Annotated in this window: 102 protein-coding genes, 1 tRNA gene and 1 other annotated feature (2 of these 104 running past the window's edge); of the genes, 4 read left to right on the plus strand and 99 right to left on the minus strand. The window is 31.9% G+C overall.

Features of this window, described 5'->3' with window-relative positions:
• From ffh to J2Z44_RS00585, 11 genes are all read right to left on the minus strand, one after another.
• A protein-coding gene (gene ffh / locus J2Z44_RS00535; protein WP_021282617.1) for a signal recognition particle protein crosses the window boundary here: on the minus strand, nt 1-750 show its 5' portion. The gene continues 600 nt to the left of window position 1, outside the view; 750 of the gene's 1,350 nt are visible here — the first part of the coding sequence; its start codon is at nt 748-750; its stop codon lies off the left edge, out of view.
• Nucleotides 751-760: 10 nt separating this feature from the next.
• The gene (locus tag J2Z44_RS00540; RefSeq protein WP_209649269.1) at nt 761-1,108 is read right to left on the minus strand and encodes a putative DNA-binding protein; all 348 of its coding nucleotides are present in this window, start codon (nt 1,106-1,108) and stop codon (nt 761-763) included.
• A 265-nt stretch (nt 1,109-1,373) separates the two neighbouring features.
• Nucleotides 1,374-2,285, minus strand: a complete 912-nt coding sequence (gene ftsY / locus J2Z44_RS00545; protein WP_021284698.1) for a signal recognition particle-docking protein FtsY — start codon at nt 2,283-2,285, stop codon at nt 1,374-1,376.
• 36 nt (nt 2,286-2,321) lie between these two features.
• Entirely contained in the window at nt 2,322-5,879 is a 3,558-nt protein-coding gene (smc, locus tag J2Z44_RS00550; protein WP_209649270.1) for a chromosome segregation protein SMC, read from the minus strand.
• A gap of 160 nt (nt 5,880-6,039) precedes the next feature.
• Nucleotides 6,040-7,107, minus strand: a complete 1,068-nt coding sequence (locus tag J2Z44_RS00555) for an elongator complex protein 3 (RefSeq protein ID WP_209649271.1) — start codon at nt 7,105-7,107, stop codon at nt 6,040-6,042.
• Nucleotides 7,100-7,798 (minus strand): ribonuclease III, encoded by a 699-nt coding sequence (gene rnc, locus J2Z44_RS00560; RefSeq protein WP_021284691.1) that lies wholly within the window; start codon nt 7,796-7,798, stop codon nt 7,100-7,102. The genes J2Z44_RS00555 and rnc overlap by 8 nt, the downstream gene beginning before the upstream one ends.
• 228 nt (nt 7,799-8,026) lie before the next feature.
• On the minus strand, nt 8,027-8,257 hold the full coding sequence (acpP, locus tag J2Z44_RS00565; RefSeq protein WP_021284690.1) for an acyl carrier protein: 231 nt from the start codon (nt 8,255-8,257) through the stop codon (nt 8,027-8,029).
• 112 nt (nt 8,258-8,369) lie between these two features.
• Nucleotides 8,370-9,374 carry a phosphate acyltransferase PlsX gene (gene plsX / locus J2Z44_RS00570; RefSeq protein ID WP_021284689.1) on the minus strand — a complete coding sequence of 335 codons (1,005 nt, stop codon included), beginning with the start codon at nt 9,372-9,374 and terminating at the stop codon, nt 8,370-8,372.
• Nucleotides 9,375-9,617: 243 nt separating this feature from the next.
• Nucleotides 9,618-9,800, minus strand: coding sequence for a 50S ribosomal protein L32 (gene rpmF, locus J2Z44_RS00575; RefSeq protein ID WP_021284688.1), 183 nt, complete (start codon nt 9,798-9,800; stop codon nt 9,618-9,620).
• 12 nt (nt 9,801-9,812) lie between these two features.
• The gene (locus tag J2Z44_RS00580; RefSeq protein ID WP_021284687.1) at nt 9,813-10,313 is read right to left on the minus strand and encodes a YceD family protein; all 501 of its coding nucleotides are present in this window, start codon (nt 10,311-10,313) and stop codon (nt 9,813-9,815) included.
• Between the two features lie 466 nt (nt 10,314-10,779).
• Nucleotides 10,780-11,976 (minus strand): acetate/propionate family kinase, encoded by a 1,197-nt coding sequence (locus tag J2Z44_RS00585; protein WP_021284686.1) that lies wholly within the window; start codon nt 11,974-11,976, stop codon nt 10,780-10,782.
• 527 nt (nt 11,977-12,503) lie between these two features.
• Here J2Z44_RS00585 and J2Z44_RS00590 point away from each other — a divergent pair.
• Together J2Z44_RS00590 and ylbJ are read left to right on the plus strand one after the other, a co-directional pair.
• On the plus strand, nt 12,504-13,742 hold the full coding sequence (locus J2Z44_RS00590) for a nucleotidyltransferase (RefSeq protein ID WP_021284685.1): 1,239 nt from the start codon (nt 12,504-12,506) through the stop codon (nt 13,740-13,742).
• A 426-nt stretch (nt 13,743-14,168) separates the two neighbouring features.
• Entirely contained in the window at nt 14,169-15,344 is a 1,176-nt protein-coding gene (gene ylbJ / locus J2Z44_RS00595) for a sporulation integral membrane protein YlbJ (protein ID WP_021284684.1), read from the plus strand.
• Between the two features lie 2 nt (nt 15,345-15,346).
• Here the strand turns inward: ylbJ and J2Z44_RS00600 are convergent, their stop codons facing one another.
• From J2Z44_RS00600 to J2Z44_RS00625, 6 genes are read right to left on the minus strand one after another with little or no spacing between them, the layout of a single operon-like run.
• Nucleotides 15,347-15,901 carry an ATP synthase subunit B family protein gene (locus J2Z44_RS00600; RefSeq protein ID WP_021284683.1) on the minus strand — a complete coding sequence of 185 codons (555 nt, stop codon included), beginning with the start codon at nt 15,899-15,901 and terminating at the stop codon, nt 15,347-15,349.
• On the minus strand, nt 15,902-16,396 hold the full coding sequence (gene coaD / locus J2Z44_RS00605) for a pantetheine-phosphate adenylyltransferase (protein WP_021284682.1): 495 nt from the start codon (nt 16,394-16,396) through the stop codon (nt 15,902-15,904). It abuts the gene before it with no gap.
• 1 nt (nt 16,397) lies between these two features.
• The gene (gene rsmD / locus J2Z44_RS00610) at nt 16,398-16,955 is read right to left on the minus strand and encodes a 16S rRNA (guanine(966)-N(2))-methyltransferase RsmD (RefSeq protein WP_021284681.1); all 558 of its coding nucleotides are present in this window, start codon (nt 16,953-16,955) and stop codon (nt 16,398-16,400) included.
• A gap of 20 nt (nt 16,956-16,975) precedes the next feature.
• Nucleotides 16,976-19,009 (minus strand): ATP-dependent DNA helicase RecG, encoded by a 2,034-nt coding sequence (gene recG / locus J2Z44_RS00615; protein ID WP_021284680.1) that lies wholly within the window; start codon nt 19,007-19,009, stop codon nt 16,976-16,978.
• 46 nt (nt 19,010-19,055) lie between these two features.
• On the minus strand, nt 19,056-20,714 hold the full coding sequence (locus J2Z44_RS00620; protein WP_021284679.1) for a DAK2 domain-containing protein: 1,659 nt from the start codon (nt 20,712-20,714) through the stop codon (nt 19,056-19,058).
• A 12-nt stretch (nt 20,715-20,726) separates the two neighbouring features.
• A complete protein-coding gene (locus tag J2Z44_RS00625) occupies nt 20,727-21,077 on the minus strand; it encodes an Asp23/Gls24 family envelope stress response protein (RefSeq protein WP_021284678.1) in 351 nt (116 codons plus the stop codon).
• A 198-nt stretch (nt 21,078-21,275) separates the two neighbouring features.
• On the opposite strand from J2Z44_RS00625, the gene rpmB reads away from it, so the two are divergent.
• The gene (gene rpmB / locus J2Z44_RS00630) at nt 21,276-21,467 is read left to right on the plus strand and encodes a 50S ribosomal protein L28 (RefSeq protein WP_017414544.1); all 192 of its coding nucleotides are present in this window, start codon (nt 21,276-21,278) and stop codon (nt 21,465-21,467) included.
• A gap of 285 nt (nt 21,468-21,752) precedes the next feature.
• Here the strand turns inward: rpmB and J2Z44_RS00635 are convergent, their stop codons facing one another.
• From J2Z44_RS00635 to J2Z44_RS00955, 65 genes are all read right to left on the minus strand, one after another.
• Nucleotides 21,753-21,917, minus strand: a complete 165-nt coding sequence (locus J2Z44_RS00635) for a hypothetical protein (RefSeq protein WP_021284677.1) — start codon at nt 21,915-21,917, stop codon at nt 21,753-21,755.
• A 91-nt stretch (nt 21,918-22,008) separates the two neighbouring features.
• Complete coding sequence (locus J2Z44_RS00640) at nt 22,009-22,647, minus strand: thiamine diphosphokinase (RefSeq protein ID WP_021284676.1); 639 nt, start codon at nt 22,645-22,647, stop codon at nt 22,009-22,011.
• Between the two features lies 1 nt (nt 22,648).
• The gene (rpe, locus tag J2Z44_RS00645) at nt 22,649-23,299 is read right to left on the minus strand and encodes a ribulose-phosphate 3-epimerase (protein WP_021284675.1); all 651 of its coding nucleotides are present in this window, start codon (nt 23,297-23,299) and stop codon (nt 22,649-22,651) included.
• Nucleotides 23,296-24,162, minus strand: a complete 867-nt coding sequence (gene rsgA, locus J2Z44_RS00650; RefSeq protein ID WP_021284674.1) for a ribosome small subunit-dependent GTPase A — start codon at nt 24,160-24,162, stop codon at nt 23,296-23,298. Before rsgA ends, rpe begins: the two co-directional genes overlap by 4 nt.
• Nucleotides 24,163-24,197: 35 nt before the next feature.
• The gene (pknB, locus tag J2Z44_RS00655) at nt 24,198-26,114 is read right to left on the minus strand and encodes a Stk1 family PASTA domain-containing Ser/Thr kinase (RefSeq protein ID WP_021284673.1); all 1,917 of its coding nucleotides are present in this window, start codon (nt 26,112-26,114) and stop codon (nt 24,198-24,200) included.
• Entirely contained in the window at nt 26,092-26,838 is a 747-nt protein-coding gene (locus J2Z44_RS00660; RefSeq protein WP_021284672.1) for a Stp1/IreP family PP2C-type Ser/Thr phosphatase, read from the minus strand. The genes pknB and J2Z44_RS00660 overlap by 23 nt, the downstream gene beginning before the upstream one ends.
• A 7-nt stretch (nt 26,839-26,845) precedes the next feature.
• Complete coding sequence (rlmN, locus tag J2Z44_RS00665; protein WP_021284671.1) at nt 26,846-27,877, minus strand: dual-specificity RNA methyltransferase RlmN; 1,032 nt, start codon at nt 27,875-27,877, stop codon at nt 26,846-26,848.
• 8 nt (nt 27,878-27,885) lie between these two features.
• Entirely contained in the window at nt 27,886-29,217 is a 1,332-nt protein-coding gene (gene rsmB, locus J2Z44_RS00670) for a 16S rRNA (cytosine(967)-C(5))-methyltransferase RsmB (RefSeq protein ID WP_021284670.1), read from the minus strand.
• Between the two features lie 16 nt (nt 29,218-29,233).
• The gene (locus J2Z44_RS00675; protein ID WP_021284669.1) at nt 29,234-29,914 is read right to left on the minus strand and encodes a zinc metallopeptidase; all 681 of its coding nucleotides are present in this window, start codon (nt 29,912-29,914) and stop codon (nt 29,234-29,236) included.
• Between the two features lie 19 nt (nt 29,915-29,933).
• Complete coding sequence (gene fmt / locus J2Z44_RS00680; RefSeq protein ID WP_021284668.1) at nt 29,934-30,866, minus strand: methionyl-tRNA formyltransferase; 933 nt, start codon at nt 30,864-30,866, stop codon at nt 29,934-29,936.
• A gap of 239 nt (nt 30,867-31,105) precedes the next feature.
• A complete protein-coding gene (def, locus tag J2Z44_RS00685) occupies nt 31,106-31,546 on the minus strand; it encodes a peptide deformylase (RefSeq protein ID WP_021284667.1) in 441 nt (146 codons plus the stop codon).
• Nucleotides 31,547-31,569: 23 nt separating this feature from the next.
• Nucleotides 31,570-33,783, minus strand: a complete 2,214-nt coding sequence (gene priA / locus J2Z44_RS00690) for a primosomal protein N' (RefSeq protein WP_021284666.1) — start codon at nt 33,781-33,783, stop codon at nt 31,570-31,572.
• Between the two features lie 379 nt (nt 33,784-34,162).
• Nucleotides 34,163-35,359, minus strand: a complete 1,197-nt coding sequence (gene coaBC / locus J2Z44_RS00695) for a bifunctional phosphopantothenoylcysteine decarboxylase/phosphopantothenate--cysteine ligase CoaBC (RefSeq protein WP_021284665.1) — start codon at nt 35,357-35,359, stop codon at nt 34,163-34,165.
• 1 nt (nt 35,360) lies between these two features.
• A complete protein-coding gene (gene rpoZ / locus J2Z44_RS00700) occupies nt 35,361-35,579 on the minus strand; it encodes a DNA-directed RNA polymerase subunit omega (protein WP_021284664.1) in 219 nt (72 codons plus the stop codon).
• Between the two features lie 2 nt (nt 35,580-35,581).
• Nucleotides 35,582-36,181 (minus strand): guanylate kinase, encoded by a 600-nt coding sequence (gene gmk / locus J2Z44_RS00705; RefSeq protein WP_021284663.1) that lies wholly within the window; start codon nt 36,179-36,181, stop codon nt 35,582-35,584.
• A gap of 1 nt (nt 36,182) precedes the next feature.
• Nucleotides 36,183-36,458, minus strand: a complete 276-nt coding sequence (remA, locus tag J2Z44_RS00710; RefSeq protein ID WP_021284662.1) for an extracellular matrix/biofilm regulator RemA — start codon at nt 36,456-36,458, stop codon at nt 36,183-36,185.
• A gap of 13 nt (nt 36,459-36,471) precedes the next feature.
• Nucleotides 36,472-37,350 carry a YicC/YloC family endoribonuclease gene (locus J2Z44_RS00715; RefSeq protein ID WP_021284661.1) on the minus strand — a complete coding sequence of 293 codons (879 nt, stop codon included), beginning with the start codon at nt 37,348-37,350 and terminating at the stop codon, nt 36,472-36,474.
• 381 nt (nt 37,351-37,731) lie between these two features.
• A complete protein-coding gene (locus tag J2Z44_RS00720) occupies nt 37,732-38,880 on the minus strand; it encodes an aminotransferase class I/II-fold pyridoxal phosphate-dependent enzyme (RefSeq protein ID WP_209649272.1) in 1,149 nt (382 codons plus the stop codon).
• Nucleotides 38,881-39,178: 298 nt separating this feature from the next.
• Nucleotides 39,179-40,162 (minus strand): asparaginase, encoded by a 984-nt coding sequence (locus J2Z44_RS00725; RefSeq protein ID WP_021284658.1) that lies wholly within the window; start codon nt 40,160-40,162, stop codon nt 39,179-39,181.
• 606 nt (nt 40,163-40,768) lie between these two features.
• Nucleotides 40,769-42,058: a transposase gene (locus tag J2Z44_RS00730; protein ID WP_021284623.1), complete on the minus strand. Its 1,290-nt coding sequence runs from the start codon at nt 42,056-42,058 to the stop codon at nt 40,769-40,771.
• A 136-nt stretch (nt 42,059-42,194) separates the two neighbouring features.
• Nucleotides 42,195-42,404 (minus strand): hypothetical protein, encoded by a 210-nt coding sequence (locus J2Z44_RS00735; RefSeq protein ID WP_021284622.1) that lies wholly within the window; start codon nt 42,402-42,404, stop codon nt 42,195-42,197.
• Nucleotides 42,405-43,040: 636 nt separating this feature from the next.
• A tRNA-Pro gene (locus tag J2Z44_RS00740) sits at nt 43,041-43,116 on the minus strand.
• 333 nt (nt 43,117-43,449) lie between these two features.
• Nucleotides 43,450-44,922 (minus strand): stage IV sporulation protein A, encoded by a 1,473-nt coding sequence (spoIVA, locus tag J2Z44_RS00745; protein ID WP_021284621.1) that lies wholly within the window; start codon nt 44,920-44,922, stop codon nt 43,450-43,452.
• A 144-nt stretch (nt 44,923-45,066) separates the two neighbouring features.
• Nucleotides 45,067-46,074, minus strand: a complete 1,008-nt coding sequence (locus tag J2Z44_RS00750; protein ID WP_021284620.1) for an NAD(P)H-dependent glycerol-3-phosphate dehydrogenase — start codon at nt 46,072-46,074, stop codon at nt 45,067-45,069.
• Between the two features lie 26 nt (nt 46,075-46,100).
• Entirely contained in the window at nt 46,101-47,417 is a 1,317-nt protein-coding gene (gene der, locus J2Z44_RS00755) for a ribosome biogenesis GTPase Der (protein WP_021284619.1), read from the minus strand.
• Nucleotide 47,418: 1 nt separating this feature from the next.
• Nucleotides 47,419-48,753: a DUF512 domain-containing protein gene (locus J2Z44_RS00760; RefSeq protein WP_209649273.1), complete on the minus strand. Its 1,335-nt coding sequence runs from the start codon at nt 48,751-48,753 to the stop codon at nt 47,419-47,421.
• 414 nt (nt 48,754-49,167) lie between these two features.
• Complete coding sequence (phoU, locus tag J2Z44_RS00765) at nt 49,168-49,824, minus strand: phosphate signaling complex protein PhoU (RefSeq protein WP_021284617.1); 657 nt, start codon at nt 49,822-49,824, stop codon at nt 49,168-49,170.
• 12 nt (nt 49,825-49,836) lie between these two features.
• Nucleotides 49,837-50,586 (minus strand): phosphate ABC transporter ATP-binding protein PstB, encoded by a 750-nt coding sequence (pstB, locus tag J2Z44_RS00770; protein WP_021284616.1) that lies wholly within the window; start codon nt 50,584-50,586, stop codon nt 49,837-49,839.
• 81 nt (nt 50,587-50,667) lie between these two features.
• Nucleotides 50,668-51,423, minus strand: coding sequence for a phosphate ABC transporter ATP-binding protein PstB (gene pstB / locus J2Z44_RS00775; protein WP_021284615.1), 756 nt, complete (start codon nt 51,421-51,423; stop codon nt 50,668-50,670).
• Nucleotides 51,424-51,439: 16 nt separating this feature from the next.
• The gene (gene pstA, locus J2Z44_RS00780; RefSeq protein ID WP_021284614.1) at nt 51,440-52,324 is read right to left on the minus strand and encodes a phosphate ABC transporter permease PstA; all 885 of its coding nucleotides are present in this window, start codon (nt 52,322-52,324) and stop codon (nt 51,440-51,442) included.
• Entirely contained in the window at nt 52,324-53,220 is an 897-nt protein-coding gene (gene pstC, locus J2Z44_RS00785; protein WP_021284613.1) for a phosphate ABC transporter permease subunit PstC, read from the minus strand. Before pstC ends, pstA begins: the two co-directional genes overlap by 1 nt.
• Before the next feature lie 196 nt (nt 53,221-53,416).
• Nucleotides 53,417-54,385 (minus strand): PstS family phosphate ABC transporter substrate-binding protein, encoded by a 969-nt coding sequence (locus J2Z44_RS00790; protein ID WP_021284612.1) that lies wholly within the window; start codon nt 54,383-54,385, stop codon nt 53,417-53,419.
• A gap of 293 nt (nt 54,386-54,678) precedes the next feature.
• Nucleotides 54,679-56,817 (minus strand): methyl-accepting chemotaxis protein, encoded by a 2,139-nt coding sequence (locus tag J2Z44_RS00795; protein ID WP_209649274.1) that lies wholly within the window; start codon nt 56,815-56,817, stop codon nt 54,679-54,681.
• Nucleotides 56,818-57,128: 311 nt separating this feature from the next.
• Complete coding sequence (gene pnpS, locus J2Z44_RS00800) at nt 57,129-58,823, minus strand: two-component system histidine kinase PnpS (RefSeq protein ID WP_031271774.1); 1,695 nt, start codon at nt 58,821-58,823, stop codon at nt 57,129-57,131.
• A 13-nt stretch (nt 58,824-58,836) separates the two neighbouring features.
• The gene (locus J2Z44_RS00805) at nt 58,837-59,544 is read right to left on the minus strand and encodes a response regulator transcription factor (protein ID WP_021284608.1); all 708 of its coding nucleotides are present in this window, start codon (nt 59,542-59,544) and stop codon (nt 58,837-58,839) included.
• A gap of 14 nt (nt 59,545-59,558) precedes the next feature.
• The gene (gene pgeF, locus J2Z44_RS00810) at nt 59,559-60,302 is read right to left on the minus strand and encodes a peptidoglycan editing factor PgeF (RefSeq protein WP_021284607.1); all 744 of its coding nucleotides are present in this window, start codon (nt 60,300-60,302) and stop codon (nt 59,559-59,561) included.
• A gap of 313 nt (nt 60,303-60,615) precedes the next feature.
• The gene (gene nrdR, locus J2Z44_RS00815) at nt 60,616-61,071 is read right to left on the minus strand and encodes a transcriptional regulator NrdR (protein ID WP_021284606.1); all 456 of its coding nucleotides are present in this window, start codon (nt 61,069-61,071) and stop codon (nt 60,616-60,618) included.
• Between the two features lie 189 nt (nt 61,072-61,260).
• Nucleotides 61,261-61,524 carry a YlmC/YmxH family sporulation protein gene (locus J2Z44_RS00820; protein WP_209649275.1) on the minus strand — a complete coding sequence of 88 codons (264 nt, stop codon included), beginning with the start codon at nt 61,522-61,524 and terminating at the stop codon, nt 61,261-61,263.
• Nucleotides 61,525-62,062: 538 nt separating this feature from the next.
• A complete protein-coding gene (gene sigG, locus J2Z44_RS00825; RefSeq protein WP_017414580.1) occupies nt 62,063-62,836 on the minus strand; it encodes an RNA polymerase sporulation sigma factor SigG in 774 nt (257 codons plus the stop codon).
• A 75-nt stretch (nt 62,837-62,911) separates the two neighbouring features.
• Entirely contained in the window at nt 62,912-63,628 is a 717-nt protein-coding gene (sigE, locus tag J2Z44_RS00830; protein ID WP_031271773.1) for an RNA polymerase sporulation sigma factor SigE, read from the minus strand.
• A gap of 38 nt (nt 63,629-63,666) precedes the next feature.
• Nucleotides 63,667-64,467, minus strand: a complete 801-nt coding sequence (spoIIGA, locus tag J2Z44_RS00835; protein ID WP_021284602.1) for a sigma-E processing peptidase SpoIIGA — start codon at nt 64,465-64,467, stop codon at nt 63,667-63,669.
• Nucleotides 64,468-64,642: 175 nt separating this feature from the next.
• Entirely contained in the window at nt 64,643-65,746 is a 1,104-nt protein-coding gene (gene ftsZ / locus J2Z44_RS00840; protein ID WP_021284601.1) for a cell division protein FtsZ, read from the minus strand.
• 15 nt (nt 65,747-65,761) lie between these two features.
• On the minus strand, nt 65,762-67,012 hold the full coding sequence (gene ftsA, locus J2Z44_RS00845; RefSeq protein ID WP_209649276.1) for a cell division protein FtsA: 1,251 nt from the start codon (nt 67,010-67,012) through the stop codon (nt 65,762-65,764).
• 266 nt (nt 67,013-67,278) lie between these two features.
• The gene (locus J2Z44_RS00850) at nt 67,279-68,331 is read right to left on the minus strand and encodes a type IV pilus twitching motility protein PilT (protein ID WP_021284599.1); all 1,053 of its coding nucleotides are present in this window, start codon (nt 68,329-68,331) and stop codon (nt 67,279-67,281) included.
• Nucleotides 68,332-68,343: 12 nt separating this feature from the next.
• Nucleotides 68,344-69,117: a shikimate dehydrogenase gene (gene aroE, locus J2Z44_RS00855; RefSeq protein WP_021284598.1), complete on the minus strand. Its 774-nt coding sequence runs from the start codon at nt 69,115-69,117 to the stop codon at nt 68,344-68,346.
• A gap of 233 nt (nt 69,118-69,350) precedes the next feature.
• Complete coding sequence (sigK, locus tag J2Z44_RS00860; RefSeq protein WP_021284597.1) at nt 69,351-70,061, minus strand: RNA polymerase sporulation sigma factor SigK; 711 nt, start codon at nt 70,059-70,061, stop codon at nt 69,351-69,353.
• 85 nt (nt 70,062-70,146) lie between these two features.
• Nucleotides 70,147-71,826, minus strand: coding sequence for a penicillin-binding transpeptidase domain-containing protein (locus J2Z44_RS00865; RefSeq protein WP_021284596.1), 1,680 nt, complete (start codon nt 71,824-71,826; stop codon nt 70,147-70,149).
• 66 nt (nt 71,827-71,892) lie between these two features.
• Nucleotides 71,893-72,513, minus strand: coding sequence for a uridine kinase (udk, locus tag J2Z44_RS00870; RefSeq protein ID WP_021284595.1), 621 nt, complete (start codon nt 72,511-72,513; stop codon nt 71,893-71,895).
• Nucleotides 72,513-73,739, minus strand: a complete 1,227-nt coding sequence (locus tag J2Z44_RS00875; RefSeq protein WP_209649277.1) for a peptidase U32 family protein — start codon at nt 73,737-73,739, stop codon at nt 72,513-72,515. The genes udk and J2Z44_RS00875 overlap by 1 nt, the downstream gene beginning before the upstream one ends.
• The gene (locus J2Z44_RS00880) at nt 73,705-74,388 is read right to left on the minus strand and encodes an O-methyltransferase (protein WP_021284592.1); all 684 of its coding nucleotides are present in this window, start codon (nt 74,386-74,388) and stop codon (nt 73,705-73,707) included. The genes J2Z44_RS00875 and J2Z44_RS00880 overlap by 35 nt, the downstream gene beginning before the upstream one ends.
• A gap of 30 nt (nt 74,389-74,418) precedes the next feature.
• A complete protein-coding gene (gene mltG / locus J2Z44_RS00885) occupies nt 74,419-75,417 on the minus strand; it encodes an endolytic transglycosylase MltG (protein WP_021284591.1) in 999 nt (332 codons plus the stop codon).
• Nucleotides 75,418-75,697: 280 nt separating this feature from the next.
• A complete protein-coding gene (gene typA, locus J2Z44_RS00890; protein WP_021282848.1) occupies nt 75,698-77,527 on the minus strand; it encodes a translational GTPase TypA in 1,830 nt (609 codons plus the stop codon).
• Between the two features lie 528 nt (nt 77,528-78,055).
• A complete protein-coding gene (locus J2Z44_RS00895; RefSeq protein WP_021282847.1) occupies nt 78,056-79,723 on the minus strand; it encodes a ribonuclease J in 1,668 nt (555 codons plus the stop codon).
• Between the two features lie 121 nt (nt 79,724-79,844).
• Complete coding sequence (locus J2Z44_RS00900) at nt 79,845-80,282, minus strand: Fur family transcriptional regulator (protein ID WP_021282846.1); 438 nt, start codon at nt 80,280-80,282, stop codon at nt 79,845-79,847.
• A gap of 65 nt (nt 80,283-80,347) precedes the next feature.
• Nucleotides 80,348-80,611: a DUF1292 domain-containing protein gene (locus J2Z44_RS00905; RefSeq protein ID WP_021282845.1), complete on the minus strand. Its 264-nt coding sequence runs from the start codon at nt 80,609-80,611 to the stop codon at nt 80,348-80,350.
• A 29-nt stretch (nt 80,612-80,640) separates the two neighbouring features.
• A complete protein-coding gene (gene ruvX / locus J2Z44_RS00910) occupies nt 80,641-81,051 on the minus strand; it encodes a Holliday junction resolvase RuvX (RefSeq protein WP_021282844.1) in 411 nt (136 codons plus the stop codon).
• 193 nt (nt 81,052-81,244) lie between these two features.
• A complete protein-coding gene (locus J2Z44_RS00915; protein WP_017414598.1) occupies nt 81,245-81,499 on the minus strand; it encodes an IreB family regulatory phosphoprotein in 255 nt (84 codons plus the stop codon).
• Between the two features lie 70 nt (nt 81,500-81,569).
• Entirely contained in the window at nt 81,570-84,221 is a 2,652-nt protein-coding gene (alaS, locus tag J2Z44_RS00920) for an alanine--tRNA ligase (RefSeq protein WP_209649278.1), read from the minus strand.
• A gap of 79 nt (nt 84,222-84,300) precedes the next feature.
• Nucleotides 84,301-84,473: a binding site (T-box leader), on the minus strand.
• A gap of 354 nt (nt 84,474-84,827) precedes the next feature.
• A complete protein-coding gene (locus J2Z44_RS00925) occupies nt 84,828-85,853 on the minus strand; it encodes an AI-2E family transporter (protein ID WP_021284379.1) in 1,026 nt (341 codons plus the stop codon).
• Nucleotides 85,840-86,349, minus strand: coding sequence for a PRC-barrel domain-containing protein (locus tag J2Z44_RS00930; protein WP_021284378.1), 510 nt, complete (start codon nt 86,347-86,349; stop codon nt 85,840-85,842). Before J2Z44_RS00930 ends, J2Z44_RS00925 begins: the two co-directional genes overlap by 14 nt.
• Nucleotides 86,350-86,554: 205 nt before the next feature.
• Nucleotides 86,555-86,989 (minus strand): Fe-S cluster assembly scaffold protein NifU, encoded by a 435-nt coding sequence (nifU, locus tag J2Z44_RS00935; protein ID WP_021284377.1) that lies wholly within the window; start codon nt 86,987-86,989, stop codon nt 86,555-86,557.
• Nucleotides 86,990-87,364: 375 nt separating this feature from the next.
• Nucleotides 87,365-88,438, minus strand: coding sequence for a tRNA 2-thiouridine(34) synthase MnmA (mnmA, locus tag J2Z44_RS00940; RefSeq protein WP_209649279.1), 1,074 nt, complete (start codon nt 88,436-88,438; stop codon nt 87,365-87,367).
• A 10-nt stretch (nt 88,439-88,448) separates the two neighbouring features.
• Nucleotides 88,449-88,874: a Fe-S cluster assembly scaffold protein NifU gene (gene nifU, locus J2Z44_RS00945; RefSeq protein WP_021284375.1), complete on the minus strand. Its 426-nt coding sequence runs from the start codon at nt 88,872-88,874 to the stop codon at nt 88,449-88,451.
• A gap of 1 nt (nt 88,875) precedes the next feature.
• Nucleotides 88,876-90,060, minus strand: a complete 1,185-nt coding sequence (gene nifS / locus J2Z44_RS00950; protein WP_021284374.1) for a cysteine desulfurase NifS — start codon at nt 90,058-90,060, stop codon at nt 88,876-88,878.
• Nucleotides 90,053-90,493 (minus strand): RrF2 family transcriptional regulator, encoded by a 441-nt coding sequence (locus J2Z44_RS00955; RefSeq protein ID WP_021284373.1) that lies wholly within the window; start codon nt 90,491-90,493, stop codon nt 90,053-90,055. The genes nifS and J2Z44_RS00955 overlap by 8 nt, the downstream gene beginning before the upstream one ends.
• Before the next feature lie 380 nt (nt 90,494-90,873).
• Here J2Z44_RS00955 and J2Z44_RS00960 point away from each other — a divergent pair, with 380 nt between their 5' ends.
• Nucleotides 90,874-92,223: an aminotransferase class V-fold PLP-dependent enzyme gene (locus J2Z44_RS00960; RefSeq protein WP_021284372.1), complete on the plus strand. Its 1,350-nt coding sequence runs from the start codon at nt 90,874-90,876 to the stop codon at nt 92,221-92,223.
• A 243-nt stretch (nt 92,224-92,466) separates the two neighbouring features.
• Here the strand turns inward: J2Z44_RS00960 and J2Z44_RS00965 are convergent, their stop codons facing one another.
• From J2Z44_RS00965 to ortB, 17 genes are all read right to left on the minus strand, one after another.
• On the minus strand, nt 92,467-93,861 hold the full coding sequence (locus J2Z44_RS00965; protein WP_021284371.1) for an amino acid permease: 1,395 nt from the start codon (nt 93,859-93,861) through the stop codon (nt 92,467-92,469).
• A gap of 377 nt (nt 93,862-94,238) precedes the next feature.
• Nucleotides 94,239-96,722 carry an ABC transporter permease gene (locus J2Z44_RS00970; protein WP_021284370.1) on the minus strand — a complete coding sequence of 828 codons (2,484 nt, stop codon included), beginning with the start codon at nt 96,720-96,722 and terminating at the stop codon, nt 94,239-94,241.
• 1 nt (nt 96,723) lies between these two features.
• Nucleotides 96,724-97,404: an ABC transporter ATP-binding protein gene (locus J2Z44_RS00975; protein WP_021284369.1), complete on the minus strand. Its 681-nt coding sequence runs from the start codon at nt 97,402-97,404 to the stop codon at nt 96,724-96,726.
• A gap of 44 nt (nt 97,405-97,448) precedes the next feature.
• Nucleotides 97,449-98,132, minus strand: coding sequence for an ABC transporter ATP-binding protein (locus J2Z44_RS00980; protein ID WP_209649280.1), 684 nt, complete (start codon nt 98,130-98,132; stop codon nt 97,449-97,451).
• Nucleotides 98,133-98,289: 157 nt separating this feature from the next.
• Entirely contained in the window at nt 98,290-100,821 is a 2,532-nt protein-coding gene (locus J2Z44_RS00985; RefSeq protein ID WP_021284367.1) for an ABC transporter permease, read from the minus strand.
• 922 nt (nt 100,822-101,743) lie between these two features.
• Nucleotides 101,744-102,973 (minus strand): S8 family serine peptidase, encoded by a 1,230-nt coding sequence (locus tag J2Z44_RS00990; RefSeq protein WP_021284365.1) that lies wholly within the window; start codon nt 102,971-102,973, stop codon nt 101,744-101,746.
• 689 nt (nt 102,974-103,662) lie between these two features.
• On the minus strand, nt 103,663-104,913 hold the full coding sequence (locus J2Z44_RS00995; RefSeq protein WP_021284364.1) for a sensor histidine kinase: 1,251 nt from the start codon (nt 104,911-104,913) through the stop codon (nt 103,663-103,665).
• A gap of 23 nt (nt 104,914-104,936) precedes the next feature.
• The gene (locus J2Z44_RS01000; RefSeq protein ID WP_021284363.1) at nt 104,937-105,668 is read right to left on the minus strand and encodes a LytR/AlgR family response regulator transcription factor; all 732 of its coding nucleotides are present in this window, start codon (nt 105,666-105,668) and stop codon (nt 104,937-104,939) included.
• Between the two features lie 498 nt (nt 105,669-106,166).
• On the minus strand, nt 106,167-106,379 hold the full coding sequence (locus tag J2Z44_RS01005; protein WP_021284361.1) for a hypothetical protein: 213 nt from the start codon (nt 106,377-106,379) through the stop codon (nt 106,167-106,169).
• Between the two features lie 559 nt (nt 106,380-106,938).
• Nucleotides 106,939-107,442, minus strand: a complete 504-nt coding sequence (locus J2Z44_RS01010; protein WP_021284360.1) for a flavin reductase family protein — start codon at nt 107,440-107,442, stop codon at nt 106,939-106,941.
• A gap of 320 nt (nt 107,443-107,762) precedes the next feature.
• Nucleotides 107,763-108,671 (minus strand): AEC family transporter, encoded by a 909-nt coding sequence (locus J2Z44_RS01015; protein ID WP_021284359.1) that lies wholly within the window; start codon nt 108,669-108,671, stop codon nt 107,763-107,765.
• Nucleotides 108,672-108,700: 29 nt separating this feature from the next.
• Entirely contained in the window at nt 108,701-108,823 is a 123-nt protein-coding gene (locus tag J2Z44_RS21735; RefSeq protein ID WP_021284358.1) for a hypothetical protein, read from the minus strand.
• A 480-nt stretch (nt 108,824-109,303) separates the two neighbouring features.
• A complete protein-coding gene (gene orr / locus J2Z44_RS01020) occupies nt 109,304-110,374 on the minus strand; it encodes an ornithine racemase Orr (protein ID WP_209649281.1) in 1,071 nt (356 codons plus the stop codon).
• The gene (locus J2Z44_RS01025) at nt 110,371-111,699 is read right to left on the minus strand and encodes a GlmL-related ornithine degradation protein (protein WP_021284355.1); all 1,329 of its coding nucleotides are present in this window, start codon (nt 111,697-111,699) and stop codon (nt 110,371-110,373) included. Before J2Z44_RS01025 ends, orr begins: the two co-directional genes overlap by 4 nt.
• Before the next feature lie 55 nt (nt 111,700-111,754).
• Complete coding sequence (gene oraE, locus J2Z44_RS01030) at nt 111,755-113,932, minus strand: D-ornithine 4,5-aminomutase subunit OraE (protein WP_021284354.1); 2,178 nt, start codon at nt 113,930-113,932, stop codon at nt 111,755-111,757.
• Nucleotides 113,932-114,294: an ornithine aminomutase subunit alpha gene (locus J2Z44_RS01035; protein WP_021284353.1), complete on the minus strand. Its 363-nt coding sequence runs from the start codon at nt 114,292-114,294 to the stop codon at nt 113,932-113,934. The genes oraE and J2Z44_RS01035 overlap by 1 nt, the downstream gene beginning before the upstream one ends.
• A 148-nt stretch (nt 114,295-114,442) precedes the next feature.
• On the minus strand, nt 114,443-115,343 hold the 3' portion of the coding sequence (ortB, locus tag J2Z44_RS01040) for a 2-amino-4-oxopentanoate thiolase subunit OrtB (protein ID WP_031271714.1). The gene runs 512 nt beyond the window's last position; the window shows 901 of its 1,413 coding nt (coding positions 513-1,413); its start codon lies off the right edge, out of view; its stop codon occupies nt 114,443-114,445.

The raw sequence follows: 115,343 nt of genomic DNA on the forward strand, positions 1-115,343 counted from the left end.
AAGCTTAGTTAAAACAACACCAGTTACATCTAAGGAATTATTAAAGGTTTCTGCAACATTTACAGCATCTTGACCTGTCATTGCATCTACAACTAATAATATCTCTGATGGGCTTACTGAAGCTTTGATTTGCTTTAGCTCATCCATAAGTACTTCATCTATATGAAGTCTTCCAGCTGTATCTATAATAACTACATTGCAGCCGTTATCTTTTGCATTTTCTATTCCTGCTTTTGCAATATCTACAGGGCTTATTTTATCTCCCATAGTAAACACGGGTATATCTATAGACTTTCCAACAACCTGTAATTGCTTTATGGCTGCTGGTCTATAAATATCACCTGCCACTAAGAGAGGTTTTTTATTATTTTTCCTAAGGTTTAGCGCAAGTTTTCCTGCCATAGTGGTTTTACCTGCACCTTGCAATCCAACTAACATAATTACAGTAATACCATGATTAACAAATTCCAGTTTACTTTCTGTGGTTCCCATAAGAGTAGTTAACTCATCATTAACTATTTTAATTACTTGCTGACCTGGAGTTAAGCTCTCCATTACCTCATTACCAAGGCATTTTTCACTAACTATTTTTACAAAGTCTTTAACAACCTTATAATTTACGTCAGCTTCTAAAAGTGCAAGTTTAACTTCTCTCATAGCTTCCTTAATATCTTTTTCAGAAAGTTTTCCTTTGCCTTTTAACTTTTTAATGGTTTCCTGTAACTTAGAAGATAATCCTTCAAAAGCCATGATAAACCTCCTATATATTCTCCGCGATGTCTTTTATAACATCGTTGATTATTTCTTTATTTTCTTCTTTACTTAAAGTTTCTTCTAGATTCTTCAATCTGTTAATAATCCTATTTTTGGAGTTTTCTATAGTTATGGCTCTTTCCATTAAATGAAGTTTTTCCTCATATTCCATTAAAAGATTATCACATCTTTTAATTAAATCATGAATTGCTTGCCTACTAGCATTAGTGTTTTCTGCAATTTCTGAAAGAGACAAATCATTATTAAAGTATAAATCCATAATATCTCTTTGTTTCTCTGTAAGCAATGGTCCATAAAAATCTAATAGTAGGGATATCTCTAATCTTTTTTCCATATTATCACCCCACTCACAAATGATATATTAACAGATTGAATATATGGTGTCAAGTAGTTTTACTTAACACCCCTATAAATTTATAAATTAAGGCATTTGAAAATAAATAACAAGTCCAAGATGTGAAGGATATTTTGTGTTCACAAGCAAGCTTGTGCAGACAAGAAAACAGGTTCCGCAGATAGTGGGGCTATCTAAGGGTTCTGTTGACGCAGTATATCACAAAATAGACGAGCAGATTGACTTATTTATTTTTTGAAAATGCCTAAAATAAAGCTTCAACAAATTCTCTTGCTTTAAATTCCTGCAGATCATCTACACCTTCTCCCACTCCTATATATTTAACAGGTATGTTTAAAGTGTTTTTAATAGAAATAACAACTCCACCTTTTGCAGTTCCATCAAGCTTAGTTAAAATAATACCGTCAATAGGACAAACTTCCATAAACTGTTTTGCCTGAATAACCGCATTTTGACCTGTAGTAGCATCTAATACTAACAGAGTTTCCTTATCTGCCTCTTCAAACTCTCTATCAATAATTCTGTTTATTTTTCCAAGTTCATCCATAAGATTTTTTTTATTATGAAGTCTTCCTGCAGTGTCACAAATTAATACATCTACTTTTCTAGCTTTAGCCGCTTGAACTGCATCATACACTACAGCGGCCGGATCTGATCCTTCTTGGTGTTTAACTATATCAACCCCGGCTCTCTTACTCCAAATTTCTAGCTGGTCTATGGCCGCAGCTCTAAAAGTATCTGCTGCCGCAAGAAGTACCTTATAATTATTATTTTTAATCCTTGCTGCTATTTTTCCAATGGAAGTAGTTTTACCTACCCCATTTACACCTATGATTAGCTTAACTTGAGGAGTTTTCTCAGGTATTATTGAATTTTCATAGTCTCCAAGAATCTCAATAATTACTTCTTTCATTGCAGGGAGAATTTCTGCAGGGTCTTTTATTCTTTCAGCTTTAACCTTTGCTCTAAGTCTTTCAATAATTTCTACAGAAGTTTCTACTCCTATATCGCTAGTTATTAAAATCTCCTCTAATTCCTCATATAAGTCCTCATCAATATTTACTGCAAGCTTTAAAACTTGTGTTACTGCATCATTGATACTATCTCTAGTTTTTGAAAGTCCTGCTTTAAGCTTTTCAAAAAAACCTCCAAACATACACTTCACTCCTTTATTAAAAAAAATTAAAAATTCTTATCTAGTTAAATTCACAGAAACTACCTTTGATACACCCTTTTCCTCCATAGTAACTCCATAAAGCATATCACTAGCTTCCATGGTGCCCTTTCTATGGGTAATAACTATAAACTGTATATTCTTTGAAAACTTTTTTAAGAACTCAGCATATCTTATGACATTGGCATCATCAAGAGCAGCTTCTATCTCATCTAATATACAGAATGGAGTTGGCTTCATCTTAAGTATAGCAAATAATAGGGCTATTGCGGATAAAACCTTTTCTCCTCCAGACATTAGATTAATGTTTTGAAGTTTCTTTCCTGGTGGTTCTACATTTATTTCAATTTTAGAAGTTAATTCATCCCCTTCTTGAAGAATTAAATCTGCACTTCCACCTTTAAACAATTCTCTAAAGGTCTCATCAAAGTTAGCTCTAAGTTTCTCAAAGTTCTCCCTAAACACTACTTTCATTTTTTCTGTCATCTCACTAATTACTTTTAGCAAGTCTTCTTTGGCATTTACTAAGTCAGCTCTTTGACCACTCATGAACTCAAACTTTTCTTTAACTTCTTTAAATTCTTCAATTGCTCCAACATTTACCACTCCAAGAGCAGAGATTTCTCTTTTTAAGTTTTGTACCTTTTCCTTAAGAGAAGATATGTTTACTACTTCCATTTTATACTTTAAGGCTTCAGCATAAGTAAGCTCATATTCCTCATTTAATTTTTCCATAAATCCTTGCTCTTCAGTTTCAATTTTAACTAAAGCAACTTGATGTCTATGGTATTCCTTCTCAACTTTATCAAACTCTAAGTTTAAAGTTTCAATTTTAGAATTAACTAAATTAATTTGCTCCTTGAACTTTATTCTCTCAACTTCATTATCCTTAAATTTTTCTTCTAAGGCTTCTAACATTTCTAAAAGTTCTTTTGTCTTTTCTCTATTTTCCTCTAAACTTTGGTTATAAATTTCCTTTGTTTTATCATAAGTATGAGTTTCATTTCTTAACTCTTCAATCTTAAGATTATAACCTTCTATATCATTTTTTAGTCTTTGAATCTCAATAATCTTATTATTTAAACTTTCGTCAACCTGAGCTCTTTTTATCTTAAAATCTGTGAGTTTATTCTTTATGCTGTCAATAACATCTAAACCTTGCTTTACCTCCTTGTTAAGCAATTCATAAATGCTTTCAATATCTGCAAGTTCTTCTTCTATTTTAATTAATTTTTTACTACACTCATCTATATTTAGTTCTAAGTCCTTTAACTTGTCTAGGCTATTATTTAGCTCTATATTAGCCTTCTCTAAACTTTTACTAAGCTTAAACGTGTCTTCACTAATAGAATTAACTTTTCCTTGGATTTTCGTAATTTCAATACTCTCAAAATGTACTTCATCTCTTAAATTTAAGTTTCTTTCGTCAAGGTTCTTAATGTCTTCATTATAAATTTTCACTTCTTCACTTAGAGCTTCAATTTTTTCGTTATTTTCCTTAACCTTTAAAGTTAACTCCTCAATTTCTCTTTTTCTTCCTATAATGCTAGCAGTCCTAGAGTATACGCTTCCCCCTGTAAGTGCTCCACCAGGGTTTATGATTTCTCCCTCTAAAGTTACAATTTTATGTTTGTAACCTGAAGCCTTAGCAATTTCTAAAGCTTGATCCATATTGCCACATATAATGGTCTTTCCAAGCACATAGTCAATTACACCTTTAAACTTAGGCTCAAACTCTATAAGTTCACTAGCAATCCCTATATATCCTGGTTTATTTTTTATATTTTGTTCTACCTGAAGAACCCTTCCCTTTACAATGTTCATTGGAAGGAAGGTGGCTCTACCTAAATTGCGGCTTTTAAGATAACTAATTAATACCTTTGCGCCCTCCTCTTCCTCTGTAATCACGTTAGAAATGGCTCCTCCAATGGCTATCTCGATGGCAGTTTCATATTTTTGAGTAACCTTGATAATTTCTCCAAGTACAAAACAATGACCTTTAATGTTTTTAATACTACCATTATTCATATGTTGCATTAAGTTTTTTACTGATTTATTGTACCCTTCATATTGATTTTCTAAGCTTATAAGGGCATTTAAATTAGCTTCATGCCTGTTTGTTTCTATAGTCTTCTCCTTTAGCTTTTTCTCACTTAGGGTCAAACTATGCTTTAACTTTCCAATGTTCTTTTTATTTTCTTTTATTTCCTCTTCATAAGCTGTAACTTTTTCTTGAACTCTTTCCACTTCACCAAGTAAAGAAGCTTTTGTTCCATTATTTATGGTAATAGAATTATTAAAGCTTTCTGCATTAATTCTTAAATTTTCAATAGTTGCTTTTAAAAGCTCCATATTGTTACCAATAATACCTATATTACTTGTATAAGTATTTTTCTCATTAGAAAGTTTGGATTTCTTTTCTTCTAAAGCCTTTAATTTTGAGGACTCCGTGGATATAGTTACATTTATTTTATCTATTTCTTCCTCTCTCCTCAAAATTTCTTCATTAATATCCTTTTGCTGTTCCTTTAGGGTATAAAGCTGTAACTCTAATCCATCAATTCTCTCATTCTCAACTTCTATCTTACTATTGAAGTCTTGAATATCGTTTTCTATTCTCAGTATATTTTTGTCTATACCTTCTATTCTTTCGCTTAGAAGCTTAATTTCTGATAAAATATTTTGATGATTAGCCTTATTGTCATAATAAAGCTGCCTATCTTGCGCTATCTTATTATCAAAGTCTTCAAGCTCTTTGTTCCATCTATCTAATTCTTTCTTTAAAGCTTCTTTTTCTCTTAAGCCACTCTCAATGGCAGTAGTTGCGTTTTTAATTTTTAAACTTAAATCACTTATGTTATTTTTAGTTTTTTCTATGAAGTCTATTATTATATTTATTTCATTTATTTTTAACTCTTCAGAGAACTTTAAAAAAGCCTTTGCCTTTTCACTTTCCTTTTCTAAGGGTTCTATCCGTTCCTCGTAAGTATGTATTATGTCATCTATTCTCACCAGATTATCTTCTGTGTTTTGAAGTTTCTTTTCCGCCTCTTCCTTACGAGTCTTATATTTCACTATTCCTGCTGCTTCTTCTAATAGCTTTCTTCGTTCTTCTGGTTTTCCACTTAGAATTGCATCAATTTTTCCCTGTCCTATTATTGAATATCCTTCCTTACCTATTCCCGTGTCCATAAATAATGCTTGTACATCTTTTAGTCTACAAGTAGTATTGTTTATAAGATATTCACTCTCTCCAGAACGATACAACCTTCTTGAAATAGTAACATCAGCATATTCTATTTGAAGCTCTGAATCAGAGTTATCTAAGGTAAGGGAAACCTGCGCAAGTCCTACAGCTTTTCTAAACTGTGTTCCTGCAAAGATAACATCTTCCATCTTGTCTCCCCTTAGACTCTTTATACTTTGCTCTCCTAGAACCCATCTTACTGCATCAGAGATATTACTTTTACCACTGCCATTAGGTCCTACTACCGCAGTAACCCCTTGTTTAAAGTTCAGTTCAGTTTTATCGGCAAATGACTTAAATCCTCTTATCTCAATAGATTTTAAGAACATTTATTCACTCTCCTAAGCTCTAATTATTGCAGGCAGTAAGATACCTAAAATCATAAATAAGCAAACAGCTGCAGCTAGTATTTTAGCTATCTTTTCCCTTTTTGCACCTTTTGTATTCTTCTTATTTTTCACAATCTCACCTCAAATTTTAATTCATAGTCTATATTCTATACTTTCTTTCTAAGTATTCATTAACCTTAACTTTATAAACCGCTTCTAGCCCTTTAAAGCCTAGCATATTTCTCTCAACTTCATCACTTTGAACTACCTTTAGCTTTTTAATTTCAAGTTCCTTTAAAAGCTGATTAAAGTATTGTTTTTTATTGGCATAAAGCTTAGAAATGTCCTTTGGATTAATCCAAACTTCTTCACACAAGCCATGAAACTTAACCTGTTCATTGATTATATCACAATATATACTTCCTTCAACTAATTCTCTAAAAGCAGGATGAAAAGGTCCTTCAATAATATCCCCCCCATGGTTTATCTCCTCAGTAGGTTGTAATCCTATTCGTATTACCTGAATACCATTTGCACTAAGCATACCGTAAACTTTCTTAGAAATATCCACTGCTTGTTCTAGGCTGTAGGGCTTATATATACCTTTACTAAGCATTTCCTCCATAGGGGTATCCTTAATAACTAAGGAAGGATATATCCTGCATATACTTGGTTTTAAAGCTATAACTCTTCTAGTAGTTTGAATATCTTTGTCTTCCCTGTCACCTGGAAGCCCTAACATTATTTGATGACCTAAGGTGAACCCATATTCCTTTATAAGCTTTGAAGCTTTAGTTACATCTTCGGAGGTATGTCCTCTTCCTGACCTTAGTAAAACCTCATTATCTAAAGATTGAACGCCTAACTCAATAATATCTACCTTATAGTCTTTTAGATTATCTAATATGGTTTCATCAATATAATCTGGTCTTGTAGATAATCTTATATAATCAATTTTACCACACTGCTTATACTCCCTAGCAACTGCTAATAATTCCCTTTGCTTATTAATATTTATAGCAGTAAAGGTTCCTCCAAAAAATGATACTTCTATTATGGAATTTTCTTTTTTTATGGTTTTTAAGTATTCTTCAATGGTGTCTCTTACAAAAGCCCCATCTATGCTAAAACAGCTTCCTGTAATACTATCTTGATTGCAAAATACGCAAGTATGAGGGCACCCTTCATGAGGAACAAAGATTGGTATTATATAATGTACTTTACTCATGTATTTCACCTCTGGTCATTAATAATTCCTTTGCTGCATTTTGTTCTGCTTCCTTTTTAGAATAGCCTACTCCTTTTCCTTTTGAAACCCCATTTATAACTACTTCAACATAGAATTCTCTTCTGTGAGGTGGACCTTCAAACTTTATCAAATTATAAACTATAGATACCTCTCCTTGCTTTTGAAGAATTTCTTGAAGCTTAGTTTTATAATCAATTATAATCTCGTTTTTAAAAGCCTTTTCTATGATGCTATTAAAATTACTAAGAATAAACTCTCTTACTACGGTATAACCCCTGTCAAGATACACTGCTGCAATTATAGCCTCTACTGCATCTGCCAAAATAGATACCCTAGTTCTTCCTCCTGTAAGCTCTTCACCCTTACTCATATTAATGTAAGTTCCTAAGTTCCAAGTCTTAGCAACTTGAAATAAAGAGTTTTCACAGACTATAAGAGATCTAATCTTGGTTAAATATCCTTCTGTTTCATTCTCAGTGTTTGAAAATAAATACTCAGATATGACTAATTGTAAAACCGAGTCTCCTAAAAACTCTAATCTTTCATTGAACTCCATCTTTCGCTCATTTGCATAGGAACTATGGGTTATGGCTGTCTCAAGGATTTTAATATTATTAAATTCAACCATCAGTTTATTTTGCAAATCTAATGTACTTTTTCTAATGTTCATTTTTACTAACTTCCTTCCAGAAGTTTATTCTTCAAGCTACTAACCTTAAAAGCTACATCCATTATTCTTAACTTTCTATGAGCTTTTATTTAAGTTAAAGATTTTTTCTTGGTAACCTTAAATTTTCTGGTATTTAATATCCCTTAGATTTACTAATCTTTACTATACTGTAATAACTTCAAGAATAAACTTAAAAATAAGGTTCCGCAAAAATACGGAACCTATAAATTAGTCTTCTACACGTGCTTTTATATATTCTACAACATCTCCAACTGTAGCTATTTTTTCAGCATCTTCATCTGGTATTTCCATATCAAACTCTTCTTCTAAGGCCATTATTAATTCAACTATATCTAATGAATCCGCACCTAAATCATCTACAAAAGATGATTCCATTTTAATCTCCTCTTCATCTATACTTAATTGGTCTGCTATTCTTTTTCTGATTTTTTCAAACATATTGTTCATCCTCCTAATTTATTACATTACTCTTTAAATATAATAGCTTATTAATAAGTTATCAACTGTTTTTTATTAATACTTTAATATAATATACTAATTATATTATATTTTATTCATTATTTCCTTGTTGATTTTCAAATATATCCTTCATTTTATCCAAAGCTTTGTTATCATAAAATATTTTTGCTTGTTTTATAGCATTTTTAAAAGCTTTAGCATCAGAGCTTCCATGGGCTTTTATACAAATACCATTGACACCTAAAAATGCTGCTCCACCATATTCTTTATAATCATACTGTTTTTTAAAAGCTTTAAATACTGGCTTTAAGAGTAATCCTCCAATTTTTGTCCTTGTTGAGCCCATAATTTTTTCTTTTAACTCATCAAGGATATTTCCAGCTACTCCTTCATACATCTTTAGTGCAGTATTACCAACAAAACCGTCACAAACTAACACATTAACTTCTCCTGTAGGAATATCACGTGGTTCTACATTTCCCACAAAGTTAAGGCTTTCCCCCTTTAAAAGTTTATGTGCTTCCTTAGTAAGTTCATTTCCCTTCTCTTCTTCAGCACCGATATTTATTAATCCTATACTTGGATTATTTATTCCCAAAACACTCTCAAAATATACTTTACCAAGGTGAGCAAATTGAACTAAATAATGAGGCTTGCAGTCAGCATTTGCTCCGGCATCTGCTATCATAAAGGCTCCTTTTCTTCCTGGCATTATAGGTGCAAGGGTTGGTCTATCAATCCCCTTAATTCGCTTTACAATTAAAGTACACCCTGCCAGGAAAGCCCCTGTACTTCCTGCAGAAATTATTGCATCTGCTTCTTTATCCCTAACCATTTGAAGAGCTTTAACCATAGAAGAGTCTTTTTTTGTTTTTAGAGCTTTTACTGGCGCTTCATTAGGACTTATTACCTCTTTAGCATCTACAATTTTAATTTTTTCCTTATTATAACTGTATTTTTCCAATTCCTTTAAAATTAATTCCTCTGGACCTGTAATTATAATTTCCACATTGTACTCATTTTGTGCTAAAACACAGCCTTCAACTACAGCTTGTGGTGAGTAGTCTCCGCCCATTCCATCTACTACAACTCTCATATCTTAACCTCTCAAATTTAATTACACAAATTTATAGGACCAACAGAAAACTTTTTTAAGCTCTAACCTTCCTCGTGCTAGGAATCCTTGTTAAATAACTAAAATAATAGTTATTAGAAACTTTCATTAGATTTTCTATGTAGACTTTAAGTTTTCATAATGGAAACCTATATGAATATATTATATATTAAGCCTTAACTAAATTTCCATAAAAAAATAAAAGAAAGTCATATGACTTTCTTTCTATTTCTCAGTTGAAACAACTTCTCTATTTTTGTAGTAACCACAGTTTTTGCAAACTCTGTGAGCAAGTTTCATTTCATGGCACTGAGGGCATTCAACTATTCCTGGTAAGCTTAGTTTGAATGTTTGAGCTCTTCTTGAGTCTCTTCTTGCTTTTGAAAATCTTCTAGCAGGATTTCCCATAATTACACCTCCTTATGCTTTAGAAAACAAGTTTTTTAATTGTGCCAACCTTGGATCCACATCTACAGTATCACAGGAGCATTGTCCTTCATTTAAGTCCGTCCCACACTGTTGGCATAACCCTTTACAGTTATCACTACATAATCTCTTAACAGGCAACTGTATAATAAGATTGTTTTCCAGTATTTCATCAATGTCTATCTTATCATTTTTAATTGAGATAATTTCACTCTCTTCATTACTTGCACTAGTAGATAATTTTTCTTTTATGTCCATCTCGATGGAATATGGAAATTTTTTAAGACATCTTGAGCATGTAAGTAATAATTCTGCAGTTATTGTCCCATTTAGATGAAAAATATCCCCAACTAAACGAATAACTCCATTAAATTCTATGGGTTTTGAAACCATAACAGTTTCTGTACCATCATAGAAACTTTCTTTCTCAATTACAACGTTGATATTTCTTTTGGAATTCTTTTTACCTTTTAATTCTGAAACATCTATGTTCATAATAAATGCTCTGAAAAAACATCAAAACTATGCTTTTTCTCATATAACTAAAAAGTTATATATAATGCAACATGTTACATAAATACAGTAAAACATTGCATAGCTTGAGCAAAGCTCCAACGTCCCTCCTTAATTTCATTGTAAAAATATCTACTATTTCAAACACAAACTATTATATAAAGTATACACCTAAAAGTCAAGGTTTATTTATAGTGCTACAAGATGAAACTTTATTTTAAGTTGCGTAAAAAGCTGTAAGGGAACCCAATTTAAGATTCAAATAAAGATGAATAAAATTGGTTCCCTTTATTGCTTAATTATCCTGTTAAAAACAATTTATTTATACTCTATACCCTAACAAAACAAGAGTATATTTAACTTATCCATGGGTATAAATTCACTCTTTTAAGGTTTTCTGAAGCTGAATAATACAGATTATGCCCTTAAAAGTTCATGAAAAATATTCCTATTTTGAAGTTAATTCTTGAGTATCTCTAGCTATAACTAATTCTTCGTTTGTTGGAATTACAAATACTTTAACAGTAGCATCTGCAGCACTTACGTCTACAGCTTTTCCTCTAACATTGTTTTTCTCTGCATCAATTTTTATTCCTAAGAACTCTAAACCAGCACAGATATCTTTTCTTGTTTCTGGAGCATTCTCACCAAGACCTGCTGTAAATACAACTGCATCTACTCCGCCCATAGCTGCTGCATAAGCACCTATCATTTGTCTTACTTTGTAGTTGTAAACATCTAATGAAAGTTTAGCTCTTTCATTTCCTTCTTTAACTGCATTTTCAATATCTCTGAAGTCACTGCTTACTCCTGAAAGTCCTAAAACACCTGATTGTTTATTCATTAAGTTATTAACGTCATCAGCTGACATGTTTTCTTCTTTCATTAAGAAAGTAACTATAGCTGGGTCAATATTTCCACATCTTGTTCCCATTGCTATACCTTCAAGTGGTGTAAAGCCCATGCTTGTTTCTACAGATTTTCCATTTTTAACTGCTGATAAGCTTGCACCATTTCCTAAATGGCAAGTAATTATTTTTAAGTCCTCTATGTTTTTGCCCATCATTTCAGCGCATTGTGCTGATACAAATCTGTGTGATGTTCCATGGAAACCATATTTTCTTATTCCATGTTTAGTGTATAATTCATATGGTAGAGCATACATATATGCTTCTTGTGGCATTGTTTGATGGAAAGCAGTATCAAATACAGCTACCATTGGAGTGCTTGGCATTAAGTTCTTGCAAGCATTTATTCCTATTATGTTTGCTGGATTGTGAAGTGGTGCAAGTTTAACACACTCTTCTAAGCTAGCCATAACATCATCATTGATTACTACAGAAGTTGCATATTTTTCTCCACCGTGAACAACTCTGTGTCCTACTGCAGAAATTTCTTCCATTGATTTAATAACTCCATGAGTTTCGTCAATTAATGCACCTAAAACTAATTTTATAGCATCTGTATGGTCCTTCATTGGCTGCTCAATTATGTATTTGTCTTTTCCTGGAACCTTTTGAGTTAAGATTGATCCTTCGATCCCAATTCTCTCTACTAATCCTTGTGCTAGTGAATCTTCATTTTCCATGTTGATTAACTGATATTTTAATGATGAACTTCCACAGTTAATTACTAATACCTTCATTGTATTTCCTCCTCTAAAAAGTTACTAAAATTTATTTTAAATATAATAGTGAAAATATTTACATCTCAGTATTATATTTTAATATACTTATGCATAACTTGGCAAATAATTGTTTTTTCAGATAATTCATGTATAGGTAACTATTATTCCCATATTAATCTGCTTTAAAACTTCTTTATGTGGTAAAAAACAATTAATAAATTCCCCTTATTAATATACCCCTTTTTATACATAATTTTCAACCTTAAATGCGAAATTATTTCACCCTATGTAATATTATTAATTATGCTGAACGAAATTCAACACTTAACTTACACATGAAACCTCCCTTGATTTCCTTAAGGCTTTTTAAGTAAATAAAATATTTTTTATTCTAGAAGCCTATAATCTATACAAAATTGATAATATTATATATGATAGGTTCATGTAATATTATAGAGAATAAACTTCAACAATAAGTAATTTGTTTAGAAAAAGTTGTTTCTCCTTATATAATTATGACTTTTATACATAATGGAGTGAATTAAATGAAAATAGCTGGAATTGTGGTGGAATATAACCCTCTTCATAATGGTCATGTCTACCATATAAATAAAACTAAAGAATTAACAAACTGTGATGTACTTATTGCTGTAATGAGTGGTAGCTTTAATCAAAGGGGAATCCCCTCTGTAATAGATAAGTGGAACAAAGCTCTTTCTGCTCTTCATAATGGAGTTGATTTAGTTATAGAACTTCCTGTATTATACAGCTTATCCTCAGCAGAATTCTTCTCCTTTGGAGCCGTAAGCCTACTAGATAGTCTCGGAGTTGTTGATTCAATTTGTTTTGGTAGTGAACATGGTGATGTGAGCTTATTAAAGGAAATAGCACATATTCTAAATGAAGAGCCTGAAGAGTTTAAAATAGGTCTTAGGGATAAGTTAAAGGAAGGCGCTGTTTATCCTAAAGCTAGAACTCATGGAATAATGAACTATTTAAATGCCAAATCACTACTTAGTACCCTAGATATAGAAAACTCTTCTCAGTTAGAGGATATTTTAAATTCCCCTAATAATATTTTAGGCATAGAATATATAAAGGCCTTACTAAAACTTAATAGTAATATGAAACCTTTCACTCTAAAAAGAGAAGGGGCTTCCTATAACAGTGATGAATTGAACTCAATCTTCTCTAGCGCAACTTCCATAAGAAAATTTTTAAAGTCTAGAAATTCTATTGATACCCTTAGTTCTCACCTGCCCACCCAGGTTTATGAACTTTTAAAAACACTACATGCTTCTAACTATCCATTTACTTTTTATGAAGAAATGTTTCCCTACATAAAGTACAAATCACTTGTAGAAGGTGGAGATATTACAAAAATCCCTGATGTATCAGAAGGCTTGGATAGTAAGATCATAAAGGGAATTCTTCAAAACAACTGCTATGATACAGCTATTGACTTTATAAAGAGCAAAAGATACACCTATACCAGAATCAGTAGATTACTATGCCAATATTTTGTTGGCTTTGATAGTTTTGATACTGAGACCTTAAGAACACTGCCCTGTCCCTATGCAAGAGTATTAGGTTTTAATGAAAAGGGTAAATCTGTTTTAAAATCCATTAAGGATAATAGCAGCATTCCTCTCTATAGTAAGATACCAAAGGAGCTTTCAACTACTTTAAAGTTAGACCTCCAATCTACTAAGGCCTATAGTTTAATAAATAGTAGAGTAAACCACAATGACGACTATTTAATAAGCCCTTTAATTCTTAAATAAGGCATCTGAAAATAAATAACAGGTCAAATATGTGAAGGCTATTTTGTGTTCATAAGCAAGCTTGTGTTCACAAGCAAGCTTGTGCAGACAAGGAAACAGGTTCCGCAGATAGTGGGGCTATCAAAGGGTTCTGTTGACGCAGTATAGCACAAAATAGACGATCAGATTGACTTATTTATTTTTTGAAGGTGCCTAAGTCTACAAAAAAATACTGGACAAAAGTGTAATTATTAGAATTAATATTGATAAAGACATGTGTAATAGAGGGATTAAATCTCCTATTATACATGTCTTTATTATTATTGTGGCTTTTATGTATTATGAAACAACCCCTTATTTTTTATCATAACTCTTACTATAAAACAATATATTTTAATATACTCCTTGTCCTTATGAAAATAAATACCTTAAGAAAGAAGGCATCCTATGAAGGTAATATTAATTATAACTTTAATAGTCATATTTGCATTAGTCTACTTCCTTTTAAAAGAACATGATAAAAACGCATTGCTGACCTTTATATGCTCCTTGATGATAATCTATATTGTACTAAATCCAAAGCAATGTATTGGCTTTACCATTGCTGGAGCAAAACTATTTTTTAATGCAGTTTTCCCTTCTCTGTTTCCCTTTCTAGTTATAGTAAATTTGATTATCTCCTTTGGTGGAATTGAAATCTATTCTAGGCTGCTTGGAACAATCCTCTGCCGTCCTTTAGGACTTCCTAAGGAATGTAGTCTAGTATTGCTAGTAAGTGTATTTTGCGGCTACCCTTTAGGTGCTAGATATGCTGCCGAGTTATATGAACAAAATCTTATTGATCATAAGACTCTTGAAAGACTCCTTAACATTGCAACCAACGGAAGTCCATTATTTATTATTGGTTCTGTAGGAACTGCTATGCTGGGACATCCATATCTAGGGTATATTCTTATAATTTCAAATGTACTATCTTGTATTGCAATGGGATTAATATTACCCGGAAGATACAAGTGGAAAGGTACTAAACCTGTAGCTAAATCTGTATCTCATGCTAGTGTAAACTTTGGCATCGCTCTTAAAAATGCTTTGGAAGATGCGGTAAAAACCTGTATTTCTATTGGAAGCTTTGTTGTTATATTCTCTGTACTTATAAACATAATAAAGAGCAATGGTTATTTCAACCTTGCTCTAATATATGTATCAAAGTATACCTCTCTGCCTATAGAAATTCTTCAAAGCTTTTCCCTTGGAATATTAGAAGTTACTAACGGCTGCAATTTAATTGCAGTATCTGCCCTTTCCAATAACTCTAAGCTTATAATCAGCAGCTTTTTAATTGCCTTTAGCGGTCTTTCAATTACATCTCAGGTCTATTCTTTAGTTTATAAACACAAAGTGTCAATAAACAAATATATAGTATTAAAAGTACTCCAAGGTATAATAGCCTCTGTAGTAACTTTTGTTATATGTAATATAGGTTTTATCCATATGACTGAAGATGTTTTCTTAGATGGATATTCTAGAGCTTCTTCATTGTCACCCTTTTTAATAGGCATTATCTTCTTAATAGCTTTGCCAATTATTATAGACAGATTAAAAGCTTTAATTAGAGTTTCCTAATTTTAATTAGAGTTCCCTAATTCTTTAATATTTTCCCTAATTGTAGAAGTGGTTCCTGCTATTTGCTTATGTATACTTATAAGCATAGCTTCCATTTCTTTTTTTATGTTTATTAAGGATTGCTCACTCACAAGATCTATTTCCTTTTGTAGATGACTTAAAGTGCCATCTGCATAATTCATTACCCCATACTTAATTTCCTTGGCCTGCATTGTAGCTTCAGTTTTTATTTCTTTAGCTTCTTTTTTTGCTTCTTCAACTATTTCATTAGCAGCTTGCTTTGCAGCCATTAATATATCTGAATTTTCATACTCATCTTGTGCTCTTCTTCTTGCTCTTTCTATAATTTCTTCAGCTTCTCTTTTAGCTTCATTAATTATTCTTTCTCTTTTTTCCACAATATTTTTTGCCTCTGAAAACTCATCAGGTAAATAATTTCTAATTTCGGTTATAGTTTGTAATACCTCCTTTTTATTAATAGAAACCTTACCTACTAAGTTTTTCGATGCCATTTGAATATTTTGCTCAAGAAAATCTAATAAATCTAATACCTCCATCTATAATTCCCCCTCAAATTGTTTTGCTCTTTCTCTTATCTCACTTTCTAACTCCTTAGGAACTAACCCCTCTAAGCATCCTTTGAACAAAGCTACTTGCTTAATAGCTGTAGAACTTAAATAGGAATACTTAGTGTTAGTCATCATAAACACAGTTTCTTTTTTGTGATCAAGTTTTTTGTTCATAAGAGCCATCTGAAACTCATAATCAAAGTCTGACATAGATCTTAATCCTTTAACAATAACCCCAATATCTTCATTATTCATAAAATCCACAAGTAATCCACTAAGACTTTTCACCTTAACATTTTTTAATCCTGCAACTACCCTCTGAATATGTTCTACTCTTTCATCAATATCAAACCAACATTTTTTATTAGGGTTAATTGATACAGCTACAACAACCTCATCAAATACATGTGATGATCTTTTTATAATATCTAAGTGTCCATTTGTTATTGGGTCAAAACTTCCTGGATAAACTGCTCTTGTCATTTTATATCTCCTTATGCTCATAGAAACACACTGTTGTATTTCCATATTTTCTTTTGTCTATTAGAATAATATTTCCATCACCCTCATATATTTCTTCACCAGAATCAATTTTTGTTACAATTAACCCTTCACTGTGAAGTAACTTATGCTTTGTTATAAGTTCAATGGATGGTGGAATCATCTCTTTAGCATAGGGAGGATCTATAAAAATAAGATCAAAAACCTTACCTGCCTTTCCAAACTCTTCTAAATATCTATAGCAATCACCTTTGTAGCACTTACACTTATCTTCAAATTTTAAATTAATAATATTTTGCTTTAAATACCCAAAGGTAGTATCTCCCTTATCAATTGAGTGACACTCCTTTGCTCCTCTACTTACAGCCTCAAGACCTAAGCTCCCTGTTCCTGCAAATTGGTCTAAAACCACTGCATCCATGATTCTATTTTGAATAATGCTAAAAATTGACTCTTTCACTCTATCTAGGGTAGGTCTTGTTCCCATACCCTCTGGAGATAGTAACTTCTTTCCTTTTGCTAAACCTGCTATTACTCTCATGTGCTTCCTCCTCTGCGACCTTAATTAAAACAAATATACTTTGAGCTTCTCTCTAAGCTATTTATTATTTCTTCAACAACCTTCTGTTCTTCTTCTTGCTTATTTTCAAGAAGGGTCTTAGCTTCAAAATTTGCTATTTTAAATAGCTGAAAATCTGTGGATAAATCTGCTAACAGCAATCCATTTTCACCTGATTGTCTCATTCCAAAAATCTCTCCACTGCCTCTGATTCTTAAATCTTCTTCTGCGATATAAAACCCATCATTACTGTTTTTCATTATCTCCATTCTACGTCTAGTAGTTTCACTTTTAATTTCTGCAATTAGTATACAGTAAGATTTATGACTTCCCCTTCCAACTCTTCCCCTAAGCTGGTGAAGCTGTGATAACCCAAATCTTTCAGCATTTTCAATAATCATCAAAGTAGCATTTGGTACATTAACTCCAACTTCAATTACAGTGGTAGAGATTAAAACCTTTATTTCTCCACTTTTAAAGCTATCCATAATTGCATTCTTATCCTTATTAGACATTTTACCATGAAGAATGCTAATATTTATATCCTTAAAGTATTTTTCCTTTAGTTCCTCATATAGGTTCTCCACTGAAGTTAACTTTATATCTTCATTTTCCTCTACTAAAGGACATACAACGTAAACCTGTCTTCCCTGTTCAATCTCCTTTAAAGCAAAATTATAAACTTTGTTGCTTTCATTTTTATTAACATAATAAGTATCAATTGGCTTTCGTCCTGGTGGAAGAGAATCTACTATAGATACATCTAAATCCCCATATAGATACAGATATAGGGTTCTAGGTATAGGTGTAGCACTCATTACTAACACATCTATATTTTCTCCCTTATTGCTCAACCTGCTTCTTTGACCTACGCCAAACCTATGTTGTTCATCTGTAACTATCATGCCTAAATTTTCGAAAATCACATCTTCTTCTATTAAAGCATGGGTTCCAATAAGGATATCTACTTCTCCACCTTTTACTTCACTTTTAATTATATCCTTATTTTTTGCAGTTGTGCTACCAGTAAGAAGTTTTACCCTTACTCCAAAATCCTTATAGATTTTTTCTGCCTCTGCAAAATGTTGTTTAGCTAGGATTTCTGTAGGAGCCATCATTGCCACCTGATAACCATTTTTTATCACATTAAACATAGTTATTAGTGCAATTATAGTTTTTCCGCTACCTACATCCCCTTGAACTAATCGGTTCATTGGAGAGGGCCTTTTTTGATCTAAAAGAATTTCTCTAACCACTCTTGATTGAGCCTCCGTAAGCTGAAAAGGAAGTCTTTCCTTTAGCACTTTAAGCTCTTCAGCAATTTTAAAACTTATTCCCTTTACATTATTATTTCTCTGTTTTAGTAAAAGAATCTTCAATGAGTAGGTAAATAACTCTTGAAATTTCAACCTTTTCTTGGCTTCATTTAAAGTTTTGCTGTCCTTTGGACTATGTATATTTTTAATTGCCTGATCTAAAGATATAAACTCATATTTCTCAATGATAATTTTGGGCAGATTTTCAACAATTTTAATATGTCCTAAAGCATCAGAAATAATTTTATTTAAAAAGTTATTGGTCAAATCATCCCTTAAAGAATATTTTGCCAGGATTTTATTATCATCTAAAGTAATGTTTCTCATAATCTTAGGATTACTCAAGTGCATTTCCTTATTACTTTTATCGATTTTTCCACTTATAATATATTTACTATCTGGTCTAAAGCTATTCTTGGCATAGGGCTGATTAAACCAAATCCCCTTAAATTTAGTGTTTCCACTTTTGAATATAACAGTAGATAAAACTTTACCTGTTTTTGTTCTTATATCTTTAAGTATTCCCTCTACGGTAACCTCTGTTATAACCTTATCCTTGTCGTTAAACTCTTCTATGTTTTTTGCTACAGAAATAAATTCATAATCCCTTGGAAAATACAACAACAGGTCTAATATTGTGTATATTCCGCACTTATTAAGTTTTTCAGCCATTTTAGGGCCAACACCCTTCAAATAACCCACATCATCATAAATATTCACAATATCACTCCAAATAAAAATATATAGAAAAAAAGCCCTAAGGCTTTTATTCTACAGATGTAATAAAATAATATAATGGTTGTTTTCCATCAAAATATTGCACGTCCATATGAGGATATTTTTCCTCTAAAGCAGCAACTAGTTCTTCTACTTTTTCTTCTTCACAATCTTCACCATAGAATATTGTGATAAGTTCGCTATCTTCAGTCACCATGCTTTCTATAAGCTCCTTACAAACTTCATAGATATCTGTGCCTATTTCATTTATTTTTCCTTCTAAAAGCCCTAAAATGTTACCTTCTTTAATTGTTCTTCCGTTATCCTCAGTATCCTTAACTGCATAGGTAACTGCACCTGAAGTTACATTAGATAAGCTTTCTATCATTAAGTTTTTATTTTCCTCAATATTTGTTTCACCATTGAACATAGTTATTGCTGTAACTCCTTGAGGAATAGTTTTAGTTGGTATAACAACTACAGTTTTACCATCAACTAAACCTATAGCCTGTTCTGCAGCCATAATAATATTTTTATTATTTGGTAATACAAACACAGTTTCAGCATTAATCTTATTTATACTATCAACTATATCTTGAGTACTTGGATTCATAGTTTGACCACCCTCTATTACTTGGTCAACGCCTAAATCCTCAAAAATGGCTTTTATTCCTTCACCTCTTGCTACAGTAACAAAACCAAAAGGTTTTACTGGCTCATTAAAACTTTCACCTTCTGTTTCATCAGTAGCTCTTTCAGCTTCTGTATCTACTTCTAATAGAGATCTGTGTTGCTCTCTCATATTATCAATTTTTATTTTAGATAACTCTCCCATTTGAACAGCTATGGATAAAACTTCACCTGGGTCATTAGTATGGATATGAACCTTTACTATATCTTCAAGTCCTACTAAAACTATTGAGTCCCCACGTTTTTCTAACTCCACTTTGAACTTAGGAATGTCTACTTTTTCACTTAAAATTATAAACTCTGTACAATACCCAAATTTAATATCAGCAGGGTTTATATTAGCTTCAATTCCTTGAGGAGCTGTAGCTTCTTTAACTTCACCTTCACCAAATAACTCTACTTTTAAATCATCAACTAAGGCTTGTAGCATTCCTTTTAGAAGTATTAATAACCCCATTCCACCAGCATCTACAACTTTTGCTTGTTTTAACTGTGGAAGCATTTCTGGAGTTTTATCTAGCATTACTTTACTATGCTTACAAATATCCTCAAATAATGAAGTTATATCTTCACTATTACTGCTCATTGCAGCTTCACCTGCTGCTTTAATAATAGTAAGGATTGTACCTTCGGTTGGTCTCATTACTGCCTTGTAGGCAAAGTTTGCTCCTTCAACCATACTAGCTTTAATATCTTCAATGGTAGCTTCTGTCTTTCCTTCTAACCCCTTTGCTATTCCTCTGAAAATTTGAGAAAGAATAACTCCTGAGTTACCTCTTGCTCCCATTAAAGCTCCCTTAGCTAATCTCTTAGAAACTTCTCCTATAGATTTGCTATCTAGTCCTTCTATATCAGTTACTGCTGATTTAAAGGTTAATGACATATTTGTTCCAGTATCTCCGTCTGGTACTGGGAATACATTTAATGAATTTACATATTCCTTTTGCTCTTCTAATTTGTTAGAGGCATTTCTTACCATGTTGCAAAAATCATGTCCGCTTATTTTTAAGTATTTCAATGTTGTTACCTCCTAAACTCTCACACCTTGAACATTTACTGTAACCTGTGAAACTTTAATACCTGTAAAGTTTTCAACATTGTATCTAACTTTTTGTATTATGTTATTTGCAATTACAGAGATTTTTGTTCCATATTCTACTATTATATATAATTCAATAGCTATTGATTCGCCTTTAGAAATGATTTTAACCCCTTTTCTAAGGTTTTCAGCTTTTAATAACTCCCATAATCCATCTTTTGCATTCTTAGAAGCCATACCAACAACTCCATAACACTCCATAGTTGATATTCCAGCTATATTTGCTAAAACTTCTTCAGAATAAAGTACATTACCTATTTCAGTGGTTATGCTAGCTTTCATATAAAAATTCCTCCTTAATTATGCCTTAACCTTATTTTATATTAAATTGCCAATTAATTCAACAAAATATGTACATAATACTAAAGTACATACACTAATTATTTTACTTAATACTTGCAAGTATTATAACAATTATGTTAAAATAGTTTATGTTTGATTTAGAACAATATTCTTGGTGACTTTAAGGAGGTGTATTAAATGTCAAGAAGATGTGATATATGTGATAAAGGCGTAGTTGCAGGAGCTCAGTTCAGCCACTCACACCGCCAATCAAAAAGAACATTTGCTCCAAACCTAAAAAGGGTTAAAGCAATCGTTAAAGGTTCACCTAAAACTATCCACGTTTGTACAAGATGCTTACGTTCAGGTAAAGTTCAGCGTGCAGTTTAGTCATAAAAAAATGCAACTCTAGTTTGTTGCATTTTTTTATTATTATAACGTACATACAGTTATTTTATTAGATAACTAAAAGACTTAAGTTTAATCTAAAAAAGTCCCTTACTAATAAGTTGGGGGACTTTTTTAGATTAAGGTGAAATGAAATTAGCAAGGTATATCCTTGCTAATTTCATTTACATATGTTGTTTCTTCATAAATAGTCTTACTATTTTTGATAAGAACTTGGGCAGTTTGATAACTTTTATTGTCATTGTATTCCTCCCTTTATATTTATGTTTAATTATTTTCCATTATCTTCCATCCTGCTACTATAATCACACCACCCATGGCCATTATCCATCCCCAAAAGGGAATAACCATAGCTAATACAATTCCTAATCCAATGGCAGCTACTACTGTACCAATTTTCTTTCTTGTTCTCCTCCCACAAAATCTTGACATATTCTTTTCCCCCATGAATACTTTTTATATCAATATATGAGAAAGTGTGTTTTTTGACACTGCTTAAATAAAAAAAAGTGCAGCTCTGTAGCTACACTTTATCTTTTGAGAGCATTACCATTAATACTCCTTTTTTAAACTCTATTTCCACTCTATTTTCCTTAAATTTATTAGATAAAGTTAAATTATTATCTGTAGATAAATTAAAGTTTTCTAGGGGATATCTAGCGCCCTTTATAGTTAGTTCTTCAACATCTTCAAAATAGCTAAGAAGTGAAAAACCATCACCTTCATTACCTTCTAAAATAATAGGCCTATCTGTTAAGTAAATTACATTATACTCATCTACAATATATGCCTTTATCCCTAGCTTTAAGGCTCTATATAGCACACAAATATTGCCTAGAAAATGATCTAGTCTTTTTCCTGTACATCCAAGAAAAACTACCTCTGAAGCACCAAGTTCATGAGCTTTCTGTAATGCCAAATCACTATCTGTATAGTCCTTATCTATTGGAAAGTTAATGATGTTACAATAAGACTTCATTTCTTCTAACACATGAGAAGCTATAGAGTCAAAATCTCCTAATAAATAGTCAGGTTTAATCCCATAGTTGTATAATATATCTGCTCCACTGTCTGCTGCAATAGTAATTGAATTCTCCCCTAAATATCTTTCTATCAGTTTTTCACTAGGAGCCTCTCCTCCGCCTATTATAACTACCCTCATATTAAATTCCTTCTCTTAATGCTTTTATATTTTTTTCTATTTCATTATTTTTGAATACTGCTGATCCTGCAACAATTACATTAGCACCACTTTGTACTACTGTGCCTATATTACTGTTATCAACGCCCCCATCTACTTCTATAAGTAAATCTTTGTTATACTCATCTGCTAAAGCCTTAACTTCTTTAATTTTATCTCCACAATAGGATATATATTTCTGTCCTCCAAAGCCAGGATTAACCGACATTATTAGAACCATATCTAAATTATGAATTAAGTGCTTAATTGAAGCTACTGGTGTTGCTGGATTTAATGAAACTCCTGCCTTAATGCCAAAGCTTTTTATGTAATTTATAGTTCTGTCTAAATGCCTATCTGCTTCATAATGAACTGTTATAATATCTGCTCCTGCATCTACAAAATCTTTAATATATCTTGAAGGCTCCTCAATCATTAAGTGCACATCAAAAGTAAGATTTGTTAACTTTCTAATTGATTTCATTATTGGCGCTCCAAAGGATATATTAGGCACAAACATTCCATCCATAACATCTATATGAATCATATCAGCGCCATACTTTTCTAGGTTTAATATATCCTCTCCTAGTTTTGAAAAATCTGCAGATAATATTGATGGTGAAATTTTTATCATTTCCAACTCCCCCTACTAATTGTTTCTTCTAAGGTTTTTACATAAAATTTATATCTTGTTTCGTTTATCTTACCTTCTTCTACAGCAGCTTTAACCAAGCAACCTGGTTCTTTATAATGAACACAATTGTTGAACTTGCATCCATCTCTATATGGCTCAAACTCTGGAAAGCAATACTGTAAATCTTCCTTACTTATAAAATCTAATTCTAAGGAAGAAAAGCCTGGGGTATCAACTAAAAAGCCTTCTTCTACTTGCATTAACTCGCTATGCCTTGTAGTATGCTTACCTCTTTTAACTTTTTCACTAATCTCTCCTGTTTTCATTCTTTCTCTTCCAATAAAACTATTAAGCAAAGTAGATTTTCCAACACCTGAAGGTCCACAGAAAACACTGATGTTGTCTTTTATTTTCTTCCTTAATTCTTCCACTCCAACACCATTTTTAGCCTCTAAATACAGCACCTCATAACCTGCATTTTTCAGTACTTCTCCAATATCCCTATGCTCTTTTTCCGCTAAATCCATTTTGTTAAAGCAAACTATAGCTTTTAAATTGCTGTGTTCACAAAGAACTAAGAATTTATAAAGTAACTCTAAGTTTAAGTCTGGCTGCCTAAAGGCAAATACTACAAAAGCTTGAGTAACATTAGCTACCACCGGTCTTAAAAGCTCTGTACTTCTTGGAAGTATTTCATTTATAACACCAGTTTTATCTTGATCAACCTCTATTACCACATAGTCTCCAATCATAGGGGTAAGTCCACTATGCCTGAACTTCCCCCTTGCCTTACACTCATATATTTCTTTATTCACATCTACGTAATATAATCCACCAATTCCTTTAACAATTACTCCTTCCATGATTCCTCCAATTCTTAACTTAGACTTTTGTATTTTTAGTCACCTTTTTTATCATCTTTTTTTGTAACAGTAACTGTAATAGTAGTCCCCTTTTCTACTTTGGTACCTGGAGCCTTATCCTGTTTTTCTATTATGGCTTTATCATCTCCATTGGCTTGTAGATCTAAACCCAACTTATCTGCCATTTCCTTTGCATCTTTTACTGACATACCAACAAATTTTGGTACCGTAATCTTACCTGCATCTGGATCTTGATACTTATAATAGTTTACTGATACCGCCTCATTCTCCTTAACCTTTGTACCTGGAGCTATACTTTGATTAAATATTTTTCCATCCTTAGCTTTATCGTCTGTTAATACCGCAGTAGCATCTCCTAGTTTCAAGCCTGAAGTAGATAAAACTTTACTTGCTTCATCTACAGTCATATTGGATAGGTCTTGAACCTTTGTATATTTAACCGCTGAACCTTTACTTATAACTAAATTAACTATATCACCCTTTTTAAGCTTTGATTTTGGACCTGGATCACTTTTAATTACTAGTCCTTGCCCAACTTCCTCAGAGTTTTCCTCGGTTATCTTTCCTACCATAAAACCTAAGTTTACTATATAGTCTTGGGCAACATTTTTGTCTAGTAGTGCCAAGTCTGGAAGTTCTTCTTCCCCTGGTCCAGCACTTAATCTGACCCTAACTTCACTTTCCTTTTTTACCTTACTACCTTCATTAGGGAATACCTGTATAATTGTGCCCTTAGGCTTATCATTTTTTTCTTCACTTAATACTACAAATTTTAGCCCTAAATCTTCCACATTTTTTTGACCTTGTTCTTTAGGTAATCCAGTTATAACTGGTATCTCTACCTCATTCTTAGCAGCTCCCACTGCTGGTAAGCTGGTAAATAGTTTGCCTGCAGATATTCCTAATACTATGGCTAAAATTACAACTACTGAAACAATAATCCACTTTTTCTTTTTGTTATCTACCTTTGAATTACTTTTCTTAATTTTTATTGGCTCGTCATCCTCTTCATCCTCATCCTCTTCGAAGGAATCAGCAGTTGCTTTAATATTAATAGGATCCATAACTCTAGTGAATTCATTTTCTTCCCTTGAATTAACTATTGTGAAGGACTGATTGTTTTGTATCTTTTTTAAATCATTTAATAAATCAGTTACAGTCTGATACCTTCTTATAGGATCCTTTTCTGTAGCTTTTAAGATTAAATTGCTTAAGCTCTCTGGAATGCTTCCTATGATTAGCCTTGGTGATATCACTGGCTCTTGAATATGCTTTAACGCCACTGATACAGCACTGTCTCCATCAAAAGGTACTTTACCTGTTATCATTTCATAAAGCACTATGCCTAGGGAGTAAATATCTGTTCTATAATCTACAATTTTACCCTTTGCTTGCTCTGGTGAAAAATAGTGTGCAGACCCAATAACCTTGCTTGTGTGAGTTATTGTATCTGAAGACACTGCCTTTGCGATTCCAAAGTCCGTTACCTTTACTGTACCATCCTCTGTAACCAAAATATTATGTGGTTTAATGTCTCTATGAATAATATTATTTTTATGAGCGCACTCTAAAGCCTTTGCTATTTGAATTCCTATGCTTAAGGTATCATCTACGTTTAGTCTTCCTCTTTCTTGGATTACCTCTTTTAAGGTTTTCCCATTAACAAATTCCATGACAATATAATTAATATTATTATCGCTACCAACGTCATAAATATTAACAATATTATTTGCTGAAAAGCTTGCAGCAGCTGCTGCTTCTTTTCTAAATTTATTCATAAATTCTAAGTTATTTGAGTACTCTTCCTTAAGTATCTTAACAGCTACATATCTATTTAATAGAAGGCATTTAGCTTTATACACTACAGCCATACCGCCTTCACCTATCTTCTGGAGCAGTTGGTATCTACTACCTAATATGGTTCCAATCATCTGTACACTCTCCTTTAAATATGATAACAGAAATATTATCTTTGCCACCTTTTTCTTTGCTAAGTTCTACTAGTCTTCTGCTACTATTACTGATATCATCATTTACAATGGTTAGGATTTCTTCCTCAGTAACTTCATTTGTTAAGCCATCACTGCATAAAATTACTATACTTATATTTTGTAAATCAACAGTATAATAATCTCCTTTAACAGATATTTTTGTTCCTACAGCTCTTGTAATAACATTTTTATTTGGATGATTTACTGCTTCTTCTGCACTAATGGTACCGTTATCCAAAAGTTCCTGCACTAAGGAATGATCCTTTGTAACCTTTATCAATTGTCCTTTTGAAACCACATAGCAACGACTATCCCCTACGTTTGCTACAACTAAACTATTATTCTTTACATAAGCCATTGTAAGAGTAGTTCCCATTCCACTGCAATTTTCATTGAGTACTGCATACTTATATACATTTTTATTAGCCTCATCAACAGCACCTTCTAGTACTTGTTCCATAGTAAGGTCCTTACTGTGAATCTTAACATAGTCTAATACACTATCTACAGCAATTTTACTTGCTACTTCTCCAGCATTATGTCCTCCCATACCATCGGCTACCACAAATATGCTTGTATCACCATCTTCGTAATATCCTACGGTATCTTCATTTAGGGTTCTTTTGTTCCCTAAATCAGTTTCTATACCTATTAATCTCCCCATATAGTTATTACTCCTTCTTTTCTAAATAACTTCTTCTAAGTTGTCCACAGGCGGCATTTATATCAAGTCCCATTTCTCTTCTTATGGTAGTTTCAATACCATTTTTTATCAAAATGTCCTTAAACTTATTTATTTCCTCCATATTAGACTTCTTAAGTGTACTTTCATTTATCTCGTTAATAGGAATTAAGTTAACATGACAAAGCATCCCTTTTAAAATTCTGGAAAGCTCCTCAGCATTTTCTTTTGTATCATTAAAGCCTTTTACTAATGCATACTCAAAAGTAATTCTTCTATTAGTTTTTCCTATATAGTACTCACAAGCTTCTAATAGTTCTTTTATTGTATATGCATTTGCTATTGGCATGGTTTGTCTTCTAATCTCATCATTTGGTGCATGAAGAGATATGGCTAATGTTATTTGCAAGTTTAAATCTGCCAACATTTTTATTTTAGGAACTATTCCACAAGTTGAAAGGGTAATATGTCTTTGTCCAATGTTTAATCCATGTTCTGAATTTACATTGCATATAAATTTTAACACATTTTCAAAATTATCTAAAGGCTCACCACTGCCCATAAGCACTACATTTGAAATTCTTTCCTTAAGTTCACTTTGTGCTTTTATTATTTGGCCTAGTATTTCACCACTAGTTAGATTTCTAACTATACCTCCTATGGTGGAAGCACAAAACTTACAACCCATCTTACATCCAATTTGAGTAGATACGCAAATTGAGTTTCCGTGTTTGTATTTCATTACCACTGACTCAATAACATTTCCATCCTTCAAAAGAAATAAATGCTTTCTTGTGTCTTCTCTTTTTGAGCTATAGGTCTCAATTATTTCAGGAATACCTATATAAAAGCTCTTTTCTAGCTTTTCAATAGTAGTCTTAGAAAGATTAGACATTTCACTAAAGCTCCAAACCTCTTTATATATCCAATCTATTACCTGCTTAGCTCTAAATTCCTTCTCCCCATTTTCTTTCATCCACTGTTTTAATTCTTGCAGATCTAAATCTAAAATATTTTTCATTTTTTCACCTACTTAGTTCTACGAATCTTAGCAATAAAAAATCCGTCCATATATGTATTTGGAAGTACAGTCACATAGCCTTCCTCATGGTAAATAATATTATCCACCTTACCAAAGAACAAAGGCTCAACCTTAAATTCCGGGTGTTGTTTTAGAAACCACTTTATATTGTCTTCATTCTCCCCTTTGTTTAAAGTACAAGTTGAATACAAGAGAACTCCTTGTTCTTTTACATACCTTGCAGCATTGGTCATAATTTTTCTTTGAATCTTAACAATTTCCTGAAGTTCTTTCATGTTTTTATTATATTTAATTTCAGGCTTTTTTCTTATGATTCCTAGTCCTGAACAAGGCACATCTATAAGCACCCTATGCCCCTTTTCCTCTAGATTTTCCTCATAATTAGTAGCATCTAATAAAGATAAGCTAATATTAGTTAGTCCAAGTCTCCTTATATTTTCTCCAATTAAATTAAGCTTATGTTCATATATATCAAAAGCTAAAACTTCTCCTGTATTGTTTAGTAATTCTCCAGCATGGGTAGTTTTCCCCCCTGGTGCACTGCACAAATCCAGTACTGTCATATTTTCTTCTATTTCCATGGCTGGTGCTACCAACATAGCACTCTCATCTTGAACAGTAATTACCCCTTCCTTAAACAAGGGGTTTTCTTCAATGCTTTTTCCTCTTACTATTCTTATTGCCTCAGGGCATACATAACCTTCTTCTATCTGATAGCCATTTTCCTCTAACCTATTAAAAATATTCTCGTAATCTCCCTTAGTTGAATTAACTCTCACAGTTATATCTGGTCTTTGATTTAATCCAAATAATATTTTTTCACAAAGATGTATTCCATATTGTTCATAGAATAGCTTAATCATCCACTGCGGAAAGGAATATTTGAAAGCTAGTTCCTCAAAGATGTTTCCTTCCTTGTAGTAAGCGCCCTCTTTATTTCTCAAGTAATTTCTAAGTACCCCATTGGCAACCTTAGAAGCACCCAAGGATACATGTTTCTTTACCAGGTTTACTGCCTCATTAACAGCAGCAAACTCTGGTATCTTATCTAAATACCTGATTTGATAAATAGTAATTCTTAAAATATTAAGCAAAAACCTATCTGTTTTATCAAAGTTATTCTTTAAGAACTCTTTTAAAATTTTATCAATAGTGTATTTGTATTTAATTGTTCCATAAACTATTTCTGTAACTAAACCTTTATCCTTCTGATCTAGGGTAGAATTATTAAGCATATTTCCAAGTACAATACTTGAATAGGCCTTATTATAAAAAACCTCATTTAACACATCAACAGCTACTTTTCTAGCATTATCCATTGTTTTACCTCTAAATTTATCTTTCTCTATCACTTAGTGCAATTAATCTTAACAATTGGGCAATAGCAGTAAGAGCTGCTGCCACATAAGTTAACCCCGCTGCTCTTAATACCTTCTTTGTTCCACTTATTTCATCTTCAAAAAGTATATTTCTAGATATTAGTATGGCTACAGCTCTGCTTGAAGCATTAAACTCTACGGGCAGTGTTACTATTTGAAATAAAACTACGGCTGTAAACAGTAAAATACCTAAGTTAACTAATGCAGGCATAGATAGAACAAAACCAAGAATAAAAAGCATCCAGGATGCACTTGAACCAATATTTGCAACTGGAACTAGGGCCATTCTAATTTTAATTGGAGCATAATTATCCCTATGCTGAATTGCATGCCCTACCTCATGGGCGGCAACACCTATCGACGCAATGGAGGCTCCATAAAATACATCTTGAGATAATCTTACTACATTTTCTCTAGGGTCGAAATGATCTGTAAGCTTTCCTCCAATTGGAACCACTGGTACATGGAATAACCCGTATCCATCTAGTATCATTCTTGCCACTTGACTTCCTGTATAACCATTTCTACTATAGACCTTTGAATATTTTGAATAACTCGCTTGAATATTAAACTGAGCCCAAGTGGCAATTAAAAGAGCAGGTAACAAAATTAACATTGTAGAGTCAAAATAAAACATATTAATCACTCCCATTAAATTACTTGTGTAATAACTCTTCTTCCTCAATAGTATTTCCCTTAATATACTCTCCTACCTTTAGAGGTTTCTTATTTGGAAATTGAACCTCAGTAATAAGTAAAATCTTATCTTTGGTTGCTACTCTAATGCCTTCACTATCAACTTTTATTATAGTTCCAGGCTTCTTTTTTGACTGTTCCTCTAATACCCTAGTGCTAATCACTTTCATAGGCTTATCTATGTAAAAAGTATATGCCGTAGGAAAAGGATTAAGTCCTCTTGCAAAGTTATGAATAGTTTCGGCACTTTCATCCCAATTAATATTAGCCATCTCTTTATTTAGCATACTTGCATAAGGTGTTGGTGTTTCTCCTTGCTTTATTGGAGTTATGGTATTATTGCATAACCCCTTAATTGTCTCCACTAAAAGACTAGCCCCATCCACCATCAATATGTCATGAAGTTCTCCTGCAGTCATGTTTTCGGTGATATCAATCTCGCTTTTTAACAACATATCTCCTGTATCAAGTCCTACATCCATCAGCATTGTAGTATTTCCACTTACCTTTTCTCCTTGCATAACTGCAAAGTTTATTGGTGCTGCCCCCCTATATTTAGGAAGAAGTGACGCATGAAGATTGATACATCCATACCTTGGTATGTCTAAAACTTCTTTAGAAAGTAATTGCCCAAAGGCAACTACCACTATAAAGTCTAAATCCATCCCCTTAAGCTTTTCAATTAGCTCTCTATCCTTTTTTAACTTTTCCGGCTGATAAACTGGTATATCATATTTTAAAGCTGCTTCTTTAACCGCAGACATAGCTAAAGCTTTCCCTCTTCCTTTTGGTCTATCTGGCTGAGTTAATACAGCCTTAACTCCAAATTCCTTCACAATAGCTTCAAAGGAAGGAACTGCAAATTCTGGGGTTCCCATAAAAACTATATTCATATATTTATTTCTTCCTTTCTTTCACTAATCTAATAACATAAATCTTTAACGAAATACATTATCAACATTTACTTTTTTCTAATATATAAAATGCAATAAAAACACTGCATAAATACATGTAATTCTATTTTGCATTCTCCTTAATAGTAAGTTGTTTAAAATTATCTTGCAACTTATATAAAATCTGTAAGTTACTAGAGTCTATTTACTTGTTCATGTTATTATACGCTCTATAAAAATTATTTTCTAACTTTGTCTGTATATAATATTCCCTCTAAATGGTCTATTTCATGACAAAGAGCTCTTGCAAGTAGGTCCTCTCCTTCTATCAGAAATTCTTCTCCATTTTCATTTAGCCCCTTAACCTTAACATATTTGGGACGTACCACTAAGCCTTGTTCTCCTGGAATGCTAAGGCAACCTTCTTGTGCTTCAACTTCACCCTTTTGTTTCATTATTTCAGGATTAATTAACACAATTGGTCCCTGTCCTATATCTATAACTATAATTCTTTTTAGTATGCCTATTTGCGGTGCAGCAAGTCCTACACCATTTGCATCATACATTGTATCTAGCATATCCCTTATTAAAACCCTAGTTCTATCATCAATAGCTTTAACTACCTTACTCTTTTTTCTTAATACCTCATCTTCTTTTGTTCTAATCTTTCTTAATGCCATTGTTGCTTTTTCCTCCTACCTATCTACAATAAATTATTTGGATTTACATCCAAACTGACCCTAATATAATTATAAACTGAACTTAGCTCATTATAGGTAATATTTTTAATATCTTCAGCCAATTCTAAAGTAAAATCACCCTTAATAATTATTTGCCACCTATAGGCATTTTTAATTTTAGAAATACCACAAGGGCAGGGTCCTAATACTTCCATTTTATCATTATTATCTAATTTTAGGTGTAGTTTATCCCCTAAATCCTGTATACTTTTTATTAATAATTTTTCATCCTCACTACTTAAATTAATAGCTAGAATCTTTGCAAAGGGTGGATAGTTCATATTTCTTCTAATTTCTATCTCTTCCTTATAAAAACTTATATAATCATTTTCCATAGCATATTTTATACTGAAATTCTCTGGACTATAGGTTTGAACTACTACTTTCCCTGGCTTCTTGCCCCTTCCAGCTCTTCCTGAAACCTGAGTTATAAGCTGAAAGGTTCTCTCATTAGCCCTGTAATCCGGCAAATTTAAGGATAAATCCGCCGCTATCACCCCGACTAAAGTTACCTCAGGAAAATCTAAGCCTTTAGCCACCATTTGAGTACCAATTAAAACATCATACTCTTGATTTCTAAAGCTATTATAAATCTTTTCATAAGAATGCTTTTCTCTTGTCGTATCAAAATCCATTCTAAGTGTTTTTGCCTCAGGAAATACTTTTTTCACTTGGTCTTCTAGTTGCTCTGTACCAATTCCAAAGTATTTTACATATTTACTCTTACACCTTGGACAAGTGTTTACTAGCTCACGCTTAGCTCCACAATAGTGACAGGTTAAATTTGAAGCGTGATTGTGATAGGTTAAAGCAATATCACAGTTTCTGCACTTAAATACATACCCACATTTTCTGCAGGATACAAAGGTAGAAAACCCTCTTCTATTTAAAAATAATATAGCCTGTTCCTTATTTTCTAGTGTTTGCTTTAAACCTGAAAAAAGACTTGCACTAAAAATAGACTTATTATCATTCATAAGCTCTTCTCTCATATCCACCACCTTTATCTGTGGTAACAGAGCACCGTCAGCCCTTTCACTTAAAGTTATAAGAGTATACTCTCCAGTGGTAGTTCTATAATAAGTATCTACCGCAGGAGTTGCGGAACCTAGTACTACTTTACAACCTTCTATATGGCTTTTAAGGTCTGCTATGTCTCTAGCATGGTACTTTGGATCACTATCTGACTTATAGCTTCCTTCATGCTCTTCATCCATGATTATAAGCCCAAGATTTGAAAATGGCAAAAATATCGCAGATCTAGCTCCTATAGCTACTTTAACCTTTCCCATCTTCACTCTCATCCACTCATCAAATCTCTCACCATCACTAAGCTTACTATGGAAGATGGCAACATCACGTCCAAAACGTCCCTTAAACCGCTCTACCATTTGTGGAGTAAGTGAAATTTCAGGAATTAAAATAATAGAGTCTTTTCCTTCGTCCATTGCCTTCTTCACTAAATTCATATATATTTCTGTTTTTCCGCTGCCTGTTATTCCATGAATTAAAAATTTTTTATTCCTTGACTTCATTACTGTGTCAACAGCCTGTTGTTGCAGTGGATTCAATTGTTTCTCCTCATAGGCTTTATATTGTCTATCATTATATCTATTTACAACGGCTTCTTCTAAGTTTAAAAATCCATGCTTAATTAAAGTATTTATGGATGACAAAGAAAATCCCAATTCATTTGACAATTGCTGCTTATTATAGGTTCCATTATTTTCTTTTACAAAATCTATGATTTTTACATAACTTTCTTTTTTATATTTATCTGTTATTGGACTTCCCAAAACAACCAAATTTTTAGTTTTGAATTTCATTCCTTTAGTAATTCCACTAGGAATAAAAACCTTAATACATTCTAAATAAGTACAGAGATATTTGCTCCTCATTATTCCGATAAGAGCAATGTCCTTCTCCCTTATAACTTGAAAATCATCACTTATTTCAATAATAGCCTTTAGCTTATTAATGCTCTTAGAATCTAATTCTATAAATTCATATAGTTGTACAACAAAACCATCGATGTTTTTATTTCCCATACCAAAAGGAACTTTAACCCTTTGGCCAAGAGCAATTTTATTCTTTAAAACTTCTGGCACCTTATAGGTAAATATTTTATCCACCTTTATAGAATCATTATTTACGATCACTCCAGCATAGTTATACATAGGTTTATCTCCCTTCACAAGAGTGTATTTATTTTTTCCAATAACTTCATTTTATATTATACAAATTTATCTTACTACTCTTCTTTTATTCTTTAAGTAAACAATAATTTATAAAAGAAGCTTATGCTCACATAGAAATTTAAAGGAAAATAATAAATTTTAATGCTATGGGTATTTTTAATTAAGGCATCTTCAAAAAATAAATAAGTCAATCTGCTCGTCTATTTTATGATATACTGCGTCAACAGAACCCTTAGATAGCCCCACTATCTGCGGAATCTGTTTTCTTGTCTATCAGAAAATATACTTCACATCTTGGACTTGTTATTTATTTTCAGATGCCTAAAAATAAGAAAAAAAGCGACATGGTCGCTTTTGACTAATTATTAATATGTTTTAGTACTATATTAAAAAGTTCTTGACCTACTAACCTTTTAGACATAGATTCTAACTCTATAGCCTCACCAGTTTTGCTTATTATGGTCACTTTATTATTGTCACTGCCAAAACCAGTCTCTTTACTAGTAATGTCATTAGCCACTATATAGTCTAAATTTTTCTTTCCTAGCTTTTCTTTAGCATTTTGTAAAATTTCATTGCTTTCCGCTGCAAAACCTATGAGAATCTGATTCTTTTTCTTATCTCCAAGATTTTTAAGTATGTCATTGTCTCTTGTAAATTCTAAAACCAAATCTCCAGAGCCTTTTTTTATTTTCTCACTAGAATAATTTTTTGCCTTATAGTCCGCAACAGCTGCTGATTTTATTACTATATCACAACTATCATACTCTTCTAACACAGCATTCAGCATTTCTTCATTTGTATTAATCTGCTTAACCTTCATTCCAAAAGGAGGTTGCAAATTTGAAGGCCCAGTTATTAAAACCACTTCAGCTCCCCTATCTCTTGCTTCCTCTGCAATAGCATAACCCATTTTTCCTGTAGATCTATTAGTTATAAATCTTACTGGGTCAATGGCAGAAATAGTGGGTCCTGCAGTTACTAGTACCTTTAATCCCATTAAATCCTTAGGTTCATACAAGGCAGAGATTACTCTCTCAGCAATAAGTTCTGTATCTGCCAGCTTTCCATCACCTACATCTCCACAAGCTAATCTCCCGCTAGCAGGCTCTATGAAACCATAGCCATAATCCTTAAGTTTTCTTATATTGTCTTTTACTATAGGGTTATTATACATATTTGTATTCATAGCTGGTGCAAATATCACAGGAGCTTTAGTAGCCATTATAGTGGTAGATAACATATCATCCGCTATACCATTTGCTACTTTTCCTATAATATTAGCAGTAGCTGGAGCAATAAGCATTAAATCTGCTTTTTTAGCTAAAGATATATGTTGTATTTCCCAAGCCCTAGGCTCCTCAAACATATTGTGTATAACCATATTTTGACTTAGGGATTGGAAGCTAAGAGGAGTAACAAACTCTGTGGCAGCTTCTGTCATAATAACATGAACATTGATATCTGCCTTTCTAAGTCTGCTTATTACATCTAGAGTTTTGTAAACTGCTACTCCACCACTGACTCCAACAACAACAGTTTTTTGCTGCTTCATTTTACTTTATGCCTTCTTTCGTAGTTTCTGCTTCAATTGCTCCTTCATAAATTTCATTTATAGCAATAGTTAAAGGCTTATTTGACTTAACATTAATAAATGGTTTTTCACCTTCAATTATTTGTCTTGCTCTTTTTGAAGTAGCAACCACAAGAGAATACCTATTATCCACTTTCTCTAATAGCTGTACTATAGATGGGTTAATCATTGAATTACTCATAACTAATACCTCCCTAATAATTCGTCTTTAATTTTAAAAACTCTGCACTTTTCTGCAGTTATAATACTTTCGATTTTCTTCACTGCATCTTCTACTTCATCATTTACTACGGCATAATCATACTTTGACGCAAAGCTTATTTCATCATAAGCAGCTTCAAGTCTGGTTTTTAAGGATTCTGGGGTTTCACTTCCTCTGTTTGTAATTCTGCTTTTTAGCTCCTCCATAGATGGTGGAAGAATAAATATAAATATCCCTTCAGGATATGCAGATTTAATTTTTAAGGCACCTTGGATGTCAATTTCTAGAATTACATCTCTCCCCTGTTCTAACACTTCAAAAACCTTTGATTTAGGAGTTCCATAAAAATTTCCGTATACCTCTGCATACTCTAAGAAATCATCCTTATCAATTCTTTTTAAAAACTCATCTCTATTGACAAAAAAATAATTAATACCTTCTACTTCTCCAACTCTAGGAGATCTAGTGGTTGCAGAAACAGATATCCAAATATCATTTTGTTGTAGCAAAGCCTTGCAAACTGTACCTTTACCAGCACCAGATGGACCTGATATTACTAATAATTGTCCTTTAACTGACATATTAATCTTCAACCTCTTCTGCATGTTGTTCTTCATCCTTAGAAGAAAGTCTATGTGCTACAGTTTCTGGCTGTACTGCAGATAAAATTACATGATCACTGTCTGTAATTACAACAGCTCTTGTTCTTCTTCCGTATGTGGCATCAATAAGCATTCCTCTATCTCTTGCTTCTTGAATAATTCTTTTTATTGGTGCTGATTCTGGGCTTACAATAGCTACTATTCTGTTTGCTGAAACAATATTTCCAAATCCTATGTTTATAAGCTTTATACTCATTAGTCGCCTCCTGCTATTCTATGTTCTGAACTTGTTCTCTTATTTTTTCAATTTCACTCTTTATATCTAGGGATAAATTTGTTAACTCTAAATCATTAACTTTAGATGCAATGGTATTAGTTTCTCTATTCATCTCTTGAACAATAAAGTCTAATTTTCTGCCTATAGGCTCATTTAGGTTTAGAGTTTGCTGCATTTGATGAATATGGCTCTTAAGCCTTACTATTTCTTCATCCACACCTGTTTTATCAGCTTGAAGAACTACCTCCATGGCAATTCTATTCTCATCAAACTGTGATTCCTCAATAAGTTCCTTAACCTTCTTACTAAGCTTCTCTCTATACTCTTTAGATACCTCAGGAACTCTAACACTTATTCTTTCAATAAATTGTAAAATCAATTCACATTTTTCATTAATATCCTTATACAGCTTTAGACCTTCTTCTTCTCTCATCCTAATTAGATTATCTACAGCTTCGTTTATTGGATTTAATAGATTATTCCAAGCCGATTCTACATCTTCTTCCTTTTGCTTTAAAGTAACTACTTCAGGAAATCTAGCTAAATTTGTTACTGAAATGTCATCTCTTAACTCATACTTGTTCATAATAGTTTTAAGACAGTTCATATAGCTATCCATTAAATTTTCATTTAACGTAGCTTCAATGTCATCTCTATTGAAAGTATTTTGAGTTATAAATACATCTACTTTTCCCCTTTTTATTTTTTCATTAAGAATTTTTCTAATGTTGTCTTCTAATGAAATTAGGGCTCTTGGCATTCTCACATTAAATTCAAAGTATCTATGATTAACAGATTTTATCTCAACAACATAGCTTGAATTCTTCTGCTCACTAGTACCCCTGCCAAACCCTGTCATGCTTTTTATCATAACAACGCTTCCTTCCGAACACTTTATAAATTCAAAGTCTATTATACATAAATTATATCCTGAATTTCAAGTTAAAAATACAAGAATATAAAAGAAAAATGAAAGATTTATAAGAAAACTTAAGAATTTCACTGATAATTAAGTTATTAGCATCTTATATTAGGTTGCAACTTTTTATTTATACCTACAGGCACCTTCTTAAATCATAAGAAAATTCCTAATTAAGATTAACTTATTAATTTCTTCCTTGAAAAGTTATAGGCTATATTATTAAAATCTATCATTTTAATAATATAGCCCTAAATAATATTAGTTTTATACCACCTTAAATTCTATATAAATGTTATGTGTTTAATCCTATGATTATTCTTACTACTACCCTTAGTACTTTGGTAAGGATGATAAACCTTCTTCTATAACCTCCCAAGAACATGTTAAAGCAATTCTAAAATAGTCATAACCTAAAGTTCCAAAGCAGGATCCTGGAGTTACCACTAAACCATACTTATCTAAAATTTCTGAACAAAACTCGCTAGTTGTATAACCTCTCGGTGTTTTGCACCAAATATAAAAGGTGCTTTTAGTAGGGAAAAATTCTATATTTTTTTCTTTAAGAACTCTTTCTGCTACAACTCTTCTTTTAAAATATATCTCTCTGATTTCATCACCATAGGCTTTATTAAGGTTCAGTGCTCTACAAGCTGCCCTTTGAATAGGAATGAACTGACCTGAATCCAAATTGCTCTTAACTTTAACTAGGGCTGCTATAACCTGTTTATTACCTACTGCATAACCTATTCTAAAACCTGTCATATTATATAGCTTAGAAAAGGTTCCAAATTCCACTGAGTGTTTATTCTTGTCAAACTGTAATATGCTAAGTGGTTTTTCCTCTGCAGTTATAATCTCATTATAAGCAGCATCATTACAAAGCACTATATTGTTTTCTTCACAAAACTTAATTATTTCAGCAAAAAACTCACCATTGCCACTAGCTCCAGTTGGGTTATTGGGATAGTTAATAAACATTAGTTTTGCCTTACCTGAAACTTCCCTAGAAATTTCAGTGAAATTCACTAAATAATCATAGCTTTCTTTTATGGGAACTGTATAAGGTATACATCCCCAAAGTTTAGCCCCTGCTGAATAAACAGGATATCCTGGTTCTGGAACAATAACAATATCGTTAATATCACAAACTGCTGGAATTATATTACTTATACCTTCCTTTGAACCAATTAGAATAGACACTTCTTCTAAATCTAAATCCACTCCAAACTCGTTTTTATAATAATTTATGACTTGTTTTTTTAGTTCATTAATTCCATCATAAGGCGGATATTTATTAAAACCTTCCTCCTTAAATCCATCAACTAAAGCTTGAAGAATAGAAGGCTCCACTGGCAGGTCTGGATCACCTATACTTAAATCAATAATCTTTTTTCCTTCTTTTCTTCTTTTTTCTTTGATAGCATCTATTGTCTTAAAATGGTACACACCTATGGCATCTAATCTGTTGTTTATTTTCATATCATCACCCTGAATAAATGTTATAAAATATGTTATTCAAGGAATAATGAAATTGTTACAAATTTGTCCAAGTTATTAAATAAGTTAGTACTTTTAAAAATCATTTAATTTAGATTTTCCAGTAAGTTTTAAACTTGTTAATGTTAAAAAAGCTTTAAGGGAACCAAGGTAGGATTAATATACAAATTTATCCTACACTTAGTTCCCTGTGATTAATCTTTAATATACTCATATTAGCAATTAAAATAGCTAATAATCCTTGTAACAAATGAAACTCTTTAACTAATAATTGATGTTATTAATAATGACCATTTTCAAATATCTCTTTTATTTCCTCTAAATTATCAGTTTTTCCAAGTGCTAACATTAGCTTAATTCTAGCCTTTTGTCCTGGTAGACTTTCTCCAAAAATAGCGCCAGCATTTCTTAAGCCTTTTCCTCCACCTGGATATCCATAACTATCTAGTACTCTTCCCTTATAACATCTTGAAACTATTACTACTGCAACACCTTTACTTATTGCTCTCTCCACAGCTTCAGCCATTTTAGGAGGAATATTTCCTCTTCCCATAGCCTCGATAACTATTCCCTTTGCACCCTCATTTACGCAAAAGTCAATTAGCTTGCCATCCATTCCAGCACAAGCTTTAATTAATTCAACATTTGCTTCTACCTTGTTTGTCTCCACGTAATTTTTATTTAAGCTATTTCTATAAAAAATTGCTTGGTTATTATCCACAATACCAATTGGTCCAAACTCTGGACTTTGGAAAGTATTTAAATGCATTGAGTGAGTCTTTGTAACTTCACTAGCACAGTTTAACTCATCATTTAAACAAACTAAAACCCCTCTATTTTTTGCCTCTTTGGAAGTAGCTGTGCAAATAGCTGCAGCTAGGTTAGCTGGACCATCATAGCCTAGCTCTGAACTATTTCTCATAGAACCTGTAAATACTACGGGCTTTTCATGTTTTATGGTTAAATCTAATAAATATGCTGTCTCTTCTAAGCTGTCTGTACCGTGAGTTACTACTACTCCATCTACATCTTCTCTATCTAAAAAACTCTTAACATAATCAGATAATTCTAGCATTAGTTCTGGAGTCATATGAGGTCCTGGTAAGCTAGAAAAAGTATATGATTCTACCTCTGCATGAGCTTCTATTCCAGTAACCATAGACATAATTTCTTCTCCAGTTAATGTAGGTACCGCTGCTTGAATTTTTGGATCAACTTTCATTGATATAGTTCCACCATTAAATATTACTACTACTTTATTCACTTTTGTAACCTCCCAAAAATAAAAACTACTATTAATAATTCATTTCTATTTTACACTAACCTTTTAAGATTTACATCAAAATGTTTAATATTATTATATATTTAACATTTTACATAACATATTAGCAGTCTTCCTAAAAATCTATATTCTTTCAATTTTTTAGTGTTTCAACTTTTCCTTGTAAATTGAAATTGTGTATATATTACCTTTTTATAGTCTTGCAAGATAAAATACGTCTTCATTTTTAAAGATTCTTATAGGTGCCAAGGTAAGAGCAATATTAAGTTGTTTATTTGCTTTCATTGTTTTTATCATAAAATTAAAAGTGAGTACTAGCAGTACTCACTTTTAATAGTAAAAAAACAAGTGATTTATATAAAGTTATAAACATTATATTCTAATTACCTAACTTACGTACAAATACAGAATTAATATTTGTAGATTATTACCTGTTATTTTAATCCACAATATTCCTTATCCTTCTAATCTTTTAGGCGGAGCCTTATGGATAAGTATGGTAGATTTAAAAAAGGCAACAATAAATAAAACTAAATTATAGCTTCCAATTTTGTATTAAATTACATGGTATAAACTTTGGCTTCAACCTCAGATATCTAAGGCTAGCTGAATATAATTAGGGCTACAAAGTGCGTCAGCTATTAACTTTGATAGCTTAGTTATTGGTGGAATGTTTACCCTAATTCCTTCAGAGGTTCTTTCAACAAAGCCTCTAATATTGCCAATACGCTTAATAAGAAGTCTTACCCCTACATTTTCAAGTTCCGTACCACGTAGAATTGAGCATTTAAACCAACTTATTATGTTGTGAGTTATAAATACTAGCCATAGGAAGCCATAAATTCCATAAAACTCTTTTGTTCTAAGGTTTTTTATATGATAAACATTTTTAGCCATTTTAAAAAATGCTTCTATGGTTTGACGTTTATTGTAAAAGTGAAATACTTCTACTGCATTCATATCTTTACTGCTTATGTTAGTTATAAGCATAGAATATTTCAACTTACCTTTTGAGGATAAAGTTTGGACTATAATATTTCTAACTCCATTATTCTCTGGAAGCTCATAAACCCATGCTGCCTCATCGGCTTGTGTATATTCTGAGTAATGTATTCCTTTAGCAATATTCTTAGCTGTTACAGTAGAGTATGCTTTAGTAATAAACTTTAACCTGTCGATTGAAAGCAATTTTTCAATGTTTTCTATAGAACCGAAACCACTGTCAGTCCTTAGGATTAATTTTCCTGTGTAAAGTTGATCTTTGTATTTGCACAAAATAGTTTTCAATAAATCATCGTAATGGTCAGAACAATGGGTGTTTCCTGAATCCAAGAACATTGCAACTGTTTCAGAGGCTTCGCCTGTAAAAGCAGCGGATAGCTGATATCCACGTTGATTTTTCTTTTTGGCAAAATAACCTTTTTCTGCAAGTTTAAAGTTTTTTCCATTAGCAATTAATCCTGTTTGATCACAGTCTACGACTACTCGCGAATGCGAGTGAACTGAGTTGCTATGCTCTAGAAAGAGTTTATTATGGATATTTTCAAATTGATTTATACTATCCTCGTCAAATCGTCTAATTAACTCATTAATTTGTGACTGATCAGGGGCTGTATCCATACCAAACATATTTAGGGAAAGTTTCTCAACTCCTAGCTTTTCATTAATCTCTATTGTAGTTTCACAGCCAACTATAATGGACATTATTGTTACAATAAGTTTTTTGTATACTGTATATTTAACCTCTTTCATTTTAAGTTTGAATTCTTCAAAAGGCTTAAAGAGGCTAAATTTCAAACCAAATTGCATGACCGAAACTAACCAAGTGGAAGTAGTTTCTTCTTTACAGTTGTCTTGAGTAAAGGTAATATTGTTCATAGGGATAATACCTGCCTTTCTTAATTTTTCTGTGGTAAGAAAATTATACTTTAAGGCTTGGTATTATCCATTACTTATTTTTTGGAAACTATAATATGGAAATTGCTAAGTTTTCGTTTGTACAAAACTTAGGTAATTAAGGTCTTCCTTCTTTTTTCTCTAAATAATGAAATATTTCTTTTTCTATTTCGTCTGTACAATTATCATCTAACGTGAAGGTTTTAATAAATCCATCTAAGGCTCTCATTTCGATTTTACAAATTTGATCCCCACTGAGTAAATCTTTATCCCTTTCAAACTTATTAATAGTATAACCTTCATTAATATAATCCCTTATTTTTCTCATTTTTAACTCCTCCTTAGATAAGAATTATTTAAATTTTATATTATTATTATTTGCTATTTAAAAGAACATATCCTATGACATTTTATATAATTCAGTTAGTACTTTGCTAAACTTCTATTATTTAACCATTGGCTTAAAGCATATTTTTAAAATAACCCTCTTTTCTATATTTTCTACTTTTATAATTAATTTTTATCTTATATTTTTATTCTTGCTTAAAAAATTTTAATTATTCTGACAACTCTAGCTAAAATTTTATTTTACATTTAGTTTACAAATTATCCAAATTATTTTATAACATTATTTGATACAATTTGGTTCATAAATAATATAAAACCTCTAAAAAGCATAACACTATAAATTCTATAAGTAATAATAATTAAATTTTTTAAAAAATATGCTAGGCCTTGCCAAAATACTTAACTTTTGGGAAAAGATTTATGCAACCTTATAGGGAACTAAAGCTGAGTTTAAAGAAACTAAAACTAAAATTAAGAATACCAATGAAAGACTGACTACTTTAGGAGTTAAAATATATAGAAATGATATAATTTTTGGGAGAACTAATACTGATATTAAAACTGTAAATAAAAATAAAATCTTTGAAACCAAATGATTTCAAAGATTTTATTTTTTTGGTCTGAGTGACAGGACTTGAACCTGCGACCCCAAGCCCCCCAGACTTGTGCGCTACCATCTGCGCTACACCCAGATATTATAAGACTCATGGATAAAATATCATTACTAGTACTTTTAGAATTTTATTATATCAAAATTTAAAGTTTTTTCAAATAGAATCCTATAAATTTTACTAACTTTTTTATATAGTTTTGAGTTATAGAAAAACTTCTATAACTCAAAACTAGGTTTATTTTTAGAAATCTGAAAATAAATAACAAATCAAAGATGTGAAAGATATTTTGAGTTCACAAATAAGCTTGTGCCGACAAGGAAACTGGTTCCTTAGATAGTATGTTTCTATTGGCGCAGTATAACACAAAATAGACAATCATACTGACTTATTTATTTTTTGAAGATGCCTTAATTATAAGATTATACAGATTAGTCCGCCACTGCCTTCATTAATAATTTTTTGTAGAGTTTTCTGAAGTTTCACTTGAACATCTTCAGGCATTTTGTAAAGCTTATTTTGAAGTCCTTCTTTAACAAGCTCTTCTAAAGACTTACCAAACATATTGCTTTGCCAAATTTGTGCTGGGTCATTATCGAACTGTTCTATAATTGCATTGTAGAACTCTTGACTTTGTTTCTTATCCCCAGTGATTGGAGTAACTTCAGTTTCAATATCTGCCTTTATGATGTGTAATGATGGAGCAGAAGCCTTAAGTTTTACAACTCCATTCTTCTTATCAATATTTGGCTCTTCAAACTTAATTTCACTAAGTTGTGGAGCTACTAGTCCATAGCCTGTTTCATTAACATCTTTTAGGGCTTGTGCAATCTTATCATATTCAGTTTTTGCCTTATGATAAGTGCCCATTAAGCTTAATAAGTCATTTTCATTCTTAATATCAGTATCGCATACTTCTCCAAGAATTTTATAGAATAATTCCTGTTTAGGATTAATATCTACACAAGAAGTTCCATCTCCCATATTCATTTCTTTTACATTTATGTTTGATAAGAACTCTATTCCCTTAAATGCATCTAGGCATCTCTTTATGTCTCTAACCTTAAATATATCTTTGCACATAGCTTTAAGTATAGTCATAACATTAACTTTTAACCAATGCTTAGAACTTAAGTTTTCCATCCATTGAGGCATGTCTATGCTGATTTCCTTCACAGGGAATTCTTTTAGAACATTTCCAAATATGTCAGCTATATCATCTTCGTCCATGTTCATAATGTCCATGATTGTAACAGGAACATCATACTTTTCTTCTAAATCTCTTTGAAGCTCTACAGTTTCTTGAGCTCTTGGGTTTAAGCTGTTTAGCAGAATTATAAATGGCTTATTTATAGCTTTTAATTCATTAACAACTCTCTCTTCAGCCTCTACATAATCAGCTCTGTTAAGTCCAGTTATAGAACCATCTGTAGTAACTACGATTCCAATAGTTGAATGGTCTGTAATAACTTTTCTTGTGCCAATTTCTGCAGCCTGCTCAAATGGTATTTCATAATCAAACCATGGTGTTGTTACCATTTTAGGAGCATTTTCTTCATTATATCCTAATGAACTTTTAACTACATATCCAACACAGTCTACCATTCTTACTTTAAACTTTGTTCCACCTTCAAAACGAATTTCAACAGCTTCGTTTGGAACAAACTTTGGTTCAGTGGTATGAATTGATTTTCCAGAACCACTTTGTGGCAGCTCATCCTTTGCTCTTTCCTTTTTATGAGGATTTTCAATATTAGGGATCACCATAAGTTCCATAAATCTCTTTATGAATGTAGATTTTCCTGTTCTAACAGGACCTACAACCCCTACGTATATGTCCCCTTGAGTTCTTTCTGCAATATCTTTGTATATATCAAAGTTTTCCAAGGTCCACCCTCCCATAACTACATATTAACAATATATATATATTTTATATTAAAATAAAATATTACTAATTTATAAGAAAAGACAGTAAGAAATTTTCTCTTCCTTACTGTCTATATATATTATAATATTTATATTTTTATGACACTAAACTTCTATAAAAGAGTGTTCATCCTTCATTTCTCTAGACATGAGCTCTTGCACTGCATCATTGGCATTTTTGTTTTGGAATAAAACGTTGTAAAGAGCATCTGTAATTGGCATTACAACTCCTTCTCTTTCCTTAAGCTCATAAAAAGCTTTAGTTGCTTCAATTCCTTCTACAACCATACCTACTTCCTTAGAAGCTTCTTCCATGGTCTTTCCTTGCCCTATAAGAATTCCAGCTCTTCGATTTCTACTATGCATACTAGTACAAGTAACAATCAAATCTCCCATTCCAGTTAAGCCATAGAAGGTTTCTTGTCTTCCTCCCAGCTTCGTTCCTATTCTCACAATTTCGTGCATACCACGGGTCATTAGAGCTGCCTTTGCATTATCTCCATAACCTATACCATCAGTTATTCCTGCTGCAAGGGCAATTATGTTTTTACATGCTCCCCCTATTTGAACTCCAATTAAATCATCATTAGTATAAACTCTAAAACTGCTAGAGCTAAAAATCTGCTGAATTTCCTTAGCTGCTTCCATATCTCTTGAGGAAACTGTTACTGTAGTAGGAATTCCTCTTGATACTTCTTCAGCATGACTTGGTCCTGATAAAATTACAACAGGGTTGGTGGATATTTCTTCTTCCATGATTTCAGACATAGTCTTATGGGTGCCTTTTTCTATACCCTTAGCCACTGTAACAAGAATTTGATCCTTATTTAATAGAGGTGCAACCTGTCTTGAAACTATTCTAATTACTTGAGAAGGCACAGCTAAGACTACCACTTTACTATTTTCTATAGCCTTATCTAATTCTCTATAAGCAGTTACATTACTTGGTATAGTAACTTCAGGTAGGAACTTACTGTTTTCTCTTTTAATATTAATATCCTCTACACCATGTTCATCAATTGTCCAAATAGTTGTTTCAATTCCCTTTTTAGCGAGCATAACTGCTAAAGCTGTACCAAAGCTTCCGCCTCCTAAAAATGCAACCTTTAACATAATTCCCCTTCCTTCCCTGTAACTTATTATTCTTTTCTTTCTCTGAAAATTAGCTTTATACCAGTTCCTTTAAATTCAAAGCTTTCTCTAAGCTGATTTTCTAAGTATCTCTGGTAAGAGAAATGTAACAAGTTAGGATCATTTACAAAGAATATAAATGTAGGTGGTTTTGTATCTACTTGAGTAACATAGAATATCTTTAATCTCCTTAAAGCTACAATTGGTGGTTCTTTCATAAGCACTGCTCTACTTATAACATCATTTAAAACTCCTGTAGCAATACGCTTACTGTAGTTATCATAGCATTCTCTTGCCATAGTAAGAACCTTATTTACCCTTTGACCAGTTAAGGCAGAGATATAAAGGTATGGTGCATAAGACATAAAGGATAGACCTTTAGCTATCTCATTAGTAAACTTATTCATAGTCTTATCATCTTTTTCAATTAAATCCCACTTGTTTACAATAACCATTATGGCTTTACTAAGTTCATGGGCATATCCAATGATTTTCTCATCTTGATCACTTAAAGTTTCTGTAGCATCTAGCATAAGAATACATACATCTGCTCTTTCAATAGCAGCTAGTGTTCTAATTACACTATATCTTTCTATTTCCTCTTTAACCTTGCTTTTCCTTCTTAGTCCAGCAGTATCGATTAAAATAAATTTACCTTCTTCAGTTTCTATTCTACTATCAATTGCATCTCTAGTAGTACCTGGGATATCACTTACTATGTTTCTGTCTTCACCTAAGATTTTATTGATTAATGAAGATTTACCTACATTAGGCTTTCCGACCATAGCAATCTTAATATACTCTTCATCTTCTTCATTTCCTCCATTAGTGTCAAAGTGACTAACTACTTCATCTAGCATATCTCCAAGCCCTAAACCTTGAGATGCAGAAATAGCAATTGGAGTTCCTATACCTAGGTTGTAAAACTCAAAGGCATTATCTTCTAATTCAATTCTATCAATTTTATTAACTACTAATATGATTGGTTTTTTTGACTTTCTAAGCATTTGTGCTACTTCGAAATCTGATGGATGAAGTCCTTGCTTTCCATCTACAATAAATACAATTACATCAGCTGTTTCAATAGCAATATTTGCTTGTCTTCTCATCTGTGCCATTATGATATCTTCATTTTCTGGCTCAATTCCACCTGTATCTATTATAGTGAAATTATGACGAAGCCACTCTGCCTCTGCATAAATTCTGTCTCTTGTAACTCCTGGTGTATCTTCAACTATGGCAATTCTCTTTCCTGCTAGTTTATTAAAAAGTGTTGACTTACCTACATTAGGTCTTCCAACTATTGCAACTATTGGTTTTCCCATTCTAATCCTCCTCTGTGTATTGATTTATAAGGTCAATTAAGTCGTCTCCTGTATAATCACATACAATTATTTTTCTATTTAATATTTTTTCTAAATCTGCCACCGTGTAATCGTCTAATAATATTAGTTCCTCTGTGCTTCCAAGCTCATAGCCTCTTCTTAATACATTACTTGGTATAATTATATAATCTCCTAATTTTCTCTTTTTTAATTCTTCAATTATATCTTTTCCTGTTAAAAGTCCTGCAACAGTAATGGTGTTTCCAAAGAAGTCATTATTAACCTTTACCACCTCTAGATTAATTTTACCATTAGCTTTCATAATTTCTAGAGAAATTTCATGAATGACCTCATAAGCTGAAGCTCCAGTTACCATGGTAAAAGAACCTTTATGGTTTTTTTCTAGGAATGGAAGCGTATCCTCTATAGTGGATTTTAGTAATCTTATCATACCTATTCCATCTTCTAATTGCTCATAGCTTCCATAATGGTCTTCCTCAGGAATGCTTACTCCTGACACAATATAAAACTCGTCTGATAACCTAGCAAAAGGAGTTCCATTTTCCTTTTCATATTTGTTTTGAAGTTTTTCAATTAGTTCTATTTGTGTTTTGGCACTCTGCTGATTAAATAAATGAAGCTTAGGTAGATTTTCTCTATGCTTAGTAACTCCAAGTGGAACTATTGCCACATTTTCTACATTAGGATAAAGTTTATATAAATCCTCCACTGTTTTAACCAGTTCTTCATTATCATTAAGTCCTGGGCAACAAACAATTTGAGTATTTATTTTAATCCCTGCTTCTGAAAGTCTTTTAAGAATTTCATATATGTTTCCAGCAAACCTGTTGTTAAGCATTTTTATTCTAAGCTCAGGATTTGTTGTATGTACAGAAACATTAATAGGACTTATTCTATATTTAATTATCCTATTAATATCATCTTCGCTCATATTAGTTAAAGTGAGAAAGTTTCCTTGTAGAAAGGATAATCTAGAATCATCATCCTTAAAATAAAGAGTTTCCCTCATACCTTGAGGCAACTGGTCAATGAAACAAAATACACATTTATTATGGCAACTTCTAGGTTTGTCGAGTATAGCTTCCCTGAAAACTATACCTAAATCTTCGTCATAATCCTTTTCTATTTCAATTTCCCAAACCTCACCATGTTTTTTCTCAACTTCTATAAGTAATTCTTCATCAGTTACAAGAAATTTATAGTCAATTATATCCTTAACTTCATTACCATCTATACTTATAAGTTTATCGCCGACTTCTATACCAACTTCTTCAGCTATACTCCCAGCCATAACTTTAGCAATTTCATTTTTCATTTTCTTATCTCCTTAACTAGAACATGTTACTATAATTATGTCCGCTATTATGATATATTATATCAATTGCTAGTAATAGTCAATGTTTTACAACTCATTCCACTGTTTATTACCAGGTGTTATGAGTATCAAAAATCATAAGTTTATCGTCCTTTATATATTAAAATAGCCTTAGAATTTAACTAATAAGCAACTACTTTATTTTCCTTAAGAGTTTAAGTAAAAAGCAAAATAAACTTTCATTATGAAAATTCCTGTTTTGTAATCACCACTAGCTTTTTAAAAAAGAAAAAACCTCCTAGAGGAGGTATATTGAATTAAAATCAAGATTTAACTTATATATGAACCTACCTTGAGTTTCTTAGGCTTTTTAAAAATGATTAAAATAAACGCTCATTATAAAAGTCCATATCCCTAATCATTTAGGTCTACTTTTTTACCAGTAATTAAGTAAATAGTCCATTCACAGATGTTGGTAGTGTGATCTGCCATTCTCTCAAGAAACTTTGCAACAAATAAAAATCTTGTAGCCTGCTGAATAACTTTCGGGTCTCCTAGCATTAACACTAAAAGCTCACTGAAGATTTGCTTGTAAATTGCATCTACTGAGTCATCTTTTTTGCACACAGCATATGCTAAATCTACATCTCTCTCCATGTAAGTTTCTAAGCATCCATCTATCATTTCTTCTACAATAGCAGACATTCTTGGAATATCTATTAGTTCCTTGATATACTTTTGACCTTCAAGTTGCTTTGCTATTTTTGCTATATCAACTGCATGGTCTGCAATTCTTTCTAAATCAGTGACAATTTTACTCATAGTAAAAACGCTTCTTAAATCAATAGCTAATGGCTGACGAGTAGCAATAAGCTTAATGCATTTATCCTCAATTTCTTTTTCTAAATCATCAACCAAATCATCTTTTCTAACTACCTCATCTGCTAGCTTCATATCCTGTGAAACTAGTGCCTTAATAGAATCGCTTATTTGAGCTTTTACTATATCCCCCATTTTTTTAAGTTCTTCATGTAAATGAATTAACTCTGCATCAAAATTTTTTCTTGACATAGTTACACCACCTTAACTTATTCTTCCTGTAATATAATCCTGAGTTCTATTATCTTCTGGTCTGTAGAATATTTGCTGTGTATCTCCAAACTCAATTATTTCTCCATTAAAGAAGAAGGCTGTATAATCTGAAATACGAGCAGCCTGTTGCATATTATGAGTTACTATTATTACTGTGTAGTTTTGTCTTAAAGTATCCATAAGTTCTTCAATCTTTAAAGTAGATATGGGATCTAATGCTGATGTTGGTTCATCCATTAAAATTACTTCTGGTTCTATTGCAATGGTTCTCGCAATACACAATCTTTGCTGTTGTCCTCCTGATAAAGCTAAAGCACTTTTATGTAGCCTATCCTTAACTTCATCCCAGAGTGCTACTCCCTTTAAACTGTTTTCCACTATTTCATCCAATACTTTTTTATTCTTAACTCCATGAATCCTTGGCCCATAGGCAATATTCTCATATATAGTCATAGGGAATGGATTAGGTTTTTGAAACACCATGCCTACATGTTTTCTAAGCTCCATTACATCATAGTCTTTGTATATATCCATATTATTATAGGATACATTCCCTTCAATTTTTACACCTTCTATTAAATCATTCATCCTGTTTAAAGTTCTTAAAAATGTTGATTTTCCACAACCTGATGGTCCTATTAGTGCAGTAACCTTATTCTTTTTTATATCCATATTTACATTTTTTAAAGCCTTCATAGTACCATAGTATAGGTTAAGATCCCTAACCCTTATAATATCCATATTAAATCCTCCAATGATACATTTTCTATATTAGCCGCATAAATTTATTAAATCACCTTATACCAATATAATACTTTGAATTTAACCAAATCTGCCTGAAATATAATCCTCTGTTTTTTTGCTCTTAGGATTATAAAAAATATCCTCAGTATTATTAAATTCAATTAACTCTCCATTTAAAAAGAATCCTGTGTAATCCGATACTCTTCCTGCTTGCTCCATATTGTGAGTTACAATGACTACAGTGTAGTTTTCCTTAAGCTCATGGATTAGCTCCTCTACCTTTAAAGTAGAAATTGGATCAAGGGCCGAAGTTGGCTCATCCATTAGGATAATTTCTGGTTTCGCAGCAAGAGTTCTTGCTATACACAATCTTTGTTGTTGTCCTCCAGATAAATCAAAGGCTGATTTATTTAACTTATCCTTTACTTCCTCCCAAAGAGCTGCTCCTCTTAAACTTTTCTCTACTAACTCATCTAAAATCTTCTTATCTTTTATCCCATATCTTCTAGGTCCATAAATCACATTTTCATAGATAGATTTAGGGAATGGGTTGGCTTTTTGAAATACCATGCCAACATTTTTTCTAAGTTCAATTAAGTTTATATCCTTATCTAATATATTTTGTCCATGTACTAATATATTTCCCTCATATCTAGTGTTTTCAATAATATCATTCATTCTATTTAATGTTCTTAAAAAAGTAGATTTCCCACAACCTGAAGGTCCAATTAATGCAGTTACTTTCTTAGATAGTATTTCCATATTTATATTTTTTAAGGCTTGATTTTCACCATAATAAAAATTCAAATTTTCTACTTTTATTCCTAGTTCCATAGCTATTTTCCCCCTGCTAATCTAGTCTTTTTTGATACTTGTTTCTTAATATTATAGCCAGTGTATTGGCACCTAGTAAAAATACTAATAGCACTATAATTCCTGTTGCAGCTAACTGCTGAAATTCTGCTTGCGGTCTAGAGGTCCAGTTATATATTTGAAGGGGTAGTGCTGTATAAGCAGAAAATAAATCCTTTGGTAGAAAGGCTACGTAACTTGCTGCTCCAACCATTATCAATGGTGCTGACTCTCCTAGAGCTCTAGAAATTGAAAGAATTGTTCCCGTTAAAATTCCTGGTAGTGCAAAAGGTAAGACTACCCCTGTTATGCTTTGCCATTTGGATACTCCAAGAGCATAAGACCCCTCTCTTAGAGACTTAGGTACATTTCTTATAGCTTCCTGAGAAGTAATAATAATTGTAGGTAATATTAAAAGAGATAAAGTTAATGCTGCTGCCACAATGCCCCTACCAAACATAAAGGTTTGAACAAACACTGCAAGTCCGAGAATTCCATATACAATTGAAGGTACTCCTGCTAAGTTTGATATGTTGAGTTCCAAGATTTCTCTAAACTTATTCTTACTCATATATTCCTCAATATAAATTGCTGAACCAATACCTAATGGAAAAGCAATTAATGCTGTAAGCCCAATAACATAAGCACTTCCTATGATAGCTGGTAATACTCCAGCTTTAGAAGCTATACGAGAAGGAAAACCTGTTAAAAAGTTTAAACTTAAATATTTTAAACCATCTTTTAATACAGATCCTATTAACACTATAAGTATTACAACTCCAAAGGTAGTACAAAGAAAAAATATGGTTTTTAAAATATTGTTAGCCCTTTGCCTACTTTTTAAATTATCTTTTGCATTATTTTTAAATAAATTATTACTCATTACATTTTCACCTGACCCTTTTTAACAATTCTTTTGGCAATTAAATTTAAGCCAAAAGTTATCAAAAATAGTAATCCTCCCACTGCAAATATGGTTTGGTATTCCACTGAACCATGGCTAATATCTCCCATTGCAACAGATACCATATACCCAGTCATAGTTTGAATAGAGTTTAGTGGATTTAGTGTAAGCTGTGGCTTTGCTCCTGCCGCGATGGCAACAATCATGGTTTCCCCTACAGCTCTTGAAATTGCTAATATGAAGGAAGACACAATCCCTGATAGTGCTCCTGGAATAACTATCTTAGTTACTACTTCCAATTTTGTTGCTCCTAGTGCATAAGCTCCATTTCTTACAGAGTTTGGGATAGCACTCATTGCATCTTCGCTTAAAGAAGAAACTAAAGGTATAACCATAATTCCTACAGCAATACTAGCACTTAAAGCATTAAAAATTTGTATATTAGGTATAAAACTCTTTAAAAATGGTGTTATTACTGTAAGTGCAAAATATCCATAAACTATTGAAGGTATTCCTGCTAGAATCTCTAAGATTGGTTTAAGTATATTTCTAACTTTTTTAGAAGCATATTCACTTAAGTAAATAGCTGCCCCAAGCCCTATTGGTATAGCAATAACACTAGCCCCTGCTGCAATTAACAAAGTACCATTTAATAGAGGTAATACTCCAAAATTCTGCGGTTTCATAAGTGGAGACCATCTACTGCTTGTAAAGAACTCCTTAAAACTTACTTGGTTAAAAAACACAATACTTTCTCTTATTAAAATGAATATTATTGTAATAGTTGTTATAATTGATAAAATTGCAAATAAAGACAAAGATTTTTCAATAAAAAACTCCTTCTTATTGCCTTTAACTTTCTTTTTAAGTTCCATAAACACCCTCCTATATAAATAACCTATGGTTAAAATCTTATAAAAACTCTATATTTATATATTATTACCTCTTTGTTAACTCTAATATGTGCTTTGTTAAGTAAAAGTTAAGTGAAGGTTATGATTGCAATAATCTTTTAAATTAAAAGGCACTGGGATAAAAAATCCACAGTGCCTAAGGAGGTAAGCAATTATATTATTTTATTTTGTTAAGTTGATCTTTATATTCAGCTTCTGGTAATGCAACTTCCCCTATTTCTGGTACAATTTGTGCTGCATTTTCTAAGTAAAACTTAATAAATTCTTTTACCTCTGGTTTTGAAAAAGATTTATTATTAACATACACGAAAATTGGTCTAGATAGTGGCTTATAGCTTCCATCTTTAATAGTGTTTAATGATGGCTCAACTGCTCCAGTACCAGTGTCTACTTTAACTGCTTTTAACTTATTCTGATTTGCTTCATAATATGCAAATCCGAAAAACCCTATTGCGTTTTTATCTCCACCAATACCTTGAACTAAAGTATTATCATCTTCACTTGGATTAACATCTGGTCTCATTGCCTTTGCTTTCTTATTTATAGCTTCTGTAAAGAATTCAAAGGTTCCTGAATCAGGTCCTGGAGTATAAAACTTAATTGGATCTGCTGGCCATTCTGGTCGTATGTCCTTCCATGTTTTAACTGTGCTATCCGGTGCCCACATTTTATTTAATTCAGCTACAGTTAGAGTATCTACAAATGTATTTTCTTTACTTACGCAAATTGTAATACCATCATACGCAACTTTAAATTCTGTCATTTCAACTCCATTTTCAGCTGCCTTTTTCTTTTCTTCTTCTTTTATAGGTCTTGACGCATTTTGAACATCTGTTTCTCCTACTACGAATCTTTTAAATCCTCCACCAGTTCCTGATATTGCCACTGGTATTTGTACATCAGGATAATCTTTAACAAATTCCTCTGCCATAGCCTCAGTTATTGGTCCTACTGTAGAAGATCCATCCGCTTGTATAGTTCCTGATAATTTTTGAGTTTGAGCAGCATTATTATTTGTATTATTTTTAACTTCTCCACCATCTTTATTTCCACATCCAACAAATACCCCTGCCATCATTGTAATAGCCAAAGTTGACACCATAATTCTTAAGCTTGTCTTTTTCATTAAAATTACCCTCCATTTATATATAAATTATTTTATTATCTTGTCCTTACAATATTTATTATAGTGTTTCTGCTTTAAGGTTTTATTATGCATTGGTTAAGTAATGGAAAATTCTTGTTAAGCTTATTTAACAAACCACCTATCCCAAATTTTTATTTCTCAAAGCTATACCTATTTAAGCGCTTAAAATGAACTAAGAATTTCATAGAATATTTGAATAAAATGTATATATACATAAAAAAATAAACTATTTTTACATTACATTGTTTTGTAAAAACAGTTTACTTATTGCTTCATATAATACTAACAGTAAATTTACCACTCTTCTCCCTTAGCTCTCCACATAACACATTTAATTCTTCTGAAGCTATCTTAATCTTTTCCAAATCCTCTAATTGACTGTCTGTAGAACTTGCAACCTCACCTGTGGTTATTAAAGTTTCTTTAAAAACACTTGCAATTGAATTAATCTTTTCATTTACTGAGTTCTTGCAACTTTCAATAGTGTTTATGCTTCCTGAAACTCTGCTAATACTTTCCTCTAAACTATTAATTGAATCAACTATATTTATAAACACTTGTGAGGTTTCTATGACACTACTCTCTGTTTTCTTTGATAAATCTTTCGATTTAGAAATATTGGTAATCACCTGTTCAATGGAGCCTTTAATTTCCGTAATGATTCTATCAATTTGTTCTGTAGCTTTAGCAGATTGGGCAGAAAGTTTTCTTACTTCATCAGCGACTACTTGGAATCCTCGCCCTACTTCGCCTACTCTAGCTGCTTCTATAGACGCATTAAGTGCTAAAAGATTGGTTTGTTCAGTAACATTTCTAATTGAATCGCTAACCAAAGATATATTATTAATGCTATCAACTAAGAAACTTGTTCTATCCATAACCATTAAGTTTGCTTCTGCACTTTTATTATATATTTCATTTAAATTCTTAATTGTATTTTCTCCAGTTACGCACAGCTCTTTAACCTTTGAGGATGAGTACATCATTTCATTAGAGGTAATTATTGTTTCATTGATAGCATTTTCTAAAGTTGCTGAGGTCTCTGAAGTTTCATCCACTATCTTACTTTGAACTTGAACATTATTTGAAATCAAATTAACTGCCTCTGCAACCTCTAAAGATGAATTATTACAGCGTTTTATAGAACCTGATAATATCTCTGATGAACTTTTTATTTTCCCACTGCCATGTATCATCCCCCCTAAGATCAATACCATTGCATCAATCATATCATTAGCACATTGAGCTATATTAGAAATCTCTATAGCTGCATTATTAGGTATTTCCATCTTTGAAGTAAAATCACCCTTTTGCGTATTTTTAAGAAGTTTTTCTAACATTGTAATTGGTTTTGTAATCTTTTTAGAAAACCTTATGCCAACTACTGTTATTAAGCCTATCGATAATAAGAGAATATAAACTGGAGTCAATATTACAGTTCTTAATACCTTATAATATTCATCCGTAGGTATAAATCCGATAGTTGAAAACCCGTCTAGCATTGATGCTTTTTTATATGCAAAATAAGTATTTTTTTCATATTCTACTTTAACTAAACCACTTTTTTGATTAAGTGCCTTATTGATATATTCCTCTTTGCTAAGATCTTTTCCAATTAAGCTATGCTGCTTTGACCCTAGAACAACTAAATTTTTGTCTAGTAAAATAGTAAATCCTTTTTGGTCTATTGGCGATTTTTCAACCACTTCACTAATTACTTCCGCAGAAATATCCATAGCAATAACTCCTAAAACATTACCAGATATATCTGTTACTGCTTTAGATAAAATTATATTATTTTTATTAGTGTTTTTATCCTTTTGAATTTGGGATATATTAACTGTTCCACTTTTTTTACTAGCTTCCAGGTACCAATTCTCTTTTTCAAATTCATTATTTCTAGACTTTTTATATGGGTATGAATAGAAATCACCGGAAATTGTTCCATAATAAACAGTATTACACTGCTTATTAGAAGCTTTAAAACTCTCAAGAGTTCTTAATAGACCATCCTTAGATTTTTCATTGTTACTTCCATTATTTATATATGGATTTTTAGATAACATAGATAGATATTCACTGTTAGATTGAATGATTCCATAAAAACCTTCATCCACTCTTGAAACCGTCTGTTCAGAAAGTAAGTTTAAATCATTTCTAGCACTTTTGGATAAAGAAAAATACATAAAAGAGCAAACTAGTAAAAGTGGAATAATAGCAGAGTAAACTAATAATGTTATAATTTGAAATCCTATTTTTTTTCTGTAACTCTTTTTAAAATTTAGATTGACATTCATATTTTTCTTGAACTTATTACTTCTAAACTTTAATATCCAATGTTTCAATTTAATGTTTTTTAGTATTCCTTTGTCTTTTAGCTTCTTAAAATTATAATTTAAATTTGTATCCATAGTCATCCCCCAATGTAAATTGATTACACTGAAATTCTATCATCTGTCAAAGATAAATTGTGAAAATATGTTAATTCTTAACAGTATTTAACCCTATAATAACATTCTTAACAATGCCAAAAACTAAACTAGCTAGATACTTCATATTCATATCTTAATTTCTATTTTTATTAATTATTAAACCACTTCTTTTTACATAAAAATAACACCCTAGCTAGTGCTAAGATGTTATTTTTAATGTTATATATGAAATCAAAGTAAAGATTAAACTTATATATGGGCCCTACTTTTCAAAAGCTTTCTGCTGCTTATTATCTATAAGGTATTTTAATAATAAATTTAGTTCCTATTCCCACTTTGCTTTCTACAGTGATATTTCCCTTAAAACTTAATACAATATGCTTCACTATAGCTAACCCTAGCCCAGTTCCACCTTTAGCTCTTGACCTTGCTTTATCAACTCTATAAAATCTTTCAAAGAGTCTTGGTATATGATCCTGTGGAATTCCATTTCCTGTGTCCTCTATAACTATGGTACAGAATTTCGTATCACTAGTTGTGGAAATAGTTACCTTATCTCCAGGCTCACAGTATTTTACTCCGTTATCAACAAGATTTATTAACATTTGCTTAAATCTATCTCCATCTCCGATTAGGTCTGACACCTTCTCACCTTCAACTGATAGAAGAATATTTTTTTGATCTGCAGTATTCTTAATTAAGTTATAAACATCCTGCACTGCCTTATTTACATTTACCCTATCTCTTTTAATTTCTCTTTGCTGTTCAATGTCAGATAACAGTAGTATATCTGATATTAATCTAGTAAGTCTTTCTGCTTCATCATTAATAATATTTAAAAACTTATCTTTTGTTTCCGCATCATCTACATACTTTAAAGTTTCCGCAAAACCTTTAATGGATGTAAGTGGTGTTTTAAGCTCATGTGATACATTTGCTACAAACTCTGTTCGCATATTTTCTAGTTTTTTAACTTCTGTCACATCATGAAGCACAGCCACGGCACCAATATGCTGATTTCTATTTATAATATCCGCAGTTCTCACTCTTAACTCTCTAAATTTAGGCTTAGTTATTCTTATTTCTCTAAACCCCTCATGTCCTTCTAAGAATATACTTATCATGCTAAACTCTTTTGATATTTCACCTATATTCTTACCTACGATGTCTTCTTCTATCTCAAAAATATTCTTTGCATAATTATTAATCATAATAATTCTATTCATATTATCAATTGCAATAACTCCGCTGTCCATGCTTTGAAGTATAGCTGCCAATCTATTCTGTTTATCTGTAACTTCATTTAATGTATTCTGAAGCTTGTCAGCCATGTGGTTAAAGTTTCTTCCTAACTGTCCAAGCTCATCATCAGAATTAACATTAACTCTCCTATTTAGTTCTCCCTTTGCAATCATGGAGGTAATAAAATCTAAATCCCTAATAGGCTTAACGATAATATAAGAAAGCTTAAGAGAAAGCCAAACTGATATTGACAAAATACACATAATAGCAATTAAGTAATAAGCTAAATACGCTTCATCTAAACTATGAACATCCCTTATGGCTTTTGAAGTTCTAATTATGGTCCCATCCTGAAGAGCTGTAGCATAGTAAATCGTGTTAGAATCCGTATCCTTACTATATCTAATGCTGTAACCTTCCCCCTTTTGTCTTGCTCTTACTACTTCTTCTCTATCATTATGATTATCTAGTTCTTCCGTGGAGAAATTAGTGTCTAAAAATACCGCCCCATTCTTGTCAATTAAAGTAACCCTTACATCTGCATCTTGAAGAATTTCAGCAATACTTTCCTGTTGACTACTCTCTTTATCCCACATAGTTTTTAGCATATTATTGTAAACCCTTAGGCTAGTTTTTGCATTAGTTTCATTTTGGTAGCTAAATATGGCATAAAATAATAAAGTTATAAATAAAAATATAAAAATTAATGCTCCTAAAATATAGAGCATTAACTTTTTCTTCATGCTAACCTTAAGCTTATTCTTCATAGTCTTCTCCGTAATTAAATTTATATCCTATTCCTCTTATAGTTTGAATATATACTGGATTTTTATCATCCTTTTCTATCTTTTGCCTTAGGTGTCTTACATGCACATCTACAGTTCTAGTTTCTCCTACGTACTCATAGCCCCAAATTTTGTCTAGTAGAAAATCTCTAGTCATAACTCTTCCCTTATTTTTAATAAGAATCTCAAGAAGTTCAAATTCCTTAAGGGTAAGATCTACCTTTTCTCCATCTCTTCTAACTTCATGTTTCTCAAAATCTATGGTTATCTCACCAAACTTAAAACCATTGTCCTCATATTTCACAGTGGTTCTTCTAAGAATAGCTTTTACTCTTGCAATTAATTCTCTTACAGAAAAGGGTTTAGTAATATAATCATCTGCACCTAATTCTAATCCCAAAATCTTATCTAGCTCTTCTCCTTTTGCAGTAATCATAATAATCGGCATAGTTGAAATAGCTGAATCTCTTCTAATCTCCTTACAAACATCTAATCCATCCATTCCTGGTAGCATTAGATCTAAAAGTATCAAATCTGGCTGCTGCTCCTTAGCAATTATAAAAGCATCTCTGCCATTATCCGCAGTAATTACTCCATAGCCATTCTTTTCTAAGTTAAATTTTATTAATTCTACAATGTGTTCTTCATCATCTACCACTAGAATTCTTTTATCCGCCATTTTAATTCCTCCACTTACTTTATATACACAAAGGAATACATTCTTCCTTCTTTTTCATCTTCTCTTCTATAGGAAAATAGATTTAAATTACTGCTACAGAATGTACATTCTTCTGTGCTAATAATATTTTCTTCCTTAACTCCACTGGTTATAAGTTCAATTTTAATGCAGGCTTCAAGATTTAAATGCCTGCCCTTATTTATATTGTATTTTTCACTTAATAAATTTTCATTGAATAAAGGATTATTTTTGAACTTTGAAATAAGTTCCTCGCTAACTTCATAGCAGCATACTCTATTATGAGGTCCTATATATATGGATAATTCTTCTGGATTACAACCGTAATTTTCTTTCATGAGCTCCACAGCTTTGCCAGCAATATTAGCATATGTTCCCTTCCAGCCACTGTGAACTGCACCAATAGCTCCTTTTTTCTTATCCACTAGGATAATAGGAACACAATCTGCTGTAAAAACCCCAATTGCAGTAGCTGTATTTTCAGTGATTATCCCATCACCTTCACTATTTATTACTTCCTTATTATCCTTGAAGACATGAACTATATTGCTATGAATTTGGTTTAAGTATACTACTTCTTTAACCCCAAACCATCTTTTTATATTATTTAAGTTCTTTTGTCCTTCTTCTGTTCTTCTATTAAAAGTCAGTCCCTTATGGGCTGTAAAAAACACTACTTCAATATGCTCTCCACAGTTATATCTTAAATATTGATAATCCTCAACATGATTTTTCTCCATAAATAGCCTCCATACTTTACTTTAATAATACAATAGCAAATTTTCATTATCCACTTTTTTAACTAATTTTAACCTTTATTTAACATACTTAAACTAAGAAAACCTTATTCATACATAAGTATACTTCAGTTATCCTATGATTTTATCCCATAAATAAAATTTTATCTAAATAACTTATAAAGGCTTCATTAGTTTCACTTTAATTTATTCATCTAAAAGTTTTCTTAAGTGAACCATGATAAATTCCCTGTATATGTTAAGTCTTAATTTTCATTTCCTATAGATAAAAAAACAAGTAAAATGCATAAACATTTTACTTCTCTTTAATTAATCTTTTTATCTCTTCCATAAAACTATTAATATCATCAAACTTTCTATATACTGAGGCAAACCTAACATAAGCTACTTCATCTACATTTTTTAACTTATCTAAAATCATTTCCCCAATACCTTCAGAACTTATTTCCGTAGTCATATTATTATTTAAAGTCTTCTCAAGGCTATCTACAATGCCCTCAATTTGACAACGAGTTACGGGCCTTTTTTCACAAGCCCTCATAATACCATTTATTACTTTATCTCTATTAAAAAGTTCTCTTGTTAAATCTCTTTTAATAACAAAAATAGATATGTCTTCAACCTTTTCATAGGTGGTATATCTTCTATTGCAATTTAAACATTCTCTTCTTCTTCTAATAGCTACATTATCCTCTGTTGACCTTGAGTCAACAACCTTGCTTTCTTCTCCATTACAATATGGACACTTCAATGATATTCACACCCTTTTTACTAGTATATAAGGCATCTGAGAATAAATAACAAGCCAAAATAAACAGTAATATTAACTTATTTATTTTTTCAAGGTGCCTAAGTCCATTATACACATATTTTATAATCTTAGTATATAAGCAACTAAAATTAAAATCAATATTTCTTAATGTAGCTATTCCTTAATTATTTAACGCTCCTGACATTCAACGATTCCCTCTCCATCAACTAAAATAACGTCAATGCCTATTTTTTTTATTTTTTCCCAGGGAATTTCTACATCTTGGCTTTTCCCAAACCAACCGTTTTTTTCTGTAGGTAATACTATCGATTCAATTTTATGATTTTCGCAGTTTATCTTGAAATCTTTTATATAACCTAACTTACTTCCTGTATTAATGTCTATTATCTCCATAACCTTTAAACTATTAATGGCAAACATTGTACTCTCCATTTTATCCCCCCACTTAAAAATAATAATAATACTTTTATAAGAAAAGAAAATATACGTTTATTTTCTTTATCCACCCTTTCTGTTATAGGCTTTTTATTAGAACTCTCCATAAGTTTTTCTTAAATACTCAAGCTCTATAAAACCTATAAATATCTATTCAACTTATATGCTATTAATAACCATAGTAGAACAACAAAATTGTACTAGCCTATAGCTTCTATGATTAAAACTTATTTTACTCATATTCAAAAAGCCTTAAGAAAATCAAAGTATGTTTCATATATAGAAGTTAAGTTATAACTCTAGTTCCCTATATAGAGAAACCAATTTCTGGAGGAAATATTTAAATTATCGCTTTCAATAATTAGTTTCTCTGAAAGAGATAAGCAAACTCAAATTACTGTAAGTATATAAGTTGCTTAAAATATCAATAGATTTTCATATTTAAAAACTCGCCAAGTATTAAGCTTGTTTATTTATATATTTAAAACAATAAAGCAAAATAATTATGTAATATGAAAAAGAGCCCGAAGGCTCTTTAAACATATTTTCTCATATGCTTTAATGCGGTTTTTTCTAATCTTGAAACTTGTGCTTGAGATATTCCAATTTCGTCTGCTACTTCCATCTGAGTTCTTCCATCAAAGAATCTTAAATTTAAAATAAGCTTTTCTCTATCACTTAATTTTTTCATCGCTTCTTTAATGGATATATTTTCAAGCCAACTATCATCTAGATTTTTATTATCACTTATCTGATCCATTACATAAATTGCATCCCCACCATCATGATATATAGGCTCAAATAAAGATACCGGGTCTTGAATTGCATCTAAAGCAAATACTACCTCTTCCCGAGATATTTGAAGTTCATTAGCAATTTGAGAAACAGTGGGTTCCTTGTTATCCTTATTTACTAATCTATCTCTTACTTGTAAAGCTTTATAAGCAATATCCCTTAAAGATCTACTAACTCTAATTGAATTATTATCTCTTAAATATCTTCTTATTTCTCCTATAATCATCGGTACTGCATAAGTGGAAAACTTAACATTCTGACCTAAGTCAAAGTTATCAATAGCCTTAATGAGACCAATGCAACCAACTTGAAATAAGTCATCTACATTTTCACCCCTATTATTGAATCGTTGAATAACACTCAATACTAGTCTAAGATTACCCCTTATGAATTGTTCCCTACAGGTATAATCCCCTTCCTTCATTTTAAGTAGCAGCTCTCTCATTTCTTTTTCTTTTAAAACTGGTAGCTTAGATGTATTTACACCACAGATTTCTACTTTGTTGATCATCATAAGGTCTTCATTCCCTTCAGAGTAATTGCATTTTAATTATCTCCTGATGTAAAAACTTTTATACTGAAGACAACCTTACAACATTTTATTAATTTCTTTCTTTAATCTTTTTATTATTCTTTTTTCTAATCGAGAAATGTAGGATTGAGATATACCAAGCATATCAGCCACTTCTTTTTGGGTTTTCTCTTGGAAACCATTTAATCCAAATCTTAACTCCACAATTTCTTTTTCTCTATTATTTAGTTTTCCCATGGCAATTACTAATAACTGCTTATCCACTTCATCTTCTATAAAATTATATACCACATCACTGTCAGTACCTAAGATATCTGATAATAATAACTCGTTCCCATCCCAATCAATATTTAAAGGCTCGTAGAAGGATATTTCTGTTTTTGTTTTACTGTTTCTTCTTAGATACATTAAAATTTCATTTTCAATACACCTAGAAGCATAGGTGGCAAGCTTTATTTTTTTCTCTGGGTCAAAGGTGTTAACAGCCTTAATAAGACCTATAGTTCCAACTGAAATTAAATCTTCTACGTTTACTCCTGTATTCTCAAATTTACGGGCTATATAAACCACTAATCTCAAATTTCGCTCAATTAGTACAGCTCTAATGCTCTCATCGCCTGAAACTAAGTCTTGTACTAACTTATCTTCTTCTTCCTTAGATAATGGTGGGGGTAGTGCATCATTTCCACCAATATAATAGACATGTCCAGCAAAAGCTTTAAACTTACTTACAAATCTGCTTATAGCACTTGGAATAGCTTTTAATAAATTCATTATTTTTTCTCTTATTTTACTCATCATAATCCCCCACTTTATAAAATTCCTCTTGGTAAGAGTCCGTTATAATCGTCATATTTGCTCAATTTCTTATCACAGAATGCTACTATAGCCTTTTCTTCCTTTGTTATGTCATTCATGGTAATTTTTATGCTATCAGGTTTTATTCCTATTAATTTTCCATGTTGTCCATTTACCACTGAATAAGGTATATGGTATATAGAATACCCCTCTAGATTAATTTTATCGAAGTACTCTTTTTCAATAATAATTACAGGTAGGTTAGTGGCAGGTTCTCTCAGTTCATTACCTGTATCTAGGAAAACCTTTAAAGAAGTTTTTACCTCCTTTGTACAAATCTCAATATTGTAAATAAATTGGTCCAGTTTCTTTCTATCCTTTACATAAATCACTAATCTGTTTATAACTATATAAATTATCATAATTCCTATGTAAATGTTTTTTGATGAAAAATTAATTACCCTTGTATTTGGAGTTAAATTTGGATTCTCACTTAGTGCACTATAGAAGGCTAGTCCAGCTAATAAAAAGGAGTAAAAATAAAATATTATTGTAGATTTAGCTAGAAAAAGTAGATTTTTCTCTTTTACTGCAATAAATATCATTAACACCGCCATTAAAACTTGAAAAGGTATTCCTGATAAATACTGATATCTAGGTACCAGCATTGGAATCACATAAAGACTTCCAATGAAGGCTGAAATGATAAGTCTCATAACACTTGCTTTCCTCTTAATAGTTTGTAAGGTAATAGTAATAAGGAAAATATTCACAATAAAATTCTGAAATAATAGCACATCTAAATATATAACCATGGCTACTCCTCCTTTACTCTATTATAACTTCCATTAAGTGTAAAATTTGTAAAATCATATTAGTAAAATAGGATTTATTCATCAAATTTTACGTCATTTTACGATTTATTTTTCACAAAAAATAAAAAAGCAGCTGTAAATCAAATAAAATTTACAGCTGCTTTTAACTATTAAATTATCTCATATTTTTTCTTAGCCATGTAGGTACAGCAAAATCCTCTTCTTGAGCCTTTGGTTGCTCTGGCTCTTTTGTAGCCGCTACTTCGCTATGAATTACTTCTCTTTTTGGCAATTCAATTTTGCTTGTAGGCTGGTGAATAGCTTTATCACATTCAAAGCCTGTAGCAATTACAGTTATTCTAATTTCATCTTTTAAATTTTCATCAATAACTGCACCAAAAATTATGTTTGCATCTGGATCTGCTGCTTCTTGAACGATTTGTGCAGCTTCGCTAATTTCAAGTAAAGATAAATCAGCTCCTCCAGTAACGTTTAATAACACCCCAGTTGCTCCAATAATTGAAGTTTCAAGTAATGGACTTGAAATAGCTTGTTTTGCAGCCTCTTGAGCTCTGTTATCACCTTTTCCAGAACCTACTCCCATATGAGCAAGTCCTTTGTCTAACATAATTGTACTTATATCGGCAAAGTCAAGGTTAATTAATCCTGGAATAGTTATAAGGTCTGAAATACCTTGAACACCTTGTCTTAAAACATCATCAGCTCTTTTGAAAGATTCAACTAAAGTAGTTTTCTTATCAACTAAAGATAATAATCTTTCATTTGGTATTGTTACTAGGGTATCTACTGATTCTTTTAGAGCTTTAATTCCAGACTCAGCATGAATCATTCTTTTTCTTCCCTCAAATGGGAATGGTTTAGTTACAACCCCTACAGTTAATATTCCCATAGATTTAGCTATTTCAGCAACTACAGGTGCTGCTCCAGTACCTGTTCCACCGCCCATACCAGCAGTGATGAATACCATGTCAGCTCCCTTTAAAGCTTGGACAATTTCTTCCTTGCTTTCTTCTGCTGCTTTTCTGCCGATTTCTGGATTAGCTCCAGCACCTAGACCTCTAGTAAGCTTGTCTCCAAGTTGAATTTTTAATTCAGCTTTAGAAAGTGCTAATGCTTGCTTATCAGTATTAATGCCAATAAACTCTACATTTTTTAATCCTTCTTCAATCATTCTATTTACAGCGTTGTTTCCACCGCCACCGCATCCAATAACTTTAATTTTACATAAGTCTTTGTCTTGTACATCAAAATCAATCACAGTACTACCTCCTCATTAGAAAAATTCCGCCAAAAATTCTTTTATTTTACTTGAAAATGTATTTTTTTCTTTTCCCTCATGTCTACTATCTGTTGCTAAATCACTAGTTTCTGTTTTTTCAACTAATTCATTGCTTATTTTATTTCTTAATACAACTTCTTTGATAATTCCAGTGGCAGTAGAGTATATAGGATTTGCAGCACCTACATAAGAAGGTGATCCTACTCTTACAGGCTTATCAAAAATTTCTGCCGCAACTACTGTTATATCTCTAAATAGTGCTGCACCGCCTCCAACAATTACAAAGGAACTTATATCCTTGTAGTTACCATCCTCTACAAGCTTCTTTTTAATAATACTTAATAATTCCTTTACCCTCTCACCTATAATCTCAACTAAAGTATCATAATTAATATCTATGGACCCATTACCTGTTATAGAGTTCACTTTAACTCTATAGTTTTGTAAAGCCTTGTCCTTTATTAAATTACTACACTTTATTTTTAGGTTTTCCGCGTCTTCACGAGGTACTTTAAGACAAATAGAAATATCATTGGTTATAGTTTCTCCGCCTAAGCCCACAGAAAAAACATTTAAAATTCTATTGTTTTTATAAACTGAGGTCTCAATAACTTCTGCACCTATATCAATAAGTGCTACTCCATTATCTATTTCATCTTCTTCAATAATATCTTTATATATACCTAATGAATTAACTACTATACCACTTACGCCAACTCCTGCTCTATTTAAAGCCTTTTTATAGCCTTCTATCATGGCAGATGGGGCTGTAACTACTTGAGCCTCCACAGTAAGCTGTTCTCCTACCATGCCAACTGGGTTTGTAATATTACTCATCCCATCTACAATAAACATTTCAGGTTCAACAGCAACAACTTCTATATTGGGTTCTACTGGTAATAGCCTTACAGCATCTAACACATTTTTGAAATCTGAAATTTGAATCTCTTTGTTTGGTGAAGATATAGAAACAGCTCTTCTATTTTTAGTTAATTCACATAATGATATTGGTATGGATAAATAAGCATCTTTTATGGACATACTTACTATATTTTCTAAGTCTTTAATGACGTTAGTCACTGCATAGGATACTGAATTTGTGTCCACTACCATGCCATTTCTAATTCCATTACACTTAGAAGTAGTAATTCCCAAAATTTGAATTCGACTATCTTTATCTACTTTTCCAACAACACCACATACCTTAGATGAGCTAATATCTATTCCAACAATATGCTTGCTCATTTAAACTGTTCCTCCTTTGATAGAAGTCTCAAAGGAATATATTCAACAAAAACTTCAAATTTCCTCCAAAATTTAAGGCTTTTAAAAGAAAAATTTATAAAATATTATGATATCTTTAAATATGTACTTTTATAAATACTACTAGTCTTCAATCTTAGTATAAAACCTGGTTAAATAAAATGCAATATTAAAAACCTTTTTGTAAATATTTTTTCCATTTTATTGTTGAATTTTAAAAGGTGCATTTAAGTGATGCACCCTTTATATTATATCATAATCATTCTTCCAAGTATTTCCTTATCAACAGCATAAGTCATTGCAACCTCCCTAGAAATCTCACCATTTCTATATAACTCAGAAATTGCCATATCCATAGTTTTCATACCATACTTACTACCTGTTTGCACTGCTGACTCAATTTGATGAGTCTTCCCTTCTCTAATAAGGTTTTGAATGGCAGGGGTTATAGTCATAACCTCTAAGGCTGCAGCTCTTCCTCTATCCTCATACTTTGGGAGCAGTTGCTGAGATATTATGCCTTGCAGAACTGCTGCTAATTGGATCTTAATTTGTTGCTGCTGAAAAGGTGGAAATACATCAACTATTCTATCTATAGTTTTTGCTGCCCCAATGGTGTGCAGGGTAGAAAAAACTAAATGCCCAGTTTCAGCTGCTGTGATAGCAATAGAAATAGTTTCTAAATCTCTCATCTCTCCCACAAGAATAACATCGGGGTCTTCTCTTAGTATTGCTCTTAAAGCATTTTGATAGGTTTTAGTATCTCTTCCAATTTCCCTTTGATTCACAATAGATTTATTATGCTTATGTAAATACTCAATAGGATCTTCAAGAGTAATAACATGTGCATTTCTATTGGTATTTATCTCATTTATCATAGCAGCTAAAGTTGTACTTTTTCCACTTCCTGTAGGTCCTGTTACAAGAACTAAACCTCTTTGCCTCTCTGTTAAGTCTTTAAGAGCTGGTGGAAATCTTAATTCCTTCAAGGTTGGAATTTTCAAGGCTACAACTCTAAGAGCTATAGCATCTCCACCTCTTTGTTTATACACATTTACTCTAAATCTTCCTAACCCTGAAACTGAATAGGAGGTGTCTATCTCTCCAACTTCATTATATACTTCATATTCTTTGCCTAAAATTTCCCTGGCATAATATGTAGTGTCTGGAGGTAACAGCTTTTCGTTGTTTACTGAAACTAAATGGCCATTAACTCTTAAGGTAGGAGGCGCCCCAACAGTTAAATGCAAATCTGACGCATTTTTATCCATTGTCAACTTTAATAATTCTTGTAGTTGCATAGTAACTCTCCTTTATAAATTCTCATCAATGTTTTCGTACCAAATTTCAATAGCTTTATATGCTTGATTAAATAGCATATTTTTTCCATTTATAGTTCTACATCCAAAAATTTCACCAGTACTTAAAAATATAGATTTTTCTGGCACATAATTTAAATCGTAAAACAAAGTATTCTTGTTTGCACTAATAATATTAATGGGTTGTTTCTCAGCATGGTTTCCACCACCAAGAGGGGTGCAGTTTATTACAATTTGATAGTCTTCCAAAAAAAACTCTTCATTAAAACCCCAAACCTTGCTGATTATACTCTTACTATTTTTTAAAGCCTCCTGGTTCCTAGCTACAACTTCAATGCTAGAAGCACCATTATCATAAAGTGCATATAGAACTGCTTTAGCTGCCCCCCCACTGCCTATAACAAGGGCTTTACACCCCTTTATGCAGAAGTTTATATCTTTAAGAGTTTTTATAAATCCATAGTAATCAGTATTGTATCCTATTAACTTATCAGATCTTACTACCACTGTATTTACTGCTCCTATATAGTTTGCTGGGTACGTTACCTCATCTAAGAAACTTATTATATGTTCCTTGTAAGGAATAGTAACATTGAAGCCCACTATATTTTTTTCTCTGACACTATGAATAAACTCTTCTATATTATTTTTTTCTATATCAAACAGCTTATATTCTAAACAAATATTATTAGCTTTGTAATATTCATTATGAATAAGAGGTGATATAGAGTATTTTATGGACCTTCCAAGTAATCCACTATATCTCACTATATCACCTCCTTTAATCTCTTATATTGGTAATCCTTCTAAAGTTATTTTCAAAATTCTTTCGTTACCGCTGAACATGTATCAAGGATTATCATATAGGTAACCTAAGTTGAAATTTACCCTTGTTATCCTAATGCCTTAAGAAATAAGTAATTTAAATTATCACCAGGAAACCTTATAACTATATTAAATTATCACCTATAATCCAATAATTGTAAAGGATTTATTATAGTTTAATAATGAAGGTTCCCATAGCTGCCTAATTCCTTAAATAATTTTTTTAAGGCACGCTTTTCAATTCTAGATACATAAGATCTAGAAATACCTAACAATTTCGCAATTTCCCTTTGAGTTCTAGCATTTCCGTCTAGTAACCCATATCTCATCTCAATAATAATTCTTTCACGTTCTTGCAATATTGTGTTTATCTTACCATAGAGCTTCTTAACTTGGATTTTGTTTTCCACTATTTCTACAACAGAATCCTTGTCGCTACTTAAGATATCCATCAATGAAATTTCATTACCTTCCTTATCTACTCCAATTGGATCTTGAAGGTAAACCTCTCCTTTTGTTTTTTTGTTATTTCTTATAAGCATTAATATCTCATTTTCAATACATCTTGCAGCATAGGTTGCAAGGCGTGTGCCCTTAGAACAATCAAAGGAATCAATAGCCTTAATTAATCCTACGGTGCCAATAGAAATTAAATCATCCACTTCCTTACCTGGGAAAGAATACTTCTTAACAATATGAGCCACCAGTCTTAAGTTTCTCTCCACCAGCATATTCTTTGCCTTCAAATCTCCATTTTTAAATTTGTTTAAGTACAACTTTTCCTCTTCTTCCGTCAGTGGTTGCGGAAATGAACTGTTGCCAGATACATATCCTGTTAATAAAGTGAATTGTCCAATCACATTTAATAACCAACTTAAGAAAACCATAGATGCTCCCCCTAAAAGTGCTTATTAATATAATATGATTAGAAAATTAAAAAGTGCATGTACACCTAATTATTTATTTAATTTTTTACTTCAAGTATTTATTTTTTACTATACCTTCAACTATATCCTTAAACACATAAGAAGCAGTTCCTCCGCCAGCGTCAGTTTTTATTATTTGTGGAACAAATACCACCATAGAGTAATATTTATTGTTGTACTTAAAAAAGCCTGCAAACCAACCATCAGAACATTCTACATCCTTGTTGTCCTTATCTTTAATCCAATATTCTGTAGTTCCAGTTTTTCCACCGACTTCAGCTCCTGAAACCATGGCCTTTTTCCCTGTACCTAAGTCATTATTTACAACCTCTATCATACTATCTTTTATAGTTTGAGCAGTACCTTTACTTATTATTTTATTAGATTCACTTTCATACTTTTTGACCACAGAACCATCTTCTTTTAAAATGCTATCTATAATTCTAGGTTTAACATATATACCATTATTAGCTATGGTATTAGGGATAGTTAAAGCTTCAAGGGGGGTCGCTCTTACGGTTTGACCAATAGAAGTGTTAGTTATAATATCTTGAGAATTTTTAGTTTCAAAACCTTCAATCTCTCCTACCTTTTCATCCTGCAAGTTTAAAACCTTTGAAAAGAGCCCCTGCTTATTAGCATAATCATATAGATTTTTCATGCCAACTCTCCAACCAATTTGTGCAAAGGTATTATTAGAGGAACTAATGAAAGCCTCCTTCATAGTGTAGGTAAACTTTTTCTCCTTACTCTTGGGAAATAACCCATTAACTAAATTAAAGCTTTCTGTATTGCTTACAATACCTTTATCTACAGCACCTTCATATACAATGGTTTTAAAGATTGATCCTACATAAAATCCATTTTCACTTGGAGTACCTATGTTTACATTGTTACCGTAATCATCCTTTAGTGCCATGGATAATATTTTGCCACTATCAGCCTCCATCATCACTACTCCTATTTGACTCATATCTTTATATTTTTCGTCTCTTAATACCTTTTCTGATAGTTCTTGTACTTCCTTATCCAAAGTTAGCTTTACATTTAGATTTTCCTTATTCTCAACAAGGTTTTCATCAATTATATTTCCACTAACGTCTTTTTCAAACCTCACTTTGGTGTATTTATTATTTTTAACGAATTCATATATTTCCCTTTCAAGGGTACCTTCATCCTTTAACTTTGTACTGTCCGAAATTTTGCTTCCTCTGGCTAAAACATTCCTAATATTAGAATTTATATCCTTGGCTGCTTCCTCACTCTCATATGCGTAAAAGCCCTTTACATTTTTAATGCTTTTTAGTTTATCATAGGTTTCTTTATCTATATCGAAATACTGCCTACCTTCCTTAGCATATTTTGCTAAGGTTAAGTCATAATCTTTATTATAATTTCTAAGAGTGTAAGTAAGCGATTGTACCTCAGGAAGATTTTCCTTATTGTTCAAAGCTATAAAATTACTAATATCTACCACAGCATAGTACTTCTTTTCATAGTTAAATAATTCTTTATTATTTCTATCTAAAAGTTTAAAAGGAATATTTTTCACATTTTCCTCATAATAATATTGTCTGTTTGCCATAGTTTGAAGACTGCTATTGTCATACAGTTGGATATAAGCAAGTCTTGCTGTTAAAACTAGAAATAAAACTACCATAATACTTGCTAAAGTATAGGTTCTCCCTAATATTTTTTGTTTATTGTTTCTTATATTAAAGCCCATAAAAAAACACCTCACTCTAGTTCAATCATTGACTAAAGTGAGGTATTGTATTCCAAAATATTACTTTTAATTTTGAAGTATTTGCTTAATATTTGCATTAATAATATCAATAGCAACCTTATTGTGGCCACCTTCAGGGATGATAATATCTGCGTACCTTTTTGTATTCTCAGTAAACTGCTCATGCATTTGCTTAACAACTGTTAAATACTGAGTAATAACTGAATCTATAGTTCTTCCTCTTTCATTAATGTCTCTTACTAATCTTCTTATAAATCTTACATCTGCATCAGTATCAACATAAATTTTAATGTCTAGCATATCTCTTACTTCTTTTTCCTGAAGTACTAAAATTCCTTCAACGATAACTATATCTCTTGATTCTATAGATACTGTCTCAACTTTTCTATTATGAACTTCAAAGTCATAAATTGGCTTATTTATAGCCTTACCTTGAGTTAATTGGTTTAAATGCTGAACAAGGAGTTGAGTATCAAAGGCATCAGGATGGTCATAGTTAGTTTTTGTTCTTTCTTCTGGTGTCAAATGGCTTTGATCCTTGTAATAAGAATCTTGCTCAATCATAGCAATGCAGTTTTCACTAAAGCTCTTATATATTTCTCTGGCAATGGTGCTCTTTCCTGAACCAGTACCACCTGTAATTCCTATTAAAACTGGGCGCTTCATTACTTATCCTCCTTGGATTTAATTACAATATCGTTTTCCTGCAACTCTTCTTCTATTGTTACATCAAATAACATTTGCGCACTTGGTGCAGATTCAATTTTATTTCCTCTTGAATCCTTCATATCTTTTAATACAACTTGAAGATTATCTCCTACTGGTCTTAGCACTTCAACAGTATCTCCATCAAAGACTTTATTTCTTTGCTCAATAGTAGCAGTTTTAGTAGCGGTATCATAATTTTTAACTACACCAACTATATCATATTTTCTTATGTAAGCTGAAGATTCATAAATTTGTTTATCTGGATCATTAAAATAGAATCCAGTATAGTACTTTCTATGGCTTGGCTTATCTAAATCTTCTAACCACTTTTTATTAAATTTATACTCTCCAGGGTTTTTCATATATTCATTTAGAGCTTCTCTATAAGCTTTACATACAGTAGCTACATAGTATGAGCTCTTCATTCTTCCCTCTATTTTAAAGGAAACTACACCAGTACTCATAAGCTCTGGAATATACTCAATCATGCATAGATCCTTTGAGTTCATTATATATGTACCCTTTTCATCTTCATATATAGGGTAATATTCACCTTCACGCTTTTCCTCTACTAGGTGATATCTATATCTGCAAGGCTGAGCACATTCTCCTCTATTGGCATCTCTTCCTGTCATATAATTAGAAAGAAGACAACGTCCAGAGTAAGACATGCACATAGAGCCATGAACAAATACTTCAAGCTCTAAAGTCTCAGGAGTTTTTTCTCTAATTTCTTTTATTTCCTCTAAGGATAACTCTCTTGCTAAAACAATTCTTTTTACGCCCATTTTGTGCCAGAAAGTACAAGATCTCCAGTTTACGTTATTTGACTGAGTACTTAAATGCAGTTCAAGATTAGGAACTACTTCTTTTGCAGTCATAATTATTCCTGGGTCAGAAACTATAATTGCATCTGCTCCAATTTCATAAAGATCAATAAGATATTCTTCTAAGCCTTCTAAATCCTCATTATGTGGGAAAACATTTAAGGTAACATAAACTTTTTTCCCTCTTGAATGAGCAAATTCTATTCCTTCCTTAAGCTCTTCATTAGTAAAGTTATCTGCAAAAGCTCTTAAGTTTAATTTACTTCCACCTAAATAAACAGCATCAGCTCCGAAGTTTATAGCAGCCTTAAGCTTTTCTAAATTACCTGCTGGTGCTAATAGTTCTGGTTTTGTCATTGTGGTCCCTCCTAACTGTTAATGCAATACCATCTCCCATAGGTAATATGGTAGTTACTAGGTTTTCATCCTTAGATACTAAGTCTAAGTAGCTCTTCATTCTTTTTACTATAGTAATTTTTCTTCTTTTTACTAATTCCTTCGAGGCAACCATTCCCCTAAATAATACATTATCCGCTACAATAACGCCCTGGTCACTTAAAAGTCTCAAACAATGTGGCAAGAAATGATTATAATGCCCTTTACCTGCATCCATGAATATCATATCATAGGTGCCCTGTAGTCCTTCTAATATTTCTAAACAATCTCCCTGAAGAATCTCAATATTCTCCTGGAAATTATACTTTTCTAAATTCTTTTTGGCAATTTCAATCATGGTTTCATCTCTCTCAATGGTAGTAATTTTATTACTGCCACCAGAGACTAAATTCATTAGTATGGAGGAATAGCCTATTGCTGTACCTAACTCTAAAACCTTCTTAGGCTTATTTAGTGTAATCATAAATTGAAGGAATTTTGCTGTTTCTTTTTGTACAATAGGTACAGAGTTTTCCTTAGCAAAATCCTCAAGTTCTTTTAAAATTCCTACATTATCTGGAATTAAGCCTCTTAAGTACTCTTCCATATAATCATGTGTAATTCCACTCATTTATTTTCCTCCATATAAACTTAAAATTTTTTATTGCTGATTTTTATAATCTAAAAACTCTTCATAGGTTTTAAAAAATTTGTGATTTAAGTTATCTTTGGTTATGTAATATAAAAATTCAGTGGTTTCTGGGAATATAGCAGCTTCAATTGAATCCTTACCTGGACTGCATATTGGACCTATAGGCATGCCTTGTGCATAATAGGTATTATAAGGTGATTCTATTTCTAAATCCTTATAAAGTAGTGCGTCTTTATGCTCCCCTAAGGCATACAAAACTGTAGCATCAATTTGTAGCTTCATCCCGATATTAATTCTATTATCAATTACCGAGGATACTAATAGCTTTTCTTCTTTTGAAGTAACTTCTCTCTCGATCAATGAAGCCTTTGTAATTACTCTCTCTAAGTTTTCATCCTTTATGTCTATATTGTTTTCTTTTTCTATAGCACTAATAACTTCCTTAAATCGCTTCTGCATTGCACCTATTACTTCATTACCACTGATGTTCTTTTTAAATTTATAGGTGTCTGGAAATAAAAATCCTTCTAGAATATATCTTTTTTCTGTTTGCTTAGATATATACTCAGGTGCTTTGTATTCCTTGCAAGCTTTTATAAACTCATCTTTTTTAAGTATTCCTTTTTCCTCTAAGGTTGAACCTATTTGTTCTATAGTGTAACCTTCTGGAATAGTTACTGAGGTGTTTTGTTGATCCAAACTTGGATCTTCTAATACCTTTATAAACTCTTCCATAGTTGAGGCAGTTGAAATACTAAATTCTCCGGGTACAATTTTAGGACTTATTTTATTAGCTTTTACATAAATTTTAGTTAGTAATGGATTCTTAACAACTTTTTTATTATTTAGCTCCCCTAATACATCATAGAAGGTATATCCTTCTTTGACCTCTACTACTATGTCTTCCTTCCCTTTAAATGGATGTGAAGTAACATTTTTGTAGTAAAGCATTCCCCCTAAGCCAATAATTAAAAGTAAAACTAAGGATATAATTATTGGTTTTTTCACAAAATCACCCCATGCTATTTATTTAAGTAATAAACATTGCTTAGGCATCTGAAAATAAATAACAAGTCAAAGATGTGAAAGCTATTTTGCGTTCACAAGCAAGCTTGTGCCGACAAGGAAACAGGTTCCGCAGATAGTGGAGCTATCAAAGGGTTCTGTTGACGCAGTATAGCACAAAATAGATGAGCAGATTGACTTATTTATTTTTTGAAAATGCCTTATATACCTGATTTTTAAGAAGGCTTTAACCCATTATAATGAGTTAAAGCTCTCTTTTAAATTATTTTGCCTTCTTTAATGAAGCTCTTTTTCTAAGAGTTGGGTCTAGGATTTTCTTTCTCATTCTTATAGTCTTTGGTGTAACCTCTACAAGCTCATCCGATGCTATAAACTCTAAGCACTGTTCTAATGACATTTCATTTACTGGTACTAGCTTTAAAGCATCATCTGCTCCAGAAGATCTTGTGTTTGATAAGTGTTTTTTCTTGCAAACATTAACCTCAATATCTTCTCCTCTAGAACACTCTCCACATACCATTCCTTGATATACAGGTACTCCTGGTCCTATAAATAAGTTTCCTCTTTCTTGAGCATTAAACAGTCCATAAGTTATAGATTCCCCACTTTCAAATACTACTAGGGATCCTCTGCTTCTTTCTGGAATTTCTCCTCTGAACTTTTCATAACCTTCAAGAACGTGGTTCATAATTCCATTTCCTCTTGTGTCTGTCATGAACTCATTTCTAAATCCAATCAATCCTCTTGAAGGAATCTTAAACTCTAATCTTGTATACCCATTTATAGCACTAGTCATATTAACCATTTCTGCTTTTCTTGGTCCTAACTTTTCCATAACTACGCCCATAAACTCTTCTGGTACATCTATAGTTAGATTTTCTATTGGCTCTAGTAATTGTCCATCCTTTTCTTTATATATAACAGATGGTTTAGAAACCTGGAACTCATAGCCTTCTCTTCTCATAGTTTCAATTAATATAGAAAGATGTAACTCTCCTCTACCACTTACCTTAAAGGAATCTGCAGAATCTGTTTCTTCAACCTTTAAACTTACATTTGTTTCAAGCTCTTTCATTAATCTGTCTCTTAGATGCCTTGAAGTAACAAACTCTCCATCTAGTCCTGCAAAAGGTGAGTTGTTTACAATAAAATTCATGCTAAGAGTTGGTTCATCAATATCAACAAATGGAAGTGCCTCAGGTGAAGCAGCATCTGCTATAGTCTCACCAATATTAATATCAGCTATTCCAGAAATAGCTACAATGTCTCCAAGCTTTGCTTCTTCAGTATCTTCTCTTTTTAAACCATTATACACAAATAAACTTGAAACCTTAACATTTTTTGTGATTCCATCTCTTTTTATTTGTGCAACGTTTTGATTTCTCTTTAAAGTTCCTCTTTCAATTTTACCTATACCGATCTTTCCTACATATTCATTGTAGTCAATTGAGGTTATCAGTAATTGTAATGGTTCATCAATGTACCCTACTGGAGGATTTACAGTGTTAATGATAGCTTCAAATAATGGAACCATATCCTTAGACTCATCCTCTAATTCAACTTTTGCTATACCTTCTCTTGCAGAAGCATAGATAACTTTGAAATCAAGCTGTTCATCATTAGCTCCAAGCTCTACGAAAAGATCAAAAACTTCATCTATAACTTCTTCAGCTCTTGCATCCTTTCTATCAATCTTATTGATAACAACCATAGGCTTTAACTTAAGTTCTAGTGCTTTCTTCAGAACGAACTTAGTCTGAGGCATTGCCCCTTCATAAGCGTCTACTACTAAAAGCACGCTGTCAACCATTTTAAGTACCCTTTCTACTTCTCCACCAAAGTCTGCGTGTCCTGGTGTATCAATAATATTTATCTTAACATCATTATACATTACTGCAGTGTTCTTAGAAAGTATTGTAATTCCTCTTTCTCTTTCTAAATCGTTTGAGTCCATTACTCTTTCTTGAACCTTTTCATTTTCCCTAAACACCTTACTTTGCTTTAAAAGAGCATCCACTAAAGTAGTTTTACCGTGGTCAACGTGAGCAATGATAGCGATATTTCTTATATCTTCTCTTGTATATAAATTCATCATTTTCCTCCAATGTTCATCATTTTTTTTAGAATTAATCGCAAAATCAAACTAGTAAGGAATTCCTTACTAGTTTTTAAAAATAGAAACTAGTTAAAGTATATAACTTAACATCATGTTAATATAACATATTTTCACATATTACTTCCTTGCTACGTTTATTTTGTATATTGAATCAGATTTAACACTTAGCTTACCTATGAACCCACCTAGGTCCCCTAAGACTTTAATACTGAGTAAAATAAATTTCACCTTGGAAGTTATTATCTTTGTGCAAAATAAAATTGGATACTTTAGTTTGTACCCAATTTTAAAATTCACTATACTTATTCTAATATTATGCTCCATAAAAGTCAATGTTATAACAACATTAGTTATTTGTTAATATCAATATAAGTTTCCACATTTTGATTGGTTATACAAAATTAAAGCCAAGGCTAGCCCATATATGACTACCTTTGGCTTTATAAAATCTATTAATATGAGCAAAAAAACTTTACTCTTTAATCTATAATGAAAAAATATTTATTATACTTCCATGATTATAGGTAAAATCATTGGTCTTCTCTTAGTTTTCTCATATAGATAAATTCTTAGAACTTCTCTAATATTACCTTTTATAGTTGGCCATTCTGTTATATGTTTTTCTTCACATTCTTTAAGAGCTTCTCTTACACGCTCTCTAGCTTGTTCCATTAAATCCTCAGATTCCCTTACATAAACGAAGCCTCTTGATATTATGTCAGGGCCTGCAATAACAGTACCACTTTCTTTGTCTATAGTAACAACCACAGTCAGTATACCATCCTGTGATAAATGCTTTCTATCTCTTAAAACAATATTACCTACATCTCCAACTCCAAGTCCATCTACAAATACCTGCCCTGAGATTACAGAGCCAGATTTTCTTATTGAATCCCTGGTTATTTCGATGACATCTCCATTTTCTCCTAAGTAGACATTTTTTTCATTCATGCCAAGCTTCATAGCAAGCTCACCATGTTGCTTTAAATGTCTGTACTCTCCGTGAACGGGAATAAAAAATTTAGGTCTAACTAGAGTATGGATTAGTTTCAGTTCTTCTTGACAAGCATGACCAGATACATGAACATCTGCTAAAGCTTCATAAATAACTTCTGCTCCCTGCTTAAACAATTGATTAATAACCTTGGACACAAGCTTTTCGTTCCCTGGTATAGGTGTTGCTGATATGATCACCATATCTCCTGGAACAATACTCACTTTTTTGTGCTCTGAAGCTGCCATTCTTGATAGAGCAGACATAGGCTCCCCCTGGCTACCAGTAGTTATTATTACAATTTCACTATCTGGATACTTACCAATTGCATCAACATTGATTAATGCACCTTCATCAATATTGATATACCCAAGTTCAATAGCCACCGCAATTATATTCTCCATACTTCTTCCAGATAGCGCAACCTTTCTTCCATACTTCTTAGCAGCAGTAATTATTTGCTGCACCCTATGAATGTTAGAAGCAAAGGTAGCTACAATTATTCTTCCCTTAGCAGTATGGAATATATTTTCAAAAGTTTCCCCTACAGTACTTTCTGACATGGTGTACCCTGGTCTTTCCACATTAGTACTGTCTGCCATCATTACTGTAACACCTTTTTTGCCAAGTTCAGCAAATCTAGTTAAGTCAGCTACGCCTCCATCTATTGGAGTAAAATCTATTTTAAAATCTCCTGTGTGAAGTACTACTCCAGCAGGAGTGTGAATTGCCAAAGCTACTGAATCTGCAATACTATGGCTTGTTCTTATAAACTCTACAGATGAACTTTCAAGCTTAACAATATCCTTTGGTTTAACAGTTATAAGTTCTACACTGCTTAGTAACCCATGTTCTTTTAGCTTCGTTTCTACAATTCCTAAGGTAAGTTTAGTTCCGTAAACTGGAATATTGATTTGTTTTAACACATATGGTAGAGCCCCTATATGATCTTCATGACCATGCGTTAGAAATATTCCTTTAACCTTTTCTCTGTTTTTTATAAGATAATTTACTTCTGGAATAACTACATCTATTCCAAGCATCTCATCATCAGGAAACTTCATACCACAGTCTATTACTATTATGTCATTTTTATATTCGATAACAGTAAGGTTCTTACCAATTTCATTTAATCCCCCTAAAGGAATAATTTTAATTTTTTCTTTTTCCTTCTTCAAATATTCTTCCCTCCTTTTTTTAAAATTAGGTATCTAAAATAAAACAACAAGTAAAGCTGTAAAATGTTCTACATACTAACTAGTTGTTTTTTGAAGATACCTTACACTACTTATATATAATTTAAGAGCATTCGCTACAAAGGCCGTAAAATTTCAAGGTGTGATTTTCTATAGTAAAGTTGTATTTTTTTTCTATAACTTCCTCAATTTCATCTAATAAATCCCCTTGAACCTCAATTACTTTCCCACAGCCATTACAAATTAAATGATGATGCTGATGACTATCATCTTGGTGACAAAGTTCATATCTGCTACGACCATCATCTAAATCAAGTTTGCAAACTACTCCCATTTCCTCAAGTAACTGCACTGTTCTGTAAACTGTAGCTAACCCTATTTCAGGACAACCTACCTTTACTAAATCATATAGTTCTTCCGCTGTAAGATGGCTACCTTCATTATTGATAATTTCATTAAGTATGGCTCTTCTTTGAGGTGTCAGTTTGTATCCTTTTTCCTTAAGGAATTCCTTTAAATTTTCAATCTTATCCTTTGCCATTTTTGAATTAATACACCCTCTCTTTCCTACTTATCATGAAGTTACCTCTTATATGATAATTAGGATTAATCTAATAGTCCTTCCTCTGAAAGTGTCTCATATGCCTCAGCAACCATATTAAACTCATCTTCATCATCTACAGAAACTAAAACTTCATTTCCTGCCTCATCTTCAACAACTTTAAGTGCTACTGCATCCAAGTCCTCAGATCCTGCTGGAACTACTATAAAATATTCATTTTCTTCTATATCTAATTTAGTTATAACCTCAAATTCAACGTCATTTCCCTCTTCATCAGTTAATGTGATTCTCTCTAAAAAATTATCCATTTGTTTCCTCCTAATATGTAATTATTTCATTAATATATACTGTCCAAATATCCTTGTAATATATATGTTGCTGCAATTTTATCTACTATTTTTTTTCTCTTGCTTCTTGATAGATCTGCTTCTAACATAGCTTTATGTGCCGCCACTGTAGTTAATCTCTCATCCCAATATTTTAGTGGCACTTCTATATTTTCTTTTAGCTTATCACAAAACTCCATAACCTTTTCACCTTGAGTTCCTATGGTTCCGTTCATATTTTTAGGCATTCCTGAGATTATGGTGTCAACATTGTATTCCTTGCAAATTTTAAGTACCTCTTCAATATCATACTCTATATTTTTACGTTTAATAGTGGTTATACCTTGAGCTGTAAACCCTAATGGATCGCTTATAGCCACTCCAATTGTTCTATCACCAACATCTAATCCAAGTACTCTCATTATATTACTCCTTAGTATATTTAATAGGTTTTTATGGGGATTTTTATTTTAGGCATATTGAAAAAATAAATAAGTCAATCTGCTCATCTTTGACTTGTTATTTATTTTCAGATGCCTTAGTCATAACTTTGAGACAATTATATCCTTAGTATTTGTGAATTGCAAATAAAAATGCCCTATTACGGGCATTTTTTTATTTTATTTCTAGATAAGCTTTTAAAACCTCTTCTAATATATCGTCTCTCTCTAGCTTACTAACTAATGCTCTTGCTCCGTTATAGTTGGTTATATAAGTTGGGTCACCAGAAATTAAATATCCAACTAATTGGTTAACTGGATTATACCCTTTTTCTTTTAAAGCATTGTACACGTCAGTTAGTATCATTTTAGTCATGTCTTTTTTATCTTTGATTACATCAAACTGAACTGTATGCTGTTTATCCACCATAATCACCTCTTCATTTATATGATATAGGTACATCTAGCTATATTATAAAACATAATGTTCAAAAAGTACACTATTTTACCAAAGTTTCTATGATTAGTGAAGCCTTGTCCATAGCCTCTTTTAATTTTTCTGGAAGCTTTCCTCCTGCTTGTGCCATGTCAGGTCTTCCACCACCGCCACCACCAGCAACAGTTGCTACTTCTTTAATGATTTTACCACAGTGTACTCCTTTTGAAACAGCTTCCTTAGATGCCATAGCCACAAATTGTACCTTTCCATTAGCAGTGCTTCCAAGAACCACTACCCCTTCTCCAAGTCTGTCTCTTAGCTTATCTCCAAGGTTTCTTAAAGCATCACCTTCAACATCTTTAACAATTCCAGTAACAGCTTTAACTCCTTTTATTTCTTTAGCACTATTTAAAAGTTCATCCTCTACACCACTAGTTAACTTCTCTTTAAGTCCTTGGATTTCCTTTTCTTTTTCCTTTAAGGTTGCAACTACAGAGGACAGTTTATTTAAAATATCCTTTTCTCCACATTTTAGTACTGCAGAAATTTCTTTTAAGAAAATATTTTTATCTTCCACATACTTAACAGATTTCTCCCCAGTAATAGCTTCAATTCTTCGTATTCCAGCTGCAACTCCTGTTTCGCTTAAAATCTTAAATAATCCAATTTCACCTGAATTGTTAACGTGAGTTCCTCCACAAAGTTCCTTACTGTAATCTCCCACAGAAACAACTCTTACATCCTCTTTGTACTTATCATCGAATAGTGCCACTGCACCACTTGATTTTGCTTCATCTATTGACATAACATTAGTATATACATTATATACTTTCATTATTTCTCTATTCAGTATATTTTCAACTCTTGTAATTTCCTCTTCGCTAAGAGCTGCAAAATGAGTGAAGTCAAATCTTAATCTATCATCATCTACATAAGAACCTGCTTGGTTAACATGTTCTCCTAAAACTTCCTTTAATGCCTCATGAAGCATATGAGTTGCAGTGTGATTTTTGCAAATATTTTCTCTCTTAGTTTTATCTACTTCTAGAGTAACTATATCATTTTCCTTTAGGGTTCCTTCAACGACTTCCACAAAATGAAGAATCTTTCCGCTTATATTTTTCTTGCAGTTATAAACATTAGCCTTAAAGTTTTCTGATAAGACTAAACCACTATCTCCAATTTGTCCTCCCATTTCAGCATAAAAAGGAGTTTTATCAGTAAGAACAATTCCCTTTTGTCCCTTATCTAGAGCTTTTACAAAATTATTTCCCTCTATTAAAACTAAAACTTTACCTTCACAGTTTAATGTTTCATAACCTTTAAATTCTGTCTCAACTTCTAATGGAATCTTATTTAAAACTCCATCATCACTTCCCATGTAACTAGAATCTCCTCTAGCTGCTCTTGCGGTTTTTCTTTGATTATCCATTTCAGCATTAAAGCCTTCTATATCGATATTCAAGCCCTTTTCTTCCACGATTTCTTGAGTTAGTTCTAGTGGAAAACCATAGGTATCATATAGCTTAAATGCTTTTTCTCCACTTAAAGTTTTTTCTCCTTTACTCTCAAGCTCTTCTATATAGCTCTTTAGTATATCCATTCCCGAGTCTATAGTTTCTGTGAATCTTTCCTCTTCAAGCTTAATAACCTTCTTAATATAGTCTCTTTTTTCTTCTAGTTCTGGATAAGCACCCTTGCTATTTTCTATAACCTTATCACAAAGTTCATGCAAGAATATATTCTTAATTCCTAAAAGTCTTCCGTGTCTTGCTGCTCTTCTTAATATTCTTCTTAAAACATAACCTCTGCCTTCATTAGAAGGTAAAACTCCATCTGAAATTAAGAAAGTAGTGCTTCTAACATGGTCAGTAATAACTCTTATAGAAATATCAGTTTTTCTATCTTTCCCATAAGTTACTTTAGCAATACTACAAACCTCATCTAATATAGCTCTTATAGTATCCACTTCAAAAATACTATTTACACCTTGCATAATGGTTGCAATTCTCTCAAGGCCCATTCCTGTATCTATATTTGGATTCTTAAACCTGATATAGTTACCATTGTCATCTTTATCAAACTGTGTAAATACTAGGTTCCAAAACTCAACTACTCTATCTTCTTCTCCAGCTTTAACAAAGTCAGCTTCATTTGTTATGGTACCAAGCTCGCTTTTTCTATCATAGTGAATTTCCGAACATGGTCCGCAAGGTCCTGGACCTACTCCAACTTCCCAAAAGTTATCCTCTTTTCCAAGTCTAAAAATTCTTTTTGGGTCTACATCTGTAGTTCTGCTCCAAATTTCAAAAGCTTCATCATCCTCATGATAAATAGTTACATATAGTTTTTCTTTTGGAATTTGAAGCACCTCTGTAATATATTCCCAAGCCCATGGAATTATTTCTTCTTTAAAATAATCTCCGAAAGAAAAATTTCCAAGCATTTCAAAAAAAGTACCGTGTCTTGAAGTCTTACCTACATTGTCAATATCACCAGTTCTTATACATTTTTGACAAGTAGTAACTCTTTTACTTGGTGGAGTTTGAAGTCCTGTAAAATAAGGCTTAAGTGGCGCCATACCTGCATTAATTAATAATAAGCTATTATCATTCTTAGGAACTAATGGAAAGCTCTCCATTCTTAAATGGTCTTTGCTTTCAAAAAACTTTAAAAAGGATTCTCTAATTTCATTTAGTGACATATTCTCCATTTATATCAACCTCCAAATTATTATTCATTTTCTTATAAAACTGATAAATTTATGCACAAAAAAACCTTCGTCCCTAAAATAAAGGGACGAAGGTTTTCCGCGTTACCACCCTAATTATATGAGGAAACTCCTCATATCTCTTCATTAAAATATAGCTCCAAAACAGCTTCAATATGTTTTCCAAGAAGTTCTCACCAGCCACTTCCTCTCTGAATGTTCCACATATTTACTCCTTTTTATCATTGCTTAATATTAAATTCTTTTATTTAGGCATTTGAAAAGTAAATAACAAGTCAAAGATGTGAATGATATTTTTAGTTCACAAGCAAGCTTATGTTCACAAGCAAGCTTGTGCCGACAAGGAAACAGGTTCCGCAAATAGTAGAGCTATCTAAGGGTTCTGTTGACGCAGTATAACTCAAAATAGACAAACATACTGACTTATTTATTTTTTGAAAATGCCTTATTAACAAACTAAATTCAATACTAAAATATATTACTTTTACCTTGGCTCTTAAATATCTTTTAATAATGAATAAACTATATTTTGCATTTTTCTTCCTAAAACTTATATATTGTGAATTATAAGTAAAATAATATCACTTGTCAATAGAGGTAATAATCTAAATCCTCATAAAGAATTTTAACCATAACCCAAAGTGGCACAACTATAATCATTCCTATTATGCCACCTAAACTTCCACCAATAAGAAGTAACAGCAATATAGTTAATGGATGGGAACTTACACTATCTCCCATCATCTTTGGTCCTACTACATTCCCTTCAATTTGTTGAACTAAATTCAGCCAAATTGCTACCCAAATTGCCTTTTGAATAGAAGTAAAGCTAGCTAAAATTACAATAGGTACTCCTCCAATTAAGGGTCCAAAGTAAGGAATTATATTAAAAATTGCATTTATTAAAGATAGGGCAAAGGCAAATTTTATTCCACTAAATATTAATATAATATATGTAAGAACCCCTACAATTCCACACAATTGAAATTGAGTTATTATATATCTTTCTAAAACCTTATCAATATGAACAAGTGCTCTTCTCACAATATTTCTGCTATCCATAGGCACATATCTTATTACCCCATTAAGGATTTTCTCATCATCACACAAAAAGAAATATACTAAAGTTGGAATTATAAATATAAGTAGAATATTTTCTCCAAGCTTTATTGCTGTATTTATGGTTTCAGTAATAAAACCCTGCATTCCTGCTCTTATTTTTATATAAATATTATTTAAAGCTTCTCTTACAAACTCATTTTTTGTAAATTCAAACTTATCTAAAGAAAATCTATTGAAATAATCCTTAAACTCATTGATGGTATTTCCCATATTTGTACTTTCCTTATATATAGAAGGTATGAGTAAAATAAAGATCAACGCCATTGCTAGTAAAATTAAGGTTATAACAATAATAGCAGATAACTTTTTATTCAGCCCATATCTAAGAAAAACTTTGTAAAAAGGTCTTAAGCTGTAGGCTATAATAAAAGAAATTAAAATAACCCCAAATAGTTCCAAGAAAATAGGAAACTTCCAAATAAGAAAGATTACTAAAACAATAAAAGCTAATGTAACTAGGATATTTTTATACTTAAATTTAATTTTCCTCATAATTCACCACGACCTTCGAAAGAGATTTATGAGGAGTAACTACTAGTTTAAACTTATCATCTTCTCCAAAATAAAGAAGATTATCTTCTCCTAAAATTAAATCCTTAATAAGCAATATCTTTCGTTCTCTGAAAACTCCAGTAAAAGTACCACATTTTATTGAAATCCCTTTTAACTCGAAAGTCTTTCCACAAAATATAATATCATTAACCATTCCCAGAATATTTGAATTTTTATCTAACACATACATATTCCTAAGCTGGGAAAAAGAAAGTTGACTTTCTTTAGTGGTTTTTTTTACTAAAATCTTAGTATTATAATAAATTATATCTTCCTTAATTATATTAAAGCCTTTGCTTATAAACTTATAAGGATTAACCTTAAAGCCAGTAACTTCCCTTTTATTAAAATTAATTAAAATATCCTTTATATAACCTAAATTCTTGCCATTGATGTCTATTACATCCATATATATAAAATCTCTGCTTTTTAACATAATTATTACCACTCCAAAGTATGTAATCATTATGTTATTATATCCAAATTCTTCAAGGGTATACTTCTACATGGAACCAATTAATTTAATAGTCTAATTGGTTCCTTCAAAAGAAGTCTTTATCAACATGTGTGAGCCTTAGCTATTTAAACTACGATTATATTTATACTATGATTATAATTAAAATTTACTAACTACAATAATCTTAAGACTCCTCTGCTTCGTGTTCATGTAAGTTAGTATCTTCATACTTATCCTTCCACTTTTCAAGTCCCTGAGCCTCTCTATAGTTGTTAATTGCCCTATGGATGGTTTGCTCTGCCAGCACTGAGCAGTGAATTTTGGAGGATGGAAGTCCGTCTAAGGCTTCAATTACAGACTTATTAGTAAGACCCCAAGCTTCTTCTATGGTTTTTCCCTTTATTAGTTCTGTGGCAATACTAGAAGATGCAATAGCGGAACCACAGCCAAAGGTCATAAACCTTACGTCTTTTATTATGTTACCATCTACTTTTAAATAAATCTTCATTATATCTCCACAGTTAGCATCTCCAGCTTCCCCTATACCATTGGCATCTGGTAAAGTTCCTACATTTCTAGGGCTATAAAAATGTTCTAATACCTTATCACTATAATCCATTATAAACATCTCCTTTTAGGCATCTAAAAATAATAATAACTCAAAATATCCTTAGCATCTTGGACTTGTTATTTATTTTCAGATGCCTTATTCTAATAGAACTTACACCTATGTAACGTAAATTATAAATTTGCTTATTTATTACCATAATGATTTTTAACTACTGAAGCACATATATCCCTGTTAAATTTACCAATAAACCAATAAACCAATAACTTTAAATAAACTTTTATAAACTTACTTTTCACTACTATTGAACTGGTTTATTAATTCTTTTCTACTAATTACATAGATTTGTTTAATTTCCCACATAGCAATTTTAGGATATCCAGCATTTCGCTGAATATCCTAAAAATTTAATTAGCTTTATTATTCTTATAAAATTTCTTCTATAATCCCGCCACCTACTACTAAGTCATCAATGTAACATACTACAGACTGTCCCTTAGTAATAGCACGCTGCTTTTCATCAAATACAACCTTAATTCTATTATCATCTAATTGAATAACTGTAGCTGGGGCTGCCTTTGTAGAATATCTTACCTTGGCTGTTACCCTAAGTTCTCCCTGAATTTTATCGAAAGGAATTAAATTAATATCCTTTGCAATGAGTTCTGTTTTGAAGATATGCTCTTCATCTCCGAGAACTACTTCATTTCTCCAAGGAATAATATCCGTTACAAACATTGGCTTTCCAAGAGCAATACCAAGCCCCTTTCTTTGACCAATAGTGTAATGAATAATCCCTTTATGCTTTCCTAAAACCTTCCCTTGCCTATCCACAAAGTTTCCTGGTTTAACTTCTCTTCCACCATACTTTTCTATATAGCTTCCGTGATCATTATCTGGAATAAAGCATATTTCTTGAGAATCCTTTTTTCTAAATACATCTAAGCCTATCTTTTCAGCTATGGCTCTAATTTCAGGTTTAGAATAAGTTCCACAAGGCATTAAAGTATGGGCAAGATGTTCTTGAGTTAATCCATAAAGCATATAAGTTTGGTCTTTCTTATCATCTTCAGACTTTCTAAGCACAAATCTGTCATTTTCCTCGGTAATGGTGGCATAATGACCTGTTGCAATATAATCTGCGCCTAGATGTCTAGCTTTTCTTAAAAGCTCACTAAACCTAACGGTTCTATTACACATAACACAAGGATTCGGTGTTCTTCCCTGAAAATATTCATCTACAAAGTAATCAATAACATTTTCCTTAAAAGGCTTCTTAAAGTTTAGCACGTAGAAGGGAATCTCAAGGGCATCAGCTACTCTTCTGGCATCATTAGCCGCAGCCACTGAGCAGCACCCACCTTCTGTTTCCTCATAATCCGGATTGTCAGAAAGCTTCATCATAATTCCTATAACTTCATACCCTGCTTCTTTAAGTAGGTATGCAGCTACAGAGCTATCTACCCCTCCACTCATACCAACTACTACTTTTTTTTTCATTAGTTATCACCTATTCTCCGTGTACATGATCATGAATATCATCATGTTCTTCAAAATCCCAAAGGTCTAAACCTTGATTTTTTCTGTAATCATTTATTGCTTTATGAATAGCTTCTTCTGCAAGTACTGAACAGTGCATTTTTACAGGTGGAAGTCCGTCTAAAGCTTCAGCAACAGCTTTATTAGTAAGCGTCCAAGCTTCATCTACAGTTTTACCTTTTATAAGCTCTGTAGCCATACTTGAAGATGCTATAGCTGAACCACAGCCAAAAGTTTTAAACTTTGCATCTACAACTACATTGTCTTCTATTTTTAAATAAACTTTCATTATATCTCCACACTTAGCATTTCCAACTTCTCCAATACCACTGGCATCTTTAATTTCTCCAACGTTTCTTGGGTTTGTAAAATGGTCCATAACTTTATCGCTATACATATTAATTTTCCCCCTTATTCATAAAATCATCATATAATGGTGACATATCTCTTAATCTTTGTACTATCGATGGTACAGTTTTTAATACATAATCAACTTCTTCTTCTGTAGTTCCATCGCCTAAACTTAATCTTAAGGAACCATGAGCTATTTCATGAGGTAATCCTATGGATAAAAGAACATGAGATGGATCTAACGAACCTGATGTACAAGCACTTCCACTAGACGCACAGATTCCCATAGCATCTAACATTAAAAGTACTGATTCTCCTTCAATAAATCTGAAACAGACATTAACATTACCTGGAAGTCTTTTTTCTCCCTTTGGTCCATTTAATCTAGTATGAGGTATTTCTAATAATCCATTCATTAATTTATCTCTAAGATAAGTTAATGTTTTATTATGTTCTTCCATATTATCAACAGCAAGCTCTATAGCCTTTCCAAGTCCAACAATACCAGCTACGTTCTCTGTTCCAGCTCTTCTATTTTTTTCTTGTCCTCCGCCATGAACTAGGTTATGAATCTTTATTCCTTTTTTAATATAAAGAGCACCTACTCCTTTTGGTCCATAGAACTTGTGAGCTGCTAGTGAAAGTAAGTCTATATTCATTTCCTTAACATCCACTGGAATGTGTCCAACTGCTTGAACTGCATCTGTGTGGAAGAATATTTTTCTTTCTCTGCAAATTTCACCAATTTCTTTAACTGCTTGAATAGAACCGATTTCATTGTTTGCCATCATTATTGTAACTAAGATAGTGTTTTCCTTAATAGCATTTTTCAGGTCTTCTATTCTAATTACGCCTTCGTCATCTACATCTAAATAAGTTACTTCAAAGCCATGCTTTTCTAAGTATTCGCAAGCATGCAACACTGCATGATGCTCTATTTTTGTTGTAATTATGTGATTTCCCTTATTTTGATGTGCAAAAGCAATTCCTTTTATTGCCCAGTTATCTGCTTCTGAACCACCACCAGTGAAATATATTTCATTAGGGTCAGCATTTATAGCTTTAGCAACTCTCATTCTTGCCTTATCTAAAGCTTTTTTTGTTTCCCTTGAAATGGAATATACAGAAGATGGGTTACCATAAAACTCTGTGAAATAAGGTATCATTTCTTCTAAAACTTCTGGTTTTGTATAGGTTGTAGCTGCGTAATCCATATAAATAGGTTTATTCATTAAAATTCACTCCTTTTAACTTGGCGATGTTAAGATAATCGTCTACTATATCTTGTAAAGTAATAGCAGTGGTGACACTGTCTATACTTTCTTTAATCTTTTTCCAAACGGTTCTCGTGGCACAGCAATCTATATTATTGCAGGAACCTTCTTCTAAGCAATTTGAAATCTCAATAGGCCCTTCTAAAACCTCTAAAACTTCATACACTGTAATTTCCTTCGGTTCTTTACCTAGTATGTATCCACCACTGGCACCTCTTATACTTTTTATAAGCCCGGATTTTCTAAGTGATGAAAAAAGCTGTTCTAGATAATACTCAGAGATATTTTGCCTCTCTGAAATACTTTTTATAGATATTGGATCCTTACCATAATTAATAGCTAAATCCACCATTGCCTTAACGCCATAACGTCCTTTAGTTGATAATTTCATTTATATCATTCCTTAAATTTCATTTATGGTTATTAATGTTGACTGTTTTACTATACTTTCATATTAGCAAATCAGAGTAAAGTTGTCAACAATTCTATTTTACTTTTTTATTATAAGGAAGTAAAGGGAAATTTATACTCCTATTTTTAAAACCTAATAACATATTTAAGTGCAATAATTTTCAAAGTTCATATAGGTTGAAACAAAGCTCTTAACTTCACCAAAACAATTTTTCTTAGTTATGGAGATGATTTTTATAGAAGCTGACAAACCTAAATACCCCAAAATGTTGTTAAATTTTCTCAGTGATTATCTTTGTTGTGCCAATAGTTAGACTTATTAATATTATGTAATAGAAGAACTTTTAAGGAGGTTAAAAAATGAGCAGCTTTATAGATGACACCCAATATAGAGACTTAATCATGGGTTTAAATAATAAAGTTCATTTAACGGATGAAAAACTAATCACTGGTATAAATTTTGACAATGCTGCTACCACTCCCCCTCTAAAGTGTGTAGTTGAAGATATAATAAAGTTTTGCCCTTGGTATTCCTCAATTCATAGAGGAGAAGGATATAAATCTCAATTATCCACTTCTCTCTATGAGGAAAGCAGAAAAATTATAGGACAGTTTGTAGGTTATGATGAAAATAATATGGAAGTAATTTATGTAAAAAACACCACTGAAGCAATAAATAAACTAGCAAATATTTTATGCTGTGGTAAAAGAAGTAATTCCATTGTTTTGAGTACATCCATGGAGCACCACTCAAATGATTTACCTTGGAGATATAACTATAGTTTAGATTATATAGAGGTAGATGATGAGGGAAGGCTTGACATAGAAGATCTTAAAAGCAAACTAGAAAGATATAACGGTTCAGTGGCTTTAGTTACCGTAACAGGAGCCTCCAATGTAACAGGTCATAAAAACCCCATATACCATATTGCAAAGCTGGCCCATAGATATGGTGCAAAAATTCTAGTAGATGGTGCTCAGTTAGTTCCTCATGCTCACTTTGATATGAAACCCTTCTATAGTGAAGATCATATTGATTTTGTTGCCTTTTCTGGTCATAAGATGTATGCTCCTTTCGGTACAGGAGTTTTAATTGGTTCTAAGGAAGTGTTTAATCAATGTGGACCAGACTATGTAGGTGGAGGAACTATTTCTTTTGTATCCCATGATTTAGTGAAGTGGGCTGCCTCTCCAGACAGGCATGAAGCAGGTTCCCCTAATGTAATCGGCTCCGTAGCCTTAAGCTGTGCTGTAGAAAAACTAAGGGAACTTGGCATGGATAATATAGATAGACATGAACGAGCTTTAACCAAATATGCTACAGAGAACCTTATGAGAATTCCTTCTGTTATTCTGTATGGCGATTATATGAACTATAAAGATAAGGTGAGCATTATTCCCTTTAATATAGAAGGAATTCATCACGCCACTCTAGCTAAAATGTTATCCTATGAATTCGGCATTGCTGTTCGAAGTGGATGTTTTTGTGCCCAACCCTATATGCAGAAGCTTCTTCATGCTACACCTGAAATGATAAAAGAAAACATCGATGCCCCAAAGGAAAAGATGCCTGGTACAGTAAGAATAAGCTTTGGTATGTATAACACCTTCTATGAAATTGATAGGTTTTTAAATGCTATTTATAAAATAGTAATGAATAAAACCTACTATTTAAATAAATATAATTATGTGGATTATAAATTAGTGTAGTGTTAAAACTTAAAACTTTATAAGTACTTCATCTTTCCTTAAGAAAGTTATATAGGTTTGTTCCGTGTTAGTTTAACAACCTTTTGGAAGTTTCAAGTCTGCCCTCTTCTTTAAATGTCAGTTGCTCAACCTAGCTAATTGCTTAGGTGGCAGCTCAACTCTACTTCCAAAGTTGTTGAGCAAAAATATCTTTTTGATTATTTAATAAAGTAAAAACCCGATGCAATAGCATCGGGTTGTAAATTATAATTCTATTCCTGCAGATTCTCTTAACTTATCTACAGATTTATCCGCTTTATTCTTTTGCAGCATCATATAAACATAAACAGGAATTCCTACTAACATTAATATGAAACCATACATAACTGTTTCTGCTCCAGTTCCATAGATTGCATAGATAGAATATCCAAATCCAAGGATTGAGAAGAAGGAGTTCTTTAAGAAATTAGCTAAATTAAAGTTCTTATCTCCTTTAAATAACAATACTATTTCTGCTGCTGCACAGAAAGAATATGCTGGAAGGAAAGAAAGTGTAGCAAGTAATATCATAAAGTCGAAAGCTTTTTGTAATGTACTTACATAGTTAAGCACAAGTAATAGGTTCATACAAATACTTCCTATGATTAAAGCTGCTGTAGGAGTGCTGTATTTAGGGCTGATTTTCTTAAATACTTCTGGGAATAATCCATCCTCAGCTGCACCTACTGCACTTCTAGCAGTAGTTAAGAACCAGCCTGCTGTAGCTCCTAAAGTAGAAATTAGAGCACCAGCCGCAATGAACACTCCACCCCAAGTTCCGCCAGTAGCACTATTTATGATATCCGCAAGTGGTGCTTCTGACTTAGCAAGAGTAGCTTGATCCATAGCTCCCATAGCTACAAAGCTCATTAATATATAAATAGCTGATACTATTAAAATTCCATACACAGTACTTTTTTTGATATTTTTCTCTGGATTTTTAATTTCTCCTCCAGCTACTGTAGCACTTTCAAGTCCTACAAAGGCCCAAAGAGCTATTGCTATAGCAGAAGGTAACGTATTCATTCCAGCTAATTCTTCGCTAGATACTGTGCTTAAATAGCTTGGGTCAAAGTTTATTGCTGCAATAACAATAAATACAACAAGAACTCCAACCTTTAATACAGTTGATATAACTCCAAACTTACCAACATATTTAACTCCATAAATGTTTATGGCAGTGAAAAGCCAAACTACTATAGTACAAACTAAAAATGCCATGCCAGGAGATTTAGCTGCTGGCACAAAGTATGTAAAATAACTCATAAATGCAGTTATAATTGCGCAATTTCCAACCCATGAACCAATCCAGAAAGACCAAGCAATTAAAAACCCTGCAAAATCACCAAAAGCAGCTCTAGTATAAACAATAGGACCACCAGTTTTAGGCATTTTCGAACCAAGATTAGCAAAGCTAAGTGCAATTAATAAAGATCCTATAGCAGTTATTATCCAAGCTATCATAGATACCTTTGGATTTGTTACTCTTGCAAAACTTGCAGGTGACATAAAGATACCAGAACCAATGATGTTTCCAACTACAATTGCTGTAGCCGCCCCAAGACCAAGTTCCCTTTTTAATTTTCCCTCATTATTTAAGGGTTCTAAATTTTTACTCATTGTTTTCCTCCTTAGAATTTTCTAGCAAAACTTGTCCAACATTAATAAAAATTGTAACCGCTTATAACAAATTATACCCCTAATATTAAATTTGTTAATACATTAACAATTCTAATACATAATGATGAAAGATTCAACATATTCTAACAATTATTTCGAAATTTTATAGATAAATTATTAGTATCTATAAAATTTAAAATAAAACAGATTATACGAGTGAATTTTTAAGGTTATTTTTGTAAAAAAAGGGAACTTACTGTCATCTATCAAAATTACTTATAAATTAATATTAATAAAGACATGGATAATAAACTAATACTCTAATTACCCATGTCTTTCATAATTTTATAAACTTTTTACTCATTCCCTATCATTTACTAATCAATAGTTCTTATATCTTCAATAATACTAGAGGTCATTATTCTCCTCATAGGTGGCAAGGAGGCTAAAATACAAATTATAATAGATAAAAAATAAGTTATAACAATTGTCCAAATATCTATGCTCCATACTAAAAAAGGAACTTTACTAAATATTTTTAGCCCTAAAGAATAAATTAGTAACCCTAGAGTAATTCCTATAGTGGCACTGACTATTCCGTAAGTTATAGCTTCTTTTATTATTATAGTTTTATATTCTCCTTGACTAAGTCCAGTCGCTCTAAGCATTGCTGCCTCTTTTTTATTTAATAGTATATTCATGGTAACTGTATTTAAAATATTAATTATTCCAATAATCATTATAGTAAAAACAAAACTATAAAGTACTACTTTCACCCCTTTAGACACCTCTTGGAATAATCTTGTCTCTTCTTCCAAGCTTACAAGTTCCCCGTCAGTTTGGTTTTCAGCTAACTCCTTTAATGCTCCCTCAAGTGTAGGTACATATTTATTGGTTTTATTAATTCTTATAGCCTGATACCCATTTAATTCTGTAATTTTCTTTAGGGTATCCTCATGAAAAATTAATACCGTAGGTACCAAGTTATCAAATACAGGGAAGTTTAGTCCTTTTAAAATAGCTTGTATCTCTATCTTTTCATCCTTATTAATAAAGTTATTGCTATCATCTTTGTAGGTATGGGTTATCTGTATTTCATCATTGCAGTTTATTAAAACGTCCTCTTGAAAGTTGGAATTAGAAAACAACAATGCTTTATTACTATTTTTTAACTCTTCAAGATCTAAGGTTCCATCCTTTACATATTGAGCAAGTTCTTTTAGCTGCCTATCATTAAGTCCATATACTTCTGTTCCTACCCAATATAAGTTTTTACTCATAAGGTACTCACCCTTGCTGCCAGCTGCTATATACCCCTTAGCCCTTTCCTTATAGTTCTCACTTAATAAATCTCCTGAAGTAGTTAAATTGCCATTTACATACCTATAAGCTTCTACCTTCTTAATGCCATCTAACTTTTCAATTTTTTCTACTGTCTCTTCACCAAAGCCTATATACTTAAATTTAAAATTTACTTTTAAAATATAATCTGAACCAATGCTTTGAATTAAATTGGTTGGATCAAGATATTTTATTACCCCAATAGATATAATAAAAACCATAATACTTATAGCTAATGATGCTATAGTTGTAAAAAATCTTTTCTTGTGCCTCTTAATATTTAAAAAGCTATAGCCTGTAGTAAAGTTAGTTTTATTTGTTAGCTGGTATTTTTCTCCTCTATTTTTTCTTCTTATAGTTTTCATTTCTGTATAATTAATAGCAGATAATGGCGGAATTTTCCCTGCTGAAATCGCAGGCTTTAAAGAGGATAGCCCAACCGCTATCAAACACAATAAAAATATAATTGCAATATTGATAATTGGTATAGATATAGCTCCGTCACTAATACTATTCTTAGTTAAAATATTTAATAAAGCTGTTCCTTGTGCACCTAAAAATATGCCTACTGGTATGCACAGTATTGAAAGTAATAATGTTTCTCCCATTATTAAAATTATTATGTGCTTTGGTTCTGCTCCAACTACTCTTAATAATCCAAGTTCCTTTTGTCGTTCAACAATTATAATGCTATAAATATTATTAACTAGGGCAGCCGCTGCAATAAGTATAATTACAGTTAATGCTATCATTATTAAATTTCTTCCCTCTGCTTGTTTATAATACTTAATTAAACTCTGATTTGCTGATAGGGTTACTCCATTGGTAGAAGCAATTGAGAAAATGCCTTCTTGTGTAGGAATTTTATTTGTCTTAATGAAAGTGTCATATCGTTGAAACTCACTTGGCACTATACTTTCAATGTATTTTTCTGTTAAACAAGCAATCCCTGTATTTTGCGTTATAGAATTATATCTATCTTTTAAAATCCCAACCAGGGTTAATTCTACACTACTTCCAAGGTTGTGCTTTTCACCAGAAATTTCTATTATACTTTTTTCATAAGTAACCTTTATTTTATCTCCTAATTTTGCATCTGGATAAAACTTTTTTAAAATCCATCCTTCTAATGCCACTTCTCCATGTTCAGAAGGGTATTTTCCTTCTTGTAGCTTTAAGAGAAGCATATTTTGAGCTTCTGGTGAAAAGGCAGAAATTTTTATTTTATATTTATTATCCTTACTAACTGCATATCCTAAATTAATACTTCTTCCCACTTCAGTAATTCTACTGTCACCACTTGTCCAACCTAAATATTTAAGTTCAAATCCTGAATTTGAGCCATGATAATCTCCGCCTGCTAGTTCTACAGCAGTTTTATAGGCTTTTTCCTTGTAGTTATTAAGAGAAATATTCATGGTTGTTAGTAAGAAAGCTGAGAGCATAATGCCTATGGCTATAAGTATTGTTCTTCTTTTATTTTTTAATAAGTTCTTAGGAATTAATGATAAGTATTTCATACTAATTTCTCCTCAAATCTGAAGTTATTGTGCCATCTTCTATTGTTATAACCCTATCTGCATAGGTTGCCACCTCTGGATCATGGGTAATCATAACTAAAGTTTGATTAAACTGCTTAACTGAATTTCTTAAAAGTTCTAATACTTCTTTACTATTTTTCTTGTCCAAGTTTCCCGTTGGTTCATCTGCAAAAATTATTGCCGGTTTGTTAGCTAATGCCCTGGCAATGGCAGTTCTTTGTTGTTGACCTCCAGAAATTTCACTTGGTAGGTGCCTTCTTCTATCTTCAATATGAAGTACCTTCATCAAATCTTCTATATACTTTTCATCTATCTTTTCCTTGTCAAAAAAAAGTGGTAGTTTGATATTTTCTTCTATGGTAAGGGTTGGTACTAGGTTAAAAAACTGAAATATAAAACCTATATTTTTTCTTCGAAATTGAGCAAGCTTCTTTTCACTCATTTCTTTAATATCTTCTCCATTTATATACACCCTTCCAGCGGAAGGCTTATCGAACCCTGCCAATAAATGAAGTAAAGTACTTTTTCCTGACCCACTCGGGCCTATAATTACTGTTATTTCCCCTTTATATATTTCCAAATTAGTATCTTTAAGTGCTTCTACTTTGACTTCCCCTTCACCGTAAACCTTTTCTAAATAGGTAGTTTTTAGCACAACCATAAAAGTCCCCCCCTTTTCACCCTAGCATTTTTAATAGTATTTGTTTACTCTTTAGTCCTCTTATCATCCACAATTATTCCATCAGCTATAGTTATAATTCTATCTGCACGAGCCGCAATATTAGGGTCATGAGTTATCATAACCAAGGTTTGATTATATTTTTTTATGGACATAGTAAGTAGATCTAAAACCTCATTGCTATTTTTGCTATCTAAGTTTCCTGTGGGTTCGTCTGCAAATATTATGGAAGGCTTATTAGCAAGTGCTCTTGCAATGGATGTTCTTTGCTGTTGTCCTCCTGAGATTTCTCCTGGTAAGTGAGTTTTTCTATTTTTAATATCTAAGGTTTCCATTATTTCATTTATATAAGCTTCATCAACTTTTTTACCATCCATTAATAGTGGTAGTTTAATATTTTCCTCCACAGATAATATAGGAATTAGGTTGAAGAATTGAAATATAAATCCTATATTTCGTCTTCTAAATCTAGATAACTCTTTTTCCCCCATAGAATAAATATCTGTATCATTTATAAAAACTTGTCCAGCTGAAGGTTTATCAAGTCCTGCTAAAAGATGTAATAAGGTACTTTTTCCTGAACCACTAGGACCTACTATTGCTGTAAATTCTCCTTTTTCGATAGATATATCTGTTGGTTTAAGTGCCTTAACTTCCGTTTCCTTAATTCCATAGGTTTTTGTGAGACGTTTTGTTCTTAATAATTCCATAAATATCCCCCCAATTATTTCTCCTTGAAGATTGTTTTGTTAAAAATATTTTATTGGCTTCAAAGATGAAGATTTGTTCTACTCATCTTTGAAGCCTAAAAATTTGTACTCATATTTAAACAAGATATTTATCTTGTTTTTTTTGATAAACTTACTTTTATTCTATTCCTCTTATAGAATCAACAACACTTGAAGTAAAAAGTTTTCTTGAAGGCAGTATTGCTGCTATAACTGTAATAAAAGTAGTAATAACAAATACCACTGCTATCTCTAAGGTAGGAAAGCTCCATGCCATATCTGCTTTTATTACCCCTCTTCCCTTAATATAAATTACATAGGTTGAAAGCATTCCCAAGGTTATTCCTACTATACTAGCGGCAACTCCATAAAACATTCCCTCATGTTTTATCATAGCTTTAACCTCATCACTACCAAAGCCCAAAGCTCTCATCATTCCAATTTCTTTATTTCTAATCATTACATTCATATACATTATATTTATCAAGTTAATTACACTTACTATTGCTACTATGAATACAAGGCTGTATAGAGTCATAGATAACTTCACATTGGACTCTTTTGTTGCTTTAAGTTCTTCTTTAAAGGATTTTATGGTTAAATCTCTAGAAAGCTTCATGGTATCTCTTATTTCTTTTTCTGCTTGTTCATAGTTTGCATCCTTATTTAAGATAATATTTGCCTGCTGATAGTTATCAATGTTTAAATAGTTTTTCATTGCATCTTCACTTACTATAAACATAATACTGGTACTAGCATCTACTGAAGCTAACATTTCTTCCTTAACCACAGCTCCTACTTCAAATACTTCTTTTGAGTCTCTAACAGGATTTCCTTTTTCATCATAAATTGGATAGCTTATTTTAATTCGATCCCCAACTTTGATATTAGTATAATCTCTATAATTTAAATCCTGAGCTACTATAGCTAATTTCTTTTCTTTCATTTCATTTACATCTATATTTCCTTCAATTAGACCTGATTTTAACTTTTCAAGTTCTTCAGAGCTGTACCCCAAAGTTCTTGTTTCAAAAAAGTATTGCTTTTTATTAAATAGCTCCTTTAAATATGGGTTTCTATTACTATTAGCCTCTTGAAATTTTAAGCCTTTGCTAGTAACACTTTCTGTCGGCACATATACAGGTGAAGAAATTCTTCTCTCAGTTGAAATTTTCTCTACTCCTTTAATTTCAGAAAGCTTACTTATATCTTTTTCAGTTAACCCATAATCTTTGGAAGTTCCAGAGGATAGTAATACAAAGTCACTTGGAAAATTCTTTCTAAAGTTCGCTATTGGGTCTGCAGAACCTATCAAGTAATTTACACAGCTTAACATAATTATGGTTATAGATAGAGAAACTACTGTAGTTATAAATTTTTTCTTATTTCTATTTATATTCATGTATGCCATATTAGCTGGAAATTTAAATCTTTTTCTTAAAGTTCCATTACCTTCAAGGGAACTTTTAATTTTTCTTCCTTTTAAGTTTAAGTTATTATTAGAGCTTATTGCTTCCATAGGAGATATTCTTGATGCCTTTACAGCTGGAAAGTATACTCCTATAATAATTGATAAAAATCCAACTACTAAAGCTGGCGTTATACCAGCCATAGGAATATGAAATAATCCATTTAAATTCCCCGTTGCGGAAGAAAGCATCATAACGGTCCTAACGGCTAGGCTTCCTAAAAATATTCCTATTGGAATAAATATCATACCTAAGGTTATGCCTTCCCCTAGTACAATTCCCTTAATTCTAAGTGGTGACGCTCCAATGGCTCTTAGCATTCCAAATTCTTTTATTCTTTCTGTTATAGATATATTAAACACATTGAAAATGATAATACTTGCTACAGCTCCAATGATAATAAACAGCACCTTGAAAATTAATTCAAAGACTTTCCCATATTGCATAGTGGAAGTTTTAACATAATTTTCATTAAAGAATATTTTAGAATAATTATTTGTTGCTGCTAGCTGCATTGCAGTATCTGTCACAGAACTTGTAGGATTTATAAATATATACCCCTCATACTCTAAGTTTTGATTTTTCAAATTATCCTTAAGAAATTCTTTAGTTATATAACCCTTTGCTGTATTTTTATTAGGAAATTGATTATTAGTGTACTTAAAAGTTCCAACTAAAACAAAATTACTTTCCATCTCCTCTTGAAGTCTCTCACCCTCCAAAGTTCTATATTCCACAGTATGTGGAAACTTCATGGTATCCCCTATTTCATATTTTTGAGGGAATGCATCTAATACCCATTGCTCTAAAGCAATTTCATTTCCCTTTTGGGGATATCTCCCCTCTATTAAGTTAAAATTTAAAAATTCTGTAATGTTTTCATCATAGGCTTTAATATCTATATTAACTTTAGAATTTGGAATTCTATATTCGCCCAAATTAGCAGCTATAGACATTTTCTCAACTGCAGAATCAGTCTTTAGCTCCTCAAATTTTCCATAATCTCTTGTGAAGAATGAAATATCATAGATACCTCCAGCGTCGTCAACCATCCTTTCATAGGATGTCTTGCTCACAGATTCTTGTATTATACTTAAAGAAACTATTAATGCTACTGATAGCACTATACCAATACCCATAAATACAATACGCTTCTTATTCTTAATAATGTATCGTGGAATTATCCCCCAAAAACTCCTCATAATCTCCCCCCAATTTAATTGTTATTCAATTTTGTATGGTATTAAGTTATTAAAAATTAGATAAAAAATGAAATGATTTATATAAGATCTGTTGCTAAAATTTTTATATGTATCTTAAATCCTAACTTAATATGAAAAGAGTATATTAATGCAGCTTACAACCTGTACACTGTATTAATATACTACCTTATTTTACATAAATTTTCAGTAATTTTTCAGAATTTTACAAACAGTTAATACTTTTTGAAACTTTTCTCTATAATAAAAGTTTCAAAAATCTTATCTTTATTAAATTTATAACTTATAATTAATTGCACTCCCCATAAATACTAGGGTTTCAGTTACAATAACTATGTAAATAAGTATCATCTTTATAAACTTATTCTGTTAAAAAAATATTCATTACTTTGCTTATTTTTTAACTCTTCTCTATTTATATACCCCTTCCAACTGATGGCTTATCTAACCATACTAAAAATAAAGTATAGCACTTTTTCCTAACCTACTAAGCCCAATAACTACAGTTATTTCCCCTTTATATATTTCTAAATTTATATACTTAATAGCTATACCATGCTTTCCCTTCTTCTTAAACATTTTCTAAATAACCTGTTTATATAAGAACTATATAAATATCCCCGAACTTATCATTTAAATACTTATGTACCAAAACTTATTAAAAAGACCTTATGAAAGCTTTATAGCTTTAAATATAAAAATATCATTAATAAAAGGTAGTATATTAATATAGAGTATTATTACCTATATTAATATACTACCTTTTATTGGAATATTACTCAGTAAATCTTCAGAGTCTTATAAATAGCTATATCCTTTATTACCAAATTATAGAAACATCATGCATAATTTAATCGCATAGAATTAACTTTTTTTACCTAGTTATTTATCCTACCTAACAGCTTTAGTTGAGCAACTTTAGTTTATTAATTAAATCTACAGGACTTACCACATGCTTAATTTCAAAGGTTTTTGATTTATAATCAACCTTAGTTGCCTTACTGGTTTCCATAGCTGTCTTCCAGAAAAGTTCAGGAGTAACCTCTGGGTTTGCTTCACAAGCTAGCACATATAATCCTGAGATATATGGTACAATCCAACTATATGCGCCGTATCTATAAAAAGTATATTCATCATCATAATTAGATCCAGCTATAGTTCTTGAATCCATAGGAAAATATAAGCAATTTTTATCACTATCTAGAAATTGTTCGGGAGTTTTTCTAGAAAAAATCGCCCCCTCCCAAAACTTTCCTGCTGAGTAAGATGAAACCTCATTGGGATTGTTTGTTGGATGTCTACCTGCTCCTGTAAATTCAAATCCATGAGTGTCAGGTAATGATGTAGAAATAGTGAATATTCCTTCTTTGGTTGCCTTATCAACAGCTTCCTTAAATTCTTTATAACCTTTATCTTCGGGAAGACATCCCATTGACATGGAGATAACTTTTATTTTCTTATTTTTTGGTAATCCCTTATTTAATTCAATAACCTTATCTATTGCAATTGCTACTTTTTCAAAATCATATCTTGAACTTCCACTTTTGTCTGTATAAGTATTATTCACTGCAAAATAATATATATCTGCTTTTGGTGCCACTCCTACAGTTTTTCCCGCTGCAATAGATGCCACAGCTGGACCATGCATAAGATTGTCTGTTCTTGGATTAAATAATTCTTCATAGTGCTTTATTCTGTCATAATATTCTTTATGCTTGTTTTTTAAAGGTGAATCTAATATTGCTATACCTATATTTTTACCTGTTATTCCTTGTTTGTGTAGCTTTCTAACTTCAAGTCCTGGATCTTTACCCATGTCCAATATTTCTTTTGGATTATAATCCTTTGGCATTTTGTCTTTGCTTGGCCACTTTGTTGTAGTGTCAAAATATGCATAAAATAAGTCTTTACTTCTATCATTTATATCTAACGCTGATAAATCTTTTCCTCTCAAGTCAACTTGCATTAAGTTAACTTTTTTTGGACTTGGAAAATCTTCTTCAAAAGCAGGCAACTCGTAAGTCTTCTGTAAATAATTTGAAACTTCCTTATCTTTTAAAAGTTTATTATTTAAAAGATATCCACCACAGAATAATATAACTATAGCTATAGCTACTAATATAGATTTTTTCATAATAACGTATCTCCTTTTATCAAATTTTTGCCTTGAATATTTGATAGAGGAAATTAATCAACTATAAACGCAACATTAATTTTGTAAATCAGAACCATATAAAGGCAATAAAAACACAAAATCTATTATATTTTTATGAATTCGTCAGAATATAAGTTATTACATTACGTTTTAATATTTCTTTAAATGCAGGATTTTTAGTTATTAACTTCCATAATATTTTTCTTTACAAAATAATGTTATCAGAATTACATTTTGAAACAATAGAAAAGATATGAAAAGGAATTTTTAAGACATGAGAGGAATTTTATTTTTTTAAATTCCTCTCATGTCTAGTCTTTTCCCTTTCATTTCTATGGTATTTACTTATGAACTTAATTATGGTATTTACTATAATATAAGGTACGGAGAATTTCCTTAGGAGGACTTCATTAAAAGAATTTTTGCATCCTTATTGTGGTCAACTTTGTTTTTTTGTTCCACATTTATAGTTATACCACTATTACCTATGCTAAATATCAGGGTCTACTAATTTCATATGTTTCTTTAATATATTAGTCATAGTAACAAAGTCACCTTATCCAAATCACTAATTAATATGTTAGGTGTTTGGTTAGTTGCACTAACAGGTGTTATAATCTAACGCAGTGAGACTTGCACTTATTTATGAGGTTCTCCCTCCTAAAAGATTATTTAAAAATTAATCTGAATACTGTATTACCTTCTTCCAAAGATAGTTGTATCTCCCCACCATTTCCTTCAACTATCTTTTTCACATTATAAAGTCCAAGCCCTCTCCCAACCTTTCCTTTAGTTGTAAAGCCTCTTTGGAATATGTTATTTATATCTTCAGCCTTAATAATACCACTATTACTAACTTCTAAAACATTCATATTTTCTTCAAAATAAGTTTTTACCGTTAAACACTTCTCCTCTTGATACTTTTCTAACACCTCAAAACCGTTGTCAATTAGGTTTGTTAAAACTTCAACTAGTTCATAATCCCTTAAGGATGTTTCAAGTAATGAATTTTCTATAATGTATTTAAATTTAATATTTAATTTATTAGCTTCGTGAAGCTTACTGTATACTATAGCACTAAGTATTGAGTTGTCTATATATATCATATTTTCTAGACTTTGCATAGAATTGCTTAGGCTGTTAATGTAACTTTTAACATTATAACAATTCTCATTTCTTTTACTTAATTCTACAAGACCACTTATTATACTTAAGTGGTTTTTAAAATCATGCTGTCTTTCTCTTATTTCTTCTGTGATACTTCTCAGAACCTCTCCATATTTAGCTTTAACTGATATTTCTCTTCTTTCATGCTCTACTCTTACAATATAAAAATACATTATAGTGTTTATAATAAACATTGTTGAAAGAATTAAAACAAAACTTATCCAATTGTCTAAAATTATATCATTATCATAGTCCCATAAAACCTTTGATACTAAAATATATCCAAGTAAATTAGTAATGAAATAAGTCATTATTTTTTTATCTATTTTAATCATTAGTTTTTTATTGAATACCGGTACATACCTGCAAATGGTAAAAGATAAAAATATAATTAATATATTAATACTTACACTAATAATAAAATTATCCATATCTATTGCAATAAAAATTCCAAATAGTGATATACCAACAATTTGAAAAACCATAAGTATAAGTAAAGTAAGCAAAAACTCCAGCAAAGCCTGAACAATAGTCCTATGATAAATATAACTTACTAATAATACAAGCACTAAATAACTTAAAATTGTATTGGCATAAAAATTAAATTGAGTTACAGCATTTATCAATGATGTGATAATTAGTATTAGCAAATTCTTAGATAAACTTATCTTTTTTGATACAAGGTTGCTCCATAAAATCGTTATTGAAATCATTTCTGTAAACGTTATTATAAAACTCTCAACAACACCCATAAATCCCCCATTAATACATAAACTTACTGTATTTCACCTTTAAATATTTTAAAAACCTTATCCTTAAAATTATAGCTTACCAAAGCCTTTTCATCATGTCCCTGAAAGCCTATCTCCCAGGATTTAGAACCTATTTTTCCTATTTTTTTTATTTCTTTTGTATTTACAATAAAAGACTTATGACACTGGACAATATAATCACAGCTAATCTTTTCTAGAATTTCTTTCAATCTCATACCTAATATTTTAAAAGCTCCATTCTTAGTATGAATTGTACACGTTTTTATCCTCACTTCTACAAATAGAATTTCCTCAATATAAAACTTCATTGATAATCTTTGCTCTATTTCAAAAACCACATACTTTTTCTTCATTTCTTTGATGTCTTTTCCGTTTCTAATAAACTTATTCGTAAGTTCAATTACTTTTTCCTTATTATAAGGCTTCTCAATGTAATCGTAGCAATGAAGTTGCTTGAAGGCATCAATCATATACCCCATATGAGTTGTAATGAAGATAATCCATGCTAATTCGTATCTATAATCTTTTCTGAGTTCCTTGGCTAGAGATATCCCAGAAGAGTTTTTTAAGTGAATATCTATGTAGAAAAGATCAATCAAAACTTCTCTCCCCATTGTTAATGCTTCTTCTTTATCTTCAGCTTCATATATATTTAAATCTACACTTATTTCTTGCAAAATCCTTTTTAGATTTTCTCTTTGTAATTTATTATCCTCTACTACTAAAACATTCATAAAATTCCCCCCATGTGATTTTATAAACTTTAGAAAGAACTTGCTTATAACTTCTCTTCTATTTTTAGTTATTTATTATTTTCTAAATACTTCGACAATAGCTTCAAAAATTCCTACTTGATTTATTAACTTTTACAATTATGCTATGCTATGTTTTTACTGTATTCTCATTTAAATGCTTAGTAAAAAATTAGCAGTATTGTATTGAATTTCTCATGTAGATTCAACTCTATTGTCTTCAATCAATTTACTCATAAAAAAGAGTTTTTCAAGCATCCAAGTTGTAAAATATAGCGTAAAAATTAATGCCATTCATATTATTTTATTGTCTAATTCCTCCTTTATCAAATAGGTCATATCTTTTTAGCCAGTTTAAATACATACCTTAGTATATTTCTTTATAAGAACACATAAATATATAATAAATAAGCTAGCATTCCTGCTAGCCTTTGACTTTATTATTTAAAATTAAATGTAGATCTTGCCAATTAGATCTTTCTAAGCTTCCTTGACCTTCCAGAAAGATTTTTTCCATTGCTTTAGTCTTTGATAAGATTCCTCTTTTATTCCGCCTATAATCTCAAATGTAATTCCTAAAGCAAAGGTCATTCCTACAATAAACTCAGGAGTATTAAAGAAAATATTTTCTACTCCGGAAAGTGCAATTAGTAATAACCCAATTTTCATTTCTGTCCTCATATTATTAACCACAGTATCACTCCCTTCTAAAATTAAACATAAATGTATTCTCAATACAGTTCTTACTTACTTTATATTATCATTTCTTCTTATTTATTTCAAACAAATCTTGTAAGTAGTAAATTTAAAGCATAACACTTATTTTCTTTCCCCCCCACCTATAAAATAAATGTCCCTTCAACTTCATTGCTGCCAAAAATAATATAAGCCAGATTCTACTTATTTTAGTGTCCTTTTGCTACTTGAAAAATAGTCAATGTAGCCCAAACCTGCATAAACACTATATATTGTTATATTCTTTTCTTTATAAGAAGACATAAATATATGGCGAAATATTCTTATATGGTTATAAATATAAATTGAAATTAATACATAAACATATATTTTTATAGCCCTGAGGGTTCATTGTTAAACTTTCACTATATGGAAGATGCTTATCTTTATACTACATCTCCTTATTATCGGTTGAGTTTTACTATTGTAACTCTATGAAATAAAAAAGCCAGCATCTCTGCCAGCTCTTAGTTTAGTATTTTTCATTTACACTCTATTAGTGTTATGGTAAGATTTCTTAACTTCTATAGCTCTCTACAATTTCTCCATAGTAAATTGTATGGTAATCACCTGCATCATAGCATTCTTCTTGTATATCCTTGCTTAGAAGGTTTGGATCCATTGCTTGTTTGTAAACTATTTTACATTCGTAATGAATCATATCCACTCCTCCGATTATTGGAGTTTCCACAAGTTTTGATGGCATCAATTCTAAATTACATTCTTTAAACTTATCCATATCTCTTCCTGATTTTGAACCAACAAAGCCTAGTTCTTTTCTTAGGTTATTGTTTACTGGAACACTTACAGTAAAGCTTTCTGCTTTTTCCATTAAGTCAAAGGTATATCTAGATTCTCTCACTAGTACTGTAAATATTGGTCTTCTCCATTCAAAGCCTATGTTTCCCCAGCTAATAGTCATTGTGTTAACTCTGTCTCCCTCCTTCACTGTAAGAAAGGCACCTACCTTATGTAGGTTTTCCATAGCTAATTCTAAGTTTTCAACAAATTTTGCACTCATTTTTTTCACTCCTTATATTTATAGTGTAGATTTTCACTGCACTAATTTATTTCTCTAAAATGCCTTATGCAATGTTTAAGCAAATTATATCATTACTTATAAATAATTTTAATAGTTATATTTAGTTGCTTTTATTCATATTTAATTCCCAATTAATTTTAGATTTTCCCAATTAAATTACCCTCTATTAGGTTGATATTAAAATTTTATAACAAACGACAATTCCTGTCATTAAAATAAATACTTTCCTATTTTTTAAAAATAATTCTTGTATAAGTTTATTTTTTCTTGAAGGTCAGCCATACGCTTTTTAACCTGAATTATAATAAAGTAACTATTATTAATGGTATTGTAATTACTGAAAGTATTGTGCTTAAAAATACACATTGAGAAGCATACTCAGCATTCCCCCCATACTTCGAGGCTATAATTGGAGCCATTACTGCTCCTGGCATTGCAATTATTATGACGCACACTCTTGTAAGTTCTCTGTCTAATCCTAATGTGGTCATAACTAAATAAACTAAAAGAGGAGCAACTATCAAGCATATAAAAGAACCTAGATATATAGTCCAATCAGAAAGCACTTCCTTAAAGTTGGCGGAAGACAGCATAGCTCCTACTATTAACATGGATATCGGTGTAGTTGTATCTCCCATTAGTTTAAGAGTTTTATATATAGGAGTTGGTAACTTAACTGGAGAAATAAACAACACTAATCCTAGGCAAACAGCAATAAAAGCTGGATTTTTCAATACTTGTATAAAGGATCTCAAAGACTTTTTGCCACTATATAGGGATACACCTAATGTCCATACAAAAGCATTAAACACCATATTAAAGATTGCTCCATAAAACACACCCACATCTCCAAAAATACTTTGAAGCACTGGGTACCCCATAAAACCCACATTGGAAAAAGTGGTTATAAATCTTAATACTGGCTGTTTCTCCTTGGAAGCCTTAAAGAAAATAACTTTGCTTAAAGCATATAGCCCTAAGTGTATTACTATGGAATAGATTACAATTTTCTTTGCACTATCTAGTAAGTTACTGTCAAATTCTAGGTTGAAGGTACTAACTATTAAAAAAGGTAAGGTTATATTAAGAAGCAAACTGCTTAACCCCTTCTCCACTTCCTTAGTAATAAACCCTCTTTTAGTTGCATAAACACCTACCAGCATCATTAAGAACAATATTATCACTTGATTTATCACATCAATATTCATTTTTCTCCTCCCCTTTACTTATTATAATGTTAAATTTTGCTCATTAGTTTTATTCTCATTGGTAATTGATAACTTTTGTCGTACATCCCTTCTATAAAAATCCCTGTAATTCCCATAATTTGTTTTAAGATTTTATCTTTTAACTCCAGCATACTACAAATTCCCACCTAAAAAATCATGGAATTTAAGCAGCATTCTCTGTTAACATACACAGTTTTCCCAGGAAATATATAGAGCTCTATGTAAATAAATGGAAATATGTTGAAATTTATTTCCTGGAAAATATGTCCCATTATCCAACAGACAAATTTCTTTATTTAGAACCTAATTCTTTATTTAAGAAAGAAGAGCCACACTTCCTCACAATATTAAATAACCAAAGCTGGAATTTGAAATACCCCAAAACTATTCTTGGTTGCTTTACCGACTAATACAAGGTTAAATAAAGGCCTTTTGGGGAAATCTTTGCCTTCTTTCACTTATTATAATATATTAGTTTTTACGGTTTTACCACTGTCCCATGTTCTAAAAGTTTCAGTAAAAAAAATAAAACTGCTGACAAAATACTATTGTCAACAGCCTTATTACTACCTATTTATCAAAGCTAGTTTTATCCTACATAATGATATTTATTATCCTACATAATATTTACTTACATAAGGCGAGGTCATAGCTTGTAGTAAGCATCCATAGTCCATATAAAAATCTACTACATCTCCTACTCTATAGTCATATTTACTTTCAGTTACATCTAAAATTAGATGATCGCTACTAGCACCTAAAACTCTAATTCCATTATCTAAAGGAGTTATTCCATCCACTTTAATATCCTGTCTTCCAAGGGCAATAATTGCTCTTTTTATAACTCCTCTATCCTCAAACTTTGGAACCTCTCCAAAGGCATCTAAGCCTATTTTACCTGTAGGTACAGAGGGTTTATTTTTAATTTCTATGATTTCTCCTTTAAGAACAAAGCAATCCTTATGGGCATTAGGAACTTCCTTTCCATAAGCAGTTTCTCTTCCTAGTACTATAGACTCCCCAAGTCTTAATTGATTAATTCCCTTTGGCATAGTGTTATCCATTACCATATAAAGACTGCTGGAGTTTCCTCCTGATATAATTGGAAGTTTTATTTCTAAAACCCTCTCAATTTTCTCCTTAATTGTAATGAGCTTGCTTAGGTTTTCTTCATCAGGTAATACACCCCCGTAACAGGTTAAGTTTGTTCCTACTCCTACTAGTTCTATATTAGGAAGTTTATTTATTTCCTTTGCCGCATCTAAAACATCGTATTCTAAGACTCCCTCTCTTAAATCCCCTAAGTCTATCATCAATATAATCTTATGAATCTTATTTGCTCTTTTTGCTGCTTTTGATAGCTTTTTTACTGTTTCAACCTCTGAATTTAAGGATATATCTGCATACTTAACCACAGAAGAGGCATCACTTTCCATAGGAATTCTAAGAAGTAACTTTTCACACTTTGCTTCATTCACTCTCTTTAGGTTTGAAAGTCTTGAATCTCCTATAACCTTTAATCCACCTTCTATCATGGAATTAACTATAGGTTTTTGTGCACAAAATACCTTTGTAACTCCAACTACATCTATACCTAATCTTTGGCATATTTCAAGAATTGTTGATGTATTGTGTTTTATCTTATTTAAATTAGCTTCTATACAGGGATAGCTCCTCTTCATAGCTTAAGACTCTCCTTTAATAAAGTAATTGCTGCTTCTTTATTTTCTCTGCTTAAAACTCCTGCGCAGGCCATAATATACATATTATCTATAAGCACCTTGGCTTCCGCTCTTGGATACATGGTTAAATCCTCTTTAATTTCTTTTATTCCTTCAAGGGTTTCTTCACCCTTTGGAAGTCTTGTTAAAGCTCCACCAGTACCCACGATATATTTCACCATGGATAAATCCTTCCCATAGGCTAAGAAATTTTTTCCTGCCCCATAGACTCTTTTTATATATCCAACATGCCTGCTGATTGCTACTTCCACAGCTTTTTTAGTTAAAACTCCACTCCACTTTCTCTCTTCTTCCGTAGCTGGAATTGGCTTAATTTGATTTTCTATATATTCTTTTGAGTTTCCTTCAGTTTCATGGTGTGTTAAAAGTTCTATTACGTTAATTCTATTAACATAAACCCCAAGGTCACCTTCTACAGTTCTTTTTGCCTTAGGCTCTGGAGTTACAAGGATGTCTAATACCTCTAAACTTCCCTCTGTAACTGAATGTACATCTGTAGTAGCTCCCCCAACATCAAAAACTAATACATCCCCAAGGACATCATATAAAAGCTTGGTAGCTTCCATTACGGCTCCAGGAGTTGGCATTATTGCTCCATCCACCATTTCTTTGATTTTATCCATGCCCCCAGCCTTTACAATGTTTTTCTCAAAAGCATCTTGTATCATAGCCCTTGCTGGTTCCACATTTAATTCATCCACTCTAGGATAAACATTCTCTATAACATAAAGTTCTTTTTCTTCAAATATTTCCTTCACTTCATCTACATTTGCACAATTACCGCAGTAAACCACTGGAATTCCAAGATCTGCTTCTGCTAAAACCTCTGAATTGTAAAGTGCAGTTTCTCTTTCACCGTAGTCTGTGCCACCTGCAATCATAATTAAATTTGGACTTATTTCTCTTATCTTTTTTATGTCAGATTTTCTAAGCCTTCCAGCTGTAACCATCTTAATAATGCCGCCAGCACCAAGAGCAGCTTCTCTTGCAGCTTTTACTGTCATATCTTGAACTAAGCCATGGACAGTAATTTTTAGTCCCCCAGCAGCACTACTGGTTGCAAGCATTCTACCATAATCTAGCTTTTCTCCTAAGGCATCCTCAATTTCCTTTACTGCATTTTTTAGTCCAATGGTTACATCCCCTTGCAGCACAGAAGTAAAGGCTTTTCCTTGTCCAATCACTTCTACCCCATTTTTAAAATTAAAGGCCGTAACAAGGGTAGTAGTACTTCCAATTTCCGCAATTAAATACTCTACCTTCATAAGCACACTCCTATGATTAAGGGCATACAGTAATTTTGTATGCCCTTAGTTTATTTTATTTTTCTTCTTTCATTAAAGTTTCAATGATGAAGGAAGCTACATGGTGTCCCTTGCTTCCACGGCCAAAGCCTGCATCCATACCGTTCGCTACAGCAATTTCATTAGTAACTTGAGTTCCTCCACAAGCTAATATAAGCTTGTCTCTAACTCCTTTTTCTATACAAAGGTCATTTAATTTTCTCATGTTCTTCATATGAACATCGTTATGAGTAATAATTGTACTCATTAAAATTGCATCAGCCTTTGTTTCAATAGCTGCATCAATTAACTTTTCTACTGGGCAAGAAGTTCCAAGGTATACAGCTTCTATACCGTATTTTTCTATTCCTCCATGCTTAATGTCAATTACTTCTCTTAAGCCAACAGAGTGCTCATCTTCTCCTGCAGTAGCTGCCACTACTCTAATTGGACGATTCTTAACATATTCTCTCATTACATCATCTGCAAGAATTTCTTTAACCTCTGGAAGTTTTAATTCATCTCTAACAATTTTAAAGTTAACTCTTCCCTTAATCTCAACTAGAGTTCCTTCAGCATCTTGCATTACTTGCTTATGGATAATTTCCACGTCTGTTAAGTTCATATTTTTACCCATTTCAAGAGCTGCTGCTTCTGCAATTCTTGGATCTTCTGGAATAAATAATGTTACAGATACATAACCATCTTTTTTCCATTCAACTTCTGGAACAATGGTTCCATCTTCTTTAACTTTTTCCATTCTCTTAATAACATTATCTTCTTCATCTAATTCATCAATGTAAACAATCTTGGTTCTATCGCAGAAAGTACATCCTTTTATTGCATCACAAGCATGCTCATATTTTTCTGGTACATTGTTGTAACCAAAGTGAGCACAAACTGGTGCAAAGTAATCTTTATCTCTTGGAACTACAGTATCTACTGCAAGTCCTCCATCTATTTTACGAGCAATACCATCACCGTTTCTTGCTGGATATTCTCCAGAGTCAACGAAGAATCCATCTTCAACTGCTTTAAAGTATCCGCCATTTTCAATGATTTCCTCTAAGAATAATACAGCTCTTTCTTTAAGCTCTCTAACTTTTTCTGGTAGGTATCCTTCTTTTTTAAGTTCTACCATATCCATTAAGCCATCCATACCAATTAAGGCTTGTTTTGCAGTATTTACTGCATGGATGTTATTGTAATGCCATGGCACGTTTCTTCCTTCATCAGGAGTAATTGTACTTTGGATATCTGCTGAAGTAAGCTCAGAGATTAATAAGTTTAAGCTGTGAGTTACTGTAGCCTCTCTTGTACAAGAGTCCATGTACTTAGTATTCATTTGAGCTCTCATTTTATAATTTCTAAATAAGTCTCTTAGTGCCACTGCATAAGGTAAGTCATATCTTAAACATGGAGCTGGTGGCGCTGTTGGTGGTACTGTTGAAAGAGCAATATTACTTGGCTTCATTCCCACCATTTCAGAGTATTTAGAGTTTATAGCATGTTGAACCATAAGCTCTGGCATTACCATATAACCCTTCATTGCTGTTGCATTGGCATTATGAGCTCCGTCTATTTGAAGCATATCTGCCCAAGCCATCATGTGCTTAGCAACAGCTGCATCTACGAAAGATCTTACCATGTTAATATTTCTGTATAAAACGTTGTATTGTGGGTCTTGGTGAGCACCGTTAACTCCCTCTTCAGCAAACATAACTGCTATATCAGGACCTGCAACCCCTGATACATAAGAGTGGAAGTTAATTTCTCTTCCAACTTCTTCTTCTATTAAATCAATAGCTTTTCTTGTAGCTCTTACTTCTTTTCTTGTAATTGGAACTCCACCAATTCCTTCTGGTGAACCTTCAATTAATCCATCATAATGGCTTTGTCCAGCAGTTCTGATAACCATGATGTGGTCAGCTCCATGCCATGCAGCCATTCTCATTCTTCTTATATCATCTTCAAATCTTCCTGAAGCAATTTCTGTAGTGATTACTGGTTTTGGTTGAGGATCTATGTTGTTAAAGCTTCTTGCTGATGGAAGAGCTTTACTATTTTTAAGTGGTTTTGTTATTTCTCTATATTCAAATTCTCCCATTGGTTCATTGTGAGCTTCTCTCCAATGCCAACCTCTTCTTTTTGGCTCATACTTATCTAAATCTTTAAGTATCTCTTCCACATTTATTTTTTTGTTTTCTTCTAGCATTATTTATCCCCCCTAAATAATCCTGATACTTCAGCCCAACCTTTACCTTCTCCTAGTTCACGGCCTGCATCTAAGTAGTTTATTCCTTTTAGCTCTGCATACTTTAAAACCACATTTCCCATGCCTTTTCCTAAAAGCTTTGCTTTCATACCTTCTTGAACTATTTTTGAAGACTCTATACTTGAAAAACCCATTCTTAAAAGTACAGATCTTTCTATAGATGATGAAGTATTGTTATGAGCTAAGTCTACCATTGGTGTAACTATTTGCTCAGTTAGTGCCCAAAATCTTTCATATAATTGCTCATCAGTTAGATTTTTTAAATGTTCTCTTCTTTTTTGAAAATCATCTTCTCTTTTCACTGCTTTTCCCCCCAATTATTTATTTAACAACATTTTGGAAGCTTTAATGCTCCCATCTTCTTTTAGTGGCAGTTGCTCTGACTATTTAAGCTGCTTTAGTAGCAGTACAAATTAGCTTCCAAAGTTGTGAACAAAATGAACTTGTTCATTATTTAACGAAAATGCCATGGCTCGAAAGTATATCTATTACTTCTACCTTGCTTAATTTTGTTTCTTCACATAGGAAGTCTACATCAAGAATATCTACTGTATTGCTGTCTAACTTTTTAATGCTATTTTTAATAAGTGATTTTCTATATCCATTCAGATCCTTATCATCTATTTGAAGCATTGCTGGACTTTCTGGAAGCACAATATTTTTGCCTGGAACCTCTGTCTTTGGATCTCCTTTAAGAATTTCTATACCATTGTTTTTTGCAAAGGTAAGTTGAGGTAAAATGTGCTTTCCTGCTCCAGTATATTCTGTTTCTTGAATTACTATAATTTCGTCATCTTCCATCTCTTGAGCTATTACAAAAGCTGCTGCAAGAGAAGTATTTCCTGCTGGCCCTCTTTCTAAGCCTTCTAGTTGAGCAAGAAGCTCTGTCATATAGAAAACCTGTCCTTGAGCTACAGTTACATATCTATCTAAATATCTAAGTGGTCTTGCTGCACTTCTTGGTACATCACTTCTATCTGGCCAAACCATAAATGGAATTCCAAAGCCAGTGTGGCCAGTAGTGAAGGATTTTCGGTTAAAGTCCTTATCACTTGCCATATGAAGTCCTTCTAAATTTACTGAAGCTCCTACTAATTTAGTGCTTGTAGCTCCAGCTTTTATAAGACCTCTTGCTGTACCAGTTACGTTTCCACCACCAGCATGGGTAGCAATTACCACTTCTGGGTCCTTGCCAAATTTCTCTCTACATTGAGTTGCAATTTCATAACCTAAGGTTTCTACTCCTGCAATTCCATAGGAAGAGTATAAAGATGCATTGTAGAAGCCTGTTTCTTCTAATACATTTAAGTACGTATAGAAAAGCTCTGGTCCTACAGTTAGTTGAAGCACC

This window comes from Clostridium punense, assembly GCF_017874425.1.
Lineage (GTDB): Bacteria > Bacillota > Clostridia > Clostridiales > Clostridiaceae > Clostridium_J > Clostridium_J punense.

Bases quoted from the DNA above. Each gene is read 5' to 3' on its own strand.
- J2Z44_RS00540 (WP_209649269.1), bottom strand. From the start codon at position 1,108: ATGGAAAAAAGATTAGAGATATCCCTACTATTAGATTTTTATGGACCA.
- ftsY (WP_021284698.1), bottom strand. From the start codon at position 2,285: ATGTTTGGAGGTTTTTTTGAAAAGCTTAAAGCAGGACTTTCAAAAACT.
- smc (WP_209649270.1), bottom strand. From the start codon at position 5,879: ATGTTCTTAAAATCTATTGAGATAAGAGGATTTAAGTCATTTGCCGAT.
- J2Z44_RS00555 (WP_209649271.1), bottom strand. From the start codon at position 7,107: ATGAGTAAAGTACATTATATAATACCAATCTTTGTTCCTCATGAAGGG.
- rnc (WP_021284691.1), bottom strand. From the start codon at position 7,798: ATGAACATTAGAAAAAGTACATTAGATTTGCAAAATAAACTGATGGTT.
- acpP (WP_021284690.1), bottom strand. From the start codon at position 8,257: ATGTTTGAAAAAATCAGAAAAAGAATAGCAGACCAATTAAGTATAGAT.
- plsX (WP_021284689.1), bottom strand. From the start codon at position 9,374: ATGAGAGTTGTAGTAGATGGAATGGGCGGAGACTACTCACCACAAGCT.
- rpmF (WP_021284688.1), bottom strand. From the start codon at position 9,800: ATGGGAAATCCTGCTAGAAGATTTTCAAAAGCAAGAAGAGACTCAAGA.
- J2Z44_RS00580 (WP_021284687.1), bottom strand. From the start codon at position 10,313: ATGAACATAGATGTTTCAGAATTAAAAGGTAAAAAGAATTCCAAAAGA.
- J2Z44_RS00585 (WP_021284686.1), bottom strand. From the start codon at position 11,976: ATGAAGGTATTAGTAATTAACTGTGGAAGTTCATCATTAAAATATCAG.
- J2Z44_RS00590 (WP_021284685.1), top strand. From the start codon at position 12,504: ATGAAAATAGCTGGAATTGTGGTGGAATATAACCCTCTTCATAATGGT.
- ylbJ (WP_021284684.1), top strand. From the start codon at position 14,169: ATGAAGGTAATATTAATTATAACTTTAATAGTCATATTTGCATTAGTC.
- J2Z44_RS00600 (WP_021284683.1), bottom strand. From the start codon at position 15,901: ATGGAGGTATTAGATTTATTAGATTTTCTTGAGCAAAATATTCAAATG.
- coaD (WP_021284682.1), bottom strand. From the start codon at position 16,396: ATGACAAGAGCAGTTTATCCAGGAAGTTTTGACCCAATAACAAATGGA.
- rsmD (WP_021284681.1), bottom strand. From the start codon at position 16,955: ATGAGAGTAATAGCAGGTTTAGCAAAAGGAAAGAAGTTACTATCTCCA.
- J2Z44_RS00625 (WP_021284678.1), bottom strand. From the start codon at position 21,077: ATGAAAGCTAGCATAACCACTGAAATAGGTAATGTACTTTATTCTGAA.
- rpmB (WP_017414544.1), top strand. From the start codon at position 21,276: ATGTCAAGAAGATGTGATATATGTGATAAAGGCGTAGTTGCAGGAGCT.
- J2Z44_RS00635 (WP_021284677.1), bottom strand. From the start codon at position 21,917: ATGTCAAGATTTTGTGGGAGGAGAACAAGAAAGAAAATTGGTACAGTA.
- J2Z44_RS00640 (WP_021284676.1), bottom strand. From the start codon at position 22,647: ATGAGGGTAGTTATAATAGGCGGAGGAGAGGCTCCTAGTGAAAAACTG.
- rpe (WP_021284675.1), bottom strand. From the start codon at position 23,299: ATGATAAAAATTTCACCATCAATATTATCTGCAGATTTTTCAAAACTA.
- rsgA (WP_021284674.1), bottom strand. From the start codon at position 24,162: ATGGAAGGAGTAATTGTTAAAGGAATTGGTGGATTATATTACGTAGAT.
- pknB (WP_021284673.1), bottom strand. From the start codon at position 26,114: ATGATTGGAACCATATTAGGTAGTAGATACCAACTGCTCCAGAAGATA.
- J2Z44_RS00660 (WP_021284672.1), bottom strand. From the start codon at position 26,838: ATGGGGAGATTAATAGGTATAGAAACTGATTTAGGGAACAAAAGAACC.
- rlmN (WP_021284671.1), bottom strand. From the start codon at position 27,877: ATGAAAAATATTTTAGATTTAGATCTGCAAGAATTAAAACAGTGGATG.
- rsmB (WP_021284670.1), bottom strand. From the start codon at position 29,217: ATGGATAATGCTAGAAAAGTAGCTGTTGATGTGTTAAATGAGGTTTTT.
- J2Z44_RS00675 (WP_021284669.1), bottom strand. From the start codon at position 29,914: ATGTTTTATTTTGACTCTACAATGTTAATTTTGTTACCTGCTCTTTTA.
- fmt (WP_021284668.1), bottom strand. From the start codon at position 30,866: ATGAATATAGTTTTTATGGGAACCCCAGAATTTGCAGTTCCTTCCTTT.
- def (WP_021284667.1), bottom strand. From the start codon at position 31,546: ATGGCATTAAGAAAGATTAGAACAAAAGAAGATGAGGTATTAAGAAAA.
- priA (WP_021284666.1), bottom strand. From the start codon at position 33,783: ATGTATAACTATGCTGGAGTGATCGTAAATAATGATTCTATAAAGGTG.
- coaBC (WP_021284665.1), bottom strand. From the start codon at position 35,359: ATGAAGCAGCAAAAAACTGTTGTTGTTGGAGTCAGTGGTGGAGTAGCA.
- rpoZ (WP_021284664.1), bottom strand. From the start codon at position 35,579: ATGAGTAATTCAATGATTAACCCATCTATAGTACAGCTATTAGAGAAA.
- gmk (WP_021284663.1), bottom strand. From the start codon at position 36,181: ATGTCAGTTAAAGGACAATTATTAGTAATATCAGGTCCATCTGGTGCT.
- remA (WP_021284662.1), bottom strand. From the start codon at position 36,458: ATGAGTATAAAGCTTATAAACATAGGATTTGGAAATATTGTTTCAGCA.
- J2Z44_RS00715 (WP_021284661.1), bottom strand. From the start codon at position 37,350: ATGATAAAAAGCATGACAGGGTTTGGCAGGGGTACTAGTGAGCAGAAG.
- J2Z44_RS00720 (WP_209649272.1), bottom strand. From the start codon at position 38,880: ATGAAAATAAACAACAGATTAGATGCCATAGGTGTGTACCATTTTAAG.
- J2Z44_RS00730 (WP_021284623.1), bottom strand. From the start codon at position 42,058: ATGAACAATATTACCTTTACTCAAGACAACTGTAAAGAAGAAACTACT.
- J2Z44_RS00735 (WP_021284622.1), bottom strand. From the start codon at position 42,404: ATGAGAAAAATAAGGGATTATATTAATGAAGGTTATACTATTAATAAG.
- J2Z44_RS00750 (WP_021284620.1), bottom strand. From the start codon at position 46,074: ATGTTAAAGGTTGCATTTTTAGGAGGCGGAAGCTTTGGTACAGCTTTA.
- der (WP_021284619.1), bottom strand. From the start codon at position 47,417: ATGGGAAAACCAATAGTTGCAATAGTTGGAAGACCTAATGTAGGTAAG.
- J2Z44_RS00760 (WP_209649273.1), bottom strand. From the start codon at position 48,753: ATGAAAAATGAAATTGCTAAAGTTATGGCTGGGAGTATAGCTGAAGAA.
- phoU (WP_021284617.1), bottom strand. From the start codon at position 49,824: ATGTCAAGAAAAAATTTTGATGCAGAGTTAATTCATTTACATGAAGAA.
- pstB (WP_021284616.1), bottom strand. From the start codon at position 50,586: ATGGATATTATAAGGGTTAGGGATCTTAACCTATACTATGGTACTATG.
- pstB (WP_021284615.1), bottom strand. From the start codon at position 51,423: ATGGAACTAGGAATAAAAGTAGAAAATTTGAATTTTTATTATGGTGAA.
- pstA (WP_021284614.1), bottom strand. From the start codon at position 52,324: ATGAGTAATAATTTATTTAAAAATAATGCAAAAGATAATTTAAAAAGT.
- pstC (WP_021284613.1), bottom strand. From the start codon at position 53,220: ATGGAACTTAAAAAGAAAGTTAAAGGCAATAAGAAGGAGTTTTTTATT.
- J2Z44_RS00790 (WP_021284612.1), bottom strand. From the start codon at position 54,385: ATGAAAAAGACAAGCTTAAGAATTATGGTGTCAACTTTGGCTATTACA.
- J2Z44_RS00795 (WP_209649274.1), bottom strand. From the start codon at position 56,817: ATGGATACAAATTTAAATTATAATTTTAAGAAGCTAAAAGACAAAGGA.
- pnpS (WP_031271774.1), bottom strand. From the start codon at position 58,823: ATGAAGAAAAAGTTAATGCTCTATATTTTAGGAGCATTAATTTTTATA.
- J2Z44_RS00805 (WP_021284608.1), bottom strand. From the start codon at position 59,544: ATGGCGGATAAAAGAATTCTAGTGGTAGATGATGAAGAACACATTGTA.
- pgeF (WP_021284607.1), bottom strand. From the start codon at position 60,302: ATGGAGAAAAATCATGTTGAGGATTATCAATATTTAAGATATAACTGT.
- J2Z44_RS00820 (WP_209649275.1), bottom strand. From the start codon at position 61,524: ATGGAGAGTACAATGTTTGCCATTAATAGTTTAAAGGTTATGGAGATA.
- sigG (WP_017414580.1), bottom strand. From the start codon at position 62,836: ATGATGATCAACAAAGTAGAAATCTGTGGTGTAAATACATCTAAGCTA.
- sigE (WP_031271773.1), bottom strand. From the start codon at position 63,628: ATGAATTTATTAAAAGCTATTCCAAGTGCTATAAGCAGATTTGTAAGT.
- spoIIGA (WP_021284602.1), bottom strand. From the start codon at position 64,467: ATGGTTATATATTTAGATGTGCTATTATTTCAGAATTTTATTGTGAAT.
- ftsA (WP_209649276.1), bottom strand. From the start codon at position 67,012: ATGAGCAAGCATATTGTTGGAATAGATATTAGCTCATCTAAGGTATGT.
- J2Z44_RS00850 (WP_021284599.1), bottom strand. From the start codon at position 68,331: ATGCAACTACAAGAATTATTAAAGTTGACAATGGATAAAAATGCGTCA.
- sigK (WP_021284597.1), bottom strand. From the start codon at position 70,061: ATGGTTTTCTTAAGTTGGTTATTAAATGTGATTGGACAATTCACTTTA.
- J2Z44_RS00865 (WP_021284596.1), bottom strand. From the start codon at position 71,826: ATGGGCTTTAATATAAGAAACAATAAACAAAAAATATTAGGGAGAACC.
- udk (WP_021284595.1), bottom strand. From the start codon at position 72,513: ATGAAGCGCCCAGTTTTAATAGGAATTACAGGTGGTACTGGTTCAGGA.
- J2Z44_RS00875 (WP_209649277.1), bottom strand. From the start codon at position 73,739: ATGACAAAACCAGAACTATTAGCACCAGCAGGTAATTTAGAAAAGCTT.
- J2Z44_RS00880 (WP_021284592.1), bottom strand. From the start codon at position 74,388: ATGAGTGGAATTACACATGATTATATGGAAGAGTACTTAAGAGGCTTA.
- typA (WP_021282848.1), bottom strand. From the start codon at position 77,527: ATGAATTTATATACAAGAGAAGATATAAGAAATATCGCTATCATTGCT.
- J2Z44_RS00900 (WP_021282846.1), bottom strand. From the start codon at position 80,282: ATGGCAAAGGATAAGATTGAAAATTTAAAGGAATTCCTTAAGGAAAAA.
- J2Z44_RS00905 (WP_021282845.1), bottom strand. From the start codon at position 80,611: ATGGATAATTTTTTAGAGAGAATCACATTAACTGATGAAGAGGGAAAT.
- ruvX (WP_021282844.1), bottom strand. From the start codon at position 81,051: ATGAGAGTACTTGGATTAGATGTTGGTGATAGAACAATTGGAGTGGCT.
- J2Z44_RS00915 (WP_017414598.1), bottom strand. From the start codon at position 81,499: ATGGTGGATAAACAGCATACAGTTCAGTTTGATGTAATCAAAGATAAA.
- alaS (WP_209649278.1), bottom strand. From the start codon at position 84,221: ATGGAGAATATGTCACTAAATGAAATTAGAGAATCCTTTTTAAAGTTT.
- J2Z44_RS00925 (WP_021284379.1), bottom strand. From the start codon at position 85,853: ATGAGGAAAATTAAATTTAAGTATAAAAATATCCTAGTTACATTAGCT.
- J2Z44_RS00930 (WP_021284378.1), bottom strand. From the start codon at position 86,349: ATGTTAAAAAGCAGAGATTTTATATATATGGATGTAATAGACATCAAT.
- nifU (WP_021284377.1), bottom strand. From the start codon at position 86,989: ATGGATTATAGTGATAAGGTATTAGAACATTTTTATAGCCCTAGAAAT.
- mnmA (WP_209649279.1), bottom strand. From the start codon at position 88,438: ATGAAAAAAAAAGTAGTAGTTGGTATGAGTGGAGGGGTAGATAGCTCT.
- nifU (WP_021284375.1), bottom strand. From the start codon at position 88,874: ATGTATAGCGATAAAGTTATGGACCATTTTACAAACCCAAGAAACGTT.
- nifS (WP_021284374.1), bottom strand. From the start codon at position 90,060: ATGAATAAACCTATTTATATGGATTACGCAGCTACAACCTATACAAAA.
- J2Z44_RS00955 (WP_021284373.1), bottom strand. From the start codon at position 90,493: ATGAAATTATCAACTAAAGGACGTTATGGCGTTAAGGCAATGGTGGAT.
- J2Z44_RS00960 (WP_021284372.1), top strand. From the start codon at position 90,874: ATGAGCAGCTTTATAGATGACACCCAATATAGAGACTTAATCATGGGT.
- J2Z44_RS00965 (WP_021284371.1), bottom strand. From the start codon at position 93,861: ATGAGTAAAAATTTAGAACCCTTAAATAATGAGGGAAAATTAAAAAGG.
- J2Z44_RS00970 (WP_021284370.1), bottom strand. From the start codon at position 96,722: ATGAAATACTTATCATTAATTCCTAAGAACTTATTAAAAAATAAAAGA.
- J2Z44_RS00975 (WP_021284369.1), bottom strand. From the start codon at position 97,404: ATGGTTGTGCTAAAAACTACCTATTTAGAAAAGGTTTACGGTGAAGGG.
- J2Z44_RS00980 (WP_209649280.1), bottom strand. From the start codon at position 98,132: ATGGAATTATTAAGAACAAAACGTCTCACAAAAACCTATGGAATTAAG.
- J2Z44_RS00985 (WP_021284367.1), bottom strand. From the start codon at position 100,821: ATGAGGAGTTTTTGGGGGATAATTCCACGATACATTATTAAGAATAAG.
- J2Z44_RS00990 (WP_021284365.1), bottom strand. From the start codon at position 102,973: ATGAAAAAATCTATATTAGTAGCTATAGCTATAGTTATATTATTCTGT.
- J2Z44_RS00995 (WP_021284364.1), bottom strand. From the start codon at position 104,913: ATGGGTGTTGTTGAGAGTTTTATAATAACGTTTACAGAAATGATTTCA.
- J2Z44_RS01000 (WP_021284363.1), bottom strand. From the start codon at position 105,668: ATGAATGTTTTAGTAGTAGAGGATAATAAATTACAAAGAGAAAATCTA.
- J2Z44_RS01010 (WP_021284360.1), bottom strand. From the start codon at position 107,442: ATGAGTGCAAAATTTGTTGAAAACTTAGAATTAGCTATGGAAAACCTA.
- J2Z44_RS01015 (WP_021284359.1), bottom strand. From the start codon at position 108,671: ATGAATATTGATGTGATAAATCAAGTGATAATATTGTTCTTAATGATG.
- J2Z44_RS21735 (WP_021284358.1), bottom strand. From the start codon at position 108,823: ATGCTGGAGTTAAAAGATAAAATCTTAAAACAAATTATGGGAATTACA.
- orr (WP_209649281.1), bottom strand. From the start codon at position 110,374: ATGAAGAGGAGCTATCCCTGTATAGAAGCTAATTTAAATAAGATAAAA.
- J2Z44_RS01025 (WP_021284355.1), bottom strand. From the start codon at position 111,699: ATGAAGGTAGAGTATTTAATTGCGGAAATTGGAAGTACTACTACCCTT.
- oraE (WP_021284354.1), bottom strand. From the start codon at position 113,932: ATGCTAGAAGAAAACAAAAAAATAAATGTGGAAGAGATACTTAAAGAT.